Genomic DNA, 111177 nt, shown 5'->3' on the forward strand with positions numbered 1-111177 from the left:
GGGGGGGTGTGCGGGGCGGGGCGGGGGGGGGCCCCCCCCCGGGGGGCGGGGGGCGGCGGCGGCCCGGGGGGGGCCCCCCGCCCGGGGGGGGCCGCGGGGGGCCGGCCCCCGGGCGCCGTCGTCCGTCCCCCGCCGGAGGCGGTCCCGGCACCGGCAGCGGGGGGCGTTCGTGATCCGGGCCCCGTCCACCGCCCGGGAGCCGTCCGGGGGTGCCCGCGGCCCGGGGCGGGGCGGGACGGGGCCGGCGGTGCGGCCGCCGGTGGGGCGGAGCAGGGCGCCGTCGTCGTCACGGGTGCTCAGGACCGCGTGGGCGCCCCGTGCGCGGGCCGGGCACGGGCCGGACGCCCCGGTGCGTCAGGAGCCGGCCGGCGCCTCCGCCGGGACCTGCGCCGGGGCCTCCAGCCGCCGGCGGGCCTCCCTCAGGTGCGGGCCCTCCCGGGTGGCCCGGGGCAGCGCGAGCAGGGCGGTGCGCAGCGCCCGGACCTGGGCCCGGGCCACGATGCCGGTGGCGCGCCAGCCGGGCAGCCCGTACATGCGGCGGGCCCAGTCGGGCAGCAGGGCGAAGGCGAGGCCGGTCAGGCCGGCCCAGGCGGGCCGGGCCGGGGTGGCGTACCGCACCCAGGCGGGGAAGGGCGGCGCCAGCGCGAACCGGGCCGCCTCGCGGGCCGCCGGGGTCAGCAGCAGGTCCCCGCGGACCTGCCGGAAGTACGCGTCCAGCTGCTCCGCGGTGCGCGGCAGCGGGTGGCGGGCGGGGACGCCGACCAGGCGGGCGACGCGCGCCTGCTCGCCGAGGTAGGCGTCCGCCTCGGCGTCGGTCAGGCGCAGGCCGGCGGACCGGCAGACCTCCAGGAAGGAGCCGACCTCCGTGCAGTGCACCCAGGTGAGCAGCTCCGGGTCGTCGGCCCGGTAGGGCAGGCCGGTGGCCGGGTCGGTGCCCCGCACGTGCCGGTGGACCTTCCGCACCCGGTCGACCGCCTCCCGCACCTCCTCGCCGGTGCCGTAGGTGACGGCGCCGATGAAGAAGGCCGTGCGGTAGAGCCGCCCCCAGGGGTCCTCCCGGTACGCCGAGTGCTCGGCGACCCCCGCCATGGCCAGCGGGTGCAGGGCCTGGAGGAGCAGCGCCCGCAGCCCGGCGACGCCCATGACCGGGTCGGAGTGGACTCGCCAGCTGACCGATGCGGGGCCGAACAGGCCCTCGGGCGGGACGGTGTGCGGTGCGACGGGCTGCGGGCTCATGGCGCTCCTTCCCGGGGCGGGCGGCGGGGCCGCCGTGGGTGCCGGGCCGCCGCGGCCGTGGGGCCGCGGCGGCTCCCTCCCATGATGCGCCGCGCTCAGTCCGCGGCGGGGGCGGGGGCGCCGTCGGATCCGGCGCGCCGCACCCGCAGGGCGCGGGCGAGGTCGTCGAGCTGGTCGGCGAGGCCGCGGCGCAGCGCCGGCACGGGGTCGGCGGTGCGCAGGCACTCCTCGCCCAGGCGCAGGGTCTCCGGCTCGACGGCGTGGGCGGGGAAGGCGTGGCGGGCGGCCGCTGCGGCGAGGGCGGCGCCGCGGCGGGCGGCGAGCGAGACGGCCGCCGGGTAGTAGCGGGGGACGAAGCCGCGCAGCAGGTCGTGCTGCTCGGGCTGCCAGAAGCCCTGGGCGGTGGCGTTGAAGAGGTAGTTGGACAGGGCGTCGTCCTCGAAGAGGGCGGCCCAGGCGGCCTCCTTCGCGGCGGGGTCGGGCAGGGCGGCGCGGCAGCGGGCGGCGCCCTCCTGCCCGGTGGCGCTGGGGTCGCGGGCGAGTTCGGCGTCGATGTCCGCGGGGCCGGCCGCTCCGAGGACGGCCAGGCGCAGCAGCAGGCGCCAGCGCAGGTCGGGGTCGAGGTCCGGCCCACCGGGGACGGCGCCGTCGGCGAGCCAGGCGCGGAGGTCGTCCGGCCCCGCGGTGGACAGGAGGGTGCGGGCGGCGGCGAGCCGCAGGCCGGGGTCGGGGGCGCGCAGCAGCTCGCGGGCGAGGGCTGCGAGGGCGGCGAGGGCGGCCGGGCGCCGCTCGGCGGGCAGGTAGTGGTCGGCGACGTGGAGGCGGGCGAAGCCGAGGACGCCCTGGACGACGGCGAGGTCCCGTTCCTGCGGGAGGTGGGCGGCGGCGGTCGCGAGGTAGTCGGCGGGGGCGAGGTCGCCGTCGCGGAGCATGTCGCGCAGGGTGTTCCAGACGACGGCGCGGGTGAGGCCGTCGGGGATGGCGGACAGCCCGCGCAGCACGGCCTCCAGGGAGGCCTCGTCGAGACGGAGCTTGGCATAGGTGAGGTCGAGGTCGTTGGGCACGACGAGGGCGGGCCGGGCGCCGGGGCGCGGGGAGGGTTCGGCCTGCGGGACGTCGGTCTCGTACCGCTCGCGCAGGACCAGGGTGCGGCCGTCGCCGGGCTCCCGGTCGTAGACGCCGACGGAGACGCGGTGCGGACGGCTGCCGTCGCGGCGGAGGGTGAGGGTCCACGCGTCGGGGTGCGCGTCGACGACGGCGGTGAGGGTGTCGACGCCGGTGGTGCGCAGCCACTGCCCCGCCCAGGCGTGGACGTCGCGGTCGGTGGCGCGGGCCAGGGAGTCGACGAAGTCGGCGAGGGTGGCGTTGCCGAAGCGGTGGCGGGCGAAGTGGTCGTTGATGCCCGCGAGGAAGTCCTTCTCTCCGAGCCAGGCCACCAGCTGGCGCAGCGCGGAGGCGCCCTTGGCGTAGGAGATGCCGTCGAAGTTGAGCAGGGCGGAGGCGGTGTCGGGGACGGCCTCGGGGTCGGGGGCGACGGGGTGGGTGGAGGGCCGCTGGTCGGCGTCGTAGCCCCAGCCCTTGCGGGTGACGGCGAACTCGGTCCACGCGCCGGTGAAGCCGGTGGCCTCGGAGAGGACCTGGTAGCCCATGTACTCGGCGAAGGACTCGTTGAGCCAGATGTCGTCCCACCAGCGCAGGGTGACGAGGTCGCCGAACCACATGTGGGCCATCTCGTGGGCGACGACCATGGCGCGGGTCTGCCGCTCGGTGGCGGTGACGGCGGAGCGGAAGACGAACTCGTCGCGGAAGGTGACCAGTCCCGGGTTCTCCATCGCCCCGGCGTTGAACTCGGGCACGAACGCCTGGTCGTAGGAGTCGAAGGGGTAGGGCTCGTCGAAGATCTCGGCGTAGCGGTCGAAGCAGCGGCGGGTGGTGTCGAGCAGTTCGTCCGCGTCCGCGTCGAGGTGGGGGGCGAGGCTGGCCCGGCAGTGCAGGCCGAAGGGCAGGCCCGCGTGCTCGGTGCGGACGGAGTGCCAGGGTCCGGCGGCGACGGCCAGCAGGTAGGTGCTGATCGGCGGGGTGGGGGCGATCCGCCAGCGGGCGGCCTCCCCGCCCGCGGGGTCCGCCTCCTCCGTGCGTGCGGCGACGCCGTTGCCGAGGACGGTCCAGGCCGACGGCGCGGTGACGGCGACCTCGAAGACGGCCTTGAGGTCGGGCTGGTCGAAGGCGGCGGCGACCCGCTGCACGTCCTCCATGAAGAGCTGGGTGTAGACGTACGCCTCGCCGTCCGCCGGGTCGGTGAAGCGGTGCATGCCCTCACCGGTGCGGGAGTAGCGCATGTCGGCCTCGATCCGCAGGCGGTGCTCGCCGGCGGTGAGGGCGAGCGGCAGGCGGTTGCCGTGCAGCGTCCCCGGGTCGAGCTCGCGGCCGTCGAGGACGGCGCGGTGCAGGGCGGCGGGCTTGAGCTCGACGAAGGTCTCGGCGGCCTCGCGCGCGGTGAAGGTGATCTCCGTGGTGGAGCCGAAGAGCTCGTCGCCACGGGTGAGGTCGAGGTCGACGGCGTAGTGGTGGACGTCGAGGAGGCGGACGCGGGTCTCGGCTTCGGTGCGGGTCAGGGCAGGCATGAGCGCCATGCTGCCGTACCGGGTCCGGTACGTGGACGGCGTTTCGCGGCAGGCGGACGGCCGGGGCGGGTGTCCGTCCCGGCCGTTTCCCTTCCGGCCGTCCCCTCCCGGCCGTTCCCTCCCGGCCGTTCCCTCCCGGCCGTTCCCTCCCGGCCGTCCCGCCGCAGCCGCCGTGGCGCGGCGCGGTGTCAGGCCGTCCCGGCGGTGAGGCGGGCCGCGGTCTCGTCCCGCAGGGCGTCGAGGTCGGCCCCCGCGTCGGTGAGGACGCGGCAGGCGAGGCCGCCGCCCTCGCGGAGCAGGCCGAGCAGGAGGTGGCCGGAGCCGATGTGTCCGCTCCTGAGGCGCTGCGCCTCGCGCAGGGAGAGCTCCAGCACCTTCTTGGACCGGTCCGAGAGGGGGAGGTGCCCCTTGGCCGCGGGACGGCCGGCGCGGGCCAGGGCCCCGGGGCCGAAACTGGCCTCGGCGGCCCGCCGCACCTCGTCGAGGTCGATGCCCACGGTGGCGAGCGCCTGTGCGTCGAGGCCCACGTCGAGGGCGGCGGTGATCCGGGGGCGCAGGCCGTCCGGGCCCAGGCCGCGGTCCCGCAGGGCGCGGCCGGTGCCGTCCTGTCCGGCCGCCAGGGCGAGCAGCAGGTGCTCGGTGCCGATGGAGGGGTGGTGCAGGCGCCGGGCCTCCTCCTGGGCCAGCCGGACGACCTCGCGCGCCTCTCCCGTGAACCGTTCGAACATCGCCTACCTCTCCCTGCCGAGGAGCCCCCGGCCGCCGCCGTGCTTCTTGTGGACCGCCTGCCTGCTGACACCGAGGCAGACGGCGATGTCCTGCCAGGACCACCCCTGCTCGCGGGCGTTGCCGACCTGGAGGGACTCCAGCCGGTCGGCCAGCTCGCGCAGGGCGCGCACCGCCCGCAGTCCCACCGCGGGGTCGCGGCTGCTCGCCTCCTGGGCGAGCCGTACTCCGTCGCTCATGCTGTCAATGTAGGTTGACAGAGGAAAGCTGTCAACCTTGGTTGACACGGCGGCCGGGCCCACGGCGCGCAGGCGCGTCCGCACGGACCCGGCGCGCCGGGAGGGGGGGCCGTTCCGAGCGGCCCGTCGGCACGGGATCGGCGGCGCCGACGCCGGACCCGTCCGGCTCGGTGAGCGCCGGGGCGGCGGCGGGAGGACAGGGCAACACCGGTGCGCCGACGGCGTTTCGGGGCGGTGAAGAAGTGTTTCGGGCCTGTTGACACCTGCGCGGGGAGGCATGGACGGCGGCATCGCGGGGAGCAGCACCTGCATGACGACGAAGGGCGGGGCAGTGGCGGAGCGTTTCACGGCGGACGGTTTCACGGCTCGGATTCCGACGGCGGGGGGTCCGGTGGCGGATCGGGCGGGGGACTTCCGGGTGGGGGCGCGGCACCGGGCCGAGGTGCGGCGGGCGTACGCCTACGCGGCCCGCAGCCCGCGGCTGCCGTTCTTCCGGGGCGCGGCCGCCGCGTACCGGTGGGCGCTGGGCAGGGGCGGCTCGGCCCCGGCCGGGGACGCGCTCCGGGCGGCCGCCGCCGACCCGGTCGCGCTCGCGGCCGTGCTCGCCGCGGAGGAGCGGGCGGCCGCCCGCCGGACCGCCGACGCGGCGCCGTGGTCGGACACGGAGCGCGAGTACGCGCGCGGCGTCCACGACGCGCTGGCGTGGGTGTGCGGCGACGGCGGGACCGGCGTTCAGGACCCGGTCGGGACCGCCGCCGCGTGAGTCCTGGGCCGGGCCGGCACGCCGGCCCGGCCTGCGTCACGTCCGGCGTCGCACCCGGCGCCGTGACCGCGGGTCAGGCCGGCGTCCCAGGTGCGGCCCGCCGCCGGTTCGGCGCGCCCGTGACGCGCCGCGGGCCGCGCGGTGAAGCGGTGGACGGTGTCGTCCACCGCGCGTTCGAGCACGTGGGCGGAGCCGGAGCCGAGCACGGCCAGGGCCCGCAGGCACTCGTCCGCGTCGCTCAGCTCGCCCCGGACGGCGCAGAGGCCGACGCCGTCGCGCTGGACCCCGAGGTCGAGGGCGCGGGACAGCAGCCAGGAGGCGGCCAGGGCGGGTGACGCGGCCTCGGAGCGGGCCGGCAGGTACGGGCCGCCCCCGTCCCGCGTGGAGCGGGCGGTCTGCTCGCAGGTGAAGCGGGCGCCGCCGTCACACACGGCACACCCCTTCCGCCGGTGCCGCCGGTGCCGCGCCCCGCGTGGGGGCCGCATATTCTCCGGCCTGCTCCGTGCGTGTACGACCTGCCTGTGCGGCCGCCGGTTCTCCCATGGCGGCTGCCGCCTCCCCCTGCGCGGGACGTCCGAGGACCGTGTGGCGCTGCGAGGTCGAAGCGACACCCTCCGCTCCCCCGGCTTTCAGGGTGCCGTCTTGAGCATGCCCATGGCAAGGGACTGCGGCACATCCGCCCCGGTGCGCCGCAGTGCGCCCTCGCGCGCCCCCCGAGCACCGCCGGCACCGCCGGCACCGCGCGCTCTTACCACAGCCGGCGCCGACCGCACGGCACCATCCCCCCTCCTCCCGCCGTCCGGCCGGGAAGCTCACCCGCCGGGAGGACGGCGGTTCCTCCCCGCGGGCGAGCCGGGGAGCCGCACACAGGTGGTTGCCTGGAGCGCACGTTCGCATCCCGGCCCCATCCCCGAAGGGACATCCGTGCCTGCACCCAAGCGTGCGCTCACCGCGGCGGCATCCGCCGCCCTGCTCCTGGGCCTGCTGCCCGCCACCGCCGTGGCAGCCGCCTCCTCCCCCGCACCCGCGCCCGTCGGCAGCACCGCCGGCGCCGCCGCGGGGGGCACCGCCGACCTCCAGCGCGTCCGCACCCGCGTCTCCCTGACGGGCACGCACACCTGGTACCGGCAGCTCTACCGCGGCCTGCCCGTCGTCGACGGCTTCCTCGTCCGGCACACCCCGAGGAACGGCAAGGCCGCCACGGTCGTCGACGGCCGCCGCCCGGTCCCGGCCGGCCTGGACGTCCGCCCGGCGGTGACCGCCGGCCGGGCCCGGACCGCCGGTCTCGCCGCCGCCGCCCGGCTCGCCGCGCAGGACGGCGCCCGGCGCGGCGCCCCGGGGAAGCGCCCGCTGCCCGGCGGCCCCGCCCCGCGGGTCAGCGGCGACGCCCGGCTCTCCGTGGTCGGAGGCGCGCACCCCCGGCTCGTCTGGCAGGTCGTCACCCGGACCGCGGGCGGCGGCAGCATACGCACCCTGGTGGACGCCCGCACCGGCTCCACCGTCGCGGTGACCCGGCTGTCGGACGGCTTCCGCGGCGCCGGCCGCGTCTTCGACCCCAACCCCGTCGCGGCCCTCCGGGACCAGAGGCTGACCGACCGCGGGAACAAGGACTACCCGAGGCTCGCCGGGGCGTACCGCACGGTCGCCCTGGACGACCTGACGGACCGCCGGCTCCTCATCGGCCGCTGGGCGCAGGACACCAACGACGACGCGGTGTCGTCCACCCGCCACCGCTTCCTGTTCCACCGCGACCGGCCCGGCTTCGAGCAGGTCTCCGCCTACTACGGCATCACGGCGGCCCAGCGGTACCTCCGCAGCATCGGCTTCACCGACGCGAACGCCGAGCCGCAGCGCTTCGCCGCCGACGCCTTCGCCGACGACAACTCGTACTACGACCCGGAGACCGACACCATCTCCTTCGGCACCGGCGGGGTCGACGACGCGGAGGACCTGGAGGTGGTGTGGCACGAGTACGGCCACGCCGTCCAGGACGACCAGTCCCCCGGCTTCGGCGCCACCGAGGAGGCCGGCGCCATCGGCGAGGGCTTCGGCGACTACCTCGCCGTCACCCTGTCGGTCCCGCGCGGCAAGGGCTACGACCGGCCCTGCGTCGCCGACTGGGACGCCACGTCCTACACCGACGCCCCGCACTGCCTGCGGCGGACCGACACCGCCAAGACCGTCGCCGACAGGACCGGCGAGGTCCACGACGACGGCGAGATCTGGTCGGCGGCGCTGTGGGAGGTCAACCGGACCCTCGGCCGGGTCCAGGCGGACCGGGTCATCGTGGAGTCGCAGTTCTACTACCGCCCGGACACCACCTTCGCCCAGGCCGCGCAGAACGTGGTGGGCGCCGCCCGCGCACTGAACGGGAAGGCAGCGGCGGACCGGGTGGCGAGGATCTTCGCCAAGCGCGGCCTGCTCGGGAAGGCCTGACCTGAGGCGTGCGGCCCGGGCGCGTGCGCCCGCGGCCGGGCCGCACGCCCGCCGCGCGCGCCGGGCACCCCTGCCGCACGTCCGCACCGCAGCGCGCCCGCACCGCAGCGCGCCCGCCCGCCGCGGCACACCCCCGGCGGCGCGCCGCCGCCGTCAGGTGGCGCCGCTCCCCGCGGCGGGCGCGCCGCCGGGGGCGCCCGGGGCGGGCGGCACGCCGGACCGTCCCGCCCGCAGCAGCGCGCGCCACTGCTCCGCGCTCCAGTCCGCCGGGGCGGTGGACGCGACGAACTCCTCCAGCAGCGCCGTGAACCGCGCCGGGTCGGTGCGGAACGGGAAGTGCCCGGCCCGCTCGAAGACCTCCAGCCGGCTGCCCGGCATCGCCGCGTGCGCCCGGTGCGCGTGCACCACCGGGACCACCCCGTCGCGCGCGCCCCAGACCAGCAGGGTCGGCATGCCCTCGGCGAGGTAGCAGCGGTCCAGCAGCGTGATCACCTGGCCGCGCCGGTCCACCACCCCGCGCAGGGTGCGGACGAAGGCGGCGCGGGCGGTGGCGTCCGGGAGCGCGTCGACCGCCCGCAGCAGGTCGGGGGCGTCCAGGCCGAGGCCGGTGCCCAGCAGCTGCAGCAGCCGCACCGCCAGCCGCACCTGGAGGCCCGCGCCGGGCAGCCGCAGGGCCGCCAGTGCCAGTTCGGCGCCGGGCAGGGTCGCGGCCCGGAGGACGGGGACGACCTCGCGCCCCACCCCGCCGGCGCCGACCAGCACCAGCCGCTCGGTCCGCTCGGGGAACTGGTAGGCGAACTGCATGGCGACCCCGCCGCCCAGCGAGTGCCCGACCAGGGTGGCCCGCTCGATGCCGAGCACCCCCAGCAGGTCCCGCATGCCGTTGGCGTAGGCGGCCACCGAGTAGTCGGCGCGGGGCTTGGCGGAGGCGCCGTGGCCCAGCAGGTCGGGGGCGACCACCGTGTGGTTGCGGGCCAGGGCGGGGATCACCTCGGACCAGGTGGCCGAGGAGTCGCCGATGCCGTGGACCAGCAGCAGCGCCGGCCCCTCACCCGCCATGCGGAAGGCCCGCCGGTGGCCGTGCACCGTGCAGTACCGCAGGGCGAGGTCGCCGTCGGCCACCGGCCGCAGCCGGGCGGCCGGGGCGGTGCGTGCCGCGGAGGAGCGCATGGGCCCCACCTCCCGCCTCGTCGCGGCGCGGCGCGCCCGCCGCGCGCGTCCTCCTCCGACGGTAGGACGGCGGGTGGGGCGGCGCGTTTCGGGGAGGTTGCGGGCACGGTACGCCCCGCTCCCAGGGGTGGCGCGGCCGCCGGGCGGGGGCATGATGGGAGGCGTGGCGGCAAACCCGGTCATCCTGACCGTCGACGACGACCCGGCCGTGTCCCGCGCGGTCGCCCGGGACGTGCGGCGCCGGTACGGCGAGCGCTACCGCGTGGTCCGCGCCGCCTCCCCGGAGGACGCGCTGGACGCGGTGCGGGAGCTCAAGCTGCGGGGCGAGCGCCTGGCGCTGGTCCTCGCCGACTACCGGATGCCGCGGATGGACGGCATCGCGTTCCTCGAGGCCGTGATGGACCTCTTCCCGCTGGCCAGGCGGGTGCTGCTGACCGCGTACGCGGACACCGGGGCCGCCATCGAGGCGATCAACGTGGTCGACCTCGACCACTACCTCCTCAAGCCCTGGAGCCCGCCGGAGGAGAACCTCTACCCCGTGGTCGACGGCCTGCTGGAGGCGTGGCTCGCCACGCCGGACCCTGCGGCCTCCGAGACCCGCGTGGTGGGGCACCGCTGGTCGGCGCCGTCGTTCGCGGTCCGGGACTTCCTCACCCGCAACCTCGTGCCCTACCGGTGGCTGCCCGCCGACGAGCCCGAGGGCGGGCGGCTGCTCGCCGCAGCGGGCCTGACCCCGCAGGACGTGCCGCTGGTGGTGACCGCCGACGGGAAGTCCCTGGTGGCGCCGGACGAGGCGGCGCTGGCCGCACACGTGGGCCTGAGCACCAGCCCGGCGGCGGACTTCTACGACCTGGTCGTGGTGGGCGCCGGTCCGGCCGGGCTCGGGGCGGCGGTGTACGGCGCGTCCGAGGGCCTGCGGACGGTGCTGGTGGAGCGGCAGGCCGCAGGCGGGCAGGCCGGGCAGAGCAGCCGCATCGAGAACTACCTGGGCTTCCCCGACGGCGTCTCCGGGGCGCAGCTGACCGACCGGGCCCGGCGCCAGGCGCTGCGCTTCGGGGCGGAGATCCTCTCCACCCGGGAGGTGACGGGGCTGGAGGCGGCCGGGTCGGGCCGGGTGCTGCGCTTCGGCGACGGCAGCACGATCACGGCGCACGCGGTGGTGCTGGCCACGGGCGTCTCCTACCGCAGGCTGGACGCGCCGGGGCTGGCGGACTTCGCGGGCGCGGGCCTCTTCTACGGCTCGGCGACGACGGAGGCGATGAACTGCCGCGACGAGGAGGTGTACATCGTCGGCGGCGCCAACTCCGCGGGCCAGGCGGCCGTGCACTTCTCGCACTACGCCCGGCAGGTGCACCTGCTGGTCCGCGGCCCGGACCTGCGTCGCTCCATGTCGCACTACCTGGTGCAGCAGATCGAGGGCATCGGGAACATCGCGGTCCACCCGTACACAGAGGTGGCGGGCGGGGAGGGCGACGGGCACCTGGAGCGGCTGGTGCTGCGCGACACCCGGTCCGGCGGCGGGCGGACCGTCGAGGCGGCGTCGCTCTTCGTCTTCATCGGCGCGGAGCCGCGCACGGAGTGGCTGGCGGACGTGGTGGAGCGCGACCCGCGCGGGTTCGTCCTCACCGGGCCGGACCTGCTCTCCGGCGGCCGGCGCCCGGCGGGGTGGACGCTGCACCGCGCCCCGTACCACCTGGAGTCGAGCGTGCCGGGCGTCTTCGCGGCGGGGGACGTGCGGGCGGACTCGGTGAAGCGGGTCGCGTCCGCCGTGGGCGAGGGCGCGATGGCGGTCTCGCTGGTGCACCGGTACCTGGAGGCGCAGTGAACGGACCCGGCCCGCACTCCCCCGGCCCGGACACCGCCGGCCCGGACACCGCCGGGGCGCACACCGCAGGGGCGGGCGCCCCCGGCACCGGCGCGGCACCCGCCGGGGAGCGGCTGACCCCGGACGGGCTGCGGACGCTCTTCCTCTTCGAGGCCCTGGACCGGGACAAGCTGGAGTGGCTGGCGGAGCGCGGCCGGGTGGAGCACCGGCCCGCCGGGAGCGCGGTCTTCGCCGAGGGCGAGCCCGCCACCTGCTTCTTCGTGATGCTCCGGGGCGCGGTGGCGCTGAGCCGCCGCCTGCACGGCGACGACATCGAGATCTCCCGCACCGACCACCGCGGCGTCTACGCGGGCGCCGTCCAGTCCTACCTGGGGGACAGGGTCGAGCAGGTGTACCAGCACAGCCTGCGGGCGCTGGTCGACACCGACTTCTTCGTGCTGCCCGCGGACGAGTTCGCCACCGCCGTCCGCACCTGGTTCCCCATGGCGCTGCACCTGCTGGAGGGGCTCTTCTTCGGCGCCCGCGCCAGCAGCGTCCTCCTCGGGGAGCGGGAGCGGCTGATCGCGCTCGGCTCCCTGTCGGCGGGCCTGACCCACGAGCTGAACAACCCTGCCGCGGCCGCCGTGCGGGCCACCGCGGCGCTGCGGGAGCGGGTCGCCGGGATGCGGCACAAGCTCGCGATGATCGCCGACGGCCGGCTGGACGGCAGCCGCCTGCGCGCCCTGGTGGAGCTGCAGGACGCGGCGGTGGAGCGGGCCGCCGAGGCGCCGCAGCTGGCCGCCCTGGCCGCGACCGACGCCGAGGACGGCCTCGCCGACTGGCTGGACGAGCACGGCGTGCAGGGGGCCTGGGACCTCTCCCCCACCCTGGTCTCCGGCGGCATCGACGCCCGCTGGCTGGCGGCCGTCGGCGAGGCGGTGGGCGCGGAGAACCTGGAGGCGGCGGTGCGCTGGATCGCGTACAGCGTCGACACCGAGCTGCTCATGGGCGAGATCGACGACGCCGTCGGGCGCGTCTCCGACCTGGTGGGGGCCGCGCGGCAGTACGCGCAGCTGGACCGGGCCCCGCAGCAGACCGTCGACGTGCACGAGCTGCTGGACGCGACCCTGGTGATGCTGCAGGCCAAGGTCCCGCCGGGGGTGCGGCTGGTGAAGGAGTACGACCGGGGGCTGCCCCGCATCCCGGCGTTCGCCGCGGAGCTCAACCAGGTGTGGACCAACCTCCTCGACAACGCGCTCGGCGCCATGGACGGCAGCGGCACCCTGACCGTGCGGACCCGCGGCGACGGGCGGCACCTGCTGGTCGAGGTCGGCGACACCGGGCACGGCATCCCGCCGGAGGTGCGGCCGCGGATCTTCGAGCCGTTCTTCACGACCAAGCCGGTGGGCGAGGGCACCGGCCTGGGACTGGACATCTCGTACCGGATCGTGGTGAACCGGCACCGCGGCGACATCCGCGTGGAGTCGCGGCCGGGCGACACCCGCTTCGTGGTCTGCCTGCCGCTCACCGGCCCGGAGGAGGAGGGCCCGGAGGAGGAGGGCCCGGACGAGGGGGCCGCGGACCGGGTTGCATCCGCGAAGGGCGGGCAGTAGCCCGTCATGGGTGGCGGATTGACGGCGTGGCTGGGCGCCGGCGCGATCGGTTCCGTGGTGGTGACGCGGCTGCTGTTCCGGGCGTCGCAGCTGGTGCGCGAGGGCGCGCGGCGGTGGCGTGAACCGGAGGACGCGGCGCGGGCGCGGGCGGAGGCCCGCAGGAGGCAGCGGGCCCGGGCGGCGCGCTTCGAGGACGTGCTGCGGACGCCGCCGCGCGAGCTGGCGGCGCAGCCGTCGGTGGCAGCGGCGGAGCGGCTGGTCGCGGAGCGCGCCGAGGTGCTGCTGCCGCTCTACACGGGGTAGTTCCGGGCAGGGCGGTGCCGTGTCCGCCGCGGCACGGCCGCGGCCCGGGACCGCGGGCCCGCCGCCCGTCGGGGCGGGTGCTGCGGTCCGCCGGTCCCGGGCCTGCGGCTGCGGTGTCCCGGCCGGGGGCCGGCGGCGGCGCGGTCACGGCCGCCGGGACCGGCGCGGGACGTGGCACCGCGGTCGTGGTGCGGAGGCGGTGCAGCCGTGGTGCGGCGGCCGTGCCGCCGGGGAGCCCGGTGCTGCGGACGGGCCGGACGGGGCCCGCCCCGGGCCCGCGGTGCCAGGGGCGCCGGCGGTGTCCGAGGCCCGGCCTACGGCCAGGAGGAGTCGGCGCGGTCGCGGGCGGCCACCGGGCGCCGGCGCGTCCCGGGGCGCAGCCGGCGCACCCCGACCGCACGGACGGCCCCGCCGCCGGGCGCACCCGCCGGGCGCAGCCGGGTCGCCTCGGGCGGCGGGGCCGTCCGCACGGCTCCGGCCGGGTCCCCGGCTGCGGGTGCGGGTGCGGGGGCGGGGGCGGGGGGTGCGTCCGTGCCGGTCCGGGCGAGGGCGTCGGACATGCGGCGGTGCTGTTCGAGGTCGCGCCAGAGGCCGGGGGTGCGGGACCGCTGCGCCCGGGCGGCCCAGACGGCCGCGCCCACCGCGGCGATGACGGGGATGAGCAGCCAGAGGAGGGCGTCCACGGCACCTGCTCCGTTCCACGGTCGGGGGCGGTCCGGCCGCGGTCGCGGCCGTGGGCCGCGCCCGGCGGGGCCCGGCCCACGGCTCGCATGCCCGGTTCGGCGCGGCTCAGCGGCGGCCGTCCGGGTGACGGTCGGCGGACGGTCCGGCGGGGAGGCCGGCGCCGCGCGAGCGGCGGAGGTGGTCGACGGCGGCGGGCAGGGCGGGAGCCACGGGGAAGACGTGCTGCATCCGGGTGATCTCCAGCATCCTCGTGACCGACGGGGCGGGGGCGGCGAGCACCAGCCCGCCCCCGGCGTTCACGAGGGTGTGGCGGACGCGCAGCAGCGCGGCGAGTCCGTAGGAGTCGACGAACCGCACCCCGGACATCTCCAGCACCAGCCAGCGGGCGCCCCCGTCGGCCTCGGCCTGCACCCTGCGGGCGAGTTCGTCGGCGCTGTCGCCGTCGAGGGCCCCCGCGGCGCTCAGCACCACCTCGTCGGCCGCGGCCTCCGCGCGCGGCAGCGGGAGGAGGCTCAGGGCGTCCGGGAACCAGGAATCGTGATCGTTCACGGCTGCGCTTCTGCTCCCGTCGCGGACGGTGAAACGGCGGCGGACCGGGTGTCACCGCAGATACGTTTCCTCGCTCGGCACTCCCTCCGCCGCCCGAACGAACGGGCGAACGGGCGAACGGGGCGGCAGTCGGGGCCGGCCCGCGGGCACCCCCGGGCCGAACCGGCCCCGGTCCGGGCCGGGCCGGGCCGCCGGGGTCAGGCCGCCGCCAGGTCCGCCAGCACCTCCCTGGCCGCCCGCGCCCCGGACGCCAGCGCGCCCTGGACGGAGCCCGTGGCCCGGTGGTCGCCGCACACGTACCGGCCCGGTGCGAACCGCGTGGTCCGGGTGAGCGGCCACGGCGGGGCCATCGCCGGGAGCGCCTGGGCCACCGGGTACTCGGCGACCGGCTCCCAGGCGGCGGTGTCCGTCCCGTACAGGTCGGCCAGCCGCCGCCGCACCTCCGCCTCGCGGCCCCCGCCGCCCAGCACCGAGGTGGACACCAGGGCCCGGCCCGCCGGGGCGAGGCCGCGGCAGACCTCGCTCAGCACCACCGTGTTGAGCACGCCGCCCTCGGTGTCCACGAGCAGCGTGGGCTCGGCGAGCGGCGCGGTCGGGGCCGCGTGGTAGTAGGTGGTCACCGCCCGGGTGTCCGGGACCGCGAGCCCGGGCAGCAGGACGGCGGCCGCAGCCGGGCCGGTGGCCACGACCACGGCGCGGGCCGCCTGCTCGCGGCCGCCGCCGAGCAGGGCGCCCTCCCCGGTCAGCCCCTCGACGGGCTGCTCCAGCCGGACGGTGCCCCGGGGCAGGGCTTCGGCGAGGGCGGCGGGCGCCGCGCCGATGCCCGCCGCGGGCAGGCACAGGGTGCCGCGCAGCATGGAGCGCCAGACCAGGTGGAAGAACCGGCCGGAGGTCTCCAGGCGGTCCTCCAGGAACACCCCGGAGAGGAAGGGCCGGAAGAAGGTCTCCACCAGGGCCTCGGAGACCCCCGCCCGGGCCAGGGCCTCCCGGGTGGTGACGTCCGCCGACCGGCGCAGCACGGCGGGCGGCAGCAGCATGTCGCGGCCGCTGAGGACGGCGAGCGCGGCCAGGTCCCGCGGGGAGGCGAGGCGGCCCGACACCAGGTCGGCGGAGTCGCGGGGCCTGCGGGTGGGGTCGGTGAAGCGCAGCCTGCCGCGCGGGGTGTGCAGCAGCGCGCCCGGCGTGAAGGGGTGCAGCCGCAGGGACCGCAGGTCGAACCGGCGCCGCACCTGGGGGTAGGAGGTGTTGAAGACCTGGAAGCCGCGGTCCAGCCGGAACCCGTCGCGGACGTCGGTGCGCATGCGCCCGCCGACCCCGTCGGACGCCTCCGCCACCCGCACCTTCAGGCCGGCGGCCGCCAGGTCGGCGGCGCAGGCGAGGCCTGCCATGCCGGCGCCCACCACCAGCACGTCGATCGGGTCGTTGTCCGCCGCCGCCATCGTGGTCTCCGTCCGCCGGGTCCGTCGCAGTGCTGCCGCCACGGTAGGGGGCGCGGCCGCCGGGACCGAGGCGACGCGCGGCGGCGGGGCCGGACCGTGGCGGCGGCCGTGCCGCCGCCACGGTCCGGCGGCACGGCCCGCGGCCGTCCCGGCCCGGGTCGGACGGGCCGTCCCGGGCCGGGTCAGTCCTGGACGCTGCTGCGGTTCTGGTAGGCCAGGTCGGCGTACTCGGGATGGCGCCCCATCCAGCCCGCGATGAACGGGCAGGTCGCCAGGACCGCCAGGTCCCGGGCCCGGGCGTCGTCCAGCGCGGCACGGGCCAGCGCACTGCCGACGCCGCGCCCCTCGAAGGCCGGATCGACCTCGGTGTGCGGGTGGACCACGAGGTTCTCGCTACGGATGTACTCGGCGAAGCCCGCCAGGCGGTCCCCCTCCCTGGCCTCGAAGCGGCTCCGCCCGGGGGCGTCGGTCACGGCGATGTCCATCGGCTCTCCTCGCGCTGGTCGGCCGCGGCGGTCCGCCGCCGCGGCCGGTCGGCGGGCCCCGGTGGCCGGCCGCCCGCGGGATGCACCGTACCCGCCCCCGCGGCCGACACCCCGGTTCCGTCCTGCGGACGGGCCCGGCGGGGCGGGATCGGGCAGGGTGGACGCAGGGGGCCGGCGGCGAGGCGTCGAGGAGCGGCGGGTGTCACAGGTGCGATGCGGGTACGGCGCCCGCGGGGTCCCCCGGTGAGGGCGCGGGAGCGGGCGGCGCGGCTGCGCCGGACCGCCCGGGCGCTGTGGTCGCGGATCCCCCTCCTCCCGCGGGTGGCCGAGCAGCTGCTGCGGGTCGACGTGCTGGACAACGGGACGCGGCTGGCCGCGCAGGTGTTCCTGGCCGCGCTGCCGGCGCTCCTCGTCTTCAGCGCGTTCGCGCCCGCGCCCGTGCGGGACGAGCTGCTGTCCTCCCTGCGGAGCGAGTTCGGGCTGCGCGGCGAGTCGCTGGAGCTGGTCAAGCAGCTGCTGCAGTCGCCGGACGGGGTGACGCGGGAGACGTTCGGGGTGGTCGGCGCGGTGGTGACGCTGGTCTCGGCGACGGCGTGCAGCCGGGCCCTGCAGCGGGTGTGCGAGCGGGCGTGGCGGCTGCCGCGGTCGGGCCTGCGGATCGCGGCGTGGCGGTGGCCGGTCTGGCTGGCGGTGTGGCTGGCGGTGTTCGTGCTCCAGGGGCCGCTGCGCAACGGGTTCGGCGTGGGGCCGCTGCTGGGGCTGCCGCTCGTCCTGCTGGTCGACGTCCTGCTGTGGTGGTGGACCCAGCACCTGCTGCTGGGCGGCCGGGTGCCGTGGAGGCCGCTGCTGCCGGGGGCCGTGCTGTGCGCGGTCTCCGTGGTGGTGCTGAGCGGGGCGGCGCGCCTGTACCTGCCCCGGGCCCTGGACCGCGCCGTCCGGCAGTTCGGGGCGTACGGCGCGGTGTTCATGCTGCTCTCCTGGCTGATCGTGGTCGGCGCGGCCGTGACGGCGTCCGTCAGCCTGGGGTACGTCCTCGCGTCGGAGGGGACGGTGGTGCGGCTGCTGGCGGCGCGGGGGCCGGAGGGCCGGGCCGACGGGCGCACACGGGCCGGCGGGGCCCGGACCGGGTCCGGGCCCCGCCGGTGGCGGTGGCGCTGGTGATGGAACGTCAGAAGACGATCGCCACGTTGTTGCCGAAGCCGCCGAAGCCGCCGTAGCCGCCGTAGCCGCCGAAGCCGAAGAGGCCGCCGTAGCCGAGTCCGCGGTTTCCGAAGCCGTAGCCGCCGTAACCGCCGTGGCCGCCGTAACCGCCGCCGTAACCGCCGTGGCCGCCGCCGTAACCGCCGTGGCCGTGGTGGTGGCCGTGGTGGTGGCCGCGGTGGCCCCAGGAGGAGGCGCTGGCGGTGCCGGCGAGCGGGACCACGGTGACGGCCGCGGCGAGGGCCGCGGTGGCGGCGATGCGGGTGATGCGCTTGCTCATGGTTCTTCCCTTCGGGTTGATCCGAACAACCGGTGGCACGAACGTAAGCAAGTTCGAACCCGGCCCGCACGCCGAGGACTCCTCTGCGTCACCCCTCGGACACGCTCCGCTTCCCCCGCACACGCGGCGTCACCGCAGGTCAGAGGGGGCGAGGGGGGCGGATCGAGGCCGCCGGGCGGAGGGGTGCCCGGATAGACCGTCCGGGGCACGCGCCCCGACGTGGCCGCAACGGGGGTCCGCCCGCGGACGCGGGACGCGGGACGCCCCCGCAGGAACGCCGGGGCCGCCGGCGCCCGCGGCGCGCCGACGGCCCCGGGCGGGCGGCGCGCCCCGGGCGGCCCCGCACGCCCGGGGTCCGGCGGCCCCGCCGGAGGGGGTGCGTCACATGCCGCGGAGCAGCAGGCGGAGCACGTCCACCGCGCGGCGGACGTCACGGTCGGTACCGGTGATCACGTCGCTGCAGACGAAGGCCTCGCCGAGGCGGACGGCGGCGTACGCCAGGGTGTCGAGGTCGATGGCGGGCCGGAAGGAGCCCCGCTCCTCCGCGGCCCGGAGCATGTCGCGCACGGCGGCGACCAGGCGCGTCTGGACCACGCCGTGCCGCGAGGTGAGCACCCGCAGGGCGAGCTCGGGATCGCGGAGCAGGAAGCGGCACAGGGGGGCGGACTCGTCGACCGCGACCACGAAGCGTTCGAACACCTCGACGAGGTAGGGCGCACCGTCGCCGCGCGCCTGCTCGCGCGCCCACGCGAGCGTCCGCCCGGTGAGATCCCAGAGCACCTCGCCGAGGAGCAGCTCCCTGTTGCCCGCCCACCGGTAGACGGTCGCCCGGGAGACGCCGAGGGCGTCGGCCAGCTCCCGCATCTCGAACAGGCCGTCCCCCTGGAAGCGGGTCCGGGCGAGCTCCAGCAGGTCGTCCCTGCTCGGAGGGGGTGTGCGACCCTGCCCCGGGGCCGCCGGCGGCGGCTTCCCTTCCGTCCTGTGCGACACACGGCTAGTGTGCCTTATGGGACATTTCGCCGCCGCGTCTCACGGCAGGCCCGCCTCGGCGGCGAACAGCCGCCCCGCCCGGACCGCCGCGCCTCCTGCCCGTCCCGGACCGATCCGCGGCCTCCGCGCCGCGGCCCCCCACAGACTGGAGCGGGCATGGTGATGCCGTCCCTCTTCGACCCGGGCGCACGCGCGGGCCTCTTCCCGCCGCCGGGGGCCGGCGGCGGACCGCCGGTGAACCGGGGGCGTCCGCCGTCGCCCTGCACGGTCCCCCGGCAGGGGGGTGCCGGGGCGGACCGGACGGACGGGTGCGCCGCGCAGGCCGCCTCCGTGACGTGGTCCTTGCCCGCGCAGGCCCTCCACGCCCACCTGGCACGCCGCTGGCTGCAGTCCCTGCTGGACCTGTCCTGGCGCGACGGGGACGCGGTCGACCGCGCGGTGCACGTCTTCGGCGAGATCGTCTCCAACGCGGTGGAGCACGCCGGGGGCCGGATGACCGTGCACGTGTCGGTCTGCGGCCACGCCCTGCGCTGCGAGGTCGGGGACCCCAGCCCGCGGCTGCCGGAGCCCACCGACGCGGCGGCCGACGACGAGCACCACCGGGGCCTGCCGCTGGTGCGGGCGCTGCTGGGCGCGCCGCCGGAGATCCGCCGCACGCCCGACGGCAAGGTGGTGGCGTTCACCGTCCGCGCCGACGGGGCGCCCGTCGCCGCGTGAGGACCGCCCGGGCCGGCCCCGGGGGCGCGGAGCGCAGCTCCGGGCGGGCTCCGCCGGGGAGGGGGCCCGCCGGAGGGGAGGCCCCGGCGCCGGGCGGGCGCCGGCCCCGGCGGACGGCGGGCCCGGAGCGGATCAGCCGAGGAGGGCGGGCAGGACGGCCGGCCGGAGGGCGGCGGGGACCAGCGGCGGTATCGGGTCCGGCCAGGAGACCGGCGGCGCCGCGCAGCGGACCGCCCGCACGCCGACGGTGTAGCAGACCTCGTCCTGCTGGAGGTCGACGGCGACGATGCGCCCCGCGTGCAGTCCGCGGAGCCCGTCGGCGTAGCGGGCCGGATCGCCGAGCCAGTCGCGGACCGTGGTGGGGGCGGGCGGGTCCAGCTGCTCGGCGATCGCCGTCAGCCGGGCGTAGAGCCAGTCCATCGCCGCCTCCGCGGTCGCTGTGAACCGGCCGCCGAGGGCGTAGGTGCGCCGCTCGCCCGCCACCTGCGCCGCGGAACTGGTGCACCAGAACGCCGTCGAGGAAACCACGGGGCTACTCCTGCTGTCCGACCGGGGATGCTCACGATGGTGCCATGCCTTTGGCATATGCATGACGAGTTTCGACGACTCGACGGCGCCTGTTCCGCCCGGGGGGTGCTCAGCGCGCGCGGGGGGCGCGCCTGCGCGCGCCGAGGGAGGGGGCCGCGGGGGGCGCGCCTGCCTCGAGGGCGGCGACGCGGAAGGGTCCGGCGGAGGCGCCGGCGGGGGCGGCCGGCCGCGGAGCGGGGCCGGATGCGTGAGCAGTGGAGGGCACGGCTGGATTCTGCCCGCTCCGGGACGGTGTCGGAGCAGTTGGCGGACTCTGCGGGACGGGAGCCGTCCGCTGTGGTAGAGCGGCGCGCCCCCGCACCGGGAGCGGTGCGGGGGCGCGCGGAGGAGGCGGTTCTGCGGGTGTCAGGCGGCCGTGCACAGCCCGCCGCGGGGGGCGGAGCGCAGGGCGTCGAGGGCGGCCAGGTAGCCGGTCTGCAGGCGCTGCAGTTCGAGGACGGCCTCGGGGGGCCAGTCGGTGCGACGCGCGGCGAAGGCCCGCACGGCGTCGTTGGCCGCGTCGAGGTCGCGCTGGAGCGCGCGGGTGTCGCGCGCCGCGTCGGAGAGTGCTTCGTACATGTGCCCCAGGGTAGGGGACGGGTCGGACACCGGCGCGGGGTTTTCCCGGGCGTGTGCGTTTGCAATAGAAGGCGTCCGCAATTAGTGTCGGGGGCATGAACTCCATCCCCACCGTCACTCTCAACAACGGCGTCCGGATCCCGCAGCTCGGCTTCGGCGTCTTCCAGGTCCCCGACGAGGAGACGGCCGCGGCGGTCGGCACCGCCCTGGAGGCCGGATACCGCAGCATCGACACGGCTGCCGTGTACGGCAACGAGAAGGGGGTCGGCGACGCCCTGGCCGCCTCCGGGATCCCCCGCTCGGAGGTCTTCGTCACCACCAAGCTGTGGAACGACGCCCAGGGCTACGACTCCACGCTGGCCGCCTTCGACGAGAGCCTGGCCAAGCTCCGGCTCGACCACGTCGACCTGTACCTGATCCACTGGCCCGCCCCCGCCCGGGACCGCTACCTGGACACCTGGCGGGCCTTCGAGAAGCTGCTCGCCGACGGCCGCACCCGCGCCATCGGCGTCTCCAACTTCACCCCCGCCCACCTGCGGCGGCTGATGGACCACTCGGGCGTCGTCCCCGCCCTCAACCAGGTGGAGCTGCACCCGCACCTGCAGCAGGCCGAGCTGCGGGCCTTCCACGCCGAGCACGGCATCGCCACCGAGGCGTGGAGCCCGCTGGCGCAGGGCGGCGAGCTGCTCGAGGACCCCGCGGTGGCCGCGGTCGCGGAGAAGCACGGCACCACCCCCGCCCAGGCGGTGCTGCGCTGGCACCTCCAGCTCGGCAACGTGGTGATCCCCAAGTCGGTCACCCCGGAGCGGATCCGGGCCAACATCGACGTCACGGGCTTCGAGCTGGACGCGGACGACATGGCGGCGATCGGGGCCCTGGAGTCCGGCACCCGGATCGGCCCGGACCCGGACGCCTTCAACTGACGCCCCCGAGCCGCGCCCCGGACCGCCGGGGCACGGCGACGGGTACGGGCCGGGGCCCGCAGGTCGGCGACCTGCGGGCCCCGGCCCGTGTACCGGGCGGGTGGGCCGCCGGGTCAGCCCGTGGCCGGGCGCTGCCTGGGCAGCGCGGAGCGGAGCGGGCCCGCCGCCACGCCCGGGGAGGCGGCGGCCGAGGCGCGGCGGCGCCGGGGGCGCACGCAGGCCGCCCGCAGCGCCTGCTCGACCAGCTTGACCTGCTCCAGCATGGCCCGGGCCCACTCCCGCTCGCGGATGTAGAGCTCCGAGGCCGGCTGCACCGGCACCAGGAGCGGCTCCGGCCGGGCCGCAGGCCCGGCGGCGGGGACGGGACCGGCGGCGGACGGACCGGCGACGGTCCGCAGCCCGGCGTGCATGGCGGCGACGTCGGCCTCCAGCCGCAGCCGGACCATCCTGGCCAGCTCCACGGGGTACCGGTGCAGCAGCTCCTCGTGCCACCAGCGGGCCGGGGCGAGTTCGAACAGCCACGCCTTGGCGGACTGCTGGAACCCGGCCGAGGTGGGCGGGCAGACGGCTCCGGGCCAGTGGGAGGACGATACGGAGGCGCCGGGGCCGCACGGACGCAGCTCGGCACGGCCGGGGGCCGGCCGGCCCGCGGCCTGCCGTCCCGGGACGGACCGGCCGGGAACCGGGCGGCGGGGGTCGGGGGTGGGCTCCTGCGGGGGTGTCGGACGTGCCACGTGATGCTCCCTTGCTGCTCACCGTCCCGGTCCGGACACGGCACGCACGGGGGTGCGGTGCGGCGGCCGGGCATCCCGGTCCGGAGGGGGCGCCCGGCAGGACCGGACGCGGCGGGGGCCTGGCCGCGGCCCGGACGGCCGCTCCCCCGCGGCGGTACCGGCCGGTCCCGGCCGCGTACGGCCGTACCGGCACCCTGCCGGGTGGTAGGAAACGAAACGTAACCTACTCCCCGAAATACGCACAAGGGGTGTCCTACCACCCGGTACGTCCGGCGCCCCGGGGCCCCCGGGACGGCTGCCCCGCAGGTGGGGCGGCGGTTGCGGGTTTCGGAAGTGGCGCTTCCTGCGGAGAATCCGGTGAAAACCCGCCCGAAGGTGAGCGAAGTCGTTATAAGGGAGGGTCGCGGTCGGCGCGCGGGGAGAGCGGTCAGGGAGAGGTGGATGGAGAATCGGTCGTCGGTCCCGCCGTCCCCAAAGGCCCCGGCCGCGCCCTCCCCGAACGTGCCGGCCCCGGCGTCCGGACGCGCCCGCGGCGGCGGCCCCGGACCGGCGGTCCTCCCGGCCCGCTCCCCCGCCGGCGCGCGGCTCCGCGGCACGGCGTGGGTCCGGTGGCTGGCCGTCGGCGCCCTGCTCACGGGCTGCTGCTCCGCCCTGCCGCGCGGCCGGGCGGGCGACGCGCTCTACGCGGCGACCGGCGTGGCGAGCGCCCTGGCGGTGGTCCTCGGGGCCCGGCTGCACCGGCCCGCCGCCGCGGGCCGGTGGTACCTGCTGGCGGCCGCCCAGCTGCTGCGGACGTGCGGCGACGTCGTCTACGGGCTCCGTGAGGACGTCCTGCACCGCCCGCCGTTCCCCTCCGCGGCCGACGTCCTCCACCTCGCCGCCTACCCGGTGCTGGCGACCGCGCTGCACGCCCTCACCCGGCGCCGGGGGCCGGGCTCCGACCGGGCCGGGCTGCTGGACGGCGCGCTGATCGCGACCGGCCTGGGGCTCCTGTGCTGGGTCTTCCTCATGCGTCCGGCGGCGGGCGGCAGCCTGAACGGCCCGTTCGCCCAGCTGCTGTCCCTGGCCTACCCGGCCGCCGACCTGGTGGTGGCGGCGATGGTGCTGCGGGTGCTCGTCCCGGCCGGGCTGCGGAACGGCTCGTACTGGCTGCTGGCCGCCTCCCTCGTCCTGCTGACCCTCACCGACTCGGCCTTCGCCGCCCTGTCCGCCGCGGGGCGTGGCGACGCCCGGATCCTGGACGCGGGCTGGCTGCTCTCCTACCTCCTGTGGGGCGCCGCCGCGCTGCACCCCTCGATGCGCACGCTCTCCGAGGTGGCGGGCCGGGCGGCGTCGAAGCTGACGCGCAGGCGGCTGGCAGTCCTCGCGGCGGCGACCCTGCTGGCCCCGGGGGTGCTCTTCGCGCAGGGGGCCTGCGGGGCGGAGCGGATCGACTGGCTCGCCGTGAGCGTCGCCTCGGCCGTGCTGTTCCTGCTGGTGGTGGTCCGGGTGGCGGACCTCGCGGCGCAGGTGCAGGTCCAGGCGGACCGGCTCGCGGAGCTCGCCGGCAGCGACGGCCTGACCGGCATACCCAACCGGCGCACCTAGGACCTCGAGGTGGCGCGGCAGCTCGCCCGCGCGGCCCGCAGCGGCGACCCGGTCTGTGCGGCGCTGCTGGACCTCGACCACTTCAAGCGGTTCAACGACGCCCACGGCCACCTCGCCGGCGACCGGCTGCTGCGCGGCGCCGCCGCGGCCTGGCAGCGGCAGCTGCGCTCGGGGGACCTGCTGGCCCGCTACGGCGGGGAGGAGTTCGGGGTGCTGGTGGTGGGGCTGCGGGCCGAGCAGGCCGCGGCGGTGCTGGAGCGGCTGCGGGGGGCCACCCCGCTGGGGCAGACGTTCTCGGCCGGGGTGGCGCTGTGGGACGGGACCGAGTCGGCGGAGGCGCTCCTCGACCGGGCGGACCGGGCCCTGTACCGGGCCAAGAGCACCGGGCGGGACCGGGTGGCGGTCGCGGCCGACGGGGCCCGGCTCCCGGCGTCGGGGCAGGAGTAGGGTCCCGCCGGGGGGTGCGGGGCGCGACCCGCGGGGCGGCCGGGGCCGAAGGGACCGGAGGAGCGGCCGGGGCCGGAGGGGCCGCCGGGGCCGTGCGGCCCTCACGGGTGGATGTGGCCCGGGGGTGTCGCCCCGGGCGGTCCCGGGGGTAGGGATGCCCGGCATGAACGATCAGCAGAACAGGACGTTCCGCGCCTGGCTCCTCTCGTACGCGCAGATCCACGGCGCACTCGGCGACCTGGCCCGCACGGTGCTCGACGACCCGGAGTGGCCGGAGGGGCCGGTCGACCTGGAGCGGTGCCGCGAGCGCCTGGTCGCCCGGGGCGCCGACACCGGCGCGGTGGACACCCTGGAGGAGGCGTGGGAGCGCTACAGCCACGTCCGGTGACCGGCCCCGGACCGCGTCCGGCCCCCGGGCGGCCGGGCGCTCCCCCGCCCGGTCGCGGGAGCCGGGGCGGCGCCGCACGCTGGAGGGGTGAGCGATGAACGGCGCCGCGCCCCCGTGACCCGGGGCTGGCCCGACGCGGTCCGCACGCCGGGCACGGACGGCTGGGAGGAGACCGCCGTCCGGTGGATGTGGAGCCTGCTGCCGGCGGCCTGGGAGCAGTACGACGTCTTCCACCACCAGCCGCTGCTGCTGGCCCGGCAGGCCGACCTGCACCTGCGGGCGGAGATCGCCGGACTGCGGCACGGCTGGTCGACGACCCGCCGCGACCTGGCCGACGCCGGCATGGACCCGCGCACGGTCGACCGGCTGCTGGAGGTGTACGCCGTCGAGGGGCAGCGCCTGCGCGAGGTGGACCTGCAGCTGCAGACGGTCACCGACGCGCTGGTCCGCGGGATCCGGGAGCGGATGCACCGGCATGCCTGACCGGGAGGGACCCGGCGGTGCGGGGACCGGCCGGGAGGAGCCGGGGGGCGGGGAGCGGAAGGGCCCCTGCCCGGAGGAGCCCTGCCCGGAGGAGCCCTGCCCGGAGGAGCCCTGCCCGGAGGGGCCCCGGCGGGCGGACACCGGCCCCGAGGGCCGCAGTCCCGAGGGCACCGGTCCCGGGGGCATTGGTCCCGGGGGCACCGGTCACGAGGGCACCGGTCCCGGGGGCCCTGCCACCGGGCGGCCGGACCGGGCGGGCACCGGGCCGGAGGGGCGGCGGATCCTGCACCCGGTCCGCCCGATGCGGCCGCGCCCGTCGGCGGTCCCCTGGTACCGGCGGCTGCACCTGACCTGGCACCGCTCGGGGGTGCGGCGCGGCTGGCGGCGCGGCGGCGAGCTGGAGCTGATGCACCGGGCGCTGAGCTTCTCGGCGCTGGGGCTGGTCACCCTGGTCCCGCTGCTGATCGTGGTCGCGGCGGCGGACCCGGTGGGCGGCCACGGCTTCGCCCAGTGGGTGGTGGACGGCATGGGCATCTCCGGCCGGTCGGCAGCGGCCGTCCAGGAGCTCTTCGCGGCACCGGCGAAGGTCCTGAGCACCACCAGCGCCCTGAGCGTGGCCGCGCTGGCGGTCTTCGGCCTCTCCTTCGCCTCGGTGGTGCAGACCGGGTACGAGCGGGTGTGGGACATGCCGTCGGGGCCCTGGCACACCGCCTGGCGGCGTGTGGTGTGGCTGACCGTGCTGACCGCCTACCTCTTCGCGGACGTGCTGAGCGGCGGGCTGCTGGCGGGCCGGGGCTCGCTGCGGGTGCTGGTGACGCTGACCGCCGCCGTGCTGTTCTTCTGGTGGAGCCAGCACTTCCTGCTCGGCGGACGGCTGTCCTGGCGGCGGCTGCTGCCGGGGGCGGTGACGACCGTGGCCGGGCTGGTGGGTCTGCGGGTCTTCTCCTCCCTGGTCTTCGCACCGCTGATCGTCTCCAACGCGGTGAGCTACGGCGCGGTGGGGACGGTGCTGATCGTGCAGTCGTGGCTGATCGGCGCGGGGGTGGTGGTCTTCGGCGGCGCCCTGGTGGGGCGGGAGCTGGTGGAGGAGCGGGAGCGGCTGCGGCCGCACCTGCACGTGCACCTGCGGCCGTCGGGGCACGCCCGGCCGCGCCGGACGCACCCGGGGCGCCCGCAGCTGCACCTGCACCGGCCCCGGCCGCACGGGCTGCGGTTCCACGGGCTGCGCCTGCACCGGCCGCACGTCCCCCGCGGCCGCCGGTAGCCGCCGCGCCGCACCTCGCCGCACCGCGCGGCGGAGCGGGACGCTCCGCCGCGGGGCGGGGCGGCGAGGTGCGGGGCGCCGCCGTCAGCCGTCCCGGACCAGGGCCGCGACCTGCTCGGCCAGCGGCGGCGCGCCGGTCCGGTTGTCGATCTCCCGGTGGGGCACGGGCGGCGGCACGTCGGGGAGGGTGCGGGCGGTGAAGGCGTCGAAGCCGGCGAGCTTGCCCGTGTCGCGGGGGCTGCTGCGGGCACGCAGCCGGGCGGCCAGGGTGGCGGCGTCCGAGCGCACCCAGACGAGCCGGACGGGGTCGCCGCCGAGCTCCGCCGTCCACGCGCGCCAGCGGCCGGGGTCGCGGATCTGGCCGGTGAACGGCGCGACCAGCAGCACGGGGCAGCCGGGCCGGCGGATCTGCCGGGCCGCGGCGGTCATGCCGGCGTACTCGTGGAGCTTGACGTGGTCGTCGTACCAGGGGCCCTCGCGCTCGCCCGGCGGCCGGCCGTGGGCCCGCTGGACGGCGGCGACGAAGCCGGCGAAGAGGACGTCCTTGTCGAGGAGCGCGGGCACCGGGCGCAGCGCGGCGAGCAGGAGGTCGGCCACGGTGGACTTGCCGGCACCGGGCGCCCCGGCGACGACCCACACCGCGGCGCCCCCGCCGCCGTCGGCGTGCCCGCCGGCGTGTCCGTGCATACGCCCCTCCGTCCGCCCGTGCCGTGCCCGCCCCCATGGTGCACCGGGTGCTCCGGCGGGGCACCCGCAGGCCCCGCCGGTCCGCCCTACAAGGCCGCGGTGCCGCCGCCGAGGCGGGCGAGCAGGAGGGCGACGTCGTCGTCCGGGGAGCGGTACAGGGCGTCCAGGACGGTGTCGCAGGTCTCCTGGAGCGGCCGGGCGGGGCCCTCCAGCAGGCACAGCAGCTCGCGCAGGCCGCTGTCGATCGGCCGGTCGCGGCGTTCGACCAGCCCGTCGGTGTAGAGCGCGAGGAGGGTGCCGTCGGCCGTGTCGACGGTGACGGACGAGAACGGCACGCCGCCGACGCCGAGGGGCGCGGCGACGGGGATCTCGACGAGGGCCGCCCGGCCGTCGGGCAGGACCCGGACCGGCGGCAGGTGGCCGGCGGAGGAGATCTCGCAGCGCGAGCGCCGCGGGTCGCAGACGGCGTAGACGCAGGTGGCGAAGGAGTCGCCGAGGCCGGCCGCGATGTCGTCGAGGTGGGCCAGCAGGTCGGCCGGGGCGAGGTCGAGGCCCGCGAGGGCGCGGGTGGCGATGCGGAGCTGCCCCATGACGGCGGCGGCCCGCACACCGCTGCCCATGACGTCGCCGACGACCAGGGCCACCTTGCCGTCCGCCAGCGGCAGGACGTCGAACCAGTCGCCGCCGATCTCGCGGCCGGCGGCGGCGGGGCGGTAGCGGGTGGCGGTCTCCAGGGCCGTGTGCGCCGCGGGCTCCTGGGGCAGCAGGCTGCGCTGGAGGGTGAGGGCGGTCTCGCGTTCGCGGCCGTAGAGGCGGGCGTTGTCGATGCAGACGCCGGCGCGGGCGGCGAGCTCGCAGGCGAGGGTCTCGTCCTGCCGGCCGAAGGCGCGGGGGGTGACCGTGCGGTAGAGGCTGAGGGTGCCCAGCACCTCGCCGCGGGCGGTGAGCGGGACGGCGAGGTAGGAGTGGACGCCGGCGCGCGCCAGGACCCCGGCGGCCTCCTCGTCCCGGGCGACCTCGCCCATCAGCGGCCCCTCGGTGAGGGGGACGAGGACGGGGCGGGCCTCGCGGACGGCGGTGCTGATGGTCCGGGAGGGGTCGTAGTGGGCGATCGCGCCGACCGGGTCGGCGGCGTGGATGGCCTGGGTGGGGTAGCCGGCGGCCACGGCCAGGGCGCGGAAGCGGGTGGAGCCGTCGGCGGCGGTGGCGGAGCCGAAGGGGTCGTCGGTGTCGCCGAGCACCGAGTCGAGGATGTCGACCGCCGCGAGGTCGGCGAGCCGGGGGACGGCGACCTGGGCGAGTTCCCGGGCGGTCTGCTGGAGGTCGAGGGTGGTGCCGATGCGCACCCCCGCGTCGGCGATGACGGCGAGGCGCTCGCGGGCCTCCACGGCCTCGGCGGACGCCCAGTGGCGTTCGGAGACGTCGATCACGGAGACGGCGAGGCCGAGGACCCGGCCGGTGGAGTCGTCCAGCCGGTAGTGGCAGACGGACCAGACGTGGTCGCGCCCGGTCTCGTCCTGGGGGCCGCCGGAGACCCGCTGGTCCAGGACGGGCCTGCCGGTGGCGAGCACCCGGCGCAGCGCGGACTCGACCTCGTCGGCGTCCGCGGACGGCAGGGCCTCGCCCGGGGTGAGGCCCAGGAGGGCGGCGGCCGGGCGGCCGGCGAGCCCGGCCAGGGCGGCGTTGACCCGGACGAACCGCAGCCCGGTGTCGAAGACGCCGACGCCGACGGGCGACTGCTCGACGAGGCGCTCGGAGAGGGCCATGTCGGTCTCGACCCGGCGCACGGTGCTGACGTCCGCGGCGAGGCCGAGGGCGAGGACGCCGCCGCCGCGGTCGACGAGGCGCATGGTGCGGAACTCGACCTGGCGGTCGGAGCCGTCCCTGTGCCGGACGGGGAAGACGCCGGCCCAGACGGCGCCGGCCCGCACCCGGCCGAAGAGGGTCATGGCGAGCTGCCGGTTCTCGGGGGCCACGAAGAGGCGGGCGGCGTAGCGGCCGAGGGCCTCGGCGGCGGTGAAGCCGAAGACCTGCTCGGCCTCGGGGCTCCACAGGGCGATCCGCCCGTCGGAGTCCAGGACGACGGCGGCGACCCGCAGCAGGTCGAGCAGGCCGCCCGGTGCGGCGGTGACGCCCGCATCGGCGGCCCGCTGCTGCGGCGCGGGATCCGCGGCCATACCGTCGGCTCCCTCCTCGTGGCGGCACGGTCCCCGCGGCGGGGCCGGGTCGGGCCGGCCCCCTCGCGGCGGCGTCCGCCGTGGTGGCGGCGCCCCGCCGGGCGGGGCCGGCCCCGTCGGGCGGTACGGCCCGTCGCGGCGGCGGGGTGCACGGCTGCGGAGGCGGGCGGGCCGCACGCCTCTACCCGTGATACCTCGCCCCGGGGCCGTCCGCACCCCGCCGGACGCCGCAGGGCGGCGGGGCGCCGCGGCCCGGGCGCGGCCCGGGACGGTCCGGGCGCGGCCCGGGACGGCCCGGGACGGTCCGGGCGCGGCCGGGGGCGGTCCGGGGGCGGTCGAGGGGCGGTCCGTGGGCTCGGGATGACGCCGGGCGGGTGAGCCACGGCGGCGGCGGGGCGGGGATCCGCCCCGGGGACGGCGGCGGTGGGTGAGGATCGCCTCGACATCCCCCACCAGCGAGGAGCGGACCGCCGTGTTGGAGCGCACCAAGCACAAGAACCGCGTCGAGGTCACCTTCGTCCTGCCCGCCGACCACCCGCACACGCAGGTGAGCGTGGTGGGCGACTTCAACGAGTGGCGGCCCGGCGCCCACCCGATGGAGCAGCGCCCCGACGGCAGCCGCGCCGTGACGGTGGCGCTGCCGGCCAAGGAGCGGTTCGGATTCCGGTACCTGGCCGAGGACGGCCACTGGTTCGACGAGGAGCACGCGGACGAGCACGACGGCACCAACGGCTACGTGCTGACCTGAGCGGACCGGCCGCGCGCCGCCGCCCCCGTCCGCTCGTCGGACGGGGGCGGCGGCGCGCGGGGGTGCGGCGGCGGCGCGGGTCAGCGGACGACGGCCAGGGCGTCGCCCTGGTACTTGGCGCCGGCGTTCCACAGCAGGAAGGAGTGGATGCCGTCGTCGGCCGCGGCGCGGATCTGCGCCCGGACCTCGTCGGGGCCGTAGTGGACGCCGAGGGAGAAGTCCTGGAGCCACGGCATGACCTGGGACTCGCTGCCCTTGGTCTTGCGCACGAAGTCCGCCAGCGAGCGCTGGACGATGGCGTAGGGCTGGGAGTTGGGGTTGTCGACCCGGTACTCCCCGGCGCCCCAGTGCGACGGGTAGACCATGGGGGCGATGTAGTCGGCCTGCTGGGCCATGAGGCCGATGTCCTGGGCGATCTCGCGCGGCCGGGTGGCGGCCACACCGAAGACGGAGACGCCGAGGAAGGCGCCCCTGGGCCGGACGACAGCGCGGGTCTCGGCCACGAAGTCGGCGATGCTCTTCTCGGGGGTCACGCTGCCGAGCCCGGGGAACCGCATGCTCGACAGGGGCCCGTCGGGGCGGCGGACGTAGTCGTAGAGGACGTCGTCGAAGCCCAGCGAGGCGGCCTCGGCGGCCAGGTCGGTGTTGTACCGGCGCACCGTGGGGTCGGCGAAGTTGGTGAACGACAGCGATCCGTAGTTGCCGCCCCCGTAGGGCTGCCCGTCGGGGGTCTGGACCACGGAGGAGCGGTGGCCGGCCTTCCAGGCGGCGTTGGCGAGCATCGGGTCGCGGAAGGCGACGATGCGGCCGACGACCTGGGCGCCGAGCCTGTGGATCTCCGCGATGGCCTTGCGGGCGTCGTAGTAGCCCTTGGCGGCGCCGATCTTGCGGGCGAGCGGCACCTGGGAGGCGTAGCCGATCTCGCCGTCCTCGTCCTTGATGTCGAGCTCGACGGCGTTGAGCTTCTTCTGCCGGATGAGGTCGAGGACGCCCTCGCGCAGCTCGGTGGAGGTCCAGCCGATGGCGGTGAGATGGGCGGCCCGCATGAGCGGGTGCGGGACCACGGCGTGGACGTCGTCGGTGGTGCGGTTGCCGGCCCGGTCGACGGCGGTGACCGTGACGCGCGGGGGCGGGTTCTCGACGACGGTGGAGAAGGAGCCGTTGTCGCCGAGCTTCACCTCGTGCCCGTCGACCTCGACCCTGGAGGCGCCCTTCGCGGTGCCGCTGACGGTGACCGGGGAGCGCAGGGTCCTCGCCCGGGTCCTCTCCAGCCGCACGACGGGGGCGGTGGTGTCGACGGTGAAGGTGCGGGTGGCCCGGGGGCTGGTGAAGGGGATGGAGCCGCGGCTGCCCTCCACCGAGAGGCGGTGGCGGCCCTCGGCGAGCGCCCCCGGCTGGATCTCCAGGCGGTCGCCGTGGAGGCGGGTGGGGACGGGGTGGCCGTCGAGGGTGACCTTGAGGGTGTGGAGCAGGGAGGTGTCGTCGGCGGTGACGGACATGGCCAGGGACCTGGCGTGCGCGGCGTTGAGCACGGAGTCGGCGCCGAGGCCCCGGACCGTCAGCTGCGGGGTGAGCACCTGGACGGTGAAGGCGCCGGCGGCGCCGCAGGCGAGGACGACGACGCCGGCCGCGAGTGCCACGCGGCTCCTGCGGGTGCGCAGGAAGGAGTGCTTCCGGGTCGCACCGGCCCGGCTTGCGGATGCAGGGGACATTCGACACCAACCTGATCGTGGACTGACCCGTCGCTGAGTCATTGACCGATCACAGTCGGATAATCCTGTTAATTGCCGCATATCACCCGGACGGATCGCGGACCCGCCCGCCGCGCACCCGCACCCCCTCCGACAGCCTCCCGCGCCCCCTCCGGCGGCCTCCCGCCCCCGCCGCGCCCCCTCCGGCGGGCATTCCTTGGGCCGTTCGGCGCCAGGACGGTTGTGGCCGGGGGCCGTGCAGGCAACGTCTTGCCTGTCCACCACCACCCGGGAGGTTCCGTGCGCCGCCGCTCCGTCCCCGTCCTGTCAGCCCTGCTCGTCGGGCTGCTCGCCACCTCCTGCTCGGCAGGGGGGTCCGCCGGCACGGACTCCTCCGCCGCCTTCGCCCGGCCCGCCGGCGACGCCGGGTCGGCGTCCGCGCACGCGCCCAGGGACCCGGCGTCCGTACGGGCGAACGAGCTCGGGCAGGTCCCGGTCCTGATGTACCACCAGCTGACCGAGCACCCCGCGAGCGTGTACGACCGCACCCCCGCCGACTTCCGGGCCGAGCTGGAGCGGCTCGCCCGGGAGGGGTACGTGCCGATCACCGCCGCCGAGCTCACCGGCGGGCGGATCGACGTCCCGGCCGGCGCGCACCCCGTCGTGCTGACCTTCGACGACTCCACCAACAGCCAGGTGCGCCTCGGCGCCGACGGCCGGCCCGCCCCGGACAGCGCGCTCGGCATCCTCCTGGACGTCGCCCGCCGCCACCCCGGCTTCCGCGCCACCGCGACCTTCTTCGTCAACAGCGAGCCCTTCTCCGCCACCGGCGGGAAGCAGGCCCTCGGCTGGCTCGCCGCGCACGGCTTCGAGGTCGGCAACCACACGATGGACCACTCCAACCTGCGCACCCTGGGGGACGAGGAGGTGCAGCACGAGATCGCGGGCGACCTGAGGGAGATCCGGCAGCTGGCGCCGGGCGCCCGGGTGGTCTCGTTCGCGCTCCCGTTCGGGTCCATGCCGGAGCAGGCGGCGCTCGCCGTGCGCGGCTCCTCGCAGGGCGTGTCGTACCAGCACCGCGGGGTGTACCTGGTGGGCGCCAACCCGGCGCCGTCCCCGTTCTCCGCCTCCTTCGACGCGGCCGCGATCCCGCGCATCCGCTCCGAGGGCGCCAACGGCCAGGAGGCGGAGTACGGCTCCACGGCGTGGCTCGACAGGCTGGCCGCGAACCCCTCGTCCCGCTACACCTCGGACGGCGACCCGGCCACGGTGGCCTTCCCGAAGGCGGAGGAGTCCCGGCTCGCGCCCGCCTACCGCGCGCGGGCGCGGGCGTACTGAGCGGGCGTACCGGCAGGGCGCGCGCCGGAGGGCCCGACGGCGGCAAGGCGCGCGCCGCGGAGGGGCCCGACGGCGGCACGCGCCGGACGGGCCCGCCGGCCGTCCTCGCAGGGACGGGCGGCGGGGCGGCCCCACCGCCGGGCCGGGTCAGCAGCGGCCGGGGACGGGCGCGTCCGGCATCGGGCGGGCCTCCCGGCCCTCGCCCGGGCCTCGGCGGGCCTGGCCGAGTGCGTGGCCGGGATCCGGCTCCGCGGCCCGGGGCGTGCGATCCGCATGGCACCCGACGGCAGGGAGGCGCCCGCCGCGCCGTCACCCGCCTCCACCACGGCGCCGGTCACCCTGGACGAGGAGGAGATCGGCACGGTGTGGCTGGAACGCCCCGGCCCGCCCGGAGCCCTCGACGGCGTGCTGCTGGACCGGCTCGCCATGGCCGCCGCGGCGGTGGTCGAGAGGTACGGACCGGCCCGCACCACCATGGCCGACCCCGCCCTCGTCGAACTGGCCGTCAGCCCCGGCACCGACGAGGCGGCCAGAGCACGTGCCCTGCAGCTCCTGGGTTTCGCCGCCGGTCCTCCCCTGTGCGTCGCCGCCGTACGCTCGCGGCTTCCCCTCGACCGGGTCGCCGGCCTGCTCTGCCCGGCCCGCCCGGTGAAGGCGGCGGCCCTCGCCGACGTGGGCGTCGTCCTGGCCGCGGCCCTGGACGGGGCCCGGTTGCCGGCGGAGGTGCGCGCGGGCATCGGCGCCGCCGCCGGCCCCGACCGGTCCTGGCGTGAGGCGCGCACCGCCCTCCGCTTCACCACCTCGCGCGAACCCGTCGTCCGTTACGACGAGCTGGGCGCGCCGGCCCTCCTGGCCGAGGTGCCCCGGGACGCCGCACGGGGCAATGCCGACGTGGCCGCGCTCGCCCGGGTCGCCGGCGTCCCGGAGGCCCCGGAGGCCCCGGAGACCCTGGAGACCCTGGAGGCCTACTGCGCGGCCGGCTCCCTGCGCCGGGCCGCCGGCCTCCTCCACCTGCACCACAGGAGCGTCGCCCGCCGACTCGGACAGCTCGGGGAGACCCTGGGCGTCGACCTCGCCGCACCCACCGGACTGGTACGGGTCGGGCTCGCCCTCACCGCGTGGCGGCTGCTGAACGGCTGAGGAAGACCCGGGAGGTCGCCCAGGACCCGTCGCGGGGCGGCGCGGACGACGCCGGGCGCCGCCTCCGCCCCGCAGCGGCGTCCGGTCCGGATCGCCCTGCCGACCGCGAGGAGGCGCGGTCGCCGCCGAGGCGGCGCACGCCGGCCTCGCCGCCTCCGGGGCCGGTGGAGTCCCGGCCCGCGCACGGAGACCGGGCCCGCCCGGTGACGTCGTGCCGTGCCGGCGGCCACCACCGGTCCCCGTTCGGGTCCTCCCCGGGGACCGGCGGGGCGCGGCCCTCCTCCGCCCCGGCCCGGGCCCCGGTGGCCGACGCGGCGCCCACAGGCGCGCCGCGGGCGCGGGGAGGGGGTCCCCCGCCCTCAGGGCCGGGCGAGGAACTCCAGGATCCGGCGGTCGAGCTCGTCCGCGGGGTGCATCGGCAGCGTGTGGTGGGAGGTGCCGGCCAGCACGGCCGTCCGCGCGTGCGGCAGCAGCCGCCGGGCGCCCTCGACGACGCGGCCGGGGTCCTGGGCGCGGCTGCGCGCGGCGGCCAGGACGAGGGTGGGCGCGGTGAGGGTGCGCAGCCGCCCGGCCGGGGGGCGGCGCATGACGACGACGCTCCGGCGCCGCACGCCCGCCGCGCCGCGGGCGGTCAGCTCCAGCCAGTCCGGGTCGAGCGGGAGGCCGCCGGTCTCCCAGGTGTGGAAGGAGCGCACCCGCGCGGCGGTGGGCCGCAGCAGCGGCAGGGCCCGCAGCAGGTAGCGCGCCCGCATGCCGGTGAAGCACCGCGTGGGGTCGAGGAGGACCAGCCGGTCGACCCGTGCGGGGGCGTGCAGGGCGTACTGGAGGGCGGTCCAGGCGCCGTAGGAGTGGCCGCACAGGTGGGTGCGGTCCAGGCCCAGGCGGTCGAGGACCTCGCCGAGCCAGGCCGCCAGGTCGGCGGCGCCGCGCAGGGGGCGCCCCCGGTGCATGCTGCGGCCGACGTCGCCGACCAGGTCCACGGCGTGCACGCGGTGGACGCGGGCCAGGGCGCCGACGTTGGCGTACCAGACCGCCGAGGTGGCGCCGCCGCCGGGCAGCAGAACCAGCGGCGGACCGTCCTGCGGGCCGCAGACGAGGACGCGGGCGGTGCCGTACGCGGTGGGGGCGTCGACCGCCTCGAACGGCACGGGCCAGCGGGCGAGCAGGGCGTCGTAGGCGGCGGAGAACGCCTCGGCGTCGGCCGGGCTGCGGAAGGCCGGGGCGGCAGGGGCGGGGGCGGTTCCGGGCACGGGGGACCTCCGAGGGAGCGTTTACCTCACTGGCCGATCATCTCGTTCATCGAGACAATAGCCGTGCGGGCCGTCCCGCGGCAGGGTCCCGTGGCAGAGTGGCGCGGCAGACGGGCGGCGGACGGGAAGGGCAGCCGTGGAGGACACCGCGGACCGGCAGGCGCACGAGCACGGGCCGGAAGAGGGGCACGGGGGCGAGGGAGGGCGCGGGCGCGGAGGGGGGCACGGGCGGGCGCGGGGGCAGGAGCCCGGCCTGGAGCTGGTGCACCTGCTGCGCGGCATCACCGTGGAACTCGACCTGCTGGGCGCGGAGTTCGCCGCCCGGCACGGGCTCCACCCCACCGACCTGCGGGCCCTGATCCACCTGCTGGACGCCGACCGGGCGGGCACCGACGCGACACCCGGCCTGCTCGGCGAGCAGCTCGGGCTGAACTCGGCGTCCGTCACGGCGCTGGTGGACCGGCTGGAGCGGCAGGGGCACGTGCGCCGGGTCCGCGACACCCGCGACCGGCGGCGGGTGCTGCTCTCCGTCGAGGACCGGGCGGTCGCCCTCGGCTGGTCGTTCTTCGGACCGCTCATCCGCCGGGTGGTGGCGGCCGCGGGGTCCTACGACGAGGCGGAGCTGGACGCCGTCCGGCGCTTCCTCGTGGAGACGGCCGGAGCGGTCGCCGCGGAGCGGCGCCGGGCCGCGGAGCCGGACCCCGCGGAGGGCGGGTCCGCCGCGGGGTGAGGGTCCGCCGCGGGGCGGGGGGCGGCACCGGGCACTGCGGTCAGGTCCTCCTGCGGGACAGCGGCCGTACGGCCCGGCGGGACGGCGGCCGGGCGCGGACCCGGGGTCACGCCAGGAAGTCGTCGGCGGGGAGGAGCCCGGCGCGGCGCGCGAGCCAGCACAGAGCGGTGAGCCGCAGCGCCGGGAACGGCTCCGGGTCGTGCGGGCGCCAGCCCCGGTCGTGCAGCTCGTCGAGGAACCCGAGGAGGTAGTCGGAGAGGTGCCGGGCGTCGAGGGGGACGGCGTCGCGCACCGCGGCGGCGTGCTGGTCGACGGCGGCGAGCAGGCCCGGGTCCTCCTCCAGGCGGGACAGCTCGGGGCCGTAGGCGGCGGTCAGCCAGGCCAGCGGGTCCGGGATGGGGCTCTCGTGGGGCATCCGTCCACACTAATCACGCTTTCGGCACCCCAAACCCCCCGCGCGGGTGGTCCTTGTCACACCAGGGCGACCGCACCGGCGGGCCCGGTGCCGCCGGGCCCCGGGGCCGGGCGCGGACGGACCGCGCCGGGGCCGCCGGGGCCGCCGGGGCCGGCGGCTGCCACACCCTGCCGTCAGGCGCCCGCACCCCGGGCGGGCGGCGCGTACGTGTAGCCGACCCGGCGGACCGTCACGATGCTGTCGCGGTGGGCCGGTCCCAGCTTGCGGCGCAGCCGGGCGACGTGGACGTCCACGGTCCGGCCGTCGCCCACGTGCCCGTACCCCCACACGGCCGAGACCAGGTGGTCGCGGGTGTGGACCCGGTGGGGGTGCGCCGTGAGGTGGGCGAGGAGCTCGAACTCAAGGTACGTCAGGTCCAGCGGCACGCCGTCGACGTGGACGGTGCGCCGGTCGGTGTCGACGGCGACGCCCGGCCCGGGTCCCCGGTCCGGCTCCGGCAGGGGGTCGGGACCGGGAAGCGGCGCGGGCGGCGGGACGGCGGAGGCGGGGACCAGGACGAGGTAGCCGACCATCGGGACACCGGAGCGGTCGGCGGCGTACCGGGCGAGCAGCTGCTCGGGCAGTGCCGTGTCCGGCAGTGCGGCGAGCACGGTGGCGCCCTCGGGGAGCTGCAGGGGGAACGGCTGCGGGAGCTGCGGCGGGGACTGCGGCGCCGCGCCGGTCCGCGCGGCGTGCGGGGGCAGGGCCCGCAGGTGCGGGACGGGGGAGGATGCGGTGGGCGGGGTCGCCGGCAGGGTGGAGACGTTCGACATGGCGGGTTCGGGTCCTTCGCGCGAGAGGGCTGCTGGGCGGCGTCTGCGCGCGGTACGGACACGACGGCCCGACCCCGGAGGAGTCCGGGCGGTCAGGCGGAGGCGTGTCCGTGCGCGCCGGGCACGCGGGGACACGTCTGGTCGAAGTGGTGGCCCTGCCGGGACGGCCAGAACGGCTCGAGGTCGTGGCGACCCCGGGCTCCGTCCGTCGTGGTGCTGTCCATGCCCCCATTCAACCAGAAGGAGGGGCGTGCCCGCCGCCCCGGTGCCGGGCGCACCGCGGGCGCCGGACCGGTGGCGGCCGGTCCGGCGCCCGGGGGTCACGCGGCGTCAGCTCACCGGCGCCGCCGCGCCCTCGACGGCGTCAGCCCATCGACGGGGGCGGCGGCTCGGGCGCGGGCAGCGGCTGCGGCTCGGGCTCGGGGAGCGGCCCCGGCGAGGGGGGCGCGGGGACGGGCTCCGGCTCGGGTCCGGGGCCGGGCAGCGGCCCGGGGGCGGGCGGGACGGGACCCGGCGGTACGGGTCCGGGCGGCGGCGTGGGCTGCGGCGGCTCCGGTTCGGGACGGTCCGGGCCGGGGCGGAGCGGTTCGGGCTCGGGGACGGGAGGCACCGTGCCGGCGGCGGCCCGCCCGGCGGCGTCCCGTCCTCCCGGGGCTGGGCTGTGCATCGTCTCTCTCTCCTCCACTCGTCAGGCGGGGCGCGGCGGTCCGGCCGGCGCCGGTGGGCGCCCGGCCGGGCGGGGACCCCGGGCTCTGCGGGCCGCCGGGGGCCGGGGCACGGCGGTCCCGGGCGGCCGGTCGGCCGTGTCCGCCGCCTACCCGGGGGGCCGCCGCGTACCCGCGGCGCGCACCCGGGGCACCGGGGCACCGGGGCACCGAGGAGGGAGCCGGCGGGGCTGCGGGCGGCGGGGCCCCGGCGGCCGGCGTCGGGGCCGGGTGGCGCCGGGGCGGGACCGGGGCCACGGTGGAGGGATGAGCGAGGACCCCCGTCCGCCGGGCGCCGCACGGGCCGGGCAGTCCTCCGGCGCGCCCGCCGGGCGCTCCGGGGGCGCACCCGTCGGGTGGCCGCCGGACGTGCCGCCGCCGGGGGTGCCCGGGTGGGAGGCGGAGGCGGAGCGCTGGCTGTGGGGGCTGCTGCCGGCCCCCTACCGCCGGTACGGGGTCCTCCACCGGCAGCCGGTGCTCCTCGCGCGGCAGGTGCTCCTGCAGGTCGAGGCCGAGCTGGTGGCGCTGCGCAAGGGGTACCGCTCGGCCCGGGTGGACCTGGCCGGCCTGGGGACGGGGCCGGCGGTGGTCGAGGAGGCGCTGCGGCTGTACGAGGCGGAGGGGGCGCGGCTGGAGGAGCTGGCCCGGCAGGCGCGGGCGGTGACGGACGCACTGGTGCACGGCCTGCGCCGCCGGTCCGCGGCGGACGGGTGACGGGCGGCCGCCGACGGGTGCCGGACGGCCGCCGACGGAAGCCGGGCGGCCGCTGACGGCTGACGGCTGACGGCCGGGGAACGGGCCGGGCCGGCGCCCCTCCCCCGCACGCGGGAGGGGCGCCGGCCCGGGGCACCGGGGGCGCGGTCAGCGGATGGGCACACCGGCGAGGGTGCGGGCGATGACCAGGCGCTGGATCTCCGAGGTGCCCTCGAAAATCGTATAAATGGCCGCATCGCGGTGCATGCGCTCCACGGGGTACTCGCGGGTGAAGCCGTTGCCGCCGAGGATCTGCATGGCCTGGGCGGTCACCCACTTGGCGGTCTCACCGGCGTACAGCTTCGACATCGAGCCCTCGGCGGCCGTGAACGGCTTCCCGTTGGCCGCCATCCAGGAGGCGCGCCAGACCAGCAGCCGGGCCGCGTCGATGCGGGTGCGCATGTCGGCGAGGGTGAAGGCGATCCCCTGGTTGTCGATGATGGGGCGGCCGAACTGGACCCGGGTCCTCGCGTAGTCGAGGGCGACCTCGTAGGCGGCGCGGGCGATGCCGACGGCCTGGGCGCCGACGGCGGGGCGGGACGCCTCGAAGGTGGCCATGGCGGCGTTCCCGCCCCGCTTGCCGGCGGACTCGCCGCGGGAGGCGGCGGCGGCCCGCTCGCGGGCGCGGGCGAGGCGCTCGTCCAGCTTCTCCCTGCCGCCGAGCAGGCAGTGGCCGGGGACGCGCACGCCGTCGAGCACGACCTCGGCGGTGTGCGAGGCGCGGATGCCGTGCTTCCTGAACTTCTGGCCCTGGCTGAGGCCGGGGGTGCCCGGCGGGACCACGAAGGACGCCTGGCCGCGGGCGCCGAGGGAGGGGTCGACGGCGGCGACGACGACGTGGACCCCGGCGATGCCGCCGTTGGTGGCCCAGGTCTTGGTGCCGTTGATCACCCACTCGTCCTTGGCCTCGTCGTACACGGCGCGGGTGCGCATGGCGGAGACGTCGGAGCCGGCGTCGGGCTCGGAGGAGCAGAAGGCGGCGACCCTGACGTCGTCGGGGGTGCCGAACATCTGCGGGACCCAGGTGCCGATCTGCTCCTCGGTGCCGTTGGCGAGGACGCTGACGGCGGCGAGGGTGGTGCCGACGATGGCGAGGCCGATGCCCGCGTCGCCCCAGAACAGCTCCTCCATGGCGACCGGGATGCCGAGGCCGGTGGGGTCGAAGTACTGCTGGGCGTAGAAGTCGAGGGAGTAGATGCCGAGTTTGGCGGCCTCCTGGATGACCGGCCAGGGGGTCTCCTCGCGCTCGTCCCACTCGGCCGCGGCCGGACGGACGACGTCGGCGGCGAAGCCGTGCAGCCAGTCGCGGACGGCGGCCTGGTCGTCGTTGAGTTCGAACGTGAAGGTCATCGGTCTCTCCGGTGGGGTCCGCGGAACGCGCGCGCCTTGGTGTTACCTCGGGTAACCTCGTACGAAGTCTGTTACCGATCAGTAGTGGATGTCAACGCCCACCGGGCGCGACCAGGGAGGAGCGGCGCCATGGCGGGCGACGGAACGGCGGCACCAGCGGGAGCCGCGGGCGGGCCGGGGCAGCGGAGGAAGGAACTGCTGGACGCGGCCGACCGGGTCATCCGCCGGGACGGCCCGCGCGCCAGCATGAACGCCATCGCCGCCGAGGCCGGCATCACCAAGCCGATCCTGTACCGGCACTTCACCGACCGGCAGGGGCTCTTCGCCGCCCTGGCGGAGCGCCACACCGCCGGGCTGCTGAGCGCCATGCGGTCCGCCCTGGCGCTGCCGCTGGAGCGCCGCGACCTGGTCGAGGCGGTGCTGGACACCTACCTGGCCGCGATCGAGGCCCGGCCGCAGGTGTACCGCTTCCTCACCCACCCCGAGGCGGCCGACGGCCTGGGCCCGGGCCGCCCGCTGGCGCCGGCGCTGCAGAAGATCGCGGACGAGATCGCCGCGTCCGTCCGCCGCCACGTCGACCTGGGGGCGCAGGCGGACCTGCTCTCCGAGACCTGGGGGCGCGGCATCACCGGGATGGTGCTGGCGGCGGGCGACTGGTGGCTGGCGGAGCGGCCCTGCCCGCGCGAGGAGATGGTCCGGGCCCTCGCCGACCTCCTGTGGGGGCGGCTGGCGGCGGCCGGGCAGCGGCCGGTGGCGGCGACCGGGACCGCCTCCCGGGAGCGGGAGCCGGAGGAGTAGGACAGGACCCGCGGAGGGCCCGCGGAACGGCGGCGGCAGGGCCGCGGGGCCGGCGGGCCGGGGGGCCTCGGGGCCGGGGGCGCTGCCGGGGCCCGGGACAGGACGGGGACGGGGGCCGGGCGTCAGCGGCCGGGGGCGGCGCCCTGCGCCGCCAGCGCCTCGCGCACCCTGCCCTTGGCCAGGCGGATGCGGGTCTTCGCCGTGCCCAGGGGGATGTGCTCGCGCTCCGAGACCTCGCGCGCGGTCATCAGGTAGAGGCCGGCCATCACCAGGGCCCGCCGCTGCTCGCAGGGCAGCGCCGCCAGGGCCGCCCGGCAGCGGCGGGCGGACTCGCGGGCCAGCGCCTGGTCCTCGGAGCTCTCCGCGGCCCCTCCGTCGAGCGCGGCCACGACGTCCGGGTCCACCGGCACGGTGCGGCAGCGGGTGCGGACGGCGTCGACCGCCAGGTTGTGGGCGATGGCGGTGACCCAGCGGCGCACGCTCCCCCGGTCGGGGTCGTAGGCCCGGGCGTTCCGCAGCGCGTGCTCGTAGGTCTGCTGGACCACGTCCTCGGCGGTCCGCGGATTGCGCAGGACGGCGGTCGCGGCGCCGAGGATCCCCCGCTGGAAGCGGTGGACGAAGGCGGCGGCCAGTTCCGGGTCGCGCGCTGCGAGCCCTGCGAGCAGGGCCTCGTCCGGCAGCCGCCCGGCCGCCTCGGCGGCCGGGGCCGCCGCGGGGTTCCGGGACGCTGCGCTCCTCAGCACTGACGCCTCCTCGGTGCGGCGGCGGGAAAGGTCAAGCTTTCTTAAAGCGTGTCATAAAGCAACCAATCAGACAAATCCATTTGGCGGTCCGGGACGTACATCTCTGCGGGGAGGTCGACCACAGGGTCGGAGCACCTCCCTCCCGAGCCGAAGAAGGGAAACGCACCATGAGCGTCTTCGGAGGACCGTTCGGTGGTGGACACGGCAGGCGCTGCCGCCGTGACTGGGACGACGACGACTGGGGCGGCTGGGGCGGCTACGGCCACCGCCGGTTCCGCAGGTTCCGCCGCTTCCACCGGCGCTACTACTACTAGGAGCAGCGCTTCACAGTGATCCTCACCGCGGGGGCCGGCCCGAGCGCCGGCCCCCGCCCCACTGCAGGGGGCGCCCCCGCCCCGCCGCAGAGAGCGCAGGGACTGCAGGGCACAGGGACTGCAGCGACTGCCGAGGCGCAGCCCGGAGGTGCACGTGACCGAGGAGCCGAACGGCGCGACAGCGGCACAACTGGCCGCGGGGCGGCCGCCCGGGGCGGGCGGCGCCGGCCCGCAGGGCCCTGACCGGGCCCCCGTGGCCCTGGCCCCCGCCCTCCCCTTCCGCGAGATCTTCCGCCGCTTCCGGCCGTGGGTGCACCCCGACCGGTGGTGGCTGCCGGTGTGCGTCGTGCTGCTGGTGGCGGGCTCGGCCGGCGAGGTCGTGTCGGTGTGGCTGTTCAAGGACCTGGTCGACGACGTCCTCATCCCCCGCCGCTTCTCCGCCTTCTGGCCGCTCGCCGCGGCCATGATCGGCACCGCCGCCCTCGGGGCGCTGCTGGCGTACCTGGGCCAGTACGCGGCCACCCGGGTCGCCGAGCGGTTCCTGCTGCGGCTGCGGACCGCCGTCGTCGAGCACCTGCACACGCTGCCGCCCGACACGCTGCGCCGCCGCTGGCACGGCGACGTGGTGGCCCGGCTGACCACCGACATCGACCAGATCGAGCAGCTGGTCGCCTCCGGGGTGATCCAGGCGGCGACGGCCCTGATCAGCCTGGTCTTCTTCGCGGGCGCGGCCTTCCTCCTCAGCTGGCCGCTGGCGCTGGCGGCGTTCGCCGCCGCGCCCCTGTTCTGGTTCACCGCACGCCGCTTCGGCGCCCGCATCCAGCGGCTCTCCCGGGAGGCGCGCCGCTGCGAGGGCGGGGTCACCGCGGTGGTGGAGGAGAGCCTCGCGAACTCCGCGCTGGCCCACGCCTACAACCAGCAGGGCCGCGAGGTGGAGCGGGTGCGGCGGCAGGGACGGGCCCTGATGGACGCCGACCTCGCCACCGCCCGCACCGCCCTGGCCTACCCGGCACTGCTGAACGTCCTGGAGGTGGTCGGCGGCCTCTTCGTCGTCGGGCTCGGCGCCTTCGAGCTCACCCGCGACGCCCTCACCATCGGCGGACTGCTCGCCTTCGCGGCCTTCCTCACCCAGCTCTTCGGACCCGCGCAGGAGCTCTCGGGCCTGGTCGCCTCCTTCGGCGCGGCGGGGGCCGGCGCCGAGCGCGTCGCCGAACTGCTGACGACCGAGCCGCCCGTGAGGGACCGGCCCGGCGCCCGGCCCCTGACCGGGGTCCGCGGCCGGCTGTCCTGCGAGGGGGTGCGGGCGTCCTACCCGGGACGGCGCGACCGGCCGGCCCTGCGGCACGTCACCTTCGACGTCGCCCCCGGCCAGGTCCTCGGCGTGACCGGTCCGAGCGGCGGCGGCAAGTCCACCCTGGCCAAGCTCCTGGTGCGGTTCATGGAGCCCGAGCGCGGCACCGTCCGCGTGGACGGCACCGACCTGCGGGACGCCACCGCGGTCTCCGTGCGGGACGCGGTCACCCTGCTCCCGCAGGAGCCGCAGATGTTCCACGCGTCCGTCCGGGACAACATCGCCTACGGGCGCCCGGGCGCGACCGCGGAGGAGGTGGAGCGGGCCGCGGCCGACGCGGACGCGGACGCCTTCGTCAGGGCCCTGCCGCAGGGCTACGACACCGTCCTCGGGGAGGACGGCCTGCAGCTGTCCGGCGGCCAGGCCCGGCGGATCGCCGTGGCCCGGGCCTTCCTGCGCGGCACGCCCGTCCTGGTGCTGGACGAGCCGACCGCCGGGCTGGACGCACAGGCCGCCGCGCGGGTGGTGGAGCCGCTGCACCGCCTGATGGCGGGGCGCACCACCGTCCTGATCACGCACGACCCGGCCCTGCTGCGGCACGCCGACGCGGTCCTGGAGATCTCCGCGGACGGCGTCGGCCACGGCGTGCGGCCGGCGGACCGCCTGGGGAGCGCCGGCACCGCCTGAGCCCGCCCGAGCGGCCGCCCGCCCGAGCCTGCCGGGCCGGGAGTCCCGGCCCCCTCGGCCCGGTTCCGCCCCCGGCCGCCCCGGCCGGGGGCTCCCGGCGCGCCGCCGCCAGGGGCCCCGGCGCCCCGCCCGGGCGGGACCGCACCCGCTCGGCGGGGCATGGCGCCCCGCGCAGCGGGCACCCGGTCGGGGACGAGCGGCGGAAGGCGGCCATGGGCGAGGATCCGGGCAGTACCGGCCCCGAGCGGGCCCCCGGCCCGCGGCACGGCCGCGACGAGACGCCCGAGGAGCGGGCGGACCGCCGCTGGGCCGAGCTGCTCCAGGAGGTCAGGGTCGCCCAGACGGGCGTGCAGATCCTGCTCGGCTTCCTGCTGAGCGTGGCCTTCACGCCCCGCTTCGCCCGGCTGGGCGACTTCGACCGCCGGGTCTACCTGGTCACCGTGGTGCTGGGGGCGACGGCGACCGGGGCGCTGATCGCGCCGGTCTCCTTCCACCGGATGCTCAGCGGGCGGCGGCTGAAGCCGGAGCTGGTGCAGATGGCCGCCCGGCTGACCGGGCTCGGCGTGGTGCTGCTGGCCCTCACCGTGGGCTCCTCGCTGCTGCTCCTGCTGCACGTCGCGACGGGCCGGGCGGCCGCGGTGTGGACCACGGCGGCGGTGATGGTCTGGTTCGCGGTCTGCTGGCTGCTGGTCCCGTACTGGATCCGCCGGCGCGGCGAGCGGCCGGAGAGCCGGCGGCCGCCCGGGGAGTGAGCCCTTGCCGGGGGGGAGCCGGGGGTGCGCGGCCGCCGCCCGGCTCCCGGCGGGGGGGGGGGGGGCCCCCCGCCCCCCCCCCCCCCCCCCCCCCCCCCCCCCCCCCCCCCCCCCGGCGGCGGCGGGGGCCCGGGCGGGGGCGGGCGCGGGGGGGGGGGGGGCGGGGGGGGGCCGCCCCCGCCCCCGGCCCGGGGGGGGCGGGGCCCGGCCCGGGCGCCGGGGCCCGCCACGCCGGGAGCGGGCGGTCAGAGCAGGCCGTCCCACATCTGCTCGACGACGACCGCCCACCAGTGCTCCGGGTCCTGGAAGACGGTGGGGTCGAGGGCGGCGAGGTCCCGCTGCAGGGCGTCGACGGCGGTGGCGGCCGCGTACGGGTCGAGACCGCGCAGGGCGGGGCGCCGCTCCGCGAGGAGGGCGAGGCAGCGGACGTACGCGGACAGGTCGGCGTTCAGGTAGCGGCCGGTGCCGTTGTCGGGGTCGACGGCCCAGACCCGTCCGGTGCCCGCCCCCGTGCCGGTGCCGCCGTCGCCGCACTGGACGGCGACCAGGGCGTGTCCGTCGGTGCCGAGCAGCACGTACGCGGCGAGCAGGGCGCGGGTGTGTTCGGGGACCCGGGCCCCGCGGCCGGCGGCGGCCAGGTGGGAGGCGACGTCGGCCAGGCCGGGCAGGACCTCGAAGAAGCCCTCGACGCGGACCGGCAGGCCGGCCCAGACCAGGGTGTGGCGGGCCGGCTCGGGCAGCGGCGAGGCGGCCGTGTCGTCGGCGTCGGCGCGGTGCACGCCCTCGGCGCCGAACAGCCCGGCGAGGCGGCGGCCGAGGGCGGCGTCCCGCTCGGGCCCGGCGGCGGGGACGTCGCGGGGGAACGGCACCCGGTTGGGGCGCGGCGGGACCGGGCGGCCGGCGCTGCGGAAGACCTCCTCGGTGGCGTCGGCCAGGGCGCGGACGGCGGCGGCGCGGCGGTCGTAGCGCGGGCCGTAGTCGTGGCTGTAGGAGAACGACGCGGCGGGCAGTTCGGCGAGCAGCGCGGCGGCGCAGTAGCCGCCGGGCAGCTCGCACGGGCGCAGGTCGGTGTGGACGGCCAGCACGTCGTCCGGGCGGACGCCCTGCCGCCGGAGCTCGCGCCAGGCGGCGACCTCGGGGTGGCCGGTGCCGGGGGCGGACATCCGGAAGAGGCTCCGCTCCTCGCCCGCGGCGTCACGGTAGGTGAGGACGGCGGTGGCGCCCGGGCCGACGGCCGGCGGCAGGGCGGGGTCGTACGTGCCGGCGCCGAGCTTGTCCCGGTAGAGCCGGACGACCTCCTCGACGGGCACGGACGGCCAGTGGGTCAGCTCCCCGGTCCCCCGGTCGACGACCGCGCACGCCGAGCCGATCTCGGCCGGGGCGCGCCGTGCGCCGGGGGCGGCGTCCGCCGGGGCCTCCTGCGGCTCGGCCCACAGCACCCAGCCCAGGTCGAACTCGTGCACGCCGATGCGGCGCCACCGCTCCTCGGGTCGGTCGCCGTTGATCCAGCGGTGGGCCGCCTCGATCGCCTGCTCACGGGTCGTCACGCGGGTCGCTCTCCTTCGGAGCCGGAGGGGGGTTCCACAGTAGCGGCGGCCCGGGCCCGCCCCGGGGCGGGGAGGTGCAGCCGCAGGGCGCCGAGGCCGGCGGCGTCGGCGACCAGCAGCACCCCGTCCGGGGTGACGTCGGCGCCGCCGAGCGGTCCGGCGGAGAGGAAGAGGCCGGACGGGCCGCCGCCCTCGCGCGGCCACAGGCGCACGTAGTCCCCGCCGGTGCCGAGCCGCACCGGGCACGCCTCGCGCCGCTCCTCCGGCAGGGGGGCCAGCTGCTCGGGAGCGGCCTCCACGGGCTCCCCGGTGAGGGCGTCGTGGACGCTCAGCGGGGGCTCCGCCCCGGGGACGTGGGCGGCCGCGACCACCGTGCCGTCGGGCGTGACGGCCGCGGTGAGGGCGGTGACGCCCGGCAGCGGCCGGGTCCACAGGGTCCGCCACGGCAGTCCGGGGCCGAGGTCGGGGGCGGGCAGGCCGTCGCGGTGGCAGGCGTGCTCCAGCAGGGCGGCCCGCAGCACCGGACCGGCCTCGTGGCGGGTGAACAGCGGCGCCAGCCGCAGCCAGGTGCGGGCGAGCGGCGGCAGGTCGGCGCCGGAGGCGGCGAGGTGCCCGACGGCGGCGCGCAGCCGCACCTGGTCGGCGTGGAGCAGGAAGCCGGGGTCGTCCAGCAGCTCGGGCAGGACGCCGCCCTCCAGGGCGTGCCCGGCCAGCTGCCCGCGCACGTACGGCGCGGCGCGCTCCCAGCGGCCGGGCCCCGCGCCGGCCTCCGCGCCGGGGACGGCCGCGAGGAGGGCGGCCGCGATGCGGCGCTGGACCTCGCGGACGGCGCCCCCGAAGCGCTCGCGGACCTCCGCGGCGACGGCGGGGTGGACGATGCGCACGGCGGGGTCGCCGTCGTCCCCGACGGGCTCGACGAACGGCATCAGCAGGAGCCGGCCGCCGGCCAGGGCGGGCCCCAGGTCCCTCCCGGCGACGGCGGAGGCCAGCGGCGCCCACAGCGCCAGGGGCAGCGGCGCGCCGGGTGCGGCCAGGGCGAGCGGGGCGAGCAGGCGGCGCAGGGTCAGCTCGTCCGTGCCGCAGCGCCCGGCGTGGAGGTCGAGGGCGTCGCCGACGCCCTGCGGCAGCGGGACGCCGCCCCCGGGGACGGCCAGCGCCGACCGGGCGGCCAGCCGCACCGCCAGGGGGCTCCCGGCGGCCCGCGCCACCCGGTCGGGGCCGTCCCCGGGGCCGCCGAGGGCGTGCTCGGCCTGGAGCCGCAGTCCGGCCGGGTCGGCCCACGGCTCCTCGTCGAGGTCGACGACGAGGAGCTCCGCGGCGGGCAGCCGGTCCGCCAGCCACCGGGCCTGTTCGCGCGGCACGTCGGCGAGGAGCCGGACCCCGGGGGACTCCGCCAGCGGCAGCAGCACCTCGGCGGCGACCCGGGGGGGTTCGCCGGGCAGCGGCAGCACCCCCGCCCGGTCGGTGTCCGCGACGACGACCTCCGCGGGCCGCCCGCGCGGCTCCGCCAGCAGGCGGAGCGCCTCGGCGGTGCGCCCGGCGGAGGGGGCGAGCTCGTCGGCGACCGCCCACAGGAGCTGGCCGGCGGTGAGGCCCGCCGCGTCGAACACCAGGGGCTCGGGCAGGTCGCCCGCCGGCACGGTGGACGGGTCCAGGACGGCGGTGTCGATCCGCTTCCGGTACTCCGGGTCGCAGAGCATCAGGAACCCGTCGAGCAGGCGCGTGCGGCCGCTGCCCGGGCCCCCGGTGAGCAGGACGGTCCGGGGCGCGCCGTCGGCCCGGGAGCGCCAGGCGGCCAGGGCGCGCAGCGCGGCGGCCCGCCCGCCGAGGTGCGGGTGGGGCCGGTGGGTGGTCGGGCCGGTCACGCGGGTGGCCTCCAGACGGGACGGTGCAGCCGCGGGCCGGGACGCCCGCCCGGCGCGGCCGGGCGCGGGGGCCCCGGGGGGCCGGGCGGGTGCGGGTGCGGATACGGGTGCAGGTGCGGGTGCGGGTGCGTCACTTCTCGTCGCCCCACAGGGCGGGGTCGAGGTCCTGCCGCTCGTGCAGGAAGGTGTGCCAGCAGCCGTCGGCGGCCTCGGCGTCCAGCGCGCGCAGCCAGTGGTCGAGCTGGTCCGCGACGTACCGGCGGTTGACCTGGCGGACGGTGCGGCCCGGCTCGCAGACCAGGCGCAGCATGGCGCAGAAGGCCGGCAGCGCGTCGGCGGCGTGCTCGGTGTCGCCGTCGAGGTCCTCCAGCAGCACCCGGCCCGTGGAGCCGTCCAGCAGCAGGTCGCCGCCCAGCCACCGGCCGATCCGGTACAGGACGCGGACGCCGCCGCTGCCGTCGGGCTCGCGGTCCCACTCCTCCAGGCCCTCCTCGGGCAGGTGGCCGGTCCACAGCGTGCCCCGGCCGGAGGCGAGCGGCATGCCCGTGCCGGTCAGGAACGCCCGCGCCCCCGGGTCCGCGAGTCCGTCGGGGAGGTCGTCCGCGGCGGGCCGCCACAGTCCGGCGAAGGGCGCGGCCAGCCACCGCGGGTCGGGCGGGACGGCGGCGGCCGGCAGGTCCTCCAGGGCCTCGGAGACGAGCGGTTCGACGAAGGGGGTGCGGGCCCAGCCGGGCGCCTCCTCGTCCACCGGGGCCGCCAGCCCGATCCGGAAGATCCCGTCGGCGCCGGCCAGCACCAGGTCGCCGCCGCGGCGCACGCCGCCGGTGACCTCGAAGGGGAAGCGGGGGGCGGCCACCCTGCCGGCGGCCCGCAGCCGTCCGTCGGACCAGGTCAGCCGCTCCCAGCCGTCGTCGGCGGGCCGGACGGGTGCGGCCTCGGCCGAGCCGGCGGTGCGCCGGTACGGGCCGCCCAGCCGCTCACCCGTGGCGAGGTCGAAGACGTACTCGGTGCGGGCCCGCACGGCGCCCGTGTCCACGTCCTCGTCCGGGACGTCCGGGTCGCGGCTGACCACGACCTGCCGCCCGTCCCCGTCCAGCACGGCGGGCAGGACCGCCTCGACCGGGCCCGGCACCGGGCGGGCGTCCGCCGAGCGGCCCGCCGGCAGCCAGTGCGCCCACACGGTGCGCCACGGCAGGCCGGCCCCGTCGGCGAGCCGGGCCGCGAGGTCCGCGGCGCCCTGGCACACCAGCCGGTGGTGGAGCGCGGCCAGCCACTCGCCGTGCCGGTCGCGGCCGGGGCGCACGCCGAGCAGGTCGAGGTAGTGGACGTCGGCCGCGAGGGAGTTGTGGGGCACGCCGTCCGGCCAGGCCAGCGGCAGTGCGTCCACCAGCTCGGCCCGGTCGGCCGCCGCGAGGAAGCCGGGGCTGCCGATGAGGTCCGGCAGGTCGGCCGGGTCGAAGGTGCGCTCCGCCCGCGGGTCCGGGGCGTGCCGCGGCGGACCGGCGGGCGCCGGGAGGTCCACCGCGGTCGTCGTGGCGGACGGGGCCGCCCGGAGCGAGGCGTCCGCCTCCAGGGCGACCCACCCCGCGGGCCCGCCGCGGCGGGCCAGGTGGCGCACCACGCGGTCGAGGACCGCCTGCGGCGCCGCCGACCCCCGGTACGCACCGGCCAGGTGGACGTCCAGCAGCACCAGGCCGGGCACCGCGGAGGCCCCGTCGAGCAGGTCGCGGAACGTCCCGCGCGGCCGGACGCCGCGCGGGAGGGCGCCGAGCGCCTCCAGGACGGCCGCGGCGACGTCGTCGACGTCGCGGCCCGCGCACTCCACCACGGCGGTTCCGGGCAGCGCGGCCAGCACCCGCCGCAGCACGCCGCTCTTCCCGGCCCCGCGGGCGCCCCGCAGCACCAGCAGCCGTCCGTGCGGCCCGTCGGCGGCCCAGCGGCCCACCGCGCGCTCCGCCGCGGTGCGGTCCCCCGGGTCCGTCCCGTCGTCAGTCCTCGTCACAGCCGTCTTTCCTCGGTGTCCGTCCTGCGGGGGGGGTCAGAGCTGGCCGGCCTGCGCCATGCGCGCCCAGATCGTCCCCAGCCGGTTCAGGTCGCGCTGCGCGTCCTCGGTCATGTCGGCCGCGCTCTGCGCGGGATCGCCGTCGCCGGTCTGCACCCCCTTCCGGTAGCCCACACCGTAGTCGACCGGCACTCCGGGCAGCCGTTCCGCGATGTAGCGCGAGCAGCCGGCATGGCCCGGCTTGCTGCCGCAGGGCTCGCGCTCCGTGTACAGGCTGGCGACCGTGTAGCCGCCGGCCTCCTGGCGTGCGTTGAGGCGGTCCATCCAGCGGCCGAGGTGAGGCTCGGAGTGCTCGGGGCGCCGGCCCGCCTGGTTGGCGGGGATGGAGCTGTCGACGACGTACCGGTGGTTGCCGTCGGGGTCGACGACCTCGATCACCGCGAAGTTCTTGCCCGAGAAGTCCGGCCGGTGGTCGCCGCGGCCGGGCCCGGCGGCGAGGGCGTACACCGCGTCGCGGTCGCCGAAGCGGCCGTCCTCGACCAGGTGCTCGCGCACCAGGTGGGCCGGGGCGGGCGCGTCGCCGCCGGACGGCGGGCCAGCGGTCCGGAAGTCCTGGCTCGCGTGGTAGGCGACGCCGCGCGAGGCGGTGTCGGTGAGCGCGGCGTCGTCGTTCCTCTGCTTCTTGCGCTCCCGCGGCGACAGGTCGCTGCGGTCGGCGTCGTCGTCGTACGCGTACGGCCTGTCGGCGCGCTCGGGGCTGGCGCCGACGGCGTGGGCCTGGTGGAAGCCGAGGCTGAGGCGGCCCAGGGAGGCCACCACGGCGCCCTGCTGACCGCGGGTCAGACCGTCGAAGCCGGGGAGCCGGTCGGCCAGTTCCCGCTTGTCGAAGCCGAGCTGCGGCGGGTCGCTGTGGGCCCGGCCCGCCGCCTCGTGGAGGACGGCGGCGACCGTGCCGTCGTCGAGGTGGCTCTCGAGGAAGCCGTGCGCCACCTCGGTGTTGGTCTGGGTGAACTCGTTGGTCCCGCGGGCGTGCTGCTGGGTCGCGTCCGGCAGCACGCCGTAGTGGGTGTGGTCGGCGTCCTGGCGCCGGTCGTAGTCGGTGGAGCCCTTGGACCGCCGCTCGGCCCCGTCCTCGGGGGTGCCGTCGGAGTCCTGCGGGGAGCCGGGCCCGTCGTGGCCGCCGGCGGCGTGGCCGCCCGCGGTGTGCCCGGATCCGGCGGCGGCGCCCGGGGCTCCCCCCGTCCCCGCGTCGGGGCCGTCCGTCCTGCGCCGCTTGGGATCGTGCCCCCCGGGCGTCCCGTCGTCCTCCTCACGGTCGTGCTTGCCCGCGGGGTCGGCGGGGCGGCGGCCGCCGTCGGCGGCGGGGCGGTCCGGCGGGATCGGGCGGCGGTCGGGGTCGAGGGGGACGGCGAAGACGCCGTGGTCGCCGCTGTGCAGGGGCTTGTCGCCGCGGGCCCCGGTCTGGTTGTCGAGGTAGGTGATGCGGCCGTCGTGGTTGACGACGTTCCAGGCGTGGGCGCGGCCGTGGGCGTCCTGGGTGACGACGACGGCCTGGGAGCCGTGCCCGGCCCGGCGGAGCCGGTCCTCCAGCCGGTGGAAGGCCTGGTCGCCGTCGCCCAGGTCCTGGAAGGGCGCGCCGAGCCGCCGCTCGGCGCGGTCGCGTCCGCCGTGCTCGCCGTCCGGACTGCCGTCGTCGGTGCGCGCGGCGGCAACGGTGGGGTTCCCGCTGTAGGTGTCGGCACTGGAGAGCGCGACGTCCAGGCAGTTGTTGTCGCGGCCGGGCGAGCGGTGGCCGTCGCCGTTGACCGCGCCGGGCCAGTCGCCGTACGGGTCGGGGTGGCGCCGGGGGGTGCCGTCCGGATGGCGCGGGATGCGGCTCTCCAGCTCCTGCTGGTGGTGCTCCTCGACGCGGGCCAGGCCGCCGGGGGTGTCGTAGGGGCGGTCGGCCGACAGGGGGCGCCGGTGGTCGGGCATGCCGGGCGCGTCGGGCGCGGGCCGGGGGTCCGCGTGCCCCGCGGCACCGGGCCGGACGCCGCCGGGCACGGGGACGGGGACGGCGGCGGGGGTGTCGTGCCTCGCGCCGGGGTCCTGCGGGCCGCCGTGCCGGGTGCGGTCGTCGGCCGCCGGGCGGTCGGGCGCGGCGTCCGGACGGCGGGCGGGGCCGTCGGCCCCGTCCCCGCGGCCGGGCGTGTGCGGCCGGTCCGGGGTGTGGGGCCGGTCGGGCGTGGGGGGCCGGTCGGCCGGGCGTGCGGCGGCGGGCCCGGTGCGGGGGTCGGGGCTCGGACCGGGGCGGGGGTCGGTGGGCCGCAGGCCCGTACCGGCCGGGGACGGGCCGCTGTCCCGCCGGCCGGGCACGTCGGGGCTGCCGTCGGCAGGACGGGGCCCGCCCTGGCCCGGCACGGACGGACCGCCGGGGCGGTGGGTGGCGGGCGTGCCGGAGGAGGCGCCGGAAGCGGAAGCGCCGGAGGCAGGACCGCCGGTGGCGGGCGCGGCGGAGTGGGGGGCACCGGCGGACGGGGCGACCGGTCCCCCGGCGGGCTGCTGGGCGCCGGGCTGCTGCGTGGCCGGCTGGTCGGTGGTGCCGTCGGGGGCGGGCGCGTGGACCGGGGGTGCGTCGGCGACGGCGGTGGAGGCGGTCTGGACGGTGGTGGGGCGGTAGGGGCCGTCCGACGCGTCGGAGGGATCGGCGGAGGAGGCGTGCGGGACGGCCGCTCCGGCGTGCGGCAGCGCTCCGGCGGGGTCGGTCCCGTCGGCGTGGTCCCGCTGCGGCGCCGCGTCGGACCGGACGTCGGCGGGCTCATGGCGCTGCAGGGGCACGTCCGCGCCGGGGTCGGGCACGCGGTGGCTGTGGACGGGGCCCGGGTCCTGCCCGCCCTGCCCGCCCTGCCCGCCCTGCCCGCCCTGGCCGTCCTGCCCGTCCGCGTGGTCGGGCGTGGCGGACGTGTCGCCGCCGACGTGCAGCGGACCGTCGGAGGCGGCCGGACGCACGTCCCCGTCGTGGGAGGGGACGGGCGAGGGCGTCTCGTCGGTGTGCACCCGCCCGGGCAGGGGGTCGGGGACGGGACGGCCGTCGGGGGCGGGAGACGACGGGACCGCGGTGCGGTCGTCGAGGGCCGGGGGCGGCGAGGATGCCGTGCGGTCGTCGGAGCGGTGGTCCGGCCCCGGGCCGGCTGCGGCCGGCCCCGGGTCGCGGGACGGCCCGCCGTCCACCCCGGCGTGGGGCAGCGGCGCGGCCTCGGCGCCTACCGGACCGTGCCGCCCGTCCGTCCCGGCGTGGACCGGCGACGGCTGCCCGTCCCCGCCCGCGTGCGGCAGGGACCCCGACGGGTCCCCGGCACCCGCAGCACCACCGGCACCCGCCTGATGACCGCCACCCGCCGGAACCGCACCCGCCGCATCGGTCCCCGCATGGGCCGGGGCGGGGTCCGGGGCGGGGTGGGGGCCGCCGCCGTGCGGGGGCGCGCCCGCGCCGCCGGAGGACGGCGTGTGCGAGGGCGTCTGCGCGCCCGCGCCGCCCGAGGACGCGTGGTCAGGCGCGGGGGCCGGAGTCGGGTCCGGCGCGAGGGCGGGCGCGGGGGCGGGGTCGGAGGCCAGCCGGGTGCCGAACGGGTCGAGCGGGGGCGTGTCGTGGCCGGGACGGCCGGTCCCGCCGTGGTCGCCGGGAGCGCCGGGAGCGCCGCCGGTGGTGGTCCCGCCGCTCACGGACTGGTGCCCGCCACCCGCGCCCCCGTCGGCGGGCGACGGGTGCGGTGCGTCGCCGGACGGGGCCGGGACGGGGGAGCCCGGCGTGGTGGAGCCGGACGGGCCGTCGGTCCCGGGCGCCCCCGCACGGTCGCCCGTGTGCGGGGCGCCCGGGGAGCCGGGCCGCCCCGGGCTTCCGTCGCCGCCCTGGTTCCCCGCGCTGTCGCTGCGGGTGCCGTCGCTGCGGGTGCCGTCGCTGCCGGCGCCGTCGCTGCCGGCGCCGTCACTGCCGTCACCCGCCGGACTGTCGCTGTTCGTGCTGTCGCTGCCCGTGCCGTGGTCCGCCCCGCCGTCCCCGTGGCCGGCCATGGTCTCCGCGTGGTGCCGTGCGGCACCGCCGGCCCGCGAGCCGAGCCCGTCCCGCAGCGACTCTCCGAAGGTCTGCTGCCAGTTCTTGGCGGACTCCTTGCCCTCCTCCCAGCCCTTGTCGGCGGTACGCCCCAGGTCGTAGCCGCTCCGGGCGCCGAAGCCCTGGTCGACGGTCTGGGCGATGAGGTCCGAGAGCATCGCCTGGACGGCGGAGACGACCGGGTCCTTGAGCGTCTCGATGATCGCCTCGATCAGGGCTTCCCGGAGCTCCTTCAGCAGCCGGCGCACGATCATCCTCGTGGCCTGCGTGGCGCCGAGGGCACCGACCTCGGACAGGCCCAGGGTGAACGGCGCCGCCGCCTGCGCGGCGATGATCTCCGCCGCCAGGATCACCAGCTGCGCGATGACGGCGATCTTGCAGGCGACGACGATCACCGCCGCCGCGTCGAAGGCCGCCGCGATCAGCCGCGCCGCCGAGGAGGCGTCCGCGAGGTACCCGTCCCCGCCGGTCGAGAACCTGTCGAAGGCCTTCCCGAACGCGTCGATCGAGTCGCCGCTGTTCGCCGACCGGACGCTGTTCGCGGCCGCCAGGGCGCGGTGGTTGAGGTCGTCGACCTCGTCGGCGAAGTCGCGCCACACCTGGGCGCACTCGCGCAGCTTGTCCTCGTCCGCCTTCGGCCAGTCGAAGCCGAGCATCTCCAGGACCCACTCGAGGCTGTCCGGCAGCATCAGCGACACGAGCTCAACTCCCCCGTACGGCCGCCCCGCGCCGTCTCCCGGCGCAGGGGCGGAACATCAGATCAGTGGCGCGACGTCGGAGGACGTCGTCAGAAGGCGGGGTGGTGCAGGCGGCCGACCTCGCCGCCCAGCTCCTCCGCCCGGCCGCGCAGAGCGGCCAGCCGGCCCGCCTCGTCGGCCTCGTGCGCCGCGTGGTTGTCGGCCATGGCCTGCAGTTTCCGACCGGTCTCGCCGAGCCGCTCCGCGAGGGAGTCCATGGACTCCTCCATACCGTCGCGCAGGCCCTCGTAGACGACGCCGAACTTCTCCCCCAGGTCGTCGTCACCCCACGGGGGCTCCTGGCCGCCCTCCAGCGACCGGAGCCGCGACCGCAGCGTGTCGGCCGCCTGCCGGAAGTCCCGCCCGACGTCCTCCAGGGCTCGTCCCTGCGCACGCAGGTTCGCCTCGTCGACGACGATGCGCCCGCTCATCCCCACCACCCCCGTGGCACCGCACTTCGTGGACCGGGCCGGACCGGCCGAGTCGGCCGCTCCGGCGGCGGCACGACGCCGCCCCGCCAAGTCGGAAGATCCTATCTACGGGAGATGCGCCCCGACAGCTCCCCCGACCGCCCGGAAACGCACCCTCACCGTTCCGACACTCCGCGCATACACCTTCACCTCAACCGCCGGTGCCGCCGGTGCGCCTGTCGCCCCGTCCGCCGTCCGGGCCGCCGGAGCGGCCGGCCGTCCCGCCCCGTCCGGCCTCCTCCGCCTCGCGGAGCATCCGCTCCGCCCGCTGCTCCGAGCGGCGGCGCTCCTCCGGCGTCATGTCCTCGGCAGCCTCCCGGATCTTCCCGAGCCGGTCGCCGAGCGCGTCCAGGTAGCGGTCGGAGGCGATCACGTCCTTCATGCCGATCCGCCCGCTCAGCACGCCCTTGGCCATGTCCTGGAGCTCGGGGCCGACCGAGGGGTTGGCCGCGATGGTCCGCAGCGCCTTGTGCAGCGACGCGGCCTGGCCCAGGTCGTCGGCCACGTCCAGCAGTTCGGTGTCGTCGATCTCGTGCTCGCGGGCCATGGCGGCACTCCCCCTCGCGTGTTCCGACGCCCTGCCGACACGGATCATAGACAACCGCCCGGCCGGCACGCGGGCGGCGGCGGATCCCCCCGGGGTCGGCCCGCACCGGGGAGCCGGCGCGGCCGCCCACGGACGGACCCCGCGGACGGCGGCCGGCGGCAGCCGCCCGCCCCCGCGGACCTGCGCCGCCGCCGGACCGCTCCGGATGCACCGTCACCCCCGCGGACACCGGGGCGGTCCGGCACGGCGGCCAGGCGGGGGGCTCCCCGGCGGCTGCGGGCCGCAGCCGCCGGGGAGCCCCGTCGGGAGCCGGGCGTCCGTCCGGCGCAGGCCGTGGCCGGACATGCCCGCACCCCGGGATCCCCGGGGCCGCTGCGCCGCGGCCGAGGGGGCGGCCTCGGCCGGGAGCCGCCGGACGACGGCCGCGCCCGGCCCCCGGGGAGGGCGGTCCGACCCGGCGTGGGACCCGGCCCGGAACCGGAGGCGGAACGCCCGGTGAGCGGGGACGGCAGGCCGTGACGGACGTGCTACGACTTGCTGTGGAGGATCTGGATCAGGTTGCCGCAGGTGTCGTCCAGCACCGCGGTGGTGACCGCGCCCGCCTCCAGCGGCTCCTGGGTGAAGCGCACCCCGAGGCCGCGCAGCCGGTCGAACTCGGCCCGCACGTCGTCCACCGCGAAGGAGGCGGCCGGGATGCCGTCCTGGGCCAGTGCCGTCCTGTACGGCTCCACCGCGGGATGGCCGGACGGCTCCAGCAGCAGTTCGGTCCCGTCGGGGTCCTCCGGCGAGGTCACGGTCAGCCACCGGTGCTCGCCCAGCGGGACGTCGTGCTTCCTCACGAAGCCCAGCACCTCGGTGTAGAAGCGCAGGGCTTGGTCCTGGTCGTCGACGAAGACGCTGGTGAGGTGGATCCTCATGGGGCACTCTCCGGTGTGTCGGGCCTGCGCCATCGGGCCGCGATGCGTTCGAGGGGTCCGGTGTTCAGGTCGTGGAACTTGTAGCGGCCCTGGCGCCGCGAGACGACGAGACCCGCGGACTCCAGGACGGCCAGGTGCTGGCTGACCGCCTGGCGGGACAGCCCCGGACCGCCCTCGGCCGCCAGTCGCGCGCAGATCTCGAACAGGGTCTGGCCGTCCCGCTCCACCAGTCCGTCGAGGATGCGCCGACGGGTGGGGTCGGCGAGCGCCTTGAAGACATCGTCCTCCACGACCACCACCATAGGCAAGTACCTGCTTGCCTGTCAGGGCGGGTGTCCTGCCGCCGCCCGGCCGGGGCGGGCGGCTCCTCCGCCGGCTCGGGGGGCCGGCCGCACTCGTGCGCGCGCATGCCGCCGGGCATGCCGCAGAACTCCCGGACGGCGGAGCATGCCCGCGGCTCCCGTGGGCAGCGGTCCAGTCACGGATGGTCCACGGAACGGAGCGGCGGATGGGCACGGAGGACGGCGGGGGTCGTGGGGCGGCGTTGTTCGACGTGGACGGGACCCTGGTGGACAGCACGTACCTGCACACGGTGACCTGGTGGGAGGCGTTCCACCAGGCCGGGCGGACGGTGCCGATGGCGGACGTCCACCGCGCCGTCGGGATGGGCTCCGACCATCTCCTGGACCACCTGCTGGGCGAGGACCGCGACCGCGGCGGGGACGCCGCCGTCAGCGCCGCGCACCGCACCCTGTACGCCGAGTACTGGCCGCGGCTGGCACCGCTGGAGGGCGCCGCGGAACTGCTGCGGGAGTGCGCCCGCCGCGGCTGGACGGTGGTGCTGGCCAGCTCCGCCGAGGCCGAGGAGCTGGCGGTGATGCGGAAGGCCGTGGGGGCGGACGACGCCGTCGCCGACGCGACGAGCTCGGACGACGTGGAGGGGAGCAAACCCGCGCCCGACCTGGTGCGGCAGTCCCTGGAGCGGGCCGGGGTGCCCGCCGACCGGGCGGTGTTCGTCGGCGACACGGTCTGGGACGTGGAGGCGTGCGGCCGCGCCGGGGTGCCGTGCGTCGGGGTGCTCTCCGGCGGGGTCTCGGAGGCGGAGCTGCGCGGGGCGGGAGCGGCCCAGGTGTTCCGGGGGCCGCGCGACCTCCTGGAGCACATCGACGACAGCCTGCTCGCCGCTCCCCCGGCCTGAGCCGGGGGCCGGGGCTGCCGGGCGCCGGGCGCGGCGCGCGGTTCCCGGCGGCCCTGCGGCGGGCGGGCCCTGCCGCGGCCGTCGTTTCGGCCTCCGGGGCCCGGGTACGCGGAGGCGGCCGGAGCCGGTGGACCTTCCACCGGCGGGCGTTCTGGAGGTGCCATGTCCTCGCACGGGTCCGACGGCCACGACGGCGACCGCGGAGACGACGGGGGTCTGCGCGGCGCGGTCGAGGCGGAGCGGCGGGCCTACGCCGGGGAGTCCGACCACCCGCTCGGCGGCTACGCGGGCGCCATGGGCGTGTACGCGGCCTCGGTCGCCGCGCTCGCCGGCGCCGCCCGCCTCAGCGGGCGGCCGCTGCCCTCGCCGACGCCCTGGGACCTGGTGGTCTGCACCGGCGCGACGCACCGCCTCAGCCGGCTGCTGACCAAGGACCCGGTGACGAGCCCGCTGCGGATGCCCTTCACCCGCTTCCTGGGCACCACCGGACCGGCGGAGCTGAAGGAGGAGGTCCGCGGGTCGGGGGCCCGCAAGGCGATCGGGGAACTGCTGACCTGCCCGTTCTGCGCGGGCATGTGGATCGCCACCGGGCTGTCGGCCGGGCTGGTGTTCGCGCCCCGCGCCACCCGGCTCGCCGCGTTCGCCCTCACCGCGCTGACCGGCTCCGACCTGCTGCACTTCGCACGGGTGCGGATGCAGCAGGCCGTGGGCGAGTGACGGGGGCCCCTCCGCGCCGGGGCCGCCGGAGCCGGGCGCCCGCCGACGGGACCTGACCGGACCGGCGGGTCCGGGGCCCGCCGGCCCGCCGCGGCGTGCGGCCGCGCCCCGGCGGCCCCCGTCGCTGGCGCGCCGCCGCAGGTTGGGCGAGGATCACTGCATGAGGCGTGCGGTCGTACGGATGGGGTCGGCACCGCTCGCGCGCTCGCGCGCGGCGGCATGTCCGGGGGCTGCCGGGGGTGTCGAGGCACGCCCGCGGACGGGCGGCGGGCCGTGACCGCGGGCCTGCCGGGGACCGTCCTGGTGGTCGACGCCCGGACCGGCCGGCGGCCGGTGGCCGAGTGGCTGCGGCGCGCCGGGCACCGGGTGGTCGAGGCGGCGGACGGCGCCCAGGCGCTGGCCGCCCTCGGCAACCCCGACGACCTGCCCGAGGCGGCCGTCATCGACGTGCGGCTGCCCGACATGAGCGGCCACGAGGTCTGCGACTACATCAAAGGACGCCCCAGCACGGCGGCGCTCCCGGTGGTCCACATCTCGGACTCGGCGGCGCTGACGGCGTCGGCGGACCGCACGCGGGGCCTGGAGCGCGGGGCCGACGCCTACCTCACCGAGCCCGTCGCCCCGGAGGAGCTGCTGGCGACCGTCGGGGCCCTGCTGCGGTACGGGCGCGCGCGGCGGCGGGCCGAGCGGCTGGCGGCCCGGATGACGCAGCTCAACCGGGCCACCCTGGCCGTGTACGCGGCGACCCGGGTGGAGACCCTGGCCGCAGCGGCCGTGTCCGGGGCGGCCCGTCTGATGTCCTCGCCCGCGGCGGCGGTGGTCCTCTCCCCCGACGGGCGGGTGCTGCGAATGACGTCGCCGACGCCGGCGGGCCGCCCGGAGGTGCGGGCGGCCCATCCGGGCCTGCTGCAGTGGCTGGGGAGCTGCGCGCTGGGCGACCGGATCGGGGCCGGCCTGGCGGTGGTGCCGCACCGCGACTGGAAGGAGCAGGTGCCCGACGCGGTCTTCGACGGCGACGTGTGCCTGGTGCTGGCCCGCACCAAGCGGGCGCGGCCCCCGGTGTGCCTGGCGGTGGAGGCGTCGTCGGTGGAGGACGCCGAGGACCGGGAGCTGCTCAACCAGCTGGCCCACGGTTCCGCGATGGCGGTGGAGGCGCTGCGCACGTACTCGGAGGAGCACTCGCTGGCGCTGACCCTGCAGCGGAGCTTCCTGCCCAGCCGCTTCCCGCGGGTGGCGGGCGTGGAGCTGGCGGTCCGGTACGTGCCGGCGTCGACCCAGGCGGAGATCGGCGGCGACTTCTACGAGGCGGTGGAGACGCCGCACGGCCTGCTGCTGGCCATCGGGGACGTCGCCGGGCACTCGCTGGAGGCGGCGGCGGTCATGGGCGAGCTGCGGCACGCGCTGCGGGCCTACGCCGCCGAGGGCCACGGGCCGCGTGAGGTGCTGGACCTGCTGGACGGGCTGCTGGTGCGGTTCCAGCCCGGTGTCACGGCGACGGTCTGCCTGGCGCTGGTGGAGCCCGGCGGGCGGCGGGTGCGGATCGCCAACGCGGGCCACCTGCCGCCGCTGCTGCTCGACCCGGTCGGCGGCACGCGGTACTCGGCGGCCCGCGGCACGCTGCTGGGTCTGGGCGTGGGGCATCCGGAGCCGGTGGTCGAGGACGTGGCCCCGGGCACCCGGGTGCTGCTGGTCACCGACGGCCTGGTGGAGGTCCGCGGGGTGGACCTGGAGGACAGCCTCGCGGCGCTGCGGCGGACGGCGGAGGAGGGCCCCGCCGACCTGGAGCAGCTGTGCGACGCGCTGGTGACGGTGTTCGGGGTCGGCAAGGGCGACGACATCGCGCTGCTGGCGGCCCGCTGCGGCTGAGGGGCGGACCCGTCGCCGGACGGGCGCCCGCGGGCACCGGCCCCGGCCCGTACGGGCCCGCCGGGGTCGGGGAGCCGGGGCGCCGCGCGGAGGCCGGGGGGGGGGGGGAGGCCGGGGGGCGGGAGGCCGGGCAGCGGGAGGGCGGTCGGCGTCAGGCGGCGGGCAGGCCGGCGCGGCGGACGGCGCGCAGGGCACGGCGGCGCCGCAGGCCGGTGAGCCCGTCCAGGAAGAGGCCGCCGTCGAGGTGGCCCGTCTCGTGCAGGAGGCAGCGGGCGAAGAAGCCGGTCCCCTCCACCCGCAGCGGGCGCCCGGCCGGGTCGTACCCCTCGACCACGGCGCGGTCCGGGCGGGTCGTGCCGGCCCGGACGCCGGGCACCGAGAGGCAGCCCTCCTCCCCGGTGACGGTCACCCCGTCGGCCTCGACGAGGACGGGGTTGACGACGGCGCCGAGGTGGCGGACGTCCTCGTCGTCGGGGCAGTCGTGCACGAACACCCGCAGCGGGACGCCGATCTGGTTGGCCGCCAGGCCGACACCGTCCTCGGCGTACATGGTGGCGAACATGTCCTCGACCAGCCGGGCGAGGTCGGCGTCGAACGCGGTGACCGGCGCGCAGGGCTCGCGGAGGACCGGGTCGCCGAGGACGCGCACGGGGTGGACGCGGCCGGAGCTGCCGGGGATGCGGACGCGGGTGGTGCCTGCTGCCATGGTGCCGAGCCTATCCGGGCCCGGCCGGGGTCCGTACCGGTCGGGTCGGCGGGAGGCGCCCCCGGCACGGCCGGCCGGTGGGGGCGTGCGCGGCGCCGGCGCTCCCGCCGCGGCCGGCCCCGGCACGGCCGGCCGCGGCGGTGGCGGTGGCTGCGGTGGCGGTGGCTGCGGTGGCGGCCGTCCGGGCGGCCCCGGCTGACGCCCGGTGAGGGCCGCCGTGGCGCGTCCGGCGAGGCCACGGAGGGTCCGCCGGAGGGGACGCGCACGATCTGCGGGGGTGGGGCGCGCGGCGCCGGGCGCGGGAGTCGGTAGGCTGACGGCGTCCCCGTTGCCCCAGCGGCCGTGTTCCGGCCAGGGTGGCGCCGCACCGAGGAGGAACCACTGACGATGCCAGGCACCGGTTCGGAGGCCCCGGCGCAGGGCGGGCGCGACGCGTCGCTGCCCGCACGCGCGAAGATCGCCGTCACTGCCGGCCGGGTGGCGGCCGCAGTCTCCCGCACGGCGGGCCGCGGCAGCGGCTCGGTCATCGGCGGCAAGGTCGCGCTGAGGCTCGACCCCGACCTGCTGGCCAAGCTCGCCGACCACCTGGACGTCGTCCTGGTGAGCGCGACCAACGGCAAGACCACCACCACCCGTCTGATCGCCGAGGCGCTGCGCGCCGCCGGTCCCGTGGTCTCCAACGCGCTGGGCGCCAACATGCCCGCCGGCATCACCGCGGCGCTGGCGGGCGGCAGCGAGTCCCGCTTCGGTGTGATCGAGGTGGACGAGAAGTACCTGGCCGGTGTGGCCCGGGACACCCGCCCCAAGGCGATCGCCCTGCTCAACCTCTCCCGCGACCAGCTGGACCGCGCGGCCGAGACCCGCATGCTGGCCGAGCGCTGGCGCGAGGGTCTGAAGGACACCGAGGCCGTCGTCATCGCCAACGCGGACGACCCGCTGGTGACCTGGGCCGCGTCGTCCTGCCGCCGGGTGGTGTGGGTGGCCGCCGGACAGGCGTGGAAGGAGGACGCCTGGTCCTGCCCGTCGTGCGGCGGCGTCATGCAGCGCCCCGGCGACGACTGGTTCTGCGCGGAGTGCGGCTTCCGCAGGCCGCAGCCGCACTGGGCGCTGTCGGGCAGCCACGTGTACGACCCGCAGGGCGCCGCGTGGCCGATCCAGCTCCAGCTGCCGGGCCGGGCGAACCTGGCCAACGCCGCCACCTCGGCGGCGGTCGCGGCCGTGTTCGGCGTGCCGCCGGCGACCTCGCTGCAGCGGATGCAGTCGGTGGCCGCGGTCGCGGGCCGGTACGACGTGGTGACGTACGAGGGCCGCCAGGTGCGCCTGCTGCTCGCGAAGAACCCGGCCGGCTGGCTGGAGACGTTCTCGCTGATCGACGGCCCGCCGACGCCGGTGGTCCTCTCGGTGAACGCGCTGGACGCGGACGGCACCGACACCTCGTGGCTGTGGGACGTGGACTACGAGGGCCTGGTGGGCCACCCGTTGTTCGTGATGGGGCAGCGCAAGCTCGACCTGGCCGTCCGGCTGGAGGTCGCGGGCCTGCCGTTCCAGGTGGTCGACTCGCTCGCGGAGGCGGTCCGGACGGCCCCGCAGGGCCGCATCGAGGCCATCGCCAACTACACCGCGTTCCAGCAGCTGCGCCGCGCGGTCGCGGGCTGAGACGGCGGGCGGCAACACCGATGACGTGGGAGATCGAGGGACGAGCATGAGTGACAGCAGCCTGCGCCTGGTGTGGGTCTACCCCGACCTGCTGAGCACGTACGGCGACCGCGGCAACGTGCTGGTGGTGGAGCGGCGGGCGCGCCAGCGCGGCCTGGACGTCGCCCGCATCGACGTGCGGTCCGACCAGCCCGTCCCGACCAGCGGCGACATCTACCTGATCGGCGGCGGCGAGGACCGGCCCCAGCGGCTGGCCGCGGAGCGGCTGCGCGTGGACCCGGGCCTGCCGCGGGCGGTGGACAACGGCGCCATCGTCTTCTCGGTCTGCGCGGGGTACCAGATCCTGGGCCACGAGTTCATCAACGACCTGGGGCAGCGCGAGGCGGGCCTGGGCCTGCTCGACGTGCACAGCACCCGCGGCGAGGGCGCCCGCAACGTCGGCGACATCCTCGCGGAGGTCGACCCGCGCCTGGGCCTGCCGCCGCTGACCGGCTTCGAGAACCACCAGGGCGTCACGCACCTGGGCCAGGGCGTCTCCCCGCTGGCGACCGTCCAGGTCGGCGGCGGCAACGGCACCGGCGACGGCACCGAGGGCGCCTGGCGCGACACCGTGTTCGGCACCTACCTGCACGGCCCGGTGATGGCCCGCAACCCCGCCATGGCCGACCTGCTGCTCAAGCTGGCGCTGGACGTCAGCGCCCTGCCGCCGGCCGACAACACCTGGTACGACGCGCTGCGCGGGGAGCGGATCGCGGCGGCCCGGCAGCAGCAGAGCGCCTGACGGCCGCACGGGGGGCACGGGACCGCCGCAGGGCGGGGCCCGCGCCCGCCGCACGCCACGGCTTTCCGCGGTCCCGGCGCACGCACGGGCCGGGCCGCACGCCCGCGCTCCCCGTGCGCCGGGGTCCGGGGACGCCCGGCCGTGGGAGGCTTGTCCCATGGCGCGGGCCGGCGTGGTGCGGCGGCCGGCCCCGTCGGGAGCCCCCGGCGCCCGGAGGACGACCGGGCACCGGGTGCCGCACGGCACCGCCCCGTACGCTGGGGCGGGAAGCGCGGGTGACCGCACGCCGAACAACTGCACACGGGGTGCCCGCGCGACCCGCAGGGCACCCCGCGATGGCCTCCAGCGCGGGGGCGCCGAAGGCGCCGCCCCCGCCTCCGCCCCCGTCTGGCCGGACGCCGGGGCCGGTATGATCGGATGAGGATGACCGTGATCCGATCCGACGCCTTCCGTCATCCCCGCGGCAACCTCCTCGCCGGACCGGCGTCGGAGCCGGCCGCTACGGTGGCGGAGTCGTCCCAACGTGTAGTCCGGCCGTCCGGTTCTGCTCGGGAGTTGCAAAGCGATGCGTATTGGTGTGCTGACCAGCGGCGGTGACTGCCCTGGTCTGAACGCCGTGATCCGTTCCGTGGTCCACCGCGGAGTGGTCGACCACGGTGACGAGATCATCGGGTTCGAGGACGGCTGGCGCGGCCTGCTGGAGGGCTGCCACCGGCCGCTGACCCTGGACTCGGTGAGCGGCATCCTCGCCCAGGGCGGCACGATCCTGGGCTCCACCCGGGTCCAGCCCAGCCACCTGCGCGACGGCGTCGCGCGGGCCAGGAAGTACTGCGAGGACCTCGGCCTCGACGGGATCATCCCGATCGGCGGCGAGGGCACCCTCAAGGCCGCACGGCTGCTCAGCGACGGCGGCGTGCCGATCGTCGGCGTCCCCAAGACCATCGACAACGACATCGCCTGCACCGATGTCACCTTCGGCTTCGACACCGCCGTCTCGGTCGCCACCGAGGCGCTGGACCGGCTCAAGACCACCGCCGAGTCGCACCAGCGCGTCATGGTGGTCGAACTCATGGGCCGCCACACCGGCTGGATCGCCCTGCACGCCGGCATGGCGGCGGGCGCCCACGCCATCGTGGTGCCCGAGCGGCCGTTCAACATCGACAAGGTCACCGAGGTCGTCCGCGAGCGCTTCGACCGCGGGAAGAAGTTCGCCATCGTGGTCTGCGCCGAGGGCGCCAAGCCGGAGCCGGGCACCATGCACTGGGAGGCCGGCACCACCGACATCTACGGCCACGAGCGCTTCACCGGCGTCGCCACCCAGCTCTCCCGCGAGCTGGAGCACCGCCTGGGCAAGGAGGCGCGGCCGGTGATCCTCGGCCACGTGCAGCGCGGCGGCACCCCCACCGCGTACGACCGGGTGCTGGCCACCCGGTTCGGCTGGCACGCCGTGGAGGCCGTCCACAAGGGCGCCTTCGGCCACATCACCGCCCTCCAGGGCACCGACATCAAGCTGGTGCCGCTGGCCGACGCCGTCGCCGACCTCAAGACGGTCCCGGCCGAGCGCTACGCCGAGGCCGAGACGGTCGTCTGAGGCACGCAGCCCCGGCACGGCACGCACGGACGCGGCCGCCGTCCACCGCCCACCCCGGCGGCGGACGGCGGCCGCGGCGGTTCTACCCTGGTTCGGTCGGAAGTCGGGCGAAACGCCCGGCGCCGGAGCGAGGGAAAGCGGGATCCGCCCATGGGCGACGGCATGGCAGGGATGCACCACCACGGGGGGGTGCCCGGACCGTACACGCTGTCGACCGCCCTCACCTGGTCGCCGGACTGGGTCTTCCTGCTCGGCGGCCTCGCCGGGCTGCTGCTGTACTGGGCGGGCGCGGTGCGGCTGTGGCGGCGCGGCGACCGGTGGTCCGCCGGCCGGGCCGCCGCCTGGACGGGCGGCGTGGCCACGGTGCTGCTCACCACCTGCACCGGGCTGAACGACTACGGCATGGTGCTCTTCAGCGCCCACATGCTCCAGCACATGGTGCTCAGCATGCTCTCCCCCATCCTGCTGCTGCTCGGCGCGCCGATCACCCTGACGCTGCGCGCCCTGCACCCGGCGGGCAAGGGGCGCACCGGGCCGCGCGAGCTGGCCGTGAAGCTGCTGCACAGCCGGTACGTGCGGGTGGTCTCGCACCCGGCGTTCACCATCCCGCTCTTCATCGCCAGCCTGTACGGGCTGTACTTCACGCCGCTCTTCGACACCCTGATGGGCAGCCGGGTCGGGCACGTCGCGATGATGGTGCACTTCCTGGCGGTCGGCCTGGTCTTCTTCTGGCCGATCATGGGCGTGGACCCGGGGCCGCACCGGCCCGGCTTCGTGATGCGCATCCTGGAGCTCTTCATGGGGATGCCGTTCCACGCCTTCTTCGGCGTGGCCGTGATGATGGCGGGCCACCTGCTGGTCGACACCTTCGCGCACCCGCCGGCGGTGCTCGGCGCGGCCCCCCTGGCCGACCAGCAGATCGCGGGCGGCATCACCTGGGCCTTCGGCGAGATCCCGACCGCGATCGTGCTGATCGCGCTGGTCTTCCAGTGGTCCCGCTCGGAGGACCGGCAGGCGCGGCGGCGCGACCGGGCGGCCGACCGCGACGGCGACGCCGAGCTGACCGCGTACAACGCCTACCTCGCGTCGCTGGACACGCGGTCGCGGCAGGCCGGCTGAGGTTCCGGAGGCCGGGAGGGTCCACGGGGGCCGGTCCGGGGCGGCGCGCCCACGTTCGGGTGAGGCGGCGCGCCCCGGACCGGCCCCCTGCGGTAGGAGTGGCTGCGACGCCCGCAGACCCGCACCGCGCCCGGAGGTCCCGATGCCCTGGAGCCACACCCTCGCCGCCGCCGGACTGGCGGCCGCCGCCCTCGGCCTAGCCGCCCCGCCGGCGGCCGCGGACCCGGGCGGCTCCCCCGGCGGCCGCCTGGTGCTCACCCTGCACAGCGGGGAGGACGTCTCCGGCCGGGTGCTGGACTCGGTGGTGCTGGAGTGCGGCCCGGACGGCGGCCCGCACCCGGACCCGGCCGCCGCCTGCGACGCGCTGCGGGCCGCCGGGGGCGACCCGGCGGCGCTGCGGGCGCAGCGGGGCGTGATGTGCCCGATGGTCTACGCGCCGGTCACGGGCGAGGCCACCGGGACGTGGGACGGCCGGGCGGTGGGGTTCGCCCGCCGGTACGCCAACCGGTGCGCGGCAGGGGCGGAGTCGGGGGGCGTCTTCCGGTTCTGACGGTTCCGGTTCCGACGGCCCCGGTTCCGACGGCCCCGGTTCCGACGGCCCCGGTTTTGAGGGCCCCGGTTTTGAGGGCTCCGGGGCAGCGCGCGCCCGGGGTCCCGCCCGGACGGGCACGGTCCCGACGACGGGGTGGCTGCCGGGACCGGGGGCCGGTACGGGTCCCGGGCGGATCGGCGCGGGCGGGGACGGGGACGGGGACGTGGACGGTCAGGGCGGTCCGGCCGGGTCCGGGGCGGGGAGCAGGCGGCGCAGGGCGAGGGCGTCGGGGGCGGCGGCGGTGAGGAGGACGGCGGGGCAGCCGGGCAGCGGCAGGAGGGCCGCGTCGGCGCCGTCGGGCGGGGCGGGGAGCACCGGCGGGCCGTCCCCGGGGGCGGCGTGCAGCAGGTGCCCGCAGGCCCGGTGGCCGGCGAGGACGGCGGGGCCGTCCCAGCCGGGGGCGCCGGGGCCCAGGTCGGTCCGCTGGTCCAGGACGGTGCGGCCGCCGTGGCGGACGGTGAGCCGGGAGGTGATGCGGCCCGGCTCCTCCCCGTACCGGCCGAGGACCTGCTCCTCGCGCAGCAGCAGGCGGGCCCCGGGGGCGAGGTCGATGCGGGTGTCGGCGAGCAGGCGGCTGCCCGCGGCGGCGACGACCGGCTCGGGCAGCCACTCCAGGACGGCCCCGGCCTCCACCCGCAGCACCACCGCGCAGTGGGCCGCCTCGCCGCCGCGGCCGGGCAGCGCGACCGTGGCGGCGGCCGAGGTGACGCGCAGGGCTGCGCCCGCCCGCACCTCGGCCTCGATCCGCAGCCGGTCCCCGCCGAGCGGTCCGGCCATGGCGCCGACGAGGGTGGCCTGGGCGGTGCGCGGACCGCCGGGGCCGCGGGTGCGGCGCACGGCGAGCGGGCCGCTCCCGGCGAGGACCGGGAGGGCGGTGCCGCCCCGGCCGTCGGGGGCGGCGGTGATGCGGACGGCGGCCCGCACCGCCGAGGGGGGCGGTGCGGGGGCGGCGGTCCGGGTCATGCGGGGGCGCCGGCGGGTCCGGGGGCGCCGGGGCCGCCGTCGGCGGCCCGCCAGGCGGCGAGCCGCTCCAGGACCCAGGAGGCGACGGGGGCGACCCCGTCCGGGGCGGCCAGCGAGCAGAAGACGGTGGGCAGGTCGCCGCGCTGGGCACGGGCGTCGCGGGCCATCACGCCGAGGTCCGCGCCGACCAGCGGGGCGAGGTCGGTCTTGTTGACGACCAGCAGGTCGGAGCGGGAGACGCCGGGGCCGCCCTTGCGCGGGACCTTGTCCCCGCCCGAGACGTCGATGACGAAGACCTGGGCGTCGACCAGGCCCTGGCTGAAGGTGGCGGTGAGGTTGTCGCCGCCGGACTCCACCAGGACGAGGTCGAGCGGGCCGAGGGCGTCCTCCAGCTCCTCGACGGCCTCGATGTTGGCGGAGATGTCGTCGCGGATGGCGGTGTGGGGGCAGCAGCCGGTCTCGACGGCGGCGATCCGCTCGGGCGGGAGCACCGCGTTGCGCAGCAGGAACTCGGCGTCCTCGGTGGTGTAGATGTCGTTGGTGACGACGGCGATGGACAGCCGGTCCCGCAGGGCCCGGCAGAGGGCGGCGACCGTGGCGGTCTTGCCGGAGCCGACCGGGCCGCCCAGGCCGATCCGCAGGGCGCGGCGGCGGTCGCCGCCGGGTCGTGCGGCGGGGACGGGGGCCGGGGCGGCTGCGGGGTCCGGGACGGTGGCGTGGTCCGGGACGGTGGCGGGGGGTGCGGCGGCCGCGGGGGGTGCGGCGGGGGCCCAGGTGTGGCGGGTGGGGACGGCGGCGCCGGGGTCGTCGGCGTGGTCACGATGCAAAGAGACGCACCTTCCAGGAGGCGTGCTGCTCGGCGTAGTGGTCGAGCAGCGGGGCGGAGGCGGCGGGCAGGGCCCCGGGGCCCAGGGCGCGGGCGTCGCCGGCGGCCTCGACCGCGTCGGCGGCGATCCGGTCGGCGGCGGGGGCGAGGCGGGCGAGGACGGCGGCGACGGCGTACGGGTCCAGGCCGAGGAGGCGCACGCAGGCGGTGGCGGGGCCGTTGACGCTCTCGTACGCGGCGGCCGCGGCCGCGTCGCCGGGGCCGAGTCCGGCGGCGGTGGCGGTGAGGCCGAGGGCGACGGGCTGGTGGGGGCCGCCGGGCAGGGCGGCGGCGAGGTCGTCGAGGGCGGGGGCGGGCCAGGCGGCGCGGGCCGCGCGGAGCAGCTGGCGTCCGAGGCGGCGGGAGGCGGAGCGCTGGGCCGGCGAGGGGGTGCGGGCGTCGGCGGCCGCGTCCAGCTCCAGCGGGTCGAGGCCGTCGGCGGCCGCGGCGGCGAGGGCCGCCGCGGTGAGTCCGGCGGTGTGCAGGCGGCCGGTGAGGAAGGCCTCCAGGGTGGCGGTGTCGTGGATCCGGCCGGCGTGGACGGCGGCCTCGGCGCCGCCGGAGTGGGCGTGGCCGCCGGCCGGGAAGCGGCCGTCGGCGAGGAGCAGCAGGGCGGTGCGGGCGGCCGGTCCGCCGTCGCCGCTTCCGCTGCGGGTGGTCGAGGGGTGCACGGTTCTCCCGGGGGGTTCGGGCCCGGTCGGGCCTGAGGGGTCGGGCCGGGAAGGCGGGGGGCCGGGGGCGGGGTCGGCGCCCGGAGGGCGGGCCGGCCCCCGAGGGGGCCGGCCACGGCCGGGCCCCGGCGGGGGTGCGGGGTCCGGGCGGGCCCGGGCGGGATCAGAAGAGGAAGTACCGCTGGGCCATCGGCAGCTCGGCGGCCGGGGCGGGCTCCACGATCCCGCCGTCGACGGTGACGGTGAAGGTGTCGGGGTCGACCCGGACGTCGGGGCGGGCGGTGTTGTTCACCATGTGGTCCTTGGTGACGCCGCGGGTGCTGCGGATGGCCGTGAAGGGCTTGCCGAGGCCGAGCCGCTCCGGCAGGCCGTCCTCCAGGGCGGCGGGGGCGGTGAAGTTGACGGAGTTGGCGGCGGGGGCGCGGCCGGCCGCGCCGAACATGGGGCGCGGCAGCACCGGCTGCGGGGTGGGGACGGAGGCGTTGGCGTCGCCCATCTGGGCCCAGGCGATCTGCCCGCCCTTGATCACCAGGTCGGGCTTGACGCCGAAGAACGCCGGGGACCACAGCACGAGGTCGGCGAGCTTGCCGGGCTCGACGGAGCCGATCTCGTGGTCGATTCCCTGGGCGACGGCGGGGTTGATCGTGTACTTGGCGACGTAGCGGCGGGCCCGGTGGTTGTCGGCGCGCCCGTCGCCGGGCAGGGCGCCGTTGCGGCGCTTCATCACGTGGGCGGTCTGCCAGGTGCGCAGCACCACCTCGCCGATGCGGCCCATGGCCTGCGAGTCGGAGCTGACGATGGAGATGGCGCCCAGGTCGTGCAGGTGGTCCTCGGCGGCGATGGTGGAGGGCCGGATGCGGGACTCGGCGAAGGCCAGGTCCTCGGGCACGGACGGGCTGAGGTGGTGGCAGACCATCAGCATGTCGAGGTGCTCCTCGACGGTGTTGACGGTGTGCGGGCGGGTCGGGTTGGTGGAGCTGGGCAGGATGTTGGCCTGCGAGACCACGCTGATGATGTCGGGGGCGTGGCCGCCGCCGGCGCCCTCGGTGTGGTAGGCGTGGACGCCGCGCCCGGCGATGGCGGCCAGGGTGTCGTGGACGAACCCGGCCTCGTTGAGGGTGTCGGTGTGCAGGGCGAGCTGGGCGCCGGTGGCCTCGCAGACGCGCAGGCAGGCGTCGATGGCGGCGGGGGTGGCGCCCCAGTCCTCGTGGATCTTGAAGCCCAGGGCCCCGGCGCGGAGCTGGGCGTGGAGGGCGTCCGGGTTGACGGTGCTGCCCTTGCCGAGCAGGCCGACGTTGACCGGGAGGCCGTCCATGGCCTCGAACATCCGGGCGAGGTGCCAGCCGCCGGGGGTGACCGTGGTCGCCTTGGTGCCCTCGGCCGGTCCGGTGCCGCCGCCGACCAGGGTGGTCACGCCGGAAGCCAGCGCCTCGTCGGCGAGCTGCGGGCAGACGAAGTGGACGTGGGCGTCGACGGCGCCCGCGGTGAGGATCCGGCCGTTCCCGGCGATCACCTCGGTCTCGGGGCCGATCACCAGGCCGGGGTGGACGCCGTCCATGGTCTCCGGGTTGCCGGCCTTGCCGAGGGCGGTGATCCGGCCGTCGCGGATACCCACGTCGGCCTTGACCACACCCCAGTGGTCGAGCACGACCGCGCCGGTGACGACCGTGTCGGGGGCGTCCTCGGCGCGGCTCGCCCGGGACTGGCCCATGGACTCGCGGATGACCTTGCCGCCGCCGAAGACGGCCTCGTCGCCGCCGCCCGCGAGGTCCCGCTCGACCTCGACGAGCAGGTCGGTGTCGGCGAGGCGGATCCGGTCGCCGGCGGTGGGGCCGTACAGGTCGGCGTAGCGGGCGCGGGTGACGACCAGGGCGGGGGCGGGGGCTTCGCGGCCAGGGGCGGCGGGTCCGGGCCCGGGCCCGGCCGGGTCCTGCACGGCGGTGTCCTGCGCGGCCGCCTCCCGGCCTCCGGGGTCCTGCGCGGCCGCCTCCCGGCCGCCCGGAACGGCGTCGAGCGGCCCCGCGGTCCCGCCGCGCAGCCCCGCCACCTCGCGGCGGCCGCCGAGCGGGACGAGCCCGACCTCGGCCGGGATGCCCGGCTCGAAGCGGACCGCGGTGCCCGCCGGGATGTTCAGCCGCAGGCCGTACGCGGCGGCGCGGTCGAACTCCAGCCCGGGGTTGGCCTCGGCGAAGTGGTAGTGGGAGCCGACCTGGACCGGCCGGTCGGCGGCGTTGACGACGGTGAGCCGGGTGACGGGCCGTCCGTGGTTGAGGCCGACCGTGCCGTCGCCGTGCAGGACCTCCCCCGGCACCGGCCCGGGGGTGCCGCCCGCGGGGGCCGTCACGCGAGGGGCCCGTGGACGGTGACGAGCTTGGTGCCGTCCGGGAAGGTCGCCTCGACCTGCACGTCCGGGACCATCTCCGGGACGCCGTCCATGACGTCGTCGCGGCCGAGGACGGTCCGCCCGGACTCCATCAGCTCGGCGACGCTCCGCCCGTCGCGGGCGCCCTCCAGGATGTGGGAGGTGATCAGCGCGACGGCCTCGGGGTGGTTGAGCCGCAGTCCCCGGGCCCGGCGGGCGCGGGCGACGTCCGCCGCGACGTGGATGAGCAGGCGCTCCTGCTCGTGGGGGGTCAGTCTCACGGGTGCGCACCTCGGCTCCGGTCGGAGGGTGCGGACACGCCGTTGTGCCGCGGTGGCGCTCCCGCACGCGGCGCCGCGGCCGCCTCGCGGGAGGTCGTGCTCGTGCCCGCCACCGTAGCGGAGAGGGGGCGCCCCTGGTCAGAGGTCCCGCAGGTCGGGGTCGCGTCGTGTCGCGGGGGGCTCCGGGGCGCGGGCGGCGATGCCGAACGGGCGGGCGGGCGCCCGGTCCGGCCCCGTGCCGGGCCCCGAGACCGCGGAGACCGCGCGGGCGGGCGCGTCCTGCCCGGCGTCCAGACGGCGCAGCCGCTCCAGGTCCTCGGCGGGGACCAGGGCGGCGACGGTGCGCCCGTGGCGGGTCAGCGCGATCCGCTCGCCGCCGTACGCGACCCGGTTCACGAGGTCGGCGAGGGCGGCGCGGGCTTGTGTGACCGGAATGTCGGCAGGCATGCCGGCATTCTCGCGTTCTGTACATTCTGTACGCAACCGGGAGCCGACCGGGAGAGGTGGAACACCGTGCAGCACATGCCGTGGAGCCCCGCACCGTCCCCGTACGACCGGCTGCTGCGGGAGCAGCGCACCGTCTTCCTGCGCGGGCCGCTGGACGACGCGGCGGCCGGGGAGCTGGTCGCGCAGCTGGTGGAGCTGGACGAGGCCGCCCCGGACGCCCCGGTGAGCCTCTGCGTCCACTCCCCCGGCGGCCCCTTCGAGGCGTTCGCGGCGGTGCACGACACGATGCGGCACCTCTCCCCCGAGGTGGGGACGGTGTGCGCGGGGCGGGCGGAGGGCACCGCGGCGCTGCTGCTGGCGGCGGGCACGCCCGGCAGGCGGGTCGTGCTGCCGGGGTCGTCCGTGGTGCTGCGGGAGCCGGCGGCGGAGGGGCTGCGGGGCCGCGCGGCGGACCTGGAGGCGCGCGTCCGGCACCTGGAGCGCACCCGGCGGCGGGTGGTGGAGCTGCTCGCCGGGTACTGCGGCCGGACGCCGGAGCGGGTCGCGGCCGACCTGGGGCGGGGCCGGTACCTGGAGGCGGCGGAGGCGGTCGGCTACGGACTGGCGGACCGGGTCGCCGAGCGGGGCGCGCTGCGGCCGGAGCCGGGCGCCTGACACCGGATCACTCCGGCGGCGGCCGGGCGGGTCCCGGCACGGCCGGGACCGACAGGGGCAAACCCTGACAACGCGTCGGCCGGGGACGGGTGGCGGCCGGGGCCCCCGATCCGCCCCGGACGGGTGAACGGCCCACCCGGACGGGCCCCGGGGCGGCGTGTCGCCCGCGTGCCGCAGCCCGCTCCCCCGGATGCAGGAGCACCGGTCCGCGCGGGGTCGCCGACAGGCGGGGAGAACGGGGGAACCGCGCCTTCCGGATACGCGCGTTCCCCCAGGTGAAAGCGCTTTTCTGAAGTACTGTCACCCGGGTGGCGCAGGAGCGCGGAATACCCGCCCGGACGCGGCTTCCGGTTCCGGTTCAACCGGGTGACAAGTGTCACAAAGGCCGGTCCCGAGATGAAGAACAGTCAGGAATCTGCCAATACTGGCGGCCGAACGCGACAAGTCCCCGTCACCGTGGCGGGGCGATCCGGTCGGACGCCTAATCCCGTCACCGGCCCGGATGTCAGGCGCGAACTCGTTTTCGACGGGAGCGGGAGACCCGAGCACGACGGGGTGGGAGCTCCTCCTCCGCGGCAGCGCCGCGGCGGGGGTGGTCGCCGCCTCTTGGGGTGAAGCCACCACGGTGGCCGGGCAGCTTTCGGTGCCCGAATCCGACAGGTCACCTTTCGCAGGCGGTTCCGGAAGGACATGCATGTCCGCGATGTCTCGCACCCGTGCCGCAGTGCGCCGCGAACCCTCCGCCGGCACCGCCCCCTCGGGGCGGCGGGCCGCCGAGGAGGGCAGCGATAGCCGCCCCCACCTGGGGCGCAGCAGCGGCACCCGGCGCAGCCGGCTCGTCAACCGCGTGGGGGCGACCGCCGTCCTGACGGCGGCCGCGGTGGCGGGCGCCGGCCTGGCGCCCGGCCTGTCCGGCACGGCGGACGCCGGGACGCTGTCCGCCAAGGCCCTGAGGATCGCCGCCGGCAAGCGGGGGGCGCCGTACGTGTACGGGGCCGCCGGGCCGACCCGGTTCGACTGCTCGGGCCTCGTGATGTGGTCGTACCGGAAGGCTGGCAAGACCCTTCCGCGCACCGCTCAGGCCCAGTACAACCGCACGCACCACATCCGGTCGGGCAGCCGCCGGCCGGGGGACCTGGTCTTCTTCCACAGCGGTTCGAGCGTTTACCACGTCGGTATCTACGCGGGCAGCGGGAAGATCTGGCACGCACCCCATTCGGGGGCCCGGGTGCGTCTGGAGCGCATCTGGACGAAGAGCGTCTGGTACGGCCGGATCGGCTGATCCGGAATACCGCGATCCCGTCGGGGGCCGTTCGGCGGAACGGCCCCCGACGGGATCACCCGTTTATCGGAATGCATTCCGCGGGGCCGTCCGGGAAAGGACGCCGACCACCCGGTCGACCTGCTCGGACGTGAGGTCGCCGCGGGCGGTGAGCCGCAGCCGGGACAGGCCGTCGGGGACGGACGGCGGACGGAAGCAGCCCACCGCGACCCCGGCCGCCCGGCAGTCCGCGGCCCACGCCACGGCCTCCTGCGGGGAGGGCGCCCGGACCGACACCACGGCGGCGGCCGGGTCGGAGACGTGCAGCCCGGCGGCGGCGAGGCCGTCGGCGAGCAGCCGCGCCACCTCGCGGGCCCGGTCCGCGCGCTGCGGCTCCTCGCGGAGCAGGCGCAGCGCCCCGAGGGCGGCCCCCGCGGCCGCGGGGGCCAGCCCCGTGTCGAAGATGAAGGTGCGCGCCGTCTCGGTGAGGTGGCGGATCACCCTGCGGGGGCCGAGCACCGCCCCGCCCTGGGAGCCGAGCGACTTGGAGAGGGTGGCGGTGACCACCGTGTCGGGGGCGCCGGCCAGCCCGCACCCGGCCGCCGCGCCCGCCCCGCCCGGGCCGAGGACGCCGAGGCCGTGGGCGTCGTCGACGAGCAGCGCGGCGCCGTGCGCGCGGCAGGCCGCGGAGAGCTCCGGCAGCGGCGCCGCGTCGCCGTCCACGGAGAAGAGGGAGTCGGTGACGACGAGCGCCGGACCGGCGTGCGCGGCCAGCGCCGCCCGGACCGCCGCCGGGTCGCGGTGCGGCACCGGGCGGACCTGCGCCCGGGAGAGCCGGCAGCCGTCGATCAGCGAGGCGTGGTTGTGGGCGTCGGAGACGACGAGGGAGCCGGGGCCGGTGAGCGCGGTGAGGGCGGCCAGGTTGGCGGCGTAGCCGGACGAGAACACCAGTGCGGCCTCGGCGCCGCAGAACTCCGCGAGCTCCTCCTCCAGGGCGGTGTGGAGCGCGGTGGTCCCGGTGACCAGCCGGGAGCCGGTGGCGCCGCCGCCCCAGCGCAGCGCGGCGTCGGCGGCGGCCCGGGTCACCCGGGGGTGGCGGACCAGGCCCAGGTAGTCGTTGCCCGCCAGGTCGAGCACCGGGTCGTCGGCGGGGCGGCTGCGCAGGGTGCGGGTGAGCCCGGCGCGGGCGCGCTGCTCGGCGGCGCGGTCGAGCCAGTCGAAGACGGCGCCGGGGCCGGCGGGCGGTGCGGCGGGCGGCGCCGGGGCGGCCGGGCGGTCCGGGGACGCCGGGCCGGCGGCCGCGGGCGGGGCGCCGGAAACCCCGGCGGAAGGCTCGGTGGAAAGCTCGGCGGAGACCTCGGCGGAAAGCCCGGCGGCGGACGCTGCGGCGGGCTCGGCGGCGGTGGGGTGGGCCATGCCGGGCACTCTGGCACGGGCCGCCGGAGGGCGGCAACGCGTTCCCGGCCACACCGGCGCGTACCGGGCGGGGCGACGCGGAGCTTTGCCCGGGTCCGGGCCGACCAGGCAGTATGGGGCGGTGAGCCTCATCGACGAGCTGCCCGGCAGCGCTGACCCCGACACCCTCTTCGAAGTCTTCGCCGGCTGGGCCGAGGAGCGGGGGATCACGCTGTACCCCCACCAGGAGGAGGCGCTGATCGAGATCGTCTCCGGGGCGAACGTCATCCTCAACACGCCCACCGGCTCCGGCAAGAGCCTGGTGGCGGCGGGGGCGCACTTCGCGGCGCTCGCCCGCCGGGAGCGCACCTTCTACACCGCGCCCATCAAGGCGCTGGTGTCGGAGAAGTTCTTCGAGCTGGTGAAGATGTTCGGCACGGACAACGTCGGCATGATGACGGGCGACGCCAGCGTCAACCCGACCGCCCCCGTCATCTGCTGCACCGCCGAGGTGCTCGCCAACATCGCGCTGCGCGACGGCGAGCGGGCCGACATCCACCAGGTGGTGATGGACGAGTTCCACTTCTACGCCGAGCCGGACCGCGGCTGGGCGTGGCAGGTGCCGATCCTGGAGCTGCCGCAGGCGCAGTTCCTGCTGATGTCGGCGACGCTCGGCGACGTCCGCCGCTTCGAGGGGGACCTGACGCGCCGTACGGGCCGCCCGACGACGGTGGTGAAGTCGGCGGAGCGGCCGGTGCCCCTCTTCTACGAGTACCGGCGCACCACCATGCACGACACCCTGGAGGAGCTGCTCTCCACCGGGCAGGCCCCCGTGTACGTCGTCCACTTCACCCAGGCGGCGGCGGTCGAGCGGGCCCAGTCCCTCATGTCGATCAACATGTGCAGCAAGGCGGAGAAGGACGCCATCGCCGCGCTGATCGGCAACTTCCGCTTCACCACGAAGTTCGGCCGCAACCTGTCGCGCTACGTGCGGCACGGCATCGGCGTGCACCACGCCGGCATGCTGCCCAAGTACCGGCGGCTGGTGGAGCGCCTGGCGCAAGCCGGCCTGCTGAAGGTCATCTGCGGCACGGACACCCTCGGCGTGGGCGTCAACGTGCCGATCCGCACGGTGCTGTTCACCGCGCTCAGCAAGTACGACGGGCAGCGGGTGCGCCTGCTGCGGGCCCGCGAGTTCCACCAGATCGCGGGCCGCGCCGGGCGGGCCGGCTTCGACACCGTCGGCCAGGTGGTGGCGCAGGCCCCCGAGCACGTGGTGGAGAACGAGAAGGCGCTGGCCAAGGCGGGCGACGACCCGAAGAAGCGGCGCAAGGTGGTCCGCAAGAAGGCGCCCGAGGGCTTCGTCAACTGGGGCGAGGAGACCTTCGAGCGGCTGATCGCGGCCGAGCCCGAGCCGCTGGTCTCCCGGTTCCGGGTGAGCCACGCGATGCTGCTGTCGGTCATCGGCCGGCCCGGCAACGCCTTCGAGGCGATGCGGCGCCTGCTCACCGACAACCACGAGGAGCGCCCGGCGCAGCGCCGCCACATCCGCAACGCGATCGCCATCTACCGCTCGCTGCTGGACGCGGGCGTGGTGGAGCGGCTGCCCGAGCCGGACGCGGAGGGCCGCATCGCCCGGCTCACCATGGAGCTGCAGGAGAACTTCGCGCTCAACCAGCCGCTCTCCACCTTCGCCCTGGCCGCGTTCGAGCTGCTGGACCCGGCGTCGCCGACGTACGCGCTCGACGTGATGTCGGTGGTGGAGTCCACCCTCGACGACCCGCGGCAGATCCTCGCCTCGCAGGAGAACAAGGCCCGCGGCGAGGCCGTGGCGCAGATGAAGGCCGACGGGGTCGAGTACGAGGAGCGCATGGAGCGCCTCCAGGACATCTCCTACCCGAAGCCCCTGGAGGAGCTGCTCGGCCACGCCTACGACGTGTACCGGCGCGCCCACCCGTGGATCGGCGACCACCCGCTGCGGCCCAAGTCGGTCGCCCGCGACCTGTACGAGCGGGCGATGACCTTCACCGACTACGTCGGCCACTACGAGCTGGCGCGCGGCGAGGGCCTGGTCCTGCGCTACCTGGCGGGCGCGTACAAGGCGCTGGAGCAGACGGTGCCGGAGGACGTGAAGACCGACGACCTCAAGGACCTCGTCGCGTGGCTCGGCGAGCTGGTCCGCCAGGTCGACTCCAGCCTGCTCGACGAGTGGGAGCAGCTGGCCAACCCGACGGAGGAGGACGGCTCCCCGGCCGTGATGGAGGAGCGGACCACGCCGGTCACCGCCAACACCCGGGCCTTCCGGGTGCTGGTCCGCAACGAGATGTTCCGCCGGGTGGAGCTGGCCGCCCTGGAGCGGTACCACGAGCTCGGCGAGCTGGACGGCGAGCACGGCTGGGACGCCGACCGCTGGGCGGACGCCATGGACGCCTACTGGGACGAGCACGACGACCTGGGCACCGGCCCGGACGCGCGCGGGCCCAAGCTGCTGCTCATCGAGGAGGAGCGCGGGCTGTGGCGGCTGCGCCAGGTCTTCGACGACCCGGCGGGCGACCACGACTGGGGCATCTCCGCGGAGGTGGACCTGGCCGCCTCCGACGAGGCGGGGCACGCCGTGGTGCGGGTCACCGCCGTGGACCGGATGTAGGGACGCGCGTGCGGCGGGCCTCCCCCGACCGGGGAGGCCCGCCGCGTCCGGGCCGGTACCGGTCCCCGGGGCCGCCGGGCCGGTACGGGGCGCCCGCGGCCGCCGGGCCGACGTCGCCGGCCCGCCGTCGTGCCGCCCCGGCCGGCGTCAGGAGTCCGTGAGGACCACGAGCTGCCGGGTCGCCCGGGTCATCGCGACGTAGCGGTCGACCGCCCCCTCCGCACCCCCGCCGAACGCCTCCGGGCCGACGAGGACGACCAGGTCGAACTCGAGCCCCTTCGCCAGCTCCGGGGTGAGCGACCGGACGCGGGGCGTCGCCCGGAACGCCGGGTCGCCGATGACGCAGGCGGTCCCGTCGGCGTGCTCGGCGAGCCAGGCGCCGAGGACCGCGTCCAGGTCCCGGACGGACCCGTGGACGACGGGGACGCCGCTGCTGCGGACGGAGACCGGCACGTTGGCGTCCGGGAGCACCGCCCGGATGACCGGCTCGGCCTCCGCCATGACCTCCTCCGGCGTCCGGTAGTTGACGCCCAGGGAGGCCACCTCGACCCGGTCGAGCCCGATCCGCCCCAGCCGCTCCCGCCACGACTCCGTGAACCCGTGCCGGGCCTGGGCGCGGTCCCCCACGACGGTGAGGCTCCGGGAGGGGCAGCGGAGCAGCAGCATCCGCCACTCCGCGTCGGTCAGCTCCTGGGCCTCGTCCACGACGACGTGCGCGAACGGGCCGGCGAGCCGGTCCGGGTCGGCGCCCGGCAGGGCGGTCCCGTCGACCAGGCTGTCCAGCAGGTCCTGTCCGCGCAGCATCGTCACCGCGCCCTCGCCGTCGTCGTCGGCCTCGAGCAGGCGGTCCACGACGGCGGCCATGCGCGCGCGCTCGGCGGCGACGGCGGCCTCGTGCCGGCTCCTCCGCCGTTCCGCCCGCGGGTCGCCGAGCCGGTGCCGCGCCGCGTCCAGCAGCGGCAGGTCGGACACCGTCCAGGCCCGGGGATCCTCGCGCTGCAGCCTCCGGACCTCGTCGGGGCCGAGCCAGGGAGCGCACAACCGCAGGTAGGCGGGGACCGACCACAGGTCCCCGACGAGGTCGGCCGCGTCGAGCAGCGGCCATGCGCGGTCGAGGGCCCCCGTCAGCTCCTCGTCCTCCAGGAGCGCCCTGCGGAGCAGACCGGGCGGGACGTCCTCGTCGTGCCGGGCCGCCAGGATCGCGAGCAGCTCCTCCCGGATCTGCCCGCGCGCCTCGTTGTGCGGGGTGCCCGGCTCCGGCGCCTCGAACGCCTCGGCCCAGTCGTCCGGGCCCAGCCACACGTCGGACCAGTCGGTCGTGACGGTCATCCCCTCGGCGGGCGGCTCCTCGTAGAACCGGACGGCCGCCTCGACCGCCCCCAGCATGTCCGCGGACGACTTCAGCCGGGCGGCCTCCGGGTCGGTCTCGGCCGTCGCCCCGGCCCCCTCCGCGACGAGGTCCCGCAGGGTGCACGTCCGCACGCCCTCCTCCCCGAGGCTCGGGAGGACGTCGGCGACATGGTCCAGGTAGGGCTGGTGCGGGCCGACGAACAGCACGCGGCCCCGGCCGCGGGCGAGCCGGGGGTCGGAGTGGAGGAGGTAGGCGGAGCGGTGGAGGGCGACGACGGTCTTCCCCGTGCCCGGGCCGCCGTCCACGACGAGGGCGCCGCGGGACCCGGCCCGGATGACGGCGTCCTGGTCGGCCTGGATGGTGGCGAGCACGTCCCGCATCCGGGGCGACCGGTGGGCGCCCAGCTCGGCGATGAAGGCGGACTGGTCGTCGAGCGCGGCGTGCCCCTCGAGCCCGTCCGCGGTGAACACCTCGTCCCAGTAGTCGCTGATCCGGCCGCGGGTCCAGCGGTACCGGCGGCGGCTCGCCAGGCCCATCGGGTCGGCGTGGGTCGCGGCGAAGAACGGCTCGGCCGCCGGGGAGCGCCAGTCGACCAGCAGCCGGCGGCCCGCGCCGTCGGTGAGGCCGAGCCGTCCGACGTACACGGGCTCGGGGTCGTCGGCGCGGACGATGCGGCCGAGGCACAGGTCCAGGCCGAAGCGGCGCAGGGCACGCAGGCGGCCGGTCAGCCGGTGGACCTCCGCGTCCCGGTCCATCGCGGCCCGGCCGACGCCTCCGGGCGCCCTGCGCGCGGCGTCGAGGCGGTCGGACAGGTCGGCGACCGTCTGCTCGAGGCTCTGCGCGACGACCGCGAAGTGCCGCTCGTCGCCGGCGGTCAGCGCCGGGTCGGCCTTGGCGGAGAGGTGGTCGGGGAGGTCGAAGGCGCCGGTGGTCAGAGGGCCCATGTCAGCGGCTCCGATCCGCGGCCGGCGCCGCGCCGTCCGGCGCCGCGGGGCACCGCGGAGCGCGGAGCCCCGCCCCGGTACCGGGCACCCGCCTCCTCGGCGCAGGTCCGGCCACCGGTCCGACGTCACCGCACGGCCCGCCGGGCGACGAAAACACGCACACGTCGTGAATCTCCCATTTCTTCAGGTTCCGTCCCAGGCGGGCCATTCTGGGGCAGCACCGGGGCCTTGCCGCAAGACCCCCCATGCGCTGTACGTTGAGAATGGCGAGGAGAGGGTGTTCCCTCTTTCCTCGCCTTTCGTCGTCCCCGGGCCGCGCAGGGCGGCGGTGCGCCGCGACGGGGCGGAAGGTCTCCGCGCGGCCCGTCACCGGGCCGCGCCGGGAGGGCGGCGGGCCGGCCACCCGTCCGTCCGGGCCGGGCAGCCGGGGCCGTGACCGCGGACGACCACCGGCGTGACGGGACGGCCGGGTGCCGGCAGCGGCGGATGTCCCGCAGGCCGGCCGAGGGTCGTGCCACGGCCTGTCCGTCGCCTGCTCTAGGGTCGCCCGCATGGCCGAGCCCTCCTTTCTGACCGCCGTCCGCGCGTCGTACGACACGGTCGCCGCCGACTACGTCGAACGCGTCCCGCCTCCGGCCGAGATGGACCCGCTGTCACGCGGGATGCTGGCGGCGTTCGCCGAACTGGTGCGGACGGCCGGTCCGCGGCCGGTCGCGGACCTGGGGTGCGGCCCCGGACGCGTGACGGCGCACCTGGCCGGGCTGGGGGTGTCCGCCTTCGGCGTCGACCTGTCGCCGAGGATGGTCGCGCTGGCCCGGCACGCCCATCCGGACCTGCGGTTCACCGAGGGCTCGATGACCGCGCTGGAGACGGGGGACGACGAGCTCGGCGGCATCCTGGCCTGGTACTCCACCCATCACACGCCCCCGCAGTGGCTGCCGGACGTGTTCGCCGAGTTCCACCGCACGCTCGCGCCCGGCGGCCACCTGCTCTGGGGGGACTACGTCGGTGACGAGCGGCTGCAGCCGACCCACGGCTACGGCCGCCCGGTGTCCTACGAGTCGTACCTCCTGCCCCTGGACCGCATCGCCGACCTGCTGGAGCAGGCCGGACTCGTCGTCACCGCGAGACTGGAACAGGAGCCCGGCGGACGCGTGAAGAGGCCGCACGCCTGCCTCCTGGCCTGCAAGCCCGAAACGCCCTGACGGGCCCGTTCCCGGGGTGAGGCCGCTGGGCCGGACCGCCGGCGGTCACGGTCCGGACAGGCCGGCCCGATCTCCTGGAAGCGGTGGACCACGTCGTGGACCGCGTCCTCGTCCGCCCGCACGGACCGCGCGACCAGGAGAGTCCGCTGCACCGTCCCCGACGAGGTCGACCAGGCCCGCAACCGCAAGAAGCGCGGCTCCCGCGGCGACCGTCCACCGAAGGTCGACCCGGAGGACTGCAAGGCCCGGCACGCCGTCGGATGCGGCATCGACCGGCTGCAGCGGCACCGGGCCGTCGCCACGCGATACGACGGACGTGCTGTCCGCCACGAAGCGGCATTGCCGGCTGCCGCCGTCAACGAATGGCTGTGGCCGGCACGCGGCCACGTCTCAAGCCCACACCGCCCTGACCACGGCGTGGCCTGCTGCGGCCGCCCGCCCGTAGAACCCTTGAAGGCCCCGGTGATGGCCGAGGAACTCCTGCCTGACCTCTTCCTCGTCCCAGCCGGCCCAGACGAGCTTGGCACCGGCGACGTCCCACAGTTCGTCGAACGGGACACGTGCGAGGAAGCCTGCGGCCTGTGACACTCCAGGCGGCTCCAGAATCCCCAGGGGAGGGTTGGAGGGGTCGGCATCGGCGCTGCACGCCACTGACCGCCCGCCGTAAACCGGCAGCGCCCAGGAGTCGTCGGCATCCGCGTCGAGGACATCGGCAGCGGCGCAGAGGTCATGGACGGAGCCCCAGACCTTGTCGATCGACTGGGCGATGCCCGCTGCGTACTCGTCGGGGTGGTTCTCCCAAGCCTTCCACATGAACGCTGCAAGCCAGGTGTGGTCGTCCCGGATCTCGGATTCCGCGACGGCGCGCAGGTGCATGTGGATGCTCACGGCGATGAGTCCTCCCGGTCCGGCGGCCCGCCTGTCGGGCCGAACGGAGAGAACCTACTCGTCGGCACTGACGGCGCGATGCCCGTCTCCTCACGCCGGGGTGCCCGGCTCTGCCAGGACGCCCTCCGACACCCGAGCGCCGCGTGTCGCCGAGATCGACCGCTGCGGACCGGCGCACATCCGTACGGACGTTCGCAACAGGCCCCAGGCCGTGTCCGGCCATGCGCGCCGGTCAGGCGCGCGGCGGCCGGTGCGGTGCATCGCACGGCGGAGGATCGGCCTCGTACCGGACGTACCCGGTCGACTCCGACAACGCGGCGAGGTGCCCCGCCGGCCGTCGCGCGCCAGGCGGGAATGGTCAGGGACGGCTAGAGCCACATGAGCTGCGCGCCCGCCGTGTGGGCGACGGCCCGGGTGGCGTCCTCGAGCTGCTGGCGGTCGGCGCCGGTCGGGCGGTGCCCGTCGCGGAAGGCCGAGCTGGTGACGGTCACGTACCCCCGGACCGCCGCGACCCGGGTGAAGAGCGCCGCCGGGTCGGTCACGGCCGGGGTCGCGGCGGGGGCCGTGGACGGGGACACGGCGGCGGGCGACGGGCCGCCGGCGGGGCCGGGGGCGGGCTCGAAGGCGAGGTCGGCCGGGTGGGCGCCGAGCGTCAGGGCGGCCTTGCGGGCCCCCTGGTCGTCCTTGAAGCGCAGCACCGTGACGGTGGTGAGGACCGCGCCGTCCAGCCGGGTGTAGGTGGCGCCGACGTAGCCGGTGCAGCCGATCCGGGCGATCCGGCCCGCGGTGCCGCCGCGGACGGTGTCCGCGCAGTCCGCCCCCTGCCGGGCGGCGGTGCGGGACGCCTGGTCGGAGCCCTCGTCGACGCCGCGCGACGCGGGGAAGTAGCGGTCGGCGGTGAAGGCGTCCGGGTCGGCCGAGGCGGAGGCGGCAGGGCCCGGCCCGGACGGGGAGCCGGGGGCGGCGTCCTGCGAGCCGCCGAGGAGGCTGCTGCCGTCGGAGCGGTCCACCCAGAGGGCCGCGGCGAGGCCTGCCACCAGGAGGACCGACAGGACGGCCCACAGGCGGGGCGAGGGCCGGCGGCGCAGGCGGGCCGGCTCCTGTGCCTCCTGCGGCGCGGCCGGGCCGTCGGTGGCGTCGGTGCCGTCGGTGCCGTCCGGGACGCGCGCGGTATCGTCTGCCGGGACGCGCTGCGGGGCGGCGCCCCCCTCCTGCTCTGTCATGGCACCGGAGTCTATGCGGGAGGATCATGGGCGGCCAGGAGGGGGCGGGCCCTCGGCGCGGGGGCCCGGGACGGTCCGGTCCACCGCCGTGACCTGCGTCACTACGGTACGCGCCGGTCCTGTGACAACCGGTCAAACCCGGGCGCGGATCTTCTGGCGGGTTCCGCTCTGGCGCGGCCGCCGCCTACGGCGGCAGGATCTGGCCCATGGATCTCCTGGACACGCTGGTCGCGAAGGGCCTCAGCCGCGAGCTCCCCACCCGGGAGGAGGCGCTCGCCGTCCTGGCCACCCCGGACGACGACCTGCTCGACGTGGTGGCCGCGGCGGGGCGGGTGCGGCGGCACTGGTTCGGCCGCCGGGTGAAGCTCAACTACCTGGTCAACCTGAAGAGCGGCCTCTGTCCCGAGGACTGCTCGTACTGCTCGCAGCGGCTCGGCTCCGAGGCCGGGATCCTCAAGTACACGTGGCTGAAGCCCGACCAGGCCGCGCAGGCCGCCGCCGCGGGCGTGGCGGGTGGCGCCAAGCGGGTCTGCCTGGTGGCCAGCGGCCGCGGCCCGACCGACCGGGACGTGGAGCGGGTGGCCGACACCATCGCGGCGGTCAAGGGCGCCAACGAGGGCGTGGAGGTGTGCGCCTGTCTGGGCCTGCTCTCCGACGACCAGGCGGAGCGGCTGCGGGCGGCCGGCGCCGACGCGTACAACCACAACCTCAACACGGCCGGCGACAAGTACGCCGAGATCTGCACCACGCACGACTACCAGGACCGGGTGGACACCGTGCGGCAGGCCCAGGCCGCCGGGCTGTCGGCCTGCTCCGGCCTGATCGCCGGCATGGGCGAGAGCGACGCCGACCTGGTGGACGTGGTCTTCTCGCTGCGGGAGCTGGACCCGGACTCGGTGCCGGTCAACTTCCTGATCCCCTTCGAGGGCACCCCGCTGGCGAAGGAGTGGAACCTGACCCCGCAGCGCTGCCTGCGCATCCTCGCCATGGTCCGGTTCGTCTGCCCCGACGTGGAGGTGCGGCTGGCCGGCGGCCGCGAGGTGCACCTGCGCAGCCTGCAGCCGCTGGCGCTGCACCTGGCGAACTCGATCTTCCTGGGCGACTACCTCACCAGTGAGGGGCAGGCCGGGCAGGCCGACCTCGACATGATCGCCGACGCCGGCTTCGAGGTGGAGGGCGCCGACCGGACCACCCTGCCGCAGCACCGGGCCGACGCCCGGGCCGCCGCCGGGGGCGGCTGCGGGCCGTGCGGCGGCGGGGAGCAGGCCGGGACCGGCTGCGGCGGCGCGGAGGCCGCCGGCTGCGGCGACGCCTGCGGCCACGCGCACGCCCCCGCAGCCACGGCTGCCACTGCCTCCGCGACCGCGACCGGCCCGGACGCCGACCGCGAGGCGGAGCCCGCCGCCGCCGGGGCGGCCCGCACCGACCTGGTCCAGGTGCGGCGGCGCGGCGCCGGCACCGACCTGCCGCCGAACGCCTGATGGGGCGTCCGACCCCGCAGGAGCTGCTCGACCTGGACCGCGCGCACGTCTGGCACCCCTACGGCGCGATGCCGGCCGCCGTGCCCCCGTACGTGGTGGAGTCCGCGTCGGGGGTGCGGCTGCGGATGGCCGAGCCCGTCGAGGGCCGGCGCGAGCTGGTCGACGGCATGTCGTCGTGGTGGGCGGCGGTCCACGGGTACGGGCACCCGGTGCTGGACGCGGCGGTCCGCGACCAGCTGGGGCGGATGAGCCACGTCATGTTCGGCGGGCTCACCCACGAGCCGGCCGTGCGGCTGGCCGCCCTCCTGGCGGAGATCACCCCGGAGCCGCTGCGGCACGTCTTCCTCGCCGACTCCGGCTCGGTGGCCGTCGAGGTCGCCGTGAAGATGTGCCTGCAGTACTGGCGCTCGCTCGGCCGCCCGGAGAAGCGGCGGCTGCTGACCTGGCGCGGCGGCTACCACGGCGACACCTTCCACCCCATGTCGGTCTGCGACCCCGACGGCGGCATGCACCGGCTGTGGCAGGGCGTGCTGCCCGAGCAGGTCTTCGCGCCGGAGCCCCCGGCGGGCTTCGACGCGCCCGTCGACCCCGCGTACGCGGCGGAGCTGGCCGGGCTGGTGGAGCGCCACGCGCACGAGCTGGCCGCCGTGGTGGTCGAGCCGGTCGTGCAGGGCGCGGGCGGGATGCGGTTCCACTCCCCCGGCTACCTGCGGGTGCTGCGGGAGGCGTGCGACGCCCACGGCGTGCTGCTGGTCCTCGACGAGGTCGCGACCGGCTTCGGGCGCACCGGCGCGCTCTTCGCCGCGGAGCACGCCGGGATCGCGCCCGACGTGATGTGCGTGGGCAAGGCGCTGACCGGCGGCTACCTCACCATGGCCGCGGCGCTGTGCACGCCCCGGGTGGCGGAGGGGATCAGCGGCGGCGAGGTGCCGGTCCTCGCCCACGGGCCGACCTTCATGGGCAACCCGCTGGCCGCCGCCGTGGCCCTCGCCTCCACCGGCCTGCTGCTGGAGCAGGACTGGCGCGGCGGGGTGAAGCGGATCGAGGCCGGGCTGCGGGCGGGGCTCGCCCCGGCGGCGGACGTCCCCGGCGTGGCCGACGTGCGGGTGCTGGGCGCGATCGGCGTGGTGCAGCTGGACCACCCCGTCGACGTGGCGGCGGCGACCCGGGCCGCGGCCCGCGAGGGCGTGTGGCTGCGGCCGTTCCGCGACCTGGTCTACACGATGCCGCCGTACGTGACCGGCGACGACGACCTGGCCCGCATCGGGGCCGCGGTCACGGCGGCCGCTGCCGCGGGATAGCACGGATCCCCGCCCGGGGGACGGGATCCCGCCGGCGGAACGGAACGAGGAACGGAGCAGGGCACATGGCCGTACTGGTCGTCACCGGGACGGGCACCGAGATCGGCAAGACCGTCACCACCGCGGCCGTCGCCGCACTGGCCCTCGACGCCGGACGGCGGGTCGCGGTGCTCAAGCCCGCCCAGACGGGCGTGGCGCCGGGCGACCCCGGCGACGTGGACGAGGTGGCGCGGCTCGCCGGTCCGGTGACCCGCAGCGAACTCGCCCGCTACCCCGAGCCGCTCGCCCCGGACACCGCCGCCCGCCGCTGCGGCCTGCCGCCGGTCGGCCCCCGCGAGGTCGCCGAGGAGGCGGCCCGGCTGGCCGCCGGCCACGACCTGGTGCTGGTCGAGGGCGCGGGCGGGCTGCTCGTCCGCCTCGACGCGGCCGGGCACACCCTGGCCGACGCGGCGCTGGCGATGCGCGCCGCGGGCCTCCCCGCCGAGGTGCTGGCCGTCGCCCCGGCCGGACTGGGCACCCTCAACGGCGCCGCCCTCACCGCCGAGGCGCTGCGCGCCCGCGGCCTGCCGCTGCTGGGCCTGGTGGTGGGCTCCTGGCCCGCCGACCCCGACCTGGCGGCCCGCTGCAACCTCGCCGACCTCCCGGCGGTGACCGGCGCGCCCCTGCTCGGCGCCCTCCCGGCGGGCTGCGCGGCCTCCGGCGGCCCGGGCTTCCTGTCCGCCGCCCGGGCCGGCCTCTCCCCCCGCCTCGGCGGCACCTGGGACGCGTCGGCCTTCACCGCCGCCCACGCCGCCCCGCTCCCGGCGCCGGCGGGCTGAGCGGGCTCCCGCCGGGCCGGGTCGGCGGGGCGCCGCTCGGCGGGGCCGGTCATCCCTCCGGGGAGTCGGGCAGGGGCCTCGTCCAGCGGGTCCAGCCCGCGTCGGGGGCGTACCCGGCGGCCTGCCAGGCGGCGCGGCCGACGGCGTTGCGGTCGAGGACCATGGCGTCGGCGCGGCGGCCGCCGAGGGCGCGGAAGCGCTCCGCCGCGGCGGCGAGCAGGGCGGTGGCGACGCAGCGGCGGCGGTGGGCGGGGTGGACGGCGAGGCGGTAGAGGTGGCAGCGCCAGCCGTCCCAGCCGGCGATGACGGTGCCCGCGAGCACGCCGTCGACGCGGGCGGTGAGGAGGGCTCCCGGGTCGCGTTCCAGCAGCCGGGCGACGCCGTCCTCGTCGTCGGTGATGCTCCGCCCCTCGGCGGCCTGCGCCCAGAAGGCGAGCAGGTCGGGGATGTCCGCGGGTACGGCCGGGCCGACGGCGGGCGCGGCGGCGGGGTCCGGGGCGGGAGCGGGGACGGCAGGGGCGGGTACGGCGGCCGCGGTGGCGTTCGGGGTGTCCATGGGGAGGGTGTAGTACGGCGGCCGGGCGGCCCGCCGGGGTTTCCGGCATGCGGACGGGCCCGGCAGCGGTGCTGCCGGGCCCGTCGTGCCGGGCGGTGGCGCCCGGGTGCTCAGGTGCTCAGGTGCGCTGCCCGGGAGCCGGGGTCAGCCGGTGGTCAGGGCGGTGTCGTCGACCACGAAGCTGGTCTGCAGCGAGGAGTCCTCGGTGCCGGTGAACTTCAGGGTCACCGACTGCCCCGCGAAGGAGGACAGGTCGTAGGACTTCTGCACGTAGCCGGTGTTCTTGTTGAGGTTGGAGAAGCTGGCCAGCGTGGTGGAGTTCGCCTGGACGGAGAGCTTGTCGTAGGCGCTGGTGGTGGTGGTCTCCGCGGTGTCGATGTGGAGCCAGAAGGTCAGCGTGGCCTTGCAGCCGGCCGGCACGGACACCGTCTGGGAGAGGGTGTCGGTGTGGGTGCTGCCGTAGCCGTTCATCCAGGCCTTCCAGGAGCCCGAGTGCGCGGCCTCGCCGGTGCTGTTGTCGACCACGCCGGAGCTGGCCGTCCAGGGGGCGGCGCTGCCGGTCTCGAAGCCCGCGTTGCCGAGGAGCTGCTGCGCGGTGCAGCCGCCGCCACCGCCGGTGCTGACGGTCCAGGTGAAGGAGGTGGAGCCGGAGGCGTTGGCGCTGTCCTTGGCGGTGACCGTGACGTTGGAGGTGCCCGCCGTGGTCGGGGTGCCGCTGATCACGCCGGTGGAGGAGTTGATGGACAGGCCCGCGGGCAGGCCGGTCGCGCTCCAGGTGTAGCTGCCGGTGCCGCCGGTGGCCCGGACGGTCAGGCTGACCGGGGTGCCGGTGGCGGTGGACTGGTTGCCCGGGTTGGTGACGGTGACGCCGCCGCTCGGCACGGAGCCGACGCCGACGGCGGCCCAGGCGGTGGCGACCGCGTTGTACTCGGCGCTGCCGGAGCCGTAGAGGTCGGCGGCGGCGCTGAGGGTGCCGGTGCGGGCGCCCGCGTAGTTGGTGCTGGAGGTGAAGTACGTGGTCAGCGCCCGGTACCAGACCGCGAGGGCCTTGGCGCGGGTGATGCCGGTGACGGTGATGCCGTTGACCGTGGGGCTGTTGTAGCTGACGCCGTTGATCACCTTGGCGCCGCTGCCCTCGGAGAGCAGGTAGAAGAAGTGGTTGGCCGGGCCCGACGAGTAGTGCACGTCGATGCTGCCGATGCCGGAGTAGTAGCTGTCCTTGGACGAGCCGTCCTTGGAGGGCTTGTCCATGTAGCGCAGCGGCGTGCCGTTGCCGTTGATGTCGATCTCTTCGCCGATGAGGTAGTCCGGCGGGTCGGCGGGCAGGTTGGCGTACCACTCGACGCCGGTGCCGAAGATGTCGGAGGTGGCCTCGTTGAGGCCGCCGGACTCCCCGGAGTAGGTGAGGTTGGCCGTGGCGGAGGTGACGCCGTGGCTCATCTCGTGGCCGGCCACGTCGAGGGCGGTCAGCGGGTGGGTGTTCCCGGAGCCGTCGCCGTAGGTCATGCAGAAGCAGGTGTCGTCCCAGAAGGCGTTGACGTAGCTGCTGCCGTAGTGGACCCGGTTGTAGGCGCCCACGCCGTTGTTCTTGATGCCGGTGCGGCCGAAGGTGTTCTTGTAGAAGTCCCAGGTGGCGGCGGTGCCGTACTGGGCGTCGACGGCGGCGGACTGCCGGTTGGAGGCGCTGCCGTTGCCCCAGACGTCGTCGGCGTCGGTGAAGAGGGTGCCGCTGCCCGAGGTGCCGCCGTTGAGGTCGGTGGTGTACTGGCCGCCGCGGGAGCCGTCCTTGAGCTGGTACGTCGACCCGGACAGGGTGGTGGTCAGGTTGACCTGGCCCACGTACACGCCGGTGCCGGTGCCGGTCTTGATGTCCTCGAACTTCCCGAGCACCGTGCCGGACTTCGCGTCGGTGACGACGTGCAGGCGGCTGGGCGTGCCGTCCTTCTCCACGCTCTCGACCACGGTGTCCCAGGCGAGCTTCGGCGTGCCCTTGGCGGCCCAGACGACCAGGCGGGGGGCGACGCCGGAGGCCTTGGCGCCGCGGGCGGCGGCGAGGGACGCCTTGCCGGCCTGCGCCCTGGCGATGCCGGGCGTGGTGCTCCTGACGGCCAGCGCGGCGGTGCTGGCGCGGTCCACGGCCTTCGGGGTGCCGTCCGCGCGCTCGTGGACGACGAGGTCGCCGCCGAGCACGGGCAGCCCGGCGAAGGTCCGGTCGTAGCGCACGTGGCGGGTGCCGTCGCTGTCGACCATGACGTCCTTGGCGACCAGCTTCTCCCGGGCGCCGAGGCCGAGGGCGGCGGCGACGCGGCCGCTGTCCTGGCCGGCCTCGGTGAGGAGTTCGGCGCGCTGGGCCTTGCCCAGCGGGAGGGCGCGGGTCTTCGCGGCGCCGCCGGCGGCGGAGGCCGTCGCCGCGTGGGCGGTCAGCGGCACGCCGGCGGCGAGCAGCGCGGTCGCCGCGGCCAGTGCGGCCGTGGCGACGCGTGCGGGGACGGGGCGGGACATACGGACTCCTTCCGGTCGGCCGCTGGGTGACGGCCGATCAGGAACCTGGCCGCTGGGTGACGGCCGTGAGGGGCCCGGTACGCCGATGGGCGGACCGGGGCGGTGCGGCGGAACGCGGAGCCTGGTGGGTCGGCGCGCGTGGGACGGCGCGCCGGGCCGGCCGGTCCGGGGGGCGTGCACGGGCCCTCGGGGCGGCCGACCGACCGTACGGACGGGTACTCCTACGGCCGGAGGCGATCGTGGCAGGAAACCGGATGTGAATGACAGGTACAGAACAGAGTTTGTCCGGGAATCGACACACCCTCTTGCCGCGGCGGTCACCGGTGGGCGAGGATCACATGCGCCGTTGGCCTGCGCGGCCGCGGCGGGGACTCGGCCGAGGCCGCAAAAACGTTTGCGTACGCAGCGGGCGCCCGCCACCGTGGGTGCGGACCCCGGGCGGCCGACGCCGCCGGAGCGGGGCCCCGGCCGCCGGCGCCCCCGGCGCCGGGAACACGACACGAAGGCGGATCCCCCCATGACGCAATCCGGCCACTCCGCACGCCTGGTCTCGGCCCTGGCCGATCCCGGACGGCTGCGGGTCCTCTCCCGGATCGTGCTCGCCGGCGACGCCGGGACGACCCTGGACGAGCTCTCCGCGGCCGAGCCCCGGGCGTCGCACGCGGTGGACCGGCTGGCCGCCGCAGGGCTGGTCGGACGCTCCCCCCAAGGCTTCCTGACGGCCCGTCCGGACGCCTTCGCCGAGGCGCTGCGACGACGCGAGGAGCCCTCGGACGACCGCGGTCCCGCCCTGCGCGCCCTCTTCGCCCCCGACGGGCGGCTCGCCTCCGTGCCGGTCCGCCGCGAGCTGCGGCGGGCCCTGCTGGAGCACCTGGTGGACCGGATGTTCGACACCGGCGCCGTCTACTCCGAGGGCGAGGTCAACATCGCCATCCGCCAGTACTGGGACGACTGCGCCGCCCTGCGCCGCTACCTGGTGGAGGGCGGCCTGCTGGTCCGCTCCGCCGACGGGCGGGAGTACCGGGTCGCCGCCTGACCCCGTGACGGCCGGGCGGCATGACGCCCTGTCGACCTGTCGCCCTGTCGATCTGCGGATGTACGGACGTGCGGACGTACGGGCCTGCCGGCAGGGCGCCTCTCCCGGGTCCGCCTCTCCCGGCCGTGCCCCGCCCCTCGGTACCATGCCGGGGACGGGAGAGGCGGAGCGCGGCCGGGCGGAGGAGGGCGCACGCGTGGCGGACAGGGCCCGGCCGGCGGAGCGCGGCCGCAGCGGCGGCGCGCCCGGCCCCTGGGACGGCGACCCCCTGCTGTCCGACCTGATGCCCTGGTCCGTGCCCGCCCTGCGCACCGGCCGCGACTGGGTGCGCTCCCCCGACCCGGAGACCCTGCGGGCCCGCTGGCGCCGCCTGGTCGGCGCCGCCGGGGAGGAGCGGGCCGCCCTGTTCCGGCCCAGCCGCTCCCGCACGCTGCGCAGCGCCGTCGCCCAGCTGCCCGGCCGTGCCGCCTCCACCGTGCGGCTGGCCCGCGAGGCCGGGCCCTGCCCGGAGCCGGAGCCGGTCCGGCACGGCGCCTTCGACCGGCAGTGGCTGCTGCCGGACCACCGGCTGCTCGACGCCGCCCGGCCCGAGCTGTGGCGGGTCGCCGACGGCGGACAGCTCTTCGCCGTGGTGCAGGAGCGGCCGGGACCGGCCCTGGTGTTCGGCGCCGAGCTGCCCGACGGGCACCGCTCCCCCGGCCGCGGGCCGGTGCGCCCCCTGTACCGCAGGCCGGGCGCCGCCGAACCCAACCTCGCCCCCGGCCTCACCGACCTGCTCGCGGCGCGGTTCGGCTGCGCGGTGGCCGCCGGGGACGTGGCTGCCTGGACGGCGGCCGTCGCCTGCCACCCCGACGCGCCGGAGGCCCCGGGGCGGGCGGGCGCGGGGGCCGTGGTCGTCCCGCTGCCCGACGACCCCGGGCTGTGGCGCCGGGGGACAGCCCTGGGGCGGGAGGTGGTGTGGCTGAGCACGTTCGGGGAGCGGTGCACCGACCCGGCCGGCGGGCGGCCCGCCGGGCGGCCGCGCATGCCGGGCGGGCGGCGGCCGTTCGTCCGCAGGCCGGTCCCGGACACCCCGGCCGGCTTCCCGGGGGCACTCGCGTACGACGCCGAGGAGGAGGCGCTGCTGCTCGGCGACGGCCGGATCGCGCCGGTGCCCGCCGCGGCGTGGGAGTACCGCGTCGGCGGGGAGCGGGTGCTGGAGACCTGGTTCGCCGGGCGGGCGGCCCCCCGGCCCGGTGCGGACGCGCCCGCGCCCGGCTCCCTGGAGGCCGTCCGCCCGGCGTCCTGGCCAAGGGCGTGGACCACCGAGCTGACCGACCTGGCGACCGTGCTGGCCCTGCTCGCCGGCCTGCACGGCGCCCAGGCCGAGCTGGTCCGCGACCTGGCCTCCGCGCCCCGGCTCGGCGCCGCCGCCCTGCGCGCCGCCGGGGTGCTGCCCGCCCCGGACTGGGCCGCGCGGCCCGCCTCGGTGCTGGCGCACCTGGAGGAGGGCCCGGAGGGGCAGTTCGCCCTGCTCTGACGGCGTGTCGCGGCCGGGCCCGGGCGGGCCGGGCCGGGCCGGACAGGCGATCAGGCCGGACGGGACGGGTCGGGCCCGACGGGCCGGACGTCGAGAGCGTCGCCGCCGGCCGGGCCCGGCGTCCGGCGGCTGCCGCAACCGCGGAGCGCCCGCCGCCGCGTGCCGGGCCGTCCGCCCGGAGCCGCAGGGGTCCTCGCGGCCGCTCCCGGCCCCGGCCCACGGCCCACGGCCCACGGCCGAGGGCCGAGGGCCGACGGTCGACGGTCGACGGCGGGAGCGGCTCAGCCGCCCGGCTGCGGGTGGCCGCCACGGGTGAGGGCGGCCACCAGTTCGGCCACCTCCGGCCGGTGGTCGTCGGCGCGCCAGGCGATGGCCAGGTCGGCCGCAGGCAGCCCACGGACCGGCCGGTGGACGAGGTCGGAGCGCCGGTACAGGCCGACGTTGCCCTCCGCGATCAGCACCACGCCCTGACCGGAGACCACCGCCTCGAAGACCTCGTCGGGCGAGGCGGCCTCGGCGCCGACCCGCGGTTCCCGGCCGCCGCGGGCCTCCGTCGCCAGCCAGAAGTCCCGCAGCGGGCCCGCGCTGCGCGGCAGGGCGACGAACGGCTCGTCGCCGAGCTCGGCGAAGTCGACCTCGGACCGGTCCGCCAGACGGTGCCCCGCGGGAAGCGCGACCCACCGCCGCTCCCGCGCCAGGGTGCGGGTCGCGAGGCCCGCACCGGGCAGCGGCAGCCAGACGAAGGCCAGGTCGGAGGTGCCGTCGGCCAGCCCCGCGCTGGGGTCCTCCCAGGGCACCAGCCGCAGGGTGATCCGCCAGCCGCGGTCGCGGAAGCCGCTGAGCACGTCGCGCTGCACGTCCCGGCCCACCGCGGTCTGCATGCCCACGGTGAGCGCGACGGCGGGCCCGGCCGCCCGTGCCGCCCCGAGCGCGTCCTGCCAGGCCGCCAGCAGCTGCCGGGCACGGGGCAGCAGCGCCTCCCCCTGGGCGGTGAGCACCGGCCCGCCCGGGCGCCGGTCGAACAGCGGGAAGCCCAGCTGCCGCTCCAGCACCCGGATCTGCTTCGACAGCGCGGGCTGGGAGACGTAGAGCCGCTCCGCCGCCCGGGTGAAGTGCAGCTCCTCGGCCACCGCCACGAAGTACCTGAGGTCACGGAGATGGACGTCCATATCCGACGGTTATAGCAAGAGGTCTTGGACGCCGCGGCCGACGGGGGCGGAGGGTGGAGGCACGGCCGGGACCCCGGCCCGCACCCCTGACCCACGGGAGAGCACCATGGCCACGCTGCCCGTCCGCCGCCTGGCGGACCTCGGGACCTCCGCGATCGGATTCGGCGCGATGGTCCTGTCGCCCGGCATGTACGGGGAGGTCGACGACCGGCGCGCGGTCGCCGCCCTGCACGCCGCACTCGACGAGGGCGTCACCCTGGTCGACACCGCCGACGGCTACGGCGCCGACGGCCACAACGAGCGGATCGTCGGCCGGGCGCTGCGCGGCCGGCGCGAGGAGGCGGTGGTCGCCACCAAGTTCGGCTTCCGCATCCCCGAGGGCGCGCAGGCGCACCGGTTCCCGGTCTCCTACGCCTTCGGCGAGCTGGCCGTCAACGCCGAGCCGAGGTACGTGCGCGGCTACGCCGAGCAGTCGCTGCGCAACCTGGAGACGGACGTCATCGACCTGTACTACCCGCACTTCCCCGACCCGCAGGTCCCGATCGAGGACACCGTCGGCGCCGTCGCCGACCTGGTCTCCGACGGGCTGGTGCGGCACCTCGGCCTGTCCAACGTCACCGCCGACCAGCTGCGCAGGGCGCACGCCGTCCACCCGGTCGCGGCCGTCCAGGTGCAGTGGTCGATGTGGCAGCCGGTCGACCCCGGGCTGCACGCGGCCGCCCGCGAGCTCGGCGTCGGCCTGGTCGCCTGGGGCCCGCTCGGCGGAGGCTTCCTCACCGGCACCGTGCAGGAGGTCGCCGAGGACGACTTCCGCCGCAACCTCCCCCGCTTCGACCCGGCCAACCTCCGGACGAACCACGACCGCCACGCCCCGCTGCGCGGCATCGCCGCCGACCTCGGGCTCACCCCGGCCCAACTGGCCCTGGCCTGGCTGCTCCACCAGGACGAGCACGTCGTCCCCATCCCGGGCAGCCGCACCCCCGGCCACATCGCCGAGAACCTCGCCGCCGCGCGGGTGGAGCTGCACCCCGACACCCTGGCCCGGATCGACGGGGCGCTGGGCCGGTTCGCCCCCGAGGGCGCCGGCGCGGTGCTCGGCGGCTGAGCGGACCGCGCACCGCCGGCCGCGGCCGGACGGGCACCATGGCCGCCGGGGCGCCTGGCCCGTCGGCCCCGCCCGGAACCCGTCCGGGCTGGGCGCCCCGGCGGGCCGGTACGGCATCCGGCAGCAGGACCGAGCAAGCGGTGCCGGGCCCCGCGGCGGGAAGCGGGGCGGGAAGCGGGGCGCGGGGGCGCGGCGGGACGGCTGTAGGGTCGGCCGCAGGCAGACCTGCGGTGCTGGAGGGCGCGTGGCGGAGACGGTCGGGACCGCAGCGGACATACGGGCGGACATACGGGCGGGCGGGGAGGCCCGGACGGACGGCCCCGTGCGGCCGGAGGAGTTCGTGCGGGCGGAGGAGTTCGTGCGGGCGCACACCCGGGTCACCGCCGTCCGGTACGTGCCGGAGGTGCGGCTGCACCAGGCGGCCGAGGCGATCGGGCTGTGGGAGCTGACGGAGTCGGCGCAGGCCGGGGTGCGGATGCCGCCGCCGTTCTGGGCGTTCGCCTGGGCGGGCGGGCAGGCGCTGGCCCGGCACCTCCTGGACCGGCCGGAGGCCGTCGCCGGACGGGCCGTGCTGGACCTGGCGTCCGGTTCGGGCCTGGTCGCGGTGGCGGCGGCGCTGGCGGGGGCGGGCCCGGTGGCCGCGAGCGACGTGGACCGGTTCGCGGCGGCCGCCGTCGGGCTCAACGCCGCGCTGAACGGGGTCCGGGTGGAGGCCCAGCTCGGCGACCTGCTGGACGGCGACGGGGAGGGCGCCGAGGTGGTGCTCGCCGGGGACGTCTTCTACGAGCGGCCGATGGCGGAGCGGGTGCTGCCGTTCCTGGAGCGGGCGCACCGGCGGGGCGCCCTGGTCCTGGTGGGCGATCCGGGACGGGCCTACCTGCCCCGGGAGCGGTTCGAGGCGGTCTCGGTGCACGAGGTGCCGGTGGAGGCCGACCTGGAGGACCGTGAGGTCAAGACGACCACCGTCTGGCGCCTGACCGGCAGCTGACGCTCCGTCACCGAGCCGAGCAGCACCCCGGCCGACACCAGGCCGGTGCCCGCGAGCTGCGCGGGCCCGAGGACGCCGGCGCCGGCGAGGGGGGGCGGACAGGGCCGCGGCGACCGGGACGAGTCCGGAGAACAGGCCCGCCCGCTCCGCCCCGAGCCGCTGCACGGCGGTGTACCAGCAGCAGAAGGCCAGGACGGTCACCGGCAGCGTGTACCAGGCGAGGGCGGCCGCCTCCGCCGCCGTGGGCACCCTCAGCGCCGCCCCTCCGTCGAGGACCGCCGCCGACAGCCCCGCCTCCCCGGCAGCCGCGGCGCACGCCGCGGCGGACGTCAGGACCGGGCCGAGCACGCCCAGCAGCGGGACCGCCAGCAGGGCGAACGCCACCTCCCCGGCGAGGGCGAGGAGCGAGAGCAGCAGGCCCGCCGTGTCGGTGCGGCCGAGCCCCTGGACCACCGCCGCTCCCCCGGCGACCAGCGCCCCGGCCGCGGCGAGCCGGGCGGAGGGGCGGCGTCCGGCGAGCAGCGGGCCGAGCACCGCGAGGACGAGCGGCGCGCAGCCCACCACCATCCCGGGGACGGCGGGTTCGGCGTGGCGCTCGGCGGCGAGGACGGCGGCGTTGAAGCCGACCATGCCGGTGGCGGCGAGCACGGCGAGCCGGGACCACTCGCGGGCGGTGAGTCCGCGCAGGGTCCGCAGGGGGCGGCCGCCCCGGCGGGCGGCGAGGGCGCCGAGCAGCAGGGCCGCCGCGCCGTAGCGCAGGGCCTGGCCGCCGAGGACGGGGTAGCGGGAGAGCACGCTGCCGGCGGTGAAGGAGCTGCCGACGGCGAGGGTGGCGACGGCGGCGGGCAGGGCGCCGTTGCGGGCGGCGTTCGGGGAGGCCATGATCCGATGCTGGCGGGGCGGGCGGTCCGCGACGAGGTCCGGTCCGGGCTCCGTTTCGTGGACCGGTTCCCGTCGGCCGGTTCCCGCGGACCGGTTCCCGCGGACGGGTGGGGCCGGTGGGTGCCGGCGGGCGGTGGAGGGGCGATGGGGGACGCGGGTACGGGTCCGGGCACGGGTGCGGGCGGGTGGCCGGGCGCGGCGTGGGAGCTGCTGCTGCCCGCGGCGGGTGCGCCCGTCCGGGGGCGCGGCCAGGTGCTGCAGGCCGCCTTCCGGGAGGCGGTCCGGTCGGGGCGGCTGGCGGCGGGCACGCTCCTGCCGTCCAGCCGGGAGCTGGCCCGGGACCTGGGCGTGTCGCGCGGACTGGTCACGGAGGCGTACGGGCAGCTGCTCGCAGAGGGGTACCTGACGAGCCGTCCGGGGGCGGGTACCTGGGTGGCGGAGCTGCCCGCACGGCGGGAGCGGACCGCCGCCCCGGGCCGGGAGGCCGCGCCGCGGGCGGCCGCGGTGGACTTCCGGCCCGGCCTGGCGGACCTGTCGGCGTTCCCGCGCGCGGCCTGGAAGGGGGCGGTGCGCGACGCGCTGGACCGGCTGCCGCACACGGCGCTGGACTACCCCGACCCCCAGGGGCTGCCGGAGCTGCGGGAGGCGCTGGCCGAGCTGCTGGCCCGGCGCCGCGGCGTCGCGGTCGCGCCGGAGGGCCTGGTGGTCTGCTCCGGCGTGGCGCAGGCGCTCACGCTGCTGGGCCGCGTGCTGCACGCGCGGGGGCACCGGAGTGTGGCGCTGGAGGACCCCGGCAGTCCCGGCGAGGTCTCCCTGTTCGGGGCGGCCGGGCTGCGGTGCGTGCCGCTGCCGGTCGGGGACGGCGGCCCGGACCTGGAGGCACTGGCGCGGTCCGGGGCGAGGGTCGCCGTGGTGACGCCCGCCCACCAGTTCCCGCTGGGCGCGGCGCTGGGGCCGGCGCAGCGGGCGGCGCTGCTGGGGTGGGCCCGGGGGTGCGGCGGGCTGGTGGTGGAGGACGACTACGACGGCGACTTCCGGTACGACCGGGCCCCGGTGGGGGTGCTGCAGGGCCTCGACCCCGGACTGGTGGCGTACACCGGCTCGGTGAGCAAGTCGCTGGCGCCGGGCCTGCGGCTGGGGTGGCTGATGCCGCCGCCGGGGCTGCTCGCGGAGGTGGTGGAGACGAAGCGGGTGGCCGACCTGGGCAACGGGGTGCCGGAGCAGGCGGCGTTCGCCGGGTTCGTGCGCTCGGGGCGGTACGACCGGCAGCTGCGGCTGTGCCAGCGGCGCTACCGGCAGCGGCGGGACGCCCTGACCGGTGCGCTGGGACGCCACCTGCCGGACGTGCGGGTCTCGGGGGTGGCGGCGGGGCTGCACCTGGTCGCCGCCTTCCCGGAGCGGTACGGCACGCAGCGGGAGGTCACCGGCGCGGCCGCCCGGGCGGGCGTGCGGCTGCGGCCGCTGGACGACTGGCGGCTGCCGGGGCCGCAGCCCTCCCCCGGCGGCGACGCCGGACCGGCCCGGTTCGTCCTGGGGTACCCGCACCTGGCGCCCGCGGAGATCGAAGGGGCGGTGGCGGCGGTGGCGGAGGCCCTGCGGGGACGGTCCGGGAGATGACGGCGGATGCGGGGCCGGCCGGGACGGCCCGGGTGCCGGGGAGGTCCCGGTCCGCTCACCTTTCGGTACCGAAGCGGCGGTGAGCTGCGGCGACGGTCGCCAGGCCGCGGGGGCGCCGGTACGATCCGCTCACGCCGCCGGTACCGGGACGCCGGGGCGGTGCTGTCGGGCTCGGCGGAAGGGCGGTGCGGTGGATCGGCTCACGGGAGGGGACTCCTCGCTGCTGCGCCGGATCAACTCCGCGGTGACGCTGCGCGCGCTGCGCGACGGCCAGGCCCTCACCCTCACCCGTCTGGCGGGTGACACGGGGCTGTCCCGGCCGACGATCGAGGGGGTCATCGAGGACCTGTCCGGGGCCGGGCTGGTCGCCGAGGTCGGGCAGGCGCCGGACGGCGCGCGGCAGCGGGGGCGGCCGGCGCGCCGGTTCCGGTTCCGGGCCGAGGCGGGCCGCGTGCTGGGCGCGGAGATCGGCGCCCACACGGTGCGGGCCGTCCTCGCGGACCTCACCGGCCGCATCACGGGCGGCTGCGCGCGTCCGGTGGACGAGGCGCTGGGGGCCGACGCGCGGCTGTCCGCCCTCCGGGAGGTCGTGGACGAGCTGCTGCGCCGGGCCGGGGTGACCCGGGAGGCGCTGTGGGCGGTCGGCGTCGGCACGCCGGGCATCCTCGACACGGAGGGGACGGTGCGGCTGGGCACGGCGATGCCGGGCTGGACCGGGCTGGAGCTGGGCGCCCGGCTGCGGGGCTGGTTCCGCTGCCCGGTCCTGGTGGAGAACGACGCGAACCTCGGGGCGATCGCCGAGCACTGGCGGGGCTCGGCGGCGGGCATGGACGACGTGGTCTTCGTCCTGGCGGGGCTCAGCCCCGGCGCCGGGTCGCTGATCGGCGGACGGCTGCACCGCGGCTTCGGCGGGGCGGCGGGCGAGATCGGCGCCCTGCACCTGCTGGGCCGGGAGGCGTCGCCGGAACGGCTGCTGTCCCTCACGGACACACCCCTGGACCCGCTGGACGAGGCCGCGGTCGCCCGGGTGCTCCGGCTGGCCCGGGAGGGCGACGCGGTGGCGCGGGGGGCCCGGGACCGCTTCCTGCGGCGGCTGGTCCACGACGTGGCGGCGCTGGTGCTGGCGATCGACCCGCAGGTCGTCGTGGTGGGCGGCTGGGCGGCGGGCCTGGACGGGGTGCTGGAGCCGCTGCGGGAGCAGCTGGGCCGGTTCTGCCTCAGGCCGCCGGAGGTCGCCCTGTCGGCGCTCGGCGAGGAGGTCGTCGCCACGGGCGCGCTGCGGGTGGCCCTGGACCGGGTGGAGGCCCAGCTCTTCGCGCTGGAGCCCGCCGCCGCGGGGGGAGACCGGAGCTGAGCGGGGCACGGGCGGGCGCCCTGCCCCCCGTCCGCCACGGGGACGGCGGGTCCGCCGTCCCCCGCGGCGCAGCCGTGCCGGTCGCGGCCGTCGCCGCGTGGCGGCGACCGGCGCGGCCGCACCGGCTCCCGGAGTTCCTAGACGACGCAGAACTCGTTGCCCTCCGGGTCCCGCAGCAGGGCGGCACAGTGGCCGCTGTCCGGCTCATCCGTGGTCCGCACCACCGTGGCACCGGCTCTGACCAGCCGTTCCACCTCGGCGGCCACGCGCTGCCTGCGCACGGCCACCGGGACGTCGCGCCCACCGCCGACCTTCAGGTCGAAGTGGATCCGGTTCTTGGCGGTCTTGGGTTCCGGAACCTGCTGGAACCACACGCGCGGCCCCTGCCCGGCCGGATCGACGATCGATTCCGGCGTGTCCCCGGCACCGGCCGGCAGTTCCTCGTCGGGCACCCCCGAAGCCACCCAGTAGTCCCGCCACGTGGCATGGCCTCCCGGCGGGGCTTCGGGCACGTATCCGAGGGCCTCGCTCCAGAAGGCCACCAGTCTCCGCGGGTCGGCGCAGTCGACGGTCAGTTGCAGCGTCATCTCCATGCCCGGAGCCTGCCAGACGGGACTGACGGACGTCTCTCCCCGCGTCTGCCCGGCCGCCCCCTCGGCCGGGGAGGTCCACGTGCGCCGCAGGCCCCAGCGGTCCGCCCCGCATCGCCGGTCCGGTGATCGCGGCGCCGGCTCGCGCCGAGGGCGTGGGGGCGGGACCGGCCTGCCGCCGGCCCCGCCCTCGCGCAGTGGGGGGCGGGCGGACCGGGCAGCGGGGAGCGGTGCTGTGGCGGACCGTCAGGAGGCCGTGCGGACCTCGGAGAGGGCGGCGCCCACCGGGGCGACCTCGACCAGGCCGGTCTCGCCGAAGGTGAGCCGGCACGTGTCGGCCCGGTAGGTGGAGACGGCGAGCGCGGCGATGCGGCCCCCGGCGGCGTACTGGGTGGTGACGACCAGGACGGGCGTGCCCGGCGGCCGCTGCAGCAGCCGGGCCTCCTCGGCCTCGGCCACGCCGAGCTCCACCGCACGCGACTCCCCCGCCAGCTCCAGCCGCTGGAGCTGGCGCAGCACGGAGCGGCCGCGCCCGGTGTCGGCGGCGAAGCCGGGCAGGTGGGGCACGGCGGAGTCGGGCACGTGGAGCACCTCGGTGCCGACGGCCTGGCCGCCCGTCGACCGGACCCGCCGGACGGTGTGGACGGGCTCGTCGGCGGGGATGCCGAGGGCCTCGGCCAGCTTCGGGGCGGGCGCGGCGGTGGTGCAGCCGACGATCCGCCAGGCGGCGTCCTCGGTACCGGGCCAGCTCTCCTCCGCGGGACGGACCGGCACGGCCGTGCGGGGGGCGGCGACGAGGGTGCCGATGCCGCGGCGGCGGACCAGCCGGCCCTCCAGCTCCAGCTGGTCCAGGGCCTGGCGCAGGGTCGCGCGGGCGACGCCGAAGCGGGCGGCGAGCTCCCGCTCGTTGGGGATGACCTCGCCGGTGGCGAACTCGGAGTCGATGGCGCGCAGCAGCACGGTGCGCAGGTGCCAGTACTTGGGCTCCGGCGCAGGTTCGTGCCCCGTGGTCCCCACCATGTCCTCCACCCCTGGACGGCCGGGCCGCAGACGGGCCTTTTCGCGTCCTTCTTTATTAAAGGTGTTTGCAGTAAGGGACAGTAGGGCGCCCGCGGGGAGATGGTCAAGACCAATGTGGCCGCGGCGGGCCACCGGGGCGGACCGCAGGGGACGGGCCCCGCGGGCAGCGCCGGGCGGCCTCCCGGCGGCAGGCCGGGAGGCGGGGCGGACCGGCGGACCGGGCGAGCCGGCGGACCGGGCGGACCCGCGGACCGGGCGGGCGGGTCCGCAGGTGGCCGGCCCGGGCGGCGGTCAGGCGGACAGGGCGGCCGCGGCCTTGCGGGCGGCGACCAGCACCGGATCCCAGACCGGGGAGAACGGCGGCGCGTAGCCGAGGTCCAGGGCGGTCATCTGCTCGACGGTCATCCGGGCGGTGATCGCCACGGCGGCGGTGTCGATCCGCTTGGCCGCGCCCTCCCGGCCGACGATCTGCATGCCGAGGAGCCGCCCGGTGCGCAGCTCGGCGATGGCCTTGACGGTCATCGGCGCCGCGCCCGGGTGGTAGCCGGCGCGGCTGGTGGACTCCACCACCGCCGTGGTGAACTGCAGGCCGGCCTCGCGGGCGTCCCGCTCCAGCAGCCCGGTGCGGGCGATCTCCAGGGAGCAGACCTTGCTGACGGCCGTGCCGACCACGCCCGGGAAGGTCGCGTAGCCGCCGCCGATGTTGGTCCCGATGACCAGGCCGTGCTTGTTGGCGTGGGTACCGAGGGGGATGTGGGCGAGACGGCCGGAGACCAGGTTGAGGACCTCCACGCAGTCGCCACCCGCCCAGACGCGCTCGGCGCCGCGCACCCGCATCGCCAGGTCGGTGACGAGGCCGCCGTGGGCGCCCAGCGGGAGGCCCGCCTCGCGGGCCAGTCCGGTGCGGGGGCGCACGCCCAGGCCGAGGACGACGACGTCCGCCGGGTACTCGGCGTCCGCGGTGGCCACGGCGCGGGCGCGGCCGTCCCCGTCCAGCAGCACCCCGGTGACCTCGGCGCCGGTGACGACGTCGATGCCCATGCCCTCCATCGCCTCGTGGACCATGCGTCCCATGTCGGGGTCGAGGGTCGCCATGGGCTGCTCGGCCCGGTCCACCACGGTGACCTCCAGACCGCGGCGGACCAGGGCCTCGGCCATCTCGACGCCGATGTACCCGGCGCCGACCACCACGGCCCGGCGGCAGTCGCGGTCCAGCGCGGCGATCAGCTCCCGGCCGTCGTCGAGGGTCTGCACGCCGTGCACGCCCGGCGCGCCGATGCCGGGGACGGGCGGGCGCACCGGCTCGGCCCCGGTGGCGACCACCAGGTGGTCGTAGCCCAGCCACTGCCCGCCGCCGCCGTCGCCGTCCAGGTCGCGGACCCGGACCCGGCCGCGGTCCGGGTCGATCTCGACGGCCTCGGTGCGCAGCCGCAGGTCGATGCCGCGTGCGCGGTGCTCCTCGGGGGTGCGGGCGATCAGGGCGTCCTCGGCGGACACGTCCCCGCCGATCCAGTAGGGGATGCCGCAGGCCGAGTAGGAGGCGGTGCGCCCCCGTTCCACGGCGACGACCTCCAGGTCGCCGCGGCGGCGGCGCGCCTGGGAGGCGGCGGTCATGCCCGCCGCGTCGCCGCCGATGACGACCAGCCGCTCCGCCATGCCGTCCGCTCCTTCTCCGCAGTGCGCCGGGGGCACCGTCCCACCCGCCGGCCGCGCCACGACCCTAGGCCGCCGGGCCGGTGCGGGGGCGGCGACACGGCCGGGCGCGGGCCGCGGGTGACGGGCGTCACGGGATCCGGCGGAGTCCGTACGCATGCGACCGGACGGCTCGGGTACCCGAGGTCCTTGTACCGGAATCCCCAGGGAGGAAGAGACCATGACGGAGAACACCGCCGGCACCCCCGCCTCCGAAGGGCACGTGCCCGGAGCGGAGGCCCTGCACGCGATCGCCACGGGCGGCGACCAGCAGGCCGCGATGACGACGCTGGCGCAGAGCGAGGTGCTGCTGCCGGTGGCCGACGAGGGCGGCGAGAGCGATCCGCAGGTCGTCCAGCTGCCCGTCTACGAGCAGCAGGACGGCACCCGCCTGGTGCCGGTCTTCACCTCGGAGGCGACGCTCGCGGCGGCCATGCCGGACGTGCGGCAGTACCGCAACGTGCCGATGTCGGCGCTGGGCGGGGGCTGGCCCTCGGACGACCTGTGCCTGGCCGTGGACCCCGGCTCGCCGGACGCGCTCAACCTGACGGCCGACAACGTCAAGGCCCTCCCGACGCTCGCGGGCGCCTGAGGGCGGCCCCCCGCCGCGCGCGGCGGGGGGCGGCACCGTGCCGGGTGCCGCCCCCCGCCGCGTCCGCGCCCGACCCCGGTCCCCCCGGTCCGGGCAGGAGCAGGAGCGGGGACGAACGGAAAACCGGGGGACGCGCGCACCCCGACGTCGGCAGACTGCGCCCATGGAACCCCTGGAGACCGCGCAGGAGATCGTCCGCACCCGCTTCCCGCAGGCCAGGGCGGCCTTCCTGGCGGGGAGCGTCCTGACCGCGCGCCGCACCCCCGCCTCCGACCTGGACGTCGTGGTCCTGCTCGCCGGGCCGCCCGCCCCCTTCCGGGAGAGCCTGGTGCACCGGGGGTGGCCGGTGGAGCTGTTCGTGCAGACGGAGCAGGACTGGCGGGCCTTCGCCGAGCGGGAGACGGCGGCGCGCCGCTCCCCGCTGCCGGCGATGTGCGCCGAGGGGGTGCTGCTCGTGGACGCGGACGGCCTGGGGGCCGCCCTGCAGGCCGAGGCGCGGGAGCGGTTCGCGGCCGGTCCGCCGCCGGTGCCGGCCGACGTGCTGGACGACCACCGGTACGTGCTCACCGACCTGCTGGACGACCTGCGGGGGTGCGCCGACACCCGTGAGCAGGCGTACCTGGCGGCGGCGCTGCTGCTGCGGGCGTCGGAGTTCGCCCTGCTGGCGCGGGGGCACTGGCTGGGCAGCGGCACGTGGCTGTCGCGGCGGCCCGCGGAGGCGGACCTGTCGCTGCACGACCGGCCGGCGCAGGCGGCGGCCGAGGCGGCCGCAGGGCGGTCCGGCCGCCTGGCGGACGTGGTGGAGGAGGTCCTGGACCGGGCGGGCGGCCCGCTGTGGGCGGGGTACGCCCGCAGGTGACCGGGCCGGGTCCGGCCCCTTCCGCCCCGGCCCGCGACGCCGCCCCGACCGGCGCCGTCCTCCTCGAGGCGGGCCGCGGAGGGCGCATCGGGCGGCGCTGCGGCCCTGGCCCCGTGCCTCTGCGGCCATGGCCGGGGCGCCAGGAGGACTGGTGCACCCGAGGCACGCGCTGCGCGTCGAGGCGCCGCCCCGGACGGCTCCCGGCTGCCTGCCCCGTCCGGCCCCCGGGATGCGCCGGTGCGGACTCCGTAGGCTTGGGGCGCATCGTGGAACTCAGCTCACCTTGGAGGACGGGTGCCGGCGGCCCAGCGGATGACGTCTCGCAATGCCCGGTTCCAGCAGTGGGAGTCACTGCTGACCAACCGCAGCAAGCGCACGCGCGCGCGGGAGTTCCTCGTCCAGGGCGTGCGCCCGATCTCCCTCGCCGTGGAGCACGGCTGGCCGATCCACGCGCTGCTTTACGACGGGAGGCGGAAGCTGTCGCGCTGGGCGGAGGAACTCCTCCGCACCGTGAGGACCGAGCGGATCGCGATGGCACCGGACATGCTGGCGGACCTGGGGGAGAAGAACGAGAGCATTCCGGAGGTGATCGCCGTCGTGGGGATGCCGGCCGACGATCTCGACCGGATCAGCGCGGGGGACGATTTCCTGGGCGTGCTGTTCGACCGGCCGACGAGCCCGGGGAACATCGGCAGCATCATCCGCAGTGCGGACGCCTTCGGGGCCGACGGGCTGATCGTCTCGGGCCACGCGGCCGACGTGTACGACTCCAAGTCGGTGCGGGCCAGCACCGGGTCGCTGTTCGCCCTGCCGGCGGTCCGGGTGCCGTCGCCGGCCGAGGTGACCGGGTGGGTGGAGGCCAAGCGCGCCCAGGGGACGCCGATCGTGCTGGTCGGCACGGACGAGGAAGGCGACTGCGACGTCTTCGACTTCGACTTCACCCAGCCGACCCTGCTGCTGGTCGGCAACGAGACCACGGGGCTGAGCAGTACGTGGCGGGACCTGTGCGACCGCACGGTCGCCATCCCGATGACCGGGGCCGCGAGTTCGCTGAACGCCGCGAACGCCGCGACCGCCGTGCTCTACGAGGCCTCCCGGCAGCGGATCGCTGCCCGGAGGCGCTCGGCGTGACCGCCGTCCGGGTCCGGGTCCCGCCGGCTGCCGCCCGGCCGTGGACCGCCGGGTACGTCGCGGCGGCCACCCCGTGGCCCCGCCGTTCGACGGCCGCACTCCGGACGCGCCCCGGACGCGCTCCGGGCCGGGCAGGCCGCGCGGCCTGAGCGACGGCAGCACCTGCCCGCCCACGGCCCGAGGACCCCGCAGACCCCGGCCCGGGCGTCGGACCCCGGCCGTGCCCACCGGGCCACCACCCGCCGGCGGCCCCCGGCCGCCGCGGACGGCCCGGACGGCCCCGCTCGACCGCCCGGCCGGACCGGGGAGGCTCGCGGCCCCGTTCAGCCGGCGGGCGGTCCGGCGGCGTCAGCGCGGCCCGCGGCGTACCCCGCCAGGAAGGCCGCGAGGCCGCGCCGGCCGCTGCGCATCATCAGGGCGTGGTTGGCCGTGAAGGCGGGCCGGGCCGGGAGGGCGAGGCGGCGCATCAGCGGCCTGCCGGGGCGCACGTCCTCCTCGAAGAGGACGAGGCTGCCGCCGGGCCGGGGCGTGACGGTCCAGCGGGACCAGCCGCGCAGGTCCCCGTCGAGGGCGGCCTCCAGCACCCCGGCCGCCGGGTCGCGCCGGACCTGCTCCGCGCCGAACACCAGGACGTACGGGAGCAGCGAGCGGACCGTGAACACGCCCCGGCGGTCGTCGGTGCGGCGGACGGACCGGACCTCCGGCCACCACAGGGGGTAGCGGGGGACGTCCTCCAGCACCCGCCAGGCGTCGCCCGGCGGCGCGGCGAGCTCCCAGCGGGAGGCGAAGCGGTAGTGGTTGGGGTCCACGGCGGCCTCAGGGCAGGTCGAGGCGGCCCTCGGCGGTGAGGGGGAAGCCGGGGTTGTGGGCCAGCTCCCAGAGGTGCCCGTCGGGGTCCTCGAAGTAGCCGGAGTAGCCGCCCCACGACGTGTGCTTCGGGGGCTTGACGACGGTGGCGCCGGCGGCGACCGCGCCCTCCATGGCCCGGTCGACGGCGGCGTCGTCCTCCAGGTTGATCGCGAGGGTGACGCCGCGGAACGCCGACTCGGGCTCCGAGGGCACCCCTGCGTCCGCCGCCAGCTCCTCCGCCGGGAAGAGGCCGAGGGCGGAGTCCGCGGTGCGGAACCAGACGATCTCCGCGCTGGAGGCGCCGGACCGCTGCCAGCCCAGGGCCTCGTAGAAGCGGGCGCTGGCCTCCAGGTCGGACACGCCCAGGGTGACGATGCTGATCCTTGCGGGAACGGTCATGCCCCGCAGCCTAGACGCGGGCACCGACAGCCGCCCGGGGGCGCGGCGCGGCGCGCCCCCGGGGCGGCCGGTAGCGTACGGGCTCCCGGGCCGCCTGGAGCCCGGCCGGACGGTGCGGCGAGGGCGAGGAGCGGGCATGGCGGAGGCGCTGGTGGCGGCGGTGGCGGGCCGGGAGCCGGAGGTGGACCCGGAGGCGTTCACCGCGCCGACGTCGGTGGTGGTGGGCCGGGTGCGGCTGGCCGCCGGGGCGAGCGTCTGGTACCACGCGGTGCTGCGCGGCGACGCCGAGGACATCACCGTGGGGCGGGACACGAACGTGCAGGACAACTGCACCGTGCACGCCGACCCGGCCTTCCCCGCGGTCCTGGGCGAGCGGGTCTCGGTGGGGCACAACGCTGTGCTGCACGGCTGCACCATAGAGGACGACGTGCTGGTGGGGATGGGTGCGACCGTCCTCAACGGGGCGCGGATCGGCGCGGGTTCGCTGGTCGCGGCCGGCGCCGTGGTCCCGCAGGGGATGCAGGTCCCGCCGGGCTCCCTGGTCGCGGGGGTGCCCGCGAAGGTGAAGCGGCCGCTGGGCGAGGAGGAGCGGGCCGGGATCCGGGCGAACGCCGAGGGGTACCTGCTGCTGGCGCGGGCGCACCGCGAGGCGCTCGGGAAGGGCTGACCCGGGGCCGCCGGGAGCGCCGGGGCCCGCGTCCCTCGGCCCGGGGCCGCCGCAGGGACGGCGGCCCCGGGCTGAGGCGCGCGGGCCGGGGCCGAGGGTCCGGCCCGTCGGTGCCCGTCGGTGCCCGTCAGTGCCCGGACGTGGCCTTGAGGCCGACGACGGCGACGAGCAGCAGGGCGAGGAAGGCCAGCCGGGCCGGGCTCGCGGACTCGCCGAGCAGGACGACGCCGAGCACCGCCGCGCCGGTGGCGCCGATGCCGACCCAGACCGCGTAGGCGGTGCCGACCGGCAGCGTCCGGGCGGCGAGCGCGAGCAGGGCCATGCTGGAGACGATCCCGGCGCCGGTGAGGACGCTGGGCACGAGGCGGGTGAACCCCTCGGTGTACCTGAGCCCGACGGCCCAGGCGGCCTCGAGCAGACCGGCGACGACGACGTACAGCCACGCCATGGCGGGGCACCTCCCGGAGACGGATTCCGTGCGGACATCCGCGTCGTCTTCGCATGACCGGGTACGGCGCGCCTCGTCCGGGGGTCCCGCCGGGGCGGTCTCCGCCTCCAGTCTGCCCGCACTGCGGCCCCGGCGGGACCGGCGGCGGGCGGTGATCCCGGTCACCGGGCCCGGGCCGCCGGGCCGCGGGCCGCGCCGGTGCGGACCGCCGACGTGGCCCGGCGTCCCCGCACGGCCCTCCGGAGCAGGGGCCGGTCGGGCACGGACTCCCGGGCCGCCGGGCCGCCGGGGTCCGGCGGCGGGGCCCCGCGGGGCGGAGATTAGGATCGTCCGCGCCATGGAGAACACCACCGCACCCGCGCCCGCCTTCCGCAGCTACGTCGCCGTCGGCGACTCCTTCACCGAGGGCATGTGCGACGACCTGCACCCGGACGGCAGCTACCGCGGCTGGGCCGACCTGGTCGCCGCCCGCCTCGCCGCCGCGACCCCCGGCTTCCGCTACGCCAACCTGGCGGTGCGGGGCAAGCTGATCGGCCAGATCTGCGACGAGCAGGTCGGCGCCGCCGCCGCGATGGGTGCGGAGCTGGTGACCCTCGCGGGCGGTCTCAACGACGTGCTGCGGCCGGGCTGCGACGTGGCCGTGGTGGAGGCGAGGCTGGGCGAGGCGGCGGAGAAGCTGTCCGCCGGACCGCGCCGGGTCGTGATGTTCACCAGCACCGACCCGACCCGGCGGCTGAAGGGCAGCGCCCGGCTGCTGCCGGCGATCCTGCGGATGAAGGAGTTCGTGGAGGAGCTGGCGCGGCAGCGCGAGGAGGTCGTCGTGGTCGACCTCTTCTCCGCGCCCTGCTTCGACGACCCGCGGCTGTGGGACGAGGACCGCCTGCACCTCTCCCCCGAGGGCCACCGCCGGGTGGCCGAGGCGGTGCTGCAGGCGCTGGGGTTCCCGGCCTCCTTCGACTGGCGGGCCCCGCTGCCCCCGGCGGCCCCGGCGCGCCGGGGGGCGCGGCTCCGCGCGGACCTGCGGTGGCTGCGCATCCACCTGGGTCCGTGGATCGTCCGGCGGCTGACCGGCCGCTCGTCGGGCGACGGCCGCACGCCCAAGCGGCCGGAGCTGGCCCCGTACCAGGGGTGAGCCGGCCCGCCCCCGCGGCGGGACGGGGGGACCGGGCCGCGGCAGCGTCCGCCGCCGGCCGGCCGGGCCGCGCGGACGCCCGCAGGCGCGTCGCGCGTCGGTCCGATCCGGGGTGGCGCGGGGCGGGGCGGACCGCGGCGGCCGCAGATCACGCGGTCCGGGGCCCCGGGGATCGGCGGGCGTCCGCGGGATTCACACGCCGGTGACGGCGTTGACGGCGAGTCTGAGGCGCGCGTGGACGCCGAGGAGGCGGTGCGCGATGCGGCGGCCGGTGTCCGTGCAGCGCGTTCCGGTCCACAGGAGGAACGCGGTGGGGAGGAACACCGCATCACAGACGATCATGGCCAGGGACAGGAAGGGGATGCCGAGGATGACGGCGATCGCCGCGTGCTCGAGCATCATCGCGGCCAGCAGCACGTTCTTGACCTTGCGGTTGGCCAGGGTGAAGGGGAAGGCGACCTGCACCATGACGGTGCCGTAGCTCAGGGCCAGGACCGCCAGGGCGTTGGCCGAGAGGAGCGCGGCGAGCCCCGGCCAGGGGGTGAAGTAGTCCAGGTGCAGGGCGTAGTAGAGGGCGCTGCCCTCCTCCCACCGCGACCCCTGGATCTTGTACCAGCCGGCGGTGGAGTAAATCAGGCAGACCTGGACCGCGATGACGAGCACGGCCGCGTTGTGGAGCATGGCGGCGGAGGCGTCCAGCAGCGCGCGGGCCCGGTGGCGGGGGAACCAGCGGCCCGCCGCGTACCACAGGCCGTGGAGGGCCCACATGGTCCAGAAGGTCGCGGCCCAGCCGGAGGCGAAGCCGAAGGTCCACAGGTTCAGCAGGCCCAGCAGGGTCCAGGTGGCGACGGCGATGCGGTGGCGCCGGGGGGCCGGGCCGTGGCGGCGGGTGCGCCGGGCGTCGAGGGACCAGACCTGCGCGCAGCGCGTGAAGACGAGGTAGATGACCATGATGCGGATGACGTTGTCACCGCCGTCGCCCACGAGGGTGTTGCGGTTCTCCAGGGACAGGACGCCGATCATGAAGAGGACCGAGGTCAGGCGGGTGTGCCAGCCGAGCATCAGGAGGAGGGCGGCCACGAGGGTGGCGGTGTAGACGGCTTCGAACCACCAGCGGCCGGCCGACCAGGTCAGGACGGTCAGGCCGTGGTCGTGGCGCAGGGCGACGGCCGCCATGTCGACCGCCCAGGGGCTCCGGTCGCCGTAGAGGACACGGCGGTTCGGCCACTCGCGCAGCAGGTAGGCGGCGAAGACGGCGGCGAAGCCGATGCGCACGACCGCGGCCTGGTGGGGGGCGTGGGT

At 77.5% G+C, this 111177-nt stretch carries 101 protein-coding genes, 2 pseudogenes and 2 riboswitches (1 of these 105 only partly in view); of the genes and pseudogenes, 48 read left to right on the forward strand and 55 right to left on the reverse strand.

Annotation, left to right across the window (positions count from 1 at the left end; translation table 11 throughout):
• Window positions 1-354: 354 nt before the first annotated feature.
• The 4 genes from ACFY07_RS00275 to ACFY07_RS00290 all read right to left on the reverse strand — a co-directional run bounded on the left by ACFY07_RS00275 (window position 355) and on the right by ACFY07_RS00290 (window position 4825).
• Window positions 355-1236: an oxygenase MpaB family protein gene (locus tag ACFY07_RS00275; protein ID WP_390866643.1), complete on the reverse strand. Its 882-nt coding sequence runs from the start codon at window positions 1234-1236 to the stop codon at window positions 355-357.
• Between the two features lie 95 nt (window positions 1237-1331).
• Window positions 1332-3869, reverse strand: a complete 2538-nt coding sequence (pepN, locus tag ACFY07_RS00280) for an aminopeptidase N (RefSeq protein WP_390866644.1) — start codon at window positions 3867-3869, stop codon at window positions 1332-1334.
• A gap of 179 nt (window positions 3870-4048) precedes the next feature.
• Window positions 4049-4588 (reverse strand): Clp protease N-terminal domain-containing protein, encoded by a 540-nt coding sequence (locus ACFY07_RS00285; RefSeq protein WP_390866645.1) that lies wholly within the window; start codon window positions 4586-4588, stop codon window positions 4049-4051.
• Between the two features lie 3 nt (window positions 4589-4591).
• Window positions 4592-4825, reverse strand: coding sequence for an RNA polymerase subunit sigma-70 (locus tag ACFY07_RS00290; RefSeq protein ID WP_230647055.1), 234 nt, complete (start codon window positions 4823-4825; stop codon window positions 4592-4594).
• Window positions 4826-5216: 391 nt separating this feature from the next.
• Between ACFY07_RS00290 and ACFY07_RS00295 the strand changes: the two genes are divergently transcribed.
• The gene (locus tag ACFY07_RS00295) at window positions 5217-5588 is read left to right on the forward strand and encodes a hypothetical protein (RefSeq protein ID WP_390866646.1); all 372 of its coding nucleotides are present in this window, start codon (window positions 5217-5219) and stop codon (window positions 5586-5588) included.
• Here the strand turns inward: ACFY07_RS00295 and ACFY07_RS00300 are convergent.
• Window positions 5558-6019, reverse strand: a complete 462-nt coding sequence (locus ACFY07_RS00300; RefSeq protein ID WP_390866647.1) for a hypothetical protein — start codon at window positions 6017-6019, stop codon at window positions 5558-5560. The genes ACFY07_RS00295 and ACFY07_RS00300 overlap by 31 nt on opposite strands.
• 493 nt (window positions 6020-6512) lie before the next feature.
• On the opposite strand from ACFY07_RS00300, the gene ACFY07_RS00305 reads away from it, so the two are divergent.
• Window positions 6513-8024 (forward strand): M36 family metallopeptidase, encoded by a 1512-nt coding sequence (locus ACFY07_RS00305; RefSeq protein WP_390866648.1) that lies wholly within the window; start codon window positions 6513-6515, stop codon window positions 8022-8024.
• Window positions 8025-8177: 153 nt separating this feature from the next.
• Here ACFY07_RS00305 and ACFY07_RS00310 read toward each other — a convergent pair whose 3' ends face one another.
• The gene (locus ACFY07_RS00310) at window positions 8178-9194 is read right to left on the reverse strand and encodes an alpha/beta fold hydrolase (RefSeq protein WP_390866650.1); all 1017 of its coding nucleotides are present in this window, start codon (window positions 9192-9194) and stop codon (window positions 8178-8180) included.
• A 154-nt stretch (window positions 9195-9348) separates the two neighbouring features.
• Between ACFY07_RS00310 and ACFY07_RS00315 the strand changes: the two genes are divergently transcribed.
• The 3 genes from ACFY07_RS00315 to ACFY07_RS00325 all read left to right on the forward strand — a co-directional run bounded on the left by ACFY07_RS00315 (window position 9349) and on the right by ACFY07_RS00325 (window position 12914).
• Window positions 9349-11019, forward strand: a complete 1671-nt coding sequence (locus ACFY07_RS00315) for an FAD-dependent oxidoreductase (protein ID WP_390867037.1) — start codon at window positions 9349-9351, stop codon at window positions 11017-11019.
• A gap of 113 nt (window positions 11020-11132) precedes the next feature.
• Window positions 11133-12611 carry an ATP-binding protein gene (locus ACFY07_RS00320; RefSeq protein ID WP_390867038.1) on the forward strand — a complete coding sequence of 493 codons (1479 nt, stop codon included), beginning with the start codon at window positions 11133-11135 and terminating at the stop codon, window positions 12609-12611.
• A 6-nt stretch (window positions 12612-12617) separates the two neighbouring features.
• Window positions 12618-12914, forward strand: coding sequence for a hypothetical protein (locus tag ACFY07_RS00325; RefSeq protein WP_230647066.1), 297 nt, complete (start codon window positions 12618-12620; stop codon window positions 12912-12914).
• A gap of 314 nt (window positions 12915-13228) precedes the next feature.
• Here ACFY07_RS00325 and ACFY07_RS00330 read toward each other — a convergent pair whose 3' ends face one another.
• The 4 genes from ACFY07_RS00330 to ACFY07_RS00345 form a co-directional block, all read right to left on the reverse strand.
• A complete protein-coding gene (locus ACFY07_RS00330; RefSeq protein WP_390866651.1) occupies window positions 13229-13597 on the reverse strand; it encodes a hypothetical protein in 369 nt (122 codons plus the stop codon).
• Window positions 13598-13703: 106 nt separating this feature from the next.
• Complete coding sequence (locus ACFY07_RS00335; protein WP_390866652.1) at window positions 13704-14147, reverse strand: STAS domain-containing protein; 444 nt, start codon at window positions 14145-14147, stop codon at window positions 13704-13706.
• 197 nt (window positions 14148-14344) lie between these two features.
• The gene (locus ACFY07_RS00340; RefSeq protein ID WP_390866654.1) at window positions 14345-15586 is read right to left on the reverse strand and encodes an FAD-dependent oxidoreductase; all 1242 of its coding nucleotides are present in this window, start codon (window positions 15584-15586) and stop codon (window positions 14345-14347) included.
• 182 nt (window positions 15587-15768) lie between these two features.
• Window positions 15769-16071, reverse strand: a complete 303-nt coding sequence (locus ACFY07_RS00345) for a GNAT family N-acetyltransferase (protein ID WP_390866655.1) — start codon at window positions 16069-16071, stop codon at window positions 15769-15771.
• A 321-nt stretch (window positions 16072-16392) separates the two neighbouring features.
• Between ACFY07_RS00345 and ACFY07_RS00350 the strand changes: the two genes are divergently transcribed.
• The gene (locus ACFY07_RS00350; protein WP_390866657.1) at window positions 16393-17232 is read left to right on the forward strand and encodes a YhjD/YihY/BrkB family envelope integrity protein; all 840 of its coding nucleotides are present in this window, start codon (window positions 16393-16395) and stop codon (window positions 17230-17232) included.
• 7 nt (window positions 17233-17239) lie between these two features.
• On the opposite strand, the gene ACFY07_RS00355 is transcribed toward ACFY07_RS00350, so the two are convergent.
• Together ACFY07_RS00355 and ACFY07_RS00360 are read right to left on the reverse strand one after the other, a co-directional pair.
• Window positions 17240-17551: a hypothetical protein gene (locus ACFY07_RS00355; protein ID WP_390866658.1), complete on the reverse strand. Its 312-nt coding sequence runs from the start codon at window positions 17549-17551 to the stop codon at window positions 17240-17242.
• A 381-nt stretch (window positions 17552-17932) separates the two neighbouring features.
• Window positions 17933-18541 (reverse strand): QsdR family transcriptional regulator, encoded by a 609-nt coding sequence (locus tag ACFY07_RS00360; RefSeq protein ID WP_390866659.1) that lies wholly within the window; start codon window positions 18539-18541, stop codon window positions 17933-17935.
• Between the two features lie 330 nt (window positions 18542-18871).
• On the opposite strand from ACFY07_RS00360, the gene ACFY07_RS00365 reads away from it, so the two are divergent.
• On the forward strand, window positions 18872-19258 hold the full coding sequence (locus tag ACFY07_RS00365) for an ATP-binding protein (protein ID WP_390866660.1): 387 nt from the start codon (window positions 18872-18874) through the stop codon (window positions 19256-19258).
• 132 nt (window positions 19259-19390) lie between these two features.
• Here the strand turns inward: ACFY07_RS00365 and ACFY07_RS00370 are convergent, their stop codons facing one another.
• Both ACFY07_RS00370 and ACFY07_RS00375 read right to left on the reverse strand, forming a co-directional pair.
• Window positions 19391-19786: a hypothetical protein gene (locus ACFY07_RS00370; RefSeq protein ID WP_390866661.1), complete on the reverse strand. Its 396-nt coding sequence runs from the start codon at window positions 19784-19786 to the stop codon at window positions 19391-19393.
• Between the two features lie 405 nt (window positions 19787-20191).
• A complete protein-coding gene (locus tag ACFY07_RS00375) occupies window positions 20192-20404 on the reverse strand; it encodes a hypothetical protein (protein ID WP_390866662.1) in 213 nt (70 codons plus the stop codon).
• Between the two features lie 95 nt (window positions 20405-20499).
• Between ACFY07_RS00375 and ACFY07_RS00380 the strand changes: the two genes are divergently transcribed.
• Complete coding sequence (locus ACFY07_RS00380; RefSeq protein WP_390866663.1) at window positions 20500-21327, forward strand: aldo/keto reductase; 828 nt, start codon at window positions 20500-20502, stop codon at window positions 21325-21327.
• A 113-nt stretch (window positions 21328-21440) separates the two neighbouring features.
• Here ACFY07_RS00380 and ACFY07_RS00385 read toward each other — a convergent pair whose 3' ends face one another.
• Window positions 21441-22061, reverse strand: coding sequence for a hypothetical protein (locus ACFY07_RS00385; protein WP_390866664.1), 621 nt, complete (start codon window positions 22059-22061; stop codon window positions 21441-21443).
• Window positions 22062-22502: 441 nt separating this feature from the next.
• Between ACFY07_RS00385 and ACFY07_RS00390 the strand changes: the two genes are divergently transcribed.
• From ACFY07_RS00390 to ACFY07_RS00410, 5 genes are all read left to right on the forward strand, one after another.
• Window positions 22503-23648 (forward strand): hypothetical protein, encoded by a 1146-nt coding sequence (locus ACFY07_RS00390; RefSeq protein WP_390866665.1) that lies wholly within the window; start codon window positions 22503-22505, stop codon window positions 23646-23648.
• A 9-nt stretch (window positions 23649-23657) separates the two neighbouring features.
• Window positions 23658-24095, forward strand: coding sequence for a GGDEF domain-containing protein (locus ACFY07_RS00395; RefSeq protein ID WP_390866666.1), 438 nt, complete (start codon window positions 23658-23660; stop codon window positions 24093-24095).
• A gap of 163 nt (window positions 24096-24258) precedes the next feature.
• Complete coding sequence (locus ACFY07_RS00400; RefSeq protein ID WP_230647108.1) at window positions 24259-24483, forward strand: YozE family protein; 225 nt, start codon at window positions 24259-24261, stop codon at window positions 24481-24483.
• An 87-nt stretch (window positions 24484-24570) separates the two neighbouring features.
• The gene (locus tag ACFY07_RS00405; protein WP_390866667.1) at window positions 24571-24966 is read left to right on the forward strand and encodes a hypothetical protein; all 396 of its coding nucleotides are present in this window, start codon (window positions 24571-24573) and stop codon (window positions 24964-24966) included.
• A gap of 301 nt (window positions 24967-25267) precedes the next feature.
• Window positions 25268-26230, forward strand: a complete 963-nt coding sequence (locus ACFY07_RS00410; RefSeq protein WP_390866668.1) for a ribonuclease BN — start codon at window positions 25268-25270, stop codon at window positions 26228-26230.
• An 84-nt stretch (window positions 26231-26314) separates the two neighbouring features.
• Here ACFY07_RS00410 and ACFY07_RS00415 read toward each other — a convergent pair whose 3' ends face one another.
• Window positions 26315-26917: an AAA family ATPase gene (locus ACFY07_RS00415; protein ID WP_390866669.1), complete on the reverse strand. Its 603-nt coding sequence runs from the start codon at window positions 26915-26917 to the stop codon at window positions 26315-26317.
• An 86-nt stretch (window positions 26918-27003) separates the two neighbouring features.
• Window positions 27004-29094, reverse strand: coding sequence for a SpoIIE family protein phosphatase (locus tag ACFY07_RS00420; RefSeq protein WP_390866670.1), 2091 nt, complete (start codon window positions 29092-29094; stop codon window positions 27004-27006).
• 472 nt (window positions 29095-29566) lie between these two features.
• On the opposite strand from ACFY07_RS00420, the gene ACFY07_RS00425 reads away from it, so the two are divergent.
• Window positions 29567-29842 carry an isoamylase early set domain-containing protein gene (locus tag ACFY07_RS00425; RefSeq protein ID WP_390866671.1) on the forward strand — a complete coding sequence of 92 codons (276 nt, stop codon included), beginning with the start codon at window positions 29567-29569 and terminating at the stop codon, window positions 29840-29842.
• A gap of 80 nt (window positions 29843-29922) precedes the next feature.
• Here ACFY07_RS00425 and ACFY07_RS00430 read toward each other — a convergent pair whose 3' ends face one another.
• On the reverse strand, window positions 29923-31482 hold the full coding sequence (locus ACFY07_RS00430; protein ID WP_390866672.1) for a putative glycoside hydrolase: 1560 nt from the start codon (window positions 31480-31482) through the stop codon (window positions 29923-29925).
• Window positions 31483-31833: 351 nt separating this feature from the next.
• On the opposite strand from ACFY07_RS00430, the gene ACFY07_RS00435 reads away from it, so the two are divergent.
• Complete coding sequence (locus ACFY07_RS00435) at window positions 31834-32871, forward strand: polysaccharide deacetylase family protein (RefSeq protein WP_390866673.1); 1038 nt, start codon at window positions 31834-31836, stop codon at window positions 32869-32871.
• 273 nt (window positions 32872-33144) lie between these two features.
• A complete protein-coding gene (locus ACFY07_RS00440; protein WP_390866674.1) occupies window positions 33145-34011 on the forward strand; it encodes a PucR family transcriptional regulator in 867 nt (288 codons plus the stop codon).
• Window positions 34012-34370: 359 nt separating this feature from the next.
• Here ACFY07_RS00440 and ACFY07_RS00445 read toward each other — a convergent pair whose 3' ends face one another.
• Window positions 34371-35261: an alpha/beta fold hydrolase gene (locus tag ACFY07_RS00445; protein WP_390866675.1), complete on the reverse strand. Its 891-nt coding sequence runs from the start codon at window positions 35259-35261 to the stop codon at window positions 34371-34373.
• Window positions 35262-35514: 253 nt separating this feature from the next.
• Here ACFY07_RS00445 and ACFY07_RS00450 point away from each other — a divergent pair, with 253 nt between their 5' ends.
• Window positions 35515-35991, forward strand: coding sequence for a MarR family transcriptional regulator (locus tag ACFY07_RS00450; RefSeq protein ID WP_390867039.1), 477 nt, complete (start codon window positions 35515-35517; stop codon window positions 35989-35991).
• Window positions 35992-36097: 106 nt separating this feature from the next.
• Here the strand turns inward: ACFY07_RS00450 and ACFY07_RS00455 are convergent, their stop codons facing one another.
• The 3 genes from ACFY07_RS00455 to ACFY07_RS00465 all read right to left on the reverse strand — a co-directional run bounded on the left by ACFY07_RS00455 (window position 36098) and on the right by ACFY07_RS00465 (window position 37442).
• A complete protein-coding gene (locus ACFY07_RS00455; RefSeq protein ID WP_390866676.1) occupies window positions 36098-36406 on the reverse strand; it encodes a DUF6401 family natural product biosynthesis protein in 309 nt (102 codons plus the stop codon).
• A 173-nt stretch (window positions 36407-36579) separates the two neighbouring features.
• Entirely contained in the window at window positions 36580-37218 is a 639-nt protein-coding gene (locus tag ACFY07_RS00460; protein WP_390866677.1) for a winged helix-turn-helix domain-containing protein, read from the reverse strand.
• A 92-nt stretch (window positions 37219-37310) separates the two neighbouring features.
• The gene (locus tag ACFY07_RS00465) at window positions 37311-37442 is read right to left on the reverse strand and encodes a hypothetical protein (RefSeq protein WP_390866679.1); all 132 of its coding nucleotides are present in this window, start codon (window positions 37440-37442) and stop codon (window positions 37311-37313) included.
• A gap of 747 nt (window positions 37443-38189) precedes the next feature.
• Between ACFY07_RS00465 and ACFY07_RS00470 the strand changes: the two genes are divergently transcribed.
• A complete protein-coding gene (locus tag ACFY07_RS00470; RefSeq protein WP_390866680.1) occupies window positions 38190-38636 on the forward strand; it encodes a hypothetical protein in 447 nt (148 codons plus the stop codon).
• A 147-nt stretch (window positions 38637-38783) separates the two neighbouring features.
• On the opposite strand, the gene ACFY07_RS00475 is transcribed toward ACFY07_RS00470, so the two are convergent.
• Window positions 38784-40025 carry an acyl-CoA dehydrogenase family protein gene (locus ACFY07_RS00475; RefSeq protein WP_230647142.1) on the reverse strand — a complete coding sequence of 414 codons (1242 nt, stop codon included), beginning with the start codon at window positions 40023-40025 and terminating at the stop codon, window positions 38784-38786.
• A 129-nt stretch (window positions 40026-40154) separates the two neighbouring features.
• Here ACFY07_RS00475 and ACFY07_RS00480 point away from each other — a divergent pair, with 129 nt between their 5' ends.
• Entirely contained in the window at window positions 40155-40823 is a 669-nt protein-coding gene (locus ACFY07_RS00480) for a TetR family transcriptional regulator (RefSeq protein ID WP_390866681.1), read from the forward strand.
• Between the two features lie 122 nt (window positions 40824-40945).
• On the opposite strand, the gene ACFY07_RS00485 is transcribed toward ACFY07_RS00480, so the two are convergent.
• A complete protein-coding gene (locus tag ACFY07_RS00485) occupies window positions 40946-41566 on the reverse strand; it encodes an RNA polymerase sigma factor (RefSeq protein ID WP_390866682.1) in 621 nt (206 codons plus the stop codon).
• 167 nt (window positions 41567-41733) lie between these two features.
• Between ACFY07_RS00485 and ACFY07_RS00490 the strand changes: the two genes are divergently transcribed.
• From ACFY07_RS00490 to ACFY07_RS00500, 3 genes are all read left to right on the forward strand, one after another.
• Window positions 41734-41880, forward strand: coding sequence for a hypothetical protein (locus tag ACFY07_RS00490; protein WP_390866683.1), 147 nt, complete (start codon window positions 41734-41736; stop codon window positions 41878-41880).
• Window positions 41881-42133: 253 nt separating this feature from the next.
• Window positions 42134-43858 carry an ABC transporter ATP-binding protein gene (locus ACFY07_RS00495; RefSeq protein ID WP_390866685.1) on the forward strand — a complete coding sequence of 575 codons (1725 nt, stop codon included), beginning with the start codon at window positions 42134-42136 and terminating at the stop codon, window positions 43856-43858.
• A gap of 212 nt (window positions 43859-44070) precedes the next feature.
• A complete protein-coding gene (locus ACFY07_RS00500; protein ID WP_390866686.1) occupies window positions 44071-44610 on the forward strand; it encodes a DUF6328 family protein in 540 nt (179 codons plus the stop codon).
• A gap of 245 nt (window positions 44611-44855) precedes the next feature.
• On the opposite strand, the gene ACFY07_RS00505 is transcribed toward ACFY07_RS00500, so the two are convergent.
• The 8 genes from ACFY07_RS00505 to ACFY07_RS00540 all read right to left on the reverse strand — a co-directional run bounded on the left by ACFY07_RS00505 (window position 44856) and on the right by ACFY07_RS00540 (window position 57087).
• A complete protein-coding gene (locus ACFY07_RS00505; protein WP_390866687.1) occupies window positions 44856-46157 on the reverse strand; it encodes an SUKH-4 family immunity protein in 1302 nt (433 codons plus the stop codon).
• Entirely contained in the window at window positions 46154-48022 is a 1869-nt protein-coding gene (locus tag ACFY07_RS00510) for an ATP-binding protein (RefSeq protein ID WP_390866688.1), read from the reverse strand. The genes ACFY07_RS00505 and ACFY07_RS00510 overlap by 4 nt, the downstream gene beginning before the upstream one ends.
• A gap of 130 nt (window positions 48023-48152) precedes the next feature.
• Complete coding sequence (locus ACFY07_RS00515; protein WP_390866689.1) at window positions 48153-50024, reverse strand: hypothetical protein; 1872 nt, start codon at window positions 50022-50024, stop codon at window positions 48153-48155.
• A gap of 36 nt (window positions 50025-50060) precedes the next feature.
• The gene (locus tag ACFY07_RS00520) at window positions 50061-54803 is read right to left on the reverse strand and encodes a toxin glutamine deamidase domain-containing protein (RefSeq protein WP_390867040.1); all 4743 of its coding nucleotides are present in this window, start codon (window positions 54801-54803) and stop codon (window positions 50061-50063) included.
• Window positions 54804-54901: 98 nt separating this feature from the next.
• Complete coding sequence (locus ACFY07_RS00525) at window positions 54902-55282, reverse strand: WXG100 family type VII secretion target (protein ID WP_390866690.1); 381 nt, start codon at window positions 55280-55282, stop codon at window positions 54902-54904.
• A 190-nt stretch (window positions 55283-55472) separates the two neighbouring features.
• Entirely contained in the window at window positions 55473-55868 is a 396-nt protein-coding gene (locus ACFY07_RS00530; protein WP_390866691.1) for a hypothetical protein, read from the reverse strand.
• A 527-nt stretch (window positions 55869-56395) separates the two neighbouring features.
• Window positions 56396-56785, reverse strand: a complete 390-nt coding sequence (locus ACFY07_RS00535; RefSeq protein ID WP_390866692.1) for a VOC family protein — start codon at window positions 56783-56785, stop codon at window positions 56396-56398.
• Complete coding sequence (locus ACFY07_RS00540; RefSeq protein ID WP_390866693.1) at window positions 56782-57087, reverse strand: ArsR/SmtB family transcription factor; 306 nt, start codon at window positions 57085-57087, stop codon at window positions 56782-56784. The genes ACFY07_RS00535 and ACFY07_RS00540 overlap by 4 nt, the downstream gene beginning before the upstream one ends.
• 206 nt (window positions 57088-57293) lie before the next feature.
• Between ACFY07_RS00540 and ACFY07_RS00545 the strand changes: the two genes are divergently transcribed.
• The 3 genes from ACFY07_RS00545 (at window position 57294) to ACFY07_RS00555 (ending at window position 60566) form a co-directional block, all read left to right on the forward strand.
• On the forward strand, window positions 57294-57983 hold the full coding sequence (locus ACFY07_RS00545) for an HAD family hydrolase (protein ID WP_390866694.1): 690 nt from the start codon (window positions 57294-57296) through the stop codon (window positions 57981-57983).
• A gap of 162 nt (window positions 57984-58145) precedes the next feature.
• Window positions 58146-58700 (forward strand): DUF1360 domain-containing protein, encoded by a 555-nt coding sequence (locus ACFY07_RS00550; protein ID WP_390866695.1) that lies wholly within the window; start codon window positions 58146-58148, stop codon window positions 58698-58700.
• Between the two features lie 273 nt (window positions 58701-58973).
• Window positions 58974-60566 carry a SpoIIE family protein phosphatase gene (locus tag ACFY07_RS00555; RefSeq protein ID WP_390866696.1) on the forward strand — a complete coding sequence of 531 codons (1593 nt, stop codon included), beginning with the start codon at window positions 58974-58976 and terminating at the stop codon, window positions 60564-60566.
• A gap of 151 nt (window positions 60567-60717) precedes the next feature.
• Here the strand turns inward: ACFY07_RS00555 and def are convergent, their stop codons facing one another.
• A complete protein-coding gene (def, locus tag ACFY07_RS00560; protein ID WP_390866697.1) occupies window positions 60718-61272 on the reverse strand; it encodes a peptide deformylase in 555 nt (184 codons plus the stop codon).
• Between the two features lie 387 nt (window positions 61273-61659).
• Between def and ACFY07_RS00565 the strand changes: the two genes are divergently transcribed.
• From ACFY07_RS00565 to ACFY07_RS00585, 5 genes are all read left to right on the forward strand, one after another.
• A complete protein-coding gene (locus ACFY07_RS00565) occupies window positions 61660-62928 on the forward strand; it encodes a MurT ligase domain-containing protein (protein ID WP_230647185.1) in 1269 nt (422 codons plus the stop codon).
• A 46-nt stretch (window positions 62929-62974) separates the two neighbouring features.
• Window positions 62975-63709, forward strand: coding sequence for a type 1 glutamine amidotransferase (locus ACFY07_RS00570; RefSeq protein WP_230647188.1), 735 nt, complete (start codon window positions 62975-62977; stop codon window positions 63707-63709).
• A gap of 565 nt (window positions 63710-64274) precedes the next feature.
• Entirely contained in the window at window positions 64275-65300 is a 1026-nt protein-coding gene (locus ACFY07_RS00575; RefSeq protein ID WP_390866698.1) for a 6-phosphofructokinase, read from the forward strand.
• 150 nt (window positions 65301-65450) lie between these two features.
• On the forward strand, window positions 65451-66419 hold the full coding sequence (locus ACFY07_RS00580) for a cytochrome c oxidase assembly protein (protein ID WP_390866699.1): 969 nt from the start codon (window positions 65451-65453) through the stop codon (window positions 66417-66419).
• Window positions 66420-66561: 142 nt separating this feature from the next.
• On the forward strand, window positions 66562-66969 hold the full coding sequence (locus ACFY07_RS00585) for an SSI family serine proteinase inhibitor (RefSeq protein ID WP_390866700.1): 408 nt from the start codon (window positions 66562-66564) through the stop codon (window positions 66967-66969).
• Window positions 66970-67182: 213 nt separating this feature from the next.
• Here the strand turns inward: ACFY07_RS00585 and ACFY07_RS00590 are convergent, their stop codons facing one another.
• The 7 genes and pseudogenes from ACFY07_RS00590 to ACFY07_RS00620 all read right to left on the reverse strand — a co-directional run bounded on the left by ACFY07_RS00590 (window position 67183) and on the right by ACFY07_RS00620 (window position 72600).
• The gene (locus ACFY07_RS00590) at window positions 67183-67974 is read right to left on the reverse strand and encodes an urease accessory protein UreD (RefSeq protein ID WP_390866701.1); all 792 of its coding nucleotides are present in this window, start codon (window positions 67972-67974) and stop codon (window positions 67183-67185) included.
• Window positions 67971-68801, reverse strand: coding sequence for an urease accessory protein UreG (ureG, locus tag ACFY07_RS00595; RefSeq protein ID WP_390866702.1), 831 nt, complete (start codon window positions 68799-68801; stop codon window positions 67971-67973). Before ureG ends, ACFY07_RS00590 begins: the two co-directional genes overlap by 4 nt.
• The gene (locus tag ACFY07_RS00600; protein ID WP_390866703.1) at window positions 68791-69510 is read right to left on the reverse strand and encodes an urease accessory protein UreF; all 720 of its coding nucleotides are present in this window, start codon (window positions 69508-69510) and stop codon (window positions 68791-68793) included. The genes ureG and ACFY07_RS00600 overlap by 11 nt, the downstream gene beginning before the upstream one ends.
• Before the next feature lie 163 nt (window positions 69511-69673).
• Window positions 69674-71380, reverse strand: coding sequence for an urease subunit alpha (locus ACFY07_RS00605; RefSeq protein ID WP_390867041.1), 1707 nt, complete (start codon window positions 71378-71380; stop codon window positions 69674-69676).
• Between the two features lie 147 nt (window positions 71381-71527).
• Window positions 71528-71854 (reverse strand): annotated as a pseudogene (locus ACFY07_RS00610) (urease subunit beta); the annotation flags it as partial.
• Complete coding sequence (locus ACFY07_RS00615) at window positions 71851-72153, reverse strand: urease subunit gamma (RefSeq protein ID WP_390866704.1); 303 nt, start codon at window positions 72151-72153, stop codon at window positions 71851-71853. The gene ACFY07_RS00615 and the pseudogene ACFY07_RS00610, both read right to left, overlap by 4 nt.
• Before the next feature lie 138 nt (window positions 72154-72291).
• Entirely contained in the window at window positions 72292-72600 is a 309-nt protein-coding gene (locus ACFY07_RS00620; protein WP_390866705.1) for a type II toxin-antitoxin system Phd/YefM family antitoxin, read from the reverse strand.
• 75 nt (window positions 72601-72675) lie between these two features.
• Here ACFY07_RS00620 and ACFY07_RS00625 point away from each other — a divergent pair, with 75 nt between their 5' ends.
• Window positions 72676-73254 carry an ATP-dependent Clp protease proteolytic subunit gene (locus tag ACFY07_RS00625; protein ID WP_390867042.1) on the forward strand — a complete coding sequence of 193 codons (579 nt, stop codon included), beginning with the start codon at window positions 72676-72678 and terminating at the stop codon, window positions 73252-73254.
• A gap of 468 nt (window positions 73255-73722) precedes the next feature.
• Window positions 73723-73946: riboswitch (cyclic di-AMP (ydaO/yuaA leader) on the forward strand.
• Between the two features lie 2 nt (window positions 73947-73948).
• Complete coding sequence (locus ACFY07_RS00630) at window positions 73949-74536, forward strand: C40 family peptidase (RefSeq protein WP_390866706.1); 588 nt, start codon at window positions 73949-73951, stop codon at window positions 74534-74536.
• Between the two features lie 63 nt (window positions 74537-74599).
• On the opposite strand, the gene ACFY07_RS00635 is transcribed toward ACFY07_RS00630, so the two are convergent.
• A complete protein-coding gene (locus ACFY07_RS00635) occupies window positions 74600-75931 on the reverse strand; it encodes an 8-amino-7-oxononanoate synthase (protein ID WP_390866707.1) in 1332 nt (443 codons plus the stop codon).
• Window positions 75932-76052: 121 nt separating this feature from the next.
• On the opposite strand from ACFY07_RS00635, the gene ACFY07_RS00640 reads away from it, so the two are divergent.
• Window positions 76053-78557 carry an RNA helicase gene (locus ACFY07_RS00640; RefSeq protein WP_230647208.1) on the forward strand — a complete coding sequence of 835 codons (2505 nt, stop codon included), beginning with the start codon at window positions 76053-76055 and terminating at the stop codon, window positions 78555-78557.
• Window positions 78558-78704: 147 nt separating this feature from the next.
• Here the strand turns inward: ACFY07_RS00640 and helR are convergent, their stop codons facing one another.
• Window positions 78705-80852, reverse strand: coding sequence for an RNA polymerase recycling motor ATPase HelR (gene helR / locus ACFY07_RS00645; protein WP_390866709.1), 2148 nt, complete (start codon window positions 80850-80852; stop codon window positions 78705-78707).
• A gap of 551 nt (window positions 80853-81403) precedes the next feature.
• Between helR and ACFY07_RS00650 the strand changes: the two genes are divergently transcribed.
• Entirely contained in the window at window positions 81404-82057 is a 654-nt protein-coding gene (locus ACFY07_RS00650) for a class I SAM-dependent methyltransferase (RefSeq protein WP_390866710.1), read from the forward strand.
• Window positions 82058-82447: 390 nt separating this feature from the next.
• On the opposite strand, the gene ACFY07_RS00655 is transcribed toward ACFY07_RS00650, so the two are convergent.
• Window positions 82448-82945, reverse strand: a complete 498-nt coding sequence (locus ACFY07_RS00655; protein ID WP_390866711.1) for a DUF1877 family protein — start codon at window positions 82943-82945, stop codon at window positions 82448-82450.
• 368 nt (window positions 82946-83313) lie between these two features.
• Window positions 83314-84168, reverse strand: coding sequence for a hypothetical protein (locus ACFY07_RS00660; protein ID WP_390866712.1), 855 nt, complete (start codon window positions 84166-84168; stop codon window positions 83314-83316).
• Between the two features lie 206 nt (window positions 84169-84374).
• Here ACFY07_RS00660 and bioB point away from each other — a divergent pair, with 206 nt between their 5' ends.
• The 3 genes from bioB (at window position 84375) to bioD (ending at window position 87768) form a co-directional block, all read left to right on the forward strand.
• Window positions 84375-85649, forward strand: a complete 1275-nt coding sequence (bioB, locus tag ACFY07_RS00665) for a biotin synthase BioB (RefSeq protein WP_390866713.1) — start codon at window positions 84375-84377, stop codon at window positions 85647-85649.
• Window positions 85649-86950 carry an adenosylmethionine--8-amino-7-oxononanoate transaminase gene (locus tag ACFY07_RS00670; RefSeq protein WP_390866714.1) on the forward strand — a complete coding sequence of 434 codons (1302 nt, stop codon included), beginning with the start codon at window positions 85649-85651 and terminating at the stop codon, window positions 86948-86950. The genes bioB and ACFY07_RS00670 overlap by 1 nt, the downstream gene beginning before the upstream one ends.
• Window positions 86951-87015: 65 nt before the next feature.
• Window positions 87016-87768, forward strand: coding sequence for a dethiobiotin synthase (bioD, locus tag ACFY07_RS00675; protein WP_390866715.1), 753 nt, complete (start codon window positions 87016-87018; stop codon window positions 87766-87768).
• Between the two features lie 49 nt (window positions 87769-87817).
• Here the strand turns inward: bioD and ACFY07_RS00680 are convergent, their stop codons facing one another.
• Together ACFY07_RS00680 and ACFY07_RS00685 are read right to left on the reverse strand one after the other, a co-directional pair.
• Window positions 87818-88324, reverse strand: a complete 507-nt coding sequence (locus ACFY07_RS00680; RefSeq protein ID WP_390866716.1) for a GNAT family N-acetyltransferase — start codon at window positions 88322-88324, stop codon at window positions 87818-87820.
• A 144-nt stretch (window positions 88325-88468) separates the two neighbouring features.
• Window positions 88469-90826, reverse strand: coding sequence for a M4 family metallopeptidase (locus ACFY07_RS00685; RefSeq protein ID WP_390866717.1), 2358 nt, complete (start codon window positions 90824-90826; stop codon window positions 88469-88471).
• A 517-nt stretch (window positions 90827-91343) separates the two neighbouring features.
• Between ACFY07_RS00685 and ACFY07_RS00690 the strand changes: the two genes are divergently transcribed.
• Window positions 91344-91862, forward strand: coding sequence for a DUF2087 domain-containing protein (locus tag ACFY07_RS00690; protein ID WP_390866718.1), 519 nt, complete (start codon window positions 91344-91346; stop codon window positions 91860-91862).
• Between the two features lie 283 nt (window positions 91863-92145).
• Window positions 92146-93381, forward strand: coding sequence for a type ISP restriction/modification enzyme (locus ACFY07_RS00695; protein ID WP_390867043.1), 1236 nt, complete (start codon window positions 92146-92148; stop codon window positions 93379-93381).
• A gap of 281 nt (window positions 93382-93662) precedes the next feature.
• Here ACFY07_RS00695 and ACFY07_RS00700 read toward each other — a convergent pair whose 3' ends face one another.
• A complete protein-coding gene (locus ACFY07_RS00700) occupies window positions 93663-94550 on the reverse strand; it encodes a LysR family transcriptional regulator (RefSeq protein ID WP_390866719.1) in 888 nt (295 codons plus the stop codon).
• Between the two features lie 106 nt (window positions 94551-94656).
• Here ACFY07_RS00700 and ACFY07_RS00705 point away from each other — a divergent pair, with 106 nt between their 5' ends.
• Entirely contained in the window at window positions 94657-95655 is a 999-nt protein-coding gene (locus ACFY07_RS00705) for an aldo/keto reductase (RefSeq protein WP_390866720.1), read from the forward strand.
• A gap of 322 nt (window positions 95656-95977) precedes the next feature.
• The gene (locus ACFY07_RS00710; RefSeq protein WP_390866721.1) at window positions 95978-96643 is read left to right on the forward strand and encodes a class I SAM-dependent methyltransferase; all 666 of its coding nucleotides are present in this window, start codon (window positions 95978-95980) and stop codon (window positions 96641-96643) included.
• 507 nt (window positions 96644-97150) lie between these two features.
• Here the strand turns inward: ACFY07_RS00710 and ACFY07_RS00715 are convergent.
• Window positions 97151-97525 (reverse strand): annotated as a pseudogene (locus ACFY07_RS00715) (EamA family transporter); the annotation flags it as partial.
• A 144-nt stretch (window positions 97526-97669) separates the two neighbouring features.
• Between ACFY07_RS00715 and ACFY07_RS00720 the strand changes: the two are divergent.
• Together ACFY07_RS00720 and ACFY07_RS00725 are read left to right on the forward strand one after the other, a co-directional pair.
• A complete protein-coding gene (locus ACFY07_RS00720) occupies window positions 97670-99142 on the forward strand; it encodes a PLP-dependent aminotransferase family protein (RefSeq protein WP_390866722.1) in 1473 nt (490 codons plus the stop codon).
• Between the two features lie 190 nt (window positions 99143-99332).
• On the forward strand, window positions 99333-100496 hold the full coding sequence (locus tag ACFY07_RS00725) for an ROK family protein (RefSeq protein ID WP_390866723.1): 1164 nt from the start codon (window positions 99333-99335) through the stop codon (window positions 100494-100496).
• A gap of 137 nt (window positions 100497-100633) precedes the next feature.
• Here the strand turns inward: ACFY07_RS00725 and ACFY07_RS00730 are convergent, their stop codons facing one another.
• The 3 genes from ACFY07_RS00730 to ACFY07_RS00740 all read right to left on the reverse strand — a co-directional run bounded on the left by ACFY07_RS00730 (window position 100634) and on the right by ACFY07_RS00740 (window position 103762).
• Window positions 100634-101089: a VOC family protein gene (locus tag ACFY07_RS00730; protein WP_390866724.1), complete on the reverse strand. Its 456-nt coding sequence runs from the start codon at window positions 101087-101089 to the stop codon at window positions 100634-100636.
• 243 nt (window positions 101090-101332) lie between these two features.
• A complete protein-coding gene (locus tag ACFY07_RS00735; protein ID WP_230647918.1) occupies window positions 101333-102103 on the reverse strand; it encodes a GntR family transcriptional regulator in 771 nt (256 codons plus the stop codon).
• Window positions 102104-102397: 294 nt separating this feature from the next.
• Window positions 102398-103762: an FAD-dependent oxidoreductase gene (locus ACFY07_RS00740; RefSeq protein WP_390866725.1), complete on the reverse strand. Its 1365-nt coding sequence runs from the start codon at window positions 103760-103762 to the stop codon at window positions 102398-102400.
• Between the two features lie 217 nt (window positions 103763-103979).
• Here ACFY07_RS00740 and ACFY07_RS00745 point away from each other — a divergent pair, with 217 nt between their 5' ends.
• The 3 genes from ACFY07_RS00745 to ACFY07_RS00755 all read left to right on the forward strand — a co-directional run bounded on the left by ACFY07_RS00745 (window position 103980) and on the right by ACFY07_RS00755 (window position 106380).
• Window positions 103980-104390 (forward strand): SseB family protein, encoded by a 411-nt coding sequence (locus ACFY07_RS00745; protein ID WP_390866726.1) that lies wholly within the window; start codon window positions 103980-103982, stop codon window positions 104388-104390.
• 163 nt (window positions 104391-104553) lie between these two features.
• Entirely contained in the window at window positions 104554-105249 is a 696-nt protein-coding gene (locus ACFY07_RS00750; protein WP_390866727.1) for a nucleotidyltransferase domain-containing protein, read from the forward strand.
• Between the two features lie 294 nt (window positions 105250-105543).
• On the forward strand, window positions 105544-106380 hold the full coding sequence (locus ACFY07_RS00755) for a TrmH family RNA methyltransferase (protein WP_390866728.1): 837 nt from the start codon (window positions 105544-105546) through the stop codon (window positions 106378-106380).
• Between the two features lie 323 nt (window positions 106381-106703).
• Here ACFY07_RS00755 and ACFY07_RS00760 read toward each other — a convergent pair whose 3' ends face one another.
• The gene (locus ACFY07_RS00760; RefSeq protein WP_390866729.1) at window positions 106704-107189 is read right to left on the reverse strand and encodes an SRPBCC family protein; all 486 of its coding nucleotides are present in this window, start codon (window positions 107187-107189) and stop codon (window positions 106704-106706) included.
• Window positions 107190-107196: 7 nt separating this feature from the next.
• Entirely contained in the window at window positions 107197-107628 is a 432-nt protein-coding gene (locus ACFY07_RS00765) for a VOC family protein (RefSeq protein ID WP_230647258.1), read from the reverse strand.
• A 136-nt stretch (window positions 107629-107764) separates the two neighbouring features.
• On the opposite strand from ACFY07_RS00765, the gene ACFY07_RS00770 reads away from it, so the two are divergent.
• The gene (locus ACFY07_RS00770) at window positions 107765-108295 is read left to right on the forward strand and encodes a gamma carbonic anhydrase family protein (RefSeq protein WP_230647260.1); all 531 of its coding nucleotides are present in this window, start codon (window positions 107765-107767) and stop codon (window positions 108293-108295) included.
• A gap of 127 nt (window positions 108296-108422) precedes the next feature.
• Here ACFY07_RS00770 and sugE read toward each other — a convergent pair whose 3' ends face one another.
• A complete protein-coding gene (sugE, locus tag ACFY07_RS00775; RefSeq protein ID WP_390866730.1) occupies window positions 108423-108743 on the reverse strand; it encodes a quaternary ammonium compound efflux SMR transporter SugE in 321 nt (106 codons plus the stop codon).
• 37 nt (window positions 108744-108780) lie between these two features.
• A riboswitch (guanidine-III (ykkC-III) riboswitch) is annotated at window positions 108781-108844 on the reverse strand.
• A 236-nt stretch (window positions 108845-109080) separates the two neighbouring features.
• On the opposite strand from sugE, the gene ACFY07_RS00780 reads away from it, so the two are divergent.
• Complete coding sequence (locus ACFY07_RS00780) at window positions 109081-109875, forward strand: SGNH/GDSL hydrolase family protein (RefSeq protein ID WP_390866731.1); 795 nt, start codon at window positions 109081-109083, stop codon at window positions 109873-109875.
• A gap of 192 nt (window positions 109876-110067) precedes the next feature.
• On the opposite strand, the gene ACFY07_RS00785 is transcribed toward ACFY07_RS00780, so the two are convergent.
• Window positions 110068-111177: the 3' portion of an HTTM domain-containing protein gene (locus tag ACFY07_RS00785; protein ID WP_390866732.1), read on the reverse strand. It continues 180 nt past the right edge of the window; 1110 of the gene's 1290 nt are visible here — the last part of the coding sequence; its start codon lies beyond the right edge, outside the window — the gene reads right to left on this strand; its stop codon occupies window positions 110068-110070.

The sequence above is a fragment of the Streptomyces sp. NPDC001380 genome (genome assembly GCF_042895785.1).
Taxonomy (GTDB): domain Bacteria; phylum Actinomycetota; class Actinomycetes; order Streptomycetales; family Streptomycetaceae; genus Peterkaempfera.

Coding starts and splice junctions, on each gene's coding strand:
- ACFY07_RS00470 (WP_390866680.1), top strand. CDS start 38,190: ATGAGCGAGGACCCCCGTCCGCCGGGCGCCGCACGGGCCGGGCAGTCC.
- ACFY07_RS00355 (WP_390866658.1), bottom strand. CDS start 17,551: ATGAGCAAGCGCATCACCCGCATCGCCGCCACCGCGGCCCTCGCCGCG.
- ACFY07_RS00730 (WP_390866724.1), bottom strand. CDS start 101,089: ATGGAGATGACGCTGCAACTGACCGTCGACTGCGCCGACCCGCGGAGA.
- ACFY07_RS00740 (WP_390866725.1), bottom strand. CDS start 103,762: ATGGCGGAGCGGCTGGTCGTCATCGGCGGCGACGCGGCGGGCATGACC.
- ACFY07_RS00545 (WP_390866694.1), top strand. CDS start 57,294: ATGGGCACGGAGGACGGCGGGGGTCGTGGGGCGGCGTTGTTCGACGTG.
- ACFY07_RS00475 (WP_230647142.1), bottom strand. CDS start 40,025: ATGACCTTCACGTTCGAACTCAACGACGACCAGGCCGCCGTCCGCGAC.
- ACFY07_RS00565 (WP_230647185.1), top strand. CDS start 61,660: ATGCCAGGCACCGGTTCGGAGGCCCCGGCGCAGGGCGGGCGCGACGCG.
- ACFY07_RS00700 (WP_390866719.1), bottom strand. CDS start 94,550: ATGGACGTCCATCTCCGTGACCTCAGGTACTTCGTGGCGGTGGCCGAG.
- def (WP_390866697.1), bottom strand. CDS start 61,272: ATGGCAGCAGGCACCACCCGCGTCCGCATCCCCGGCAGCTCCGGCCGC.
- ACFY07_RS00585 (WP_390866700.1), top strand. CDS start 66,562: ATGCCCTGGAGCCACACCCTCGCCGCCGCCGGACTGGCGGCCGCCGCC.
- ACFY07_RS00340 (WP_390866654.1), bottom strand. CDS start 15,586: ATGGCGGCGGCGGACAACGACCCGATCGACGTGCTGGTGGTGGGCGCC.
- ACFY07_RS00720 (WP_390866722.1), top strand. CDS start 97,670: ATGGGGGACGCGGGTACGGGTCCGGGCACGGGTGCGGGCGGGTGGCCG.
- ACFY07_RS00390 (WP_390866665.1), top strand. CDS start 22,503: ATGGAGAATCGGTCGTCGGTCCCGCCGTCCCCAAAGGCCCCGGCCGCG.
- ACFY07_RS00670 (WP_390866714.1), top strand. CDS start 85,649: ATGGGGCGTCCGACCCCGCAGGAGCTGCTCGACCTGGACCGCGCGCAC.
- ACFY07_RS00650 (WP_390866710.1), top strand. CDS start 81,404: ATGGCCGAGCCCTCCTTTCTGACCGCCGTCCGCGCGTCGTACGACACG.
- ACFY07_RS00575 (WP_390866698.1), top strand. CDS start 64,275: ATGCGTATTGGTGTGCTGACCAGCGGCGGTGACTGCCCTGGTCTGAAC.
- ACFY07_RS00580 (WP_390866699.1), top strand. CDS start 65,451: ATGGGCGACGGCATGGCAGGGATGCACCACCACGGGGGGGTGCCCGGA.
- ACFY07_RS00765 (WP_230647258.1), bottom strand. CDS start 107,628: ATGACCGTTCCCGCAAGGATCAGCATCGTCACCCTGGGCGTGTCCGAC.
- ACFY07_RS00375 (WP_390866662.1), bottom strand. CDS start 20,404: ATGTACGAAGCACTCTCCGACGCGGCGCGCGACACCCGCGCGCTCCAG.
- ACFY07_RS00620 (WP_390866705.1), bottom strand. CDS start 72,600: ATGCCTGCCGACATTCCGGTCACACAAGCCCGCGCCGCCCTCGCCGAC.
- ACFY07_RS00285 (WP_390866645.1), bottom strand. CDS start 4,588: ATGTTCGAACGGTTCACGGGAGAGGCGCGCGAGGTCGTCCGGCTGGCC.
- ACFY07_RS00480 (WP_390866681.1), top strand. CDS start 40,155: ATGGCGGGCGACGGAACGGCGGCACCAGCGGGAGCCGCGGGCGGGCCG.
- ACFY07_RS00685 (WP_390866717.1), bottom strand. CDS start 90,826: ATGTCCCGCCCCGTCCCCGCACGCGTCGCCACGGCCGCACTGGCCGCG.
- ACFY07_RS00465 (WP_390866679.1), bottom strand. CDS start 37,442: ATGGACAGCACCACGACGGACGGAGCCCGGGGTCGCCACGACCTCGAG.
- ACFY07_RS00535 (WP_390866692.1), bottom strand. CDS start 56,785: ATGAGGATCCACCTCACCAGCGTCTTCGTCGACGACCAGGACCAAGCC.
- ACFY07_RS00290 (WP_230647055.1), bottom strand. CDS start 4,825: ATGAGCGACGGAGTACGGCTCGCCCAGGAGGCGAGCAGCCGCGACCCC.
- ACFY07_RS00630 (WP_390866706.1), top strand. CDS start 73,949: ATGTCCGCGATGTCTCGCACCCGTGCCGCAGTGCGCCGCGAACCCTCC.
- ACFY07_RS00745 (WP_390866726.1), top strand. CDS start 103,980: ATGACGGAGAACACCGCCGGCACCCCCGCCTCCGAAGGGCACGTGCCC.
- ACFY07_RS00420 (WP_390866670.1), bottom strand. CDS start 29,094: ATGGCCGCGGATCCCGCGCCGCAGCAGCGGGCCGCCGATGCGGGCGTC.
- ACFY07_RS00380 (WP_390866663.1), top strand. CDS start 20,500: ATGAACTCCATCCCCACCGTCACTCTCAACAACGGCGTCCGGATCCCG.
- ACFY07_RS00520 (WP_390867040.1), bottom strand. CDS start 54,803: ATGCTGCCGGACAGCCTCGAGTGGGTCCTGGAGATGCTCGGCTTCGAC.
- ACFY07_RS00695 (WP_390867043.1), top strand. CDS start 92,146: ATGCCCTGGTCCGTGCCCGCCCTGCGCACCGGCCGCGACTGGGTGCGC.
- ACFY07_RS00310 (WP_390866650.1), bottom strand. CDS start 9,194: ATGCGCTCCTCCGCGGCACGCACCGCCCCGGCCGCCCGGCTGCGGCCG.
- ACFY07_RS00325 (WP_230647066.1), top strand. CDS start 12,618: ATGGGTGGCGGATTGACGGCGTGGCTGGGCGCCGGCGCGATCGGTTCC.
- ACFY07_RS00345 (WP_390866655.1), bottom strand. CDS start 16,071: ATGGACATCGCCGTGACCGACGCCCCCGGGCGGAGCCGCTTCGAGGCC.
- ACFY07_RS00570 (WP_230647188.1), top strand. CDS start 62,975: ATGAGTGACAGCAGCCTGCGCCTGGTGTGGGTCTACCCCGACCTGCTG.
- bioD (WP_390866715.1), top strand. CDS start 87,016: ATGGCCGTACTGGTCGTCACCGGGACGGGCACCGAGATCGGCAAGACC.
- helR (WP_390866709.1), bottom strand. CDS start 80,852: ATGGGCCCTCTGACCACCGGCGCCTTCGACCTCCCCGACCACCTCTCC.
- sugE (WP_390866730.1), bottom strand. CDS start 108,743: ATGGCGTGGCTGTACGTCGTCGTCGCCGGTCTGCTCGAGGCCGCCTGG.
- ACFY07_RS00635 (WP_390866707.1), bottom strand. CDS start 75,931: ATGGCCCACCCCACCGCCGCCGAGCCCGCCGCAGCGTCCGCCGCCGGG.
- ACFY07_RS00750 (WP_390866727.1), top strand. CDS start 104,554: ATGGAACCCCTGGAGACCGCGCAGGAGATCGTCCGCACCCGCTTCCCG.
- ACFY07_RS00455 (WP_390866676.1), bottom strand. CDS start 36,406: ATGCCCCACGAGAGCCCCATCCCGGACCCGCTGGCCTGGCTGACCGCC.
- ACFY07_RS00410 (WP_390866668.1), top strand. CDS start 25,268: ATGCGGCCGCGCCCGTCGGCGGTCCCCTGGTACCGGCGGCTGCACCTG.
- ACFY07_RS00500 (WP_390866686.1), top strand. CDS start 44,071: ATGGGCGAGGATCCGGGCAGTACCGGCCCCGAGCGGGCCCCCGGCCCG.
- ACFY07_RS00525 (WP_390866690.1), bottom strand. CDS start 55,282: ATGAGCGGGCGCATCGTCGTCGACGAGGCGAACCTGCGTGCGCAGGGA.
- ACFY07_RS00660 (WP_390866712.1), bottom strand. CDS start 84,168: ATGACAGAGCAGGAGGGGGGCGCCGCCCCGCAGCGCGTCCCGGCAGAC.
- ACFY07_RS00625 (WP_390867042.1), top strand. CDS start 72,676: ATGCCGTGGAGCCCCGCACCGTCCCCGTACGACCGGCTGCTGCGGGAG.
- ACFY07_RS00315 (WP_390867037.1), top strand. CDS start 9,349: ATGGGAGGCGTGGCGGCAAACCCGGTCATCCTGACCGTCGACGACGAC.
- ACFY07_RS00780 (WP_390866731.1), top strand. CDS start 109,081: ATGGAGAACACCACCGCACCCGCGCCCGCCTTCCGCAGCTACGTCGCC.
- ACFY07_RS00400 (WP_230647108.1), top strand. CDS start 24,259: ATGAACGATCAGCAGAACAGGACGTTCCGCGCCTGGCTCCTCTCGTAC.
- ACFY07_RS00490 (WP_390866683.1), top strand. CDS start 41,734: ATGAGCGTCTTCGGAGGACCGTTCGGTGGTGGACACGGCAGGCGCTGC.
- ACFY07_RS00550 (WP_390866695.1), top strand. CDS start 58,146: ATGTCCTCGCACGGGTCCGACGGCCACGACGGCGACCGCGGAGACGAC.
- ACFY07_RS00690 (WP_390866718.1), top strand. CDS start 91,344: ATGACGCAATCCGGCCACTCCGCACGCCTGGTCTCGGCCCTGGCCGAT.
- ACFY07_RS00770 (WP_230647260.1), top strand. CDS start 107,765: ATGGCGGAGGCGCTGGTGGCGGCGGTGGCGGGCCGGGAGCCGGAGGTG.
- ACFY07_RS00680 (WP_390866716.1), bottom strand. CDS start 88,324: ATGGACACCCCGAACGCCACCGCGGCCGCCGTACCCGCCCCTGCCGTC.
- ACFY07_RS00705 (WP_390866720.1), top strand. CDS start 94,657: ATGGCCACGCTGCCCGTCCGCCGCCTGGCGGACCTCGGGACCTCCGCG.
- ACFY07_RS00460 (WP_390866677.1), bottom strand. CDS start 37,218: ATGTCGAACGTCTCCACCCTGCCGGCGACCCCGCCCACCGCATCCTCC.
- ACFY07_RS00530 (WP_390866691.1), bottom strand. CDS start 55,868: ATGGCCCGCGAGCACGAGATCGACGACACCGAACTGCTGGACGTGGCC.
- bioB (WP_390866713.1), top strand. CDS start 84,375: ATGGATCTCCTGGACACGCTGGTCGCGAAGGGCCTCAGCCGCGAGCTC.
- ACFY07_RS00590 (WP_390866701.1), bottom strand. CDS start 67,974: ATGACCCGGACCGCCGCCCCCGCACCGCCCCCCTCGGCGGTGCGGGCC.
- pepN (WP_390866644.1), bottom strand. CDS start 3,869: ATGGCGCTCATGCCTGCCCTGACCCGCACCGAAGCCGAGACCCGCGTC.
- ACFY07_RS00415 (WP_390866669.1), bottom strand. CDS start 26,917: ATGCACGGACACGCCGGCGGGCACGCCGACGGCGGCGGGGGCGCCGCG.
- ACFY07_RS00440 (WP_390866674.1), top strand. CDS start 33,145: ATGGCACCCGACGGCAGGGAGGCGCCCGCCGCGCCGTCACCCGCCTCC.
- ACFY07_RS00540 (WP_390866693.1), bottom strand. CDS start 57,087: ATGGTGGTGGTCGTGGAGGACGATGTCTTCAAGGCGCTCGCCGACCCC.
- ACFY07_RS00275 (WP_390866643.1), bottom strand. CDS start 1,236: ATGAGCCCGCAGCCCGTCGCACCGCACACCGTCCCGCCCGAGGGCCTG.